Consider the following 115,343-nt stretch of genomic DNA (forward strand, 5'->3'; position numbering starts at 1 on the left):
TGATGAAATCGATGGAGTAATATAGAGCATTGTACAAAGTATCAAGTACGAAGTACCAAGTATTAAAAACAAAGTATGATGTACATTGAGGCAAAAGTAAGTGTAAGATTAAGCAAGTTGAATTAAATATGTAATAAAACAAAAACTTCATAGAAATCGCCTTAGGAAAACCCTTCGAGGGTTCGGGGTTGAATAAAATTTATTTAATCAAATTAGACCAATGGCCTTAGAAAAAGATTAACCCTCGAAGGGTTCTTGTGCTCAAGGATTGTAAAAGTGATTTCCCTGAACAAAACCGCTGATTCATTTAGATTCAGCGGTTTTTATTTTTTACCTAAAATCTGCAAGAGAATATTGTTTTCGATTGATTTATAGCAACAATAGATCTTCTAGGTTTAACTGGCCCACTTACTTTAAGTGATTGGTAATCAATAAAAACCTAAAAGGTCTGTGGATTTTATGAAATCCTTAAATAAAGTATATTGCCCTTTCAGAGCACAATTAAGTGAGATGTATTTACACGCTAGGCTTCTCCTAGCGTTAGCATATGAAAGGCTTTCAGCCTAAATAAGCTCATAGGACAAAATAAAAATCCAAATATCTCATCTATATTTCAATTGTATTTCAACCTTATTTCCACTCATATTTCCATTATATTTCCAAAGTATTTCAAAAAATATTTCAATAGTATTTCACAACTCATGAATTAGGCTTCTTCCATTCAGGGACAATTTGAAAATACTTTTCATGCCACTAACCAGCCTAAAGAAAAAAGGGATACGGAAATGTGAGTTTTGAAATTGTAGATTACAATACTTTGTACTTAATACATCGTACTTCGTACTTAACACATCGTACATGGTACTTCATCACTCAACATCCCACTTAATCTTTCTTTTTCAAATCCCCTCTCTTGATAGATTGGATAAATTGTGACCAGGCAAATGGATCAAGCAACCTGAATGGTCTCGGACCATATCGATCCTGAATCTGCATAATCTGACCTTGTTGGAATCCTCGGAAATTTTCATTCCCAGATGCTGGCATGTTTTCAGCCCAACGCAACAAAGTCTCTGGACTCAGACTACCTCGGGAATCTATGGCCATTGGCGCTTCATAGTTTATTGCCAATACAGCTCGTTTGAATTCCTCTTCTGTAGGATAAGGCATCACTTCAATCTCTGCTAGAGACATTTCATCATCTTGCATGGTCAAGATCAAACTGATTTTATCTTCTGCCACATTATCAGGAACAGCAAAAACTTGACGTTTCAATCCGATGAAACTAAATACAACTGAATCACCTTCCAATACTGGCATGGAAAAATATCCAAATCTACCTGAGCTCGTGCCCCTCCCTTTTTTAGGCACATAGATATTGACACCAGGTACGGCATCTGTGCTATCAGCATTGAGAACAATACCTGACAACTGAATCACTTTTCTATCCTTCTGATCTTGAGCTTGCGCTGGCTTAAAAAAGACCACCAAAAATAACAAAATCGAAAATGAAGCAATATTTTTTATAATTGTGTCCAAATTTTAGCGTTTTATTTTATTTACGGCCTAAATTTAGGCTATGTTTAAATCACGGTATAATAATAGCCTATTTTCACATCATTTACTTAATTCATAACCGAATTTCTCTGTTAAAAGTTATTAATGAGACTTAAAAACATCAGTTTGAGTTACGGAATGCGGATATTCAAAGCATTATCCGAAGAACCTCGTGTAAGGATCCTTCACTTGCTCATTCAAAACAAAGAACTCTCGATTTCTGATCTTGAACATATCTTAGATTTCACTCAAACGAAGACAAGCAGGCATTTGATATACCTAAAAAACGCAGGCTTGGTAGCAAGCAGAAGAGTGGATCAATGGACTTTTTACTACATATTAGATGAAGCAATTGAAATCATTCAGCAGACTTTTAAGTTTATTCAAAAAGACCCTAATCTTATCAAAGATCAGGAAGTTTACCAAATCTTATTTTCCAACAGAGAACTTGCCATAAACAAGATTCAAAACAACCCATACAGAAAGTAGCAGCTTTGAAAAAATACCAACACATTTTCTTTGACTTAGACCATACCCTCTGGGACTATGATCGCAATGTACAAGAATCTTTATCAGAGATTTTTGATCATTTTGAATTAATTAACTTCGGCATCACGAATGCTGCTCATTTCATAAAGGGCTTTTATCAAGTTAATTACAAACTCTGGGATCTATACAACCAAGGTAAAATTGATAAAATTGGCTTAAGGGAATCCCGCTTCAGGTTGATATTCGAAGAGATCAAAGCTACATCACTTGAAATACCTTCGGAGCTTGAGCTCGATTTTATGCACAGGACCTCCACGAAGCAGCATTTGCTTCCTTATGCATTGGAGATATTGGAATACCTAAAACCCGGATATCCCATGCACATCATCACCAATGGCTTCAATGAAAGCCAAGAAAAAAAACTCATCGCATCTGGGCTGACTCCTTATTTTGATTTGATCATCACCTCTGAGACAACTGGTCACAAAAAGCCAGATGCTAGGATTTTTCATTATGCCTTGGAAAAACTAGGAGTCACCAACGACAAAGTCCTAATGATTGGTGACAATCCCAATTCTGACATTCTAGGTGCTATCAATGCCAATATTGATCAAGTGTACTTCGACCCTTCGGGAAAAGGCTGCGATTATAAGCCTACTTACACCATTTCACATTTGAAGGAATTGGAAAGTTTACTATAAAAACACCAACTTTCACTCTAATTTTAAAACAGGCTGAAATTCAAAAATCATATAAAATCCATTGATCCAAAGGCATTCCAGTCCATGTTGCTTATATTTGTAACATTCAGAAATCATATAAAATCCAAATAGAAATGCTTAAAGGTTTTTTCAATGTTCCGGCACCGAAAAACGAACCGGTAAAAGCTTATGCACCTGGGTCACCAGAGAGAGCTGAGCTTCAAAAGACACTAAAAGAATTGCGATCTCAAGAAATCGATGTACCTATGTACATCGGATCTGAAGAAGTGAGAACTGGCAATAAAAAACCCATGTCTCCCCCACACGATCATCAGCACATCTTGGGATATTTCCATGAAGGTGATGCATCCCACGTAGAACAAGCCATCAACGCAGCTCTAGGAGCAAAAGCCGCTTGGGAAACGATGGAATGGGAACAGCGCGCAGCTATTTTCCTGAAAGCTGCAGACCTTCTAGCTGGACCATATAGAGCAAAAATCAATGCTGCTACCATGCTTGGTCAATCTAAGAATGCTTTTCAAGCAGAGATTGATGCTGCATGTGAGTTTATAGATTTCTTAAAGTTCAATGTACAATACATGACCGAAATCTACGCACAGCAGCCTCCAGTATCAGGTGATGGCGTATGGAATAGAGTAGAGCAAAGACCATTAGAAGGTTTTGTATTCGCATTGACACCATTCAACTTCACCGCAATTGCAGGAAATCTCCCAACTTCTGCAGCCATGATGGGTAATACCATCGTATGGAAGCCTGCTTACACACAAATCTATTCTGCAAAAGTTCTGATGGATGTGTTCAAAGAAGCGGGAGTTCCTGACGGAGTAATCAACCTGATCTATGTAGATGGCCCAACAGCTGGAGACATCATTTTCAATCACCCAGACTTCGCTGGAATCCATTTCACCGGATCTACAGGAGTTTTCCAACATATCTGGAAGACAATCGGTGAAAACATCTTCAAATACAAATCATACCCAAGAATCGTAGGAGAGACTGGTGGAAAAGACTTTGTCATTGCGCATAAATCAGCGAATCCAAAAGCAGTAGCTGTAGGATTATCAAGAGGAGCTTTTGAGTTTCAAGGTCAGAAATGTAGCGCTGCTTCAAGAGCCTATATCCCAAACAACATCTGGGCTGATGTGAAAAAATACTTGCTCGAAGACCTTTCATCCATGAAAATGGGACCTACAGAGGATTTCTCCAACTTTATCAATGCTGTAATAGATGAGAAATCATTTGACAAAATCAGCAAATACATCACGGAAGCAAAAGGTGCTGAAGGTGTTGAGATCATATCGGGTGGAAATTTCGACAAGTCAAAAGGCTATTTCATAGAACCTACTGTGATCGTCACCCAAGATCCAATGTACAAGACCATGCAGGAAGAAATCTTCGGTCCAGTATTGACGATCTATGTGTACAATGCAGAGCATTTCGAAGAAGCCCTGGAGCTGGTGGACCAAACATCTCCATACGCCCTTACAGGAGCCATCTTCTCTACTGACAGGTATGCCATCGAGTTTGCTACCAAAAAACTCCGAAATGCAGCAGGTAACTTCTACATCAACGACAAACCAACAGGAGCAGTGGTAGGCCAGCAGCCATTTGGAGGTGCAAGAGCTTCTGGAACCAATGATAAAGCTGGTTCAATGATCAACTTGCTAAGATGGGTATCTCCAAGAACAATCAAAGAAACATTTGTATCACCTGTGGATTATAGATATCCGTTTTTGGGTGAGGAATAAGAAGAGAGGCGAGAGATTAGAGGCGAGAGTTTTAATGTGTACTAAGTACAATGTACTAAGTACCAAGTAAATTCAATCTACAATCTCTCGTAGAAGCAAGATACAAGAGTCAAGAACCAAAAGACAAATGTGAAAAGAGATTGGACAAAGCCCTGTGTAGTCAATAGGTACATGCTTATACAAAACCAATCAAACACCCCAAGAAGATTTTCTTGGGGTGTTTTTTTTATTGCATAAAAACTATATATTTAACTAAACTATCTTTTACACATGAGGCATATATACATTTTCGCAATACTTCTTTTGACAAATTGCACCACCAAAAACTCTGAAATATTGGTGAAAAATATTTCAGAATTAGAATCGGAAGACATTATTATTAACAAACCATCAGACTCCAACATTTTAAGAATCAACCAAGTCATATCATGGAATAATAAAAAACACTTAGTCAATGAGCTTGTAAACAAGTATGAGTTGTATGATTTAGAGAATGGTAATAGAACTTTTTCATTTCAAATCCCAATGGAAGGTCCCGGTGCCATGAAGGGAGGCATGAATGGATCTTTTGTGCATTCCCCAAATACTTTTACGCTTTTCAATCAAACTGGCTATCTACATCAATATCATGAAGGAGAACTCATTCATAAGCAAAAAATCCCCCTCGATGAAATATTGAATTTCCGCTTCACTCAGATATCCAAAAAAACAGGAAACTTGATATTCACCCCTTCAAATAGTCTTCAAGTGTTCCTAAATCCATTTGAGCTCATGACCGCAAGTGGTGGTTTTGATCCAGACTTTAGGTCATGGGTTTTGGAGATTGATAAAAATACTGGGATAAAATGCATTTCTGACTTCAAAGCCCCTTTTGATGAGTCCTTTCATGATAGCCCAAGTGTTACTTTGACAACAGGAGTAGTCAATATAGAAACCAATGACTACTGGTTCATGTTTGCGCTCTCTGACTCAATCTATCAAGTCCAAAATTGTAAAATCATCAATAAGAAAAAGCTGGTAACAAGTGAGCCATTTAACTACTATCCAGACTTAGTGAAAAGAAATGGAATGAATGCACAGTGGAATCCCAACCCTAGGAGCTACCAAAATCTCAAGCTTTTCTATGATGAAAAGTCAAGCAAGTTCTATCGTCTGGTGCAAACACCAACACAAATCAATGAAGATGAACTTCAAAGTCTTGATATACGCATGGCTTCAAAAATCAAACAAACTTATAAAATCCTAGTATATGATCTCAGCTGGAAATTGGAAGGTGAACTTAAATTCACCTATCCTGAAGGCACATCCCTTGAGAGTTGTTTTGTAGACAATGGTTTTCTCTACCTCAACCATCCCGAACAAAATAATGAAGATGAATACATCTTAACAAAATACAGCCTGATTAATGCAAAAGACTGAAAAATTCCGTCAATTAAATTCAGACATTCTGAAAAAAAAACAGTATATTTAGTTGTCGTCTTTTAGCATTTAATTGATATGAAATACCCCACTTTGCTCACCCTTTTCCTACTTTTATCCCTAAGTCTTTCATGTAGTCGTAACGCTAATATCAATCAAGATTTCACGACCTTATATATCGAAGCTGAAGATATTAAAGCACTTGATGAAATAATTGAAGACATTATATTTCTTCCCTTTCAATATAAAATAAAAATTTAAAATCCCCTTTTAAACCTCTGAGTCCTCTCCCTTACTAACTTTGAGAAAATCACTGTCAATCCAATCTCTCATTTCTGCAAAGCTCTCTCCTCAATCAGCCAAGTAAACATCATTTGCACATTGAATATAGTCTACTTCTACTTTTTCGCCACTTTGACTTTTAGAAAAATATCTATAATTCCCTTCTTCATCTGGCTCAGGATCACGAGAGATAGACCAAAGCCTAGACTTACCATCTTCAAGCATCACCCTGTAAGTAAATACACCTGTTTTTTTATTCCTCCTCACATCCTGATCGATCACATAAGACAGCTGAGTGCCCGAATCGTCAAACTCCTTCAAGTACACAATACACTCTCCACTCAATTCTTCAACTTCAGTACAAGAACTAAAGCTGATCAATAGGAATAAAAAGATTACACTTAATTTTTTCATAACACCCTAACTATAACTACTCAAAAATATAAATTCAATTTGAAAATCAAGCATTTTCAAACCCTCTCTTTCCAAAAAATAAAACACTGCCAATCAGAAAGACGGCAGTGTTTTAAAATTTGATAATTAATGAATATTATGGCTCAAGTGCAGCTACACCTGGAAGCACTTTACCTTCCATATGCTCAAGCAAGGCCCCTCCACCAGTAGAGACATAGGATACCTTATCTGTAAACCCGAACTTATTGACAGCGGCGGCTGAATCACCGCCTCCGATAAGTGAGAATGCTCCAGCTTGCGTAGCTTCTGCTACTGCTTCTGCTATCGCTACAGTACCATGAACAAAGCTACTCATTTCGAATACGCCCATTGGCCCATTCCAAAGGACGGTTTTTGAATTTTTTACTACTTCTGCAAATTGCTTTCTAGTGTCTGGTCCGATATCCAAGCCCATCCATCCATCAGGGATTTGACCACTTACTGCCACTTTTTGCTCAGCATCATTGGCAAAAGCTGTAGTGATCACAGTATCTACAGGCAGGATTAAGTTTACTCCTTTTGCTTTAGCTATCTCCATCAATTCTAGCACGTAGTCCATTTTATCAGCTTCGCACAAGGAGTCACCGATTTGACCACCTTTAGCTTTGGCAAAAGTGTAGGACATACCACCACCAATGATCAAGTTATCTACCTTATCAAGAAGCTTTTCAATGATCAAAATCTTATCAGAAATCTTCGCTCCTCCCATAATGGCAGTGTATGGTCTTTGTGGTTCTTCTAAGACCTTATCTGCATTTTCTAATTCAGATTGTAATAAGTACCCACTCACTTTGGTATCAAAGTACTGAGCAATCACCGCTGTAGAAGCATGAGCCCTGTGAGCTGTACCAAATGCATCATTGACATATACATCACCTAAGGCAGCAAGTTTCTTTGCAAATTCCTCATCACCTTTTTCTTCTTCCTTGTAAAATCTCAAGTTCTCCAAAAGCAAAATCTCACCTGGCTTCAGCCCTGCTGCTAGCTGCTTAGCTTCTTGACCAATACAGTCTGGAGCAAACTTCACTGAAGTTCCAGAAAGCTTCTGTAGATCAGAAATCACATGCTTCAATGAATACTTATCTGTAGGACCATCTTTTGGTCTTCCTAAGTGCGACATCAAAATGGCAGAACCGCCATCTTTGAGGATTTTTTGAATGGTCGGTATAGCTGCACTTATTCTAGTGGCATCTGTGACATTTTGATGCTCATCTAGCGGAACATTAAAATCAACCCTGATCAGGGCTTTTTTCCCTGAAAAATCTAAGTTGTCAACGTTTTTAATTCTTTTGTTCATGATTAATGGTTTTATTAGGTTTTTTAGTATTTGAGTATTCAATATATGATTGTACGCTTCTTTGCCAGTAAATCAATTTATTGACTCATTCGGTGGCTAATGGTCAATATCCACAAATATCAAATATCAATTAATATCGGTATTTAGGTAAATCGGATTTTCTCAATGTTACTGGCAAAGTTCCCTATATACATAATTCAATTTTTCACCGAGGCTCTTTTCAACCTGTCGTTGATTGCTCTACCAAGGCCTTCTTCTGGCATAAGCTCTGCTAAAATTACGGAAACATCCACGCTATCCAAAATCCGCATCCCTGCAAATAACATTTTTGCCGCTTCTCTTAAGTCACCCTCTGGACTTAAAATCACTTTTTTGGAATCTGGCATTTCAGGAAAATCCTTTTGCAATGTCAATATTGCAAATTTCTCCCCTTTTTCACGGTAAGAAGCTACCAACTCATCAATATTGCCAATGACAAATGGTTTGGAAGGAGCATAATGGCTTTTCAATTGTCCCGGAGCCTTTGGATTACTTGAAGAGTGGGCCATCACTTTGATCTCTCCGACCACCTGTTCTATGCTAGCAATATCAAGTCCACCAAGTCGATAGATGGTAATTTCTTCCGCTTCCAAGCCTACAATAGTACTTTCTAATCCTACATCACACTGTCCTCCATCGAGTATATAAGGGATTTTGTCACCTAACTGATCATCCACATGTCTAGCTAGTGTAGGACTAATATAGCCAAAAGGATTGGCACTTGGCGCAGCCAATGGAAAATCCAGTATCTCAAGCAATGATCTTGTCAAAGGGTGTGAAGGGATTCTCACCGCCACAGTATCGAGTCCACTGGTAACCAAGTCAGGCACATTGCTTTTCCTAGGTAGGAGCAAAGTCAAAGGCCCAGGCCAAAAAGCATCAGCCAATGGTTTTAGTTTAGCTGGTATATGTGTCACAAAACCCTCCACACGATCTACACTTGAGGCATGTAGAATCAATGGGTCAAAGTTTGGCCTATTTTTAACTTCAAAAATCTTCGCAACAGCATCTTCGTCAAATCCATTGCCAGCAAGTCCATAAACTGTCTCTGTGGGTAAACCTACTAGTTCACCTGAAGCAAGGATTGCTTTCGCTTTATGAATGTCTACACCAAAATCAGCCATTACTCTTTACAGAAATCGTCAATCCATGTCTGCGCATCTGCATAGCCTAAATTGAGTGCCATTTTCAAATTGGCACATCCTTCTTCCTTTTGATTCAGTGCACTCATCTGAGTTACACCCAAAAGGTAATATGCTGAGCCATTATTATTATCAAGATTGATCGCATTGATCAATGATTCCATCCCACCGAGTGGGTCATTATTTCCAAGTTGTGCTTTGGCTTTATTGAAATGTACCAAAGCTTGGTCAGGTGTAGCTTGAAGCGCCATATCAAAATCCATAATGGCATCTTCATACTCTTCTTGTGCCAAAAGAGCCAATCCCCTGTTGTAATACACATCTACTTGCTGCGCATCCAATCCACTAGCTACATTATAGTCACGAATAGCTTCTTTGTATGCTTTTTTCTCCAAATAGGCATTCCCCCTATTGAAAAAGGGCTTGTAAGAAGTAGAATCTAGTCGGATAGAACTGGTGAAGGCTTTTATAGCTTCATCAAACTTTTGTTGTTGAAAAAGTGCAACTCCTTTTGCATTGAATGCAGAAGTATTCTCTTCATTCTTCTCTATTACTTTATCGAAATACCCTACTGATTTATTGTATTCTCCAGCTTCAAGCTGACGTACTCCTTCATCAAAGAGTTCTTGTTCACTTGCACCACATGCAGCCATCATCAATCCAACTACTACCAAGATATAGATTCGTTTTACTAACATTCTCTTATTTTTTCGCAAAGATAATGAATTATCTAGCTAGACATTGTCATTTTGCATTTTTGAAGCATAGGACTCAGGCACTGCCACAGGCTTCATGGTATTCAAGTCTACAGACACCATGGTCACTTGTGCTACAGCATACACTTTATGCTTCCCTTCCAAACTTACTCCACCTAGGACTTGCTCAAGGACAAATGAACTCGATCCTATTTTCACGCATTTGACATAGGCCTTTACTTGATCTCCGAAGTGAATCGGTGTCTTATAATCCATATTGACATTGGCCACTACTGTCCCAAACTTCATAGCATCCCATTGACAAGTTTTATGCAAATACATGGCACGAGCATGCTCAAGATAATTGAAATAAATACCATTGTTCACATGCATATATCCATCAATATCCGAAAATCGAATCTGAATATCCTCCGAAAAAGAAAAGGAGGAATTCAAGTCCTCCCACTTAAAATTGTTCATATGTTTAAATTACGTATTCTGATCTACTGGTTTTTTCTAACATTCTTAAGATTGAGGGATTATAGCCCACTACATCTTCTACAGTATCGAAAGGCACCCAAGCGAGATCCTTGCTCTCACTACTCAATGTAAGAGGTTCATTCAATTCCGCCTCAATTAGATACCTCACATCATAATGAAAATGTTCTGGATCATCTCCTCTTTGCGGAATAATGTGCTTGTCAATGTCGAAAATTCCATTCCCTACCAATCTCAAAGATGTCAACCCGCTTTCTTCTCTAGCTTCTGTCATGGCCACTTCGAGCAGGTTTTCCACCCCATCTGCATGTCCTCCTAGCTGCAGCCATCTGTTGAGTTTTCTGTGTAGTGTCAATAAAGTATGGGTACGAAACTTGTCCACAATCCAAGCAGATGCGGTAAAGTGACCTTGTTTTCTTGAACGTAAAAAAGCATCTTCATCAAAAGTCAATTCTATAAATTCTGAGGCAAAAGCTTTTTCTTCATCAAAAGGCGTCCTGTAGTTCTCAAGGCTTTGTCTTAATATTGCTCTATCCATCTGGTAATTAATTTTCAAATAATTCATCTATAAATTTCTCAAAAGGCATTGCCTTTTTGTATAAGAAATCAGAATAGACAGTTACTAAAATTTTTATGTAGCTCGGTTTATTATCAACACTGATTTTTTCAATACTAATATTACCAAACAGTTGGTCAATCTTTTCTTCTGTTCCCACATTGCTAAGTGGTGGTTTGAAATATTGCTTTTCAGTTTGCTTGATCGAATCATTGATTTCTTCAATTTTTCTATCTAGACTAATCTTCTGATATCCCAAAGCTAACACGCGATGACCAAATGCAAAGAAAAGTTTGGAAAAAATATCTGAATTAAAAGGAAAATCGAAACTAACAGCAAATCCATTGGCATAAGGAGAATTCAATACATGCACACTGGGTTTTGCATCTACGCCTGAAGTCTTGAAGTGATAATTCCTCTTGACCAAATCCATCATTGATGCTCCCTCTGCCGAATCTAACCAGGTAATAATTTCAGATTGCTCTTCCTCAGAGTGTACAAAGTTTTCTTTGTGGGTGACTGGCGTACTTTTCTGAGGGAATAGCTTCCCAAAAATTTCATCAATAAATGAACTCATTATTTTTTCAATTTATAATTTCCGTTGGGCTCTGAAACAATTTTCCCTTCATCCTCTAATTGCCTCAAAACCTCTGCTGTTTGAAGTCCCGATTTGAGACCTGATTTCTCCAGTGTCATTATAGAAAACTCATTTCCCTGCTTTAAAGTTTGGATTACCTTATTTTTCATCTTTTTTATCTGATCCTCTTCAGATTTTTTCATTTCAACACACACATCACATATACCACATTGATGGTCATTGATCTCTCCAAAATAAGCTGATATTTGCGAAGCTCTACAGTTGGTATCATTCTTTACATAGCTAATCATAGCTTTGGCGTGTGACTCAGCTAGCTTTCTCCTTTCAGCTATTCTTTTGACATCGAGAGGAAGTTTACCTGCATCATATCGATGTGTCAGAAAAGTGACCTGAGGTGTTTCTTTCCTTTTGTTGTATGCCAAAATATTGAATTGATCCAAAAGCTCCAGTTGTTTTATTAGATCAGTTTCTGACATTTGAAGCTGTTTGGCAAGCTTATTTTCTTGAATCTTGATATATTCTACAAACAATTCACCCCCGTAGGCTCTTAGCAAAGCCTTTATCAAAGGGTCTAGTTTTGCATTCGAAATTTGAAACTCGTACAACTTAGATTGATCCACCAAAAAATGAATGCTAGATGGAGCAAAAAAACTTTCATTGAGCTCTAAAAATCCTTCCTCTTGCAATACTTTGAGTGCACTATATGTCAATAAAATATCAAGAGAGTAGGTAGCACAGAAATGGGTCAAATCAAAATCATAGCTCGTAAATAAACTACTGCCCACGGCTATTCGATATTGATTGGCCAAAGACTGATACACTCTTTTTAAGAAATCTATTGGAGGATAAGCTATTTCTGCTCTTTTATGAAGAGTCTCGAGATCTTGTTCATTGGTCAGCAATACACCGTATGCCTTAAGCTCATCCCTACCAGCTCTTCCAGCTTCTTGATAATAGTTTTCAAGATTTTCTGGCAGATCTAGGTGAATTACCACACGGACATCAGGTTTATCTATCCCCATTCCAAAAGCATTCGTGGCAACCATGATACGGATATGATTCTTTTTCCACTCCTGTTGTCGCTGCTCTCTGGTAGCAGCATCAAGTCCTGCGTGGTAAAAAGTCGCTGAGTACCCAAGTCGAATGAGCTCTTGGGCAATATCTTTTGTACCTTTCCTGCTTCTAGTATAAATAATAGCAGACCCTGGTATTCTCTTCAAAATCTCAATGGCCTTCGTGATCTTATTTTCTACCTGACGCACAGCATAGCTTAAGTTTTTCCTAGAGAAAGAACGTACAAACACGTCTGGATTCCTTAATTCCAGCTTATCGATGATATCTTGCTTTACCTGAAGTGTGGCCGAAGCTGTCAATGCCAAGCAGGGAACATTTGGATGGTATACTCTGATATTGGAAATTTCCAGATAGGGTGGGCGAAAATCATAGCCCCATTGAGAAATGCAGTGAGCCTCGTCTACAGCTATCAAGGATACGTTCATTTTTTTGAATCGCTCTATGAAAATATCTGTTTTAAGCCGCTCTGGAGACACATAAAGAAATTTATAATTGCCATATACACAATTATCCAAAATAGTGTCAATCTCTCTTTTTCTCATTCCCGAATAGACTGCAGTTGCCAATACCCCTCGAGCCTTGAGGTTATCAACTTGATCTTTCATCAAGGCTACTAGAGGACTCACCACTAAGCATAATCCTTCTTGAGCCAGTGCAGGGACTTGAAAGCAAATGGACTTCCCTCCACCAGTTGGCAAAAGTGCAACACAGTCTTTGCCAGATAAGACTGCAAGTACAATATCCAGCTGGGCAGGTCGGAAATCCTGATAGCCAAAATATTTTTGTAAAGTCTGTATTGCTAAAGTTTTCATTTACCAAATCAGTGGTTCTTTATTTAAAAAAGCTGAAATTCCCTGTTTACAATCCTGAGATTCTCTAGCTTTTGCATTCATCTCTGCTGCGTAGCTCAATCCTGCCTCTAAAGACATTTCTTGAACCTCGGCTATCATTTGCTTGGTCATTCCCATCGCTACGCCAGAGTTTTGGGTGATTAATTTCTGCGCAAAATCATACACGCTTTGCTCAAGTTGATCTGCTTCTGTGAGCCAATTGATCAATCCAAAGTCTTGAGCTTCTTTTGCAGTCAAGAGTTCAGCTCCTAAAAGCAATTGCTTTGCTTTGCCTTCCCCAATTTTACGAAGCAAAAAAACCTTCACAATAGCTGGAACAAAACCTATCTTGACCTCGGTATAGCCAAATTTCGCCTCTGGAACAGCATATGCAAAATCGCAAACAGTCACTAGCCCACAACCACCAGCAAGGGCATGTCCTTGCACCTGAGCTATGACTACTTTTTGAGAAGTATAAATTTGTTGAAAGAGCTCCTTCAAATGATTGCTATCTGCTAAGTTTTCTTCAAAAGAGTTGGATTGGAGTTGTTGCAAGGAAGCAAGGTCAGCTCCCGAACAAAAGACCTTTCCTTCCGCTCTGATTACGATGACTTTGACTGCATCATCAGTCTCAAATTCTGAAAAAATAGACCTCATCTCGCTCACCATCTCTTGATTCAAAGCATTTCGCTTTTCTGGTCGATTGAGAGTCAAATATCCAATTCTTTCGAAGATGTGAGATGATACAGCTTGTTCCATGAGATAAATTAATTTTTTGGGTTTATAAAAATAGCATTTCTTACAATATATAGCCGTTTTCTTGCCAATCCAAAGTAAAGTTATTTAAAAACGTATCGCACTGCCCCAGGTTGTTCTTTATCTAATCTAATAACTGGCTCCCAGTTTCCCTCTACCCAAAGGAACTTTTCTTGCATTTTAGAATCAATTGAATTTACATGACCATTTTCAAAAGAAATACTTCCAAGTCCGCTAGGCAAAAAGACTTTCAAAGAATCACCTTTAACAAAAGCTGACAAAGCTTGTCTATTTTTCATATGCTGATCTCTGTGGGGAAATACTTTAAATGAAAGCTCGTCTATTCCTACATTGTAGTCAAAATAATAGCTATCCCCGAAATCCATTGCATAGCCACTACTCCTAATGTCATATATCAAGACTTCTATAGGCTTTGCTTTGAAAGCACTGATAAAGTTAATCACCCCTATCAATCCCAAAAAAAACATAACGCCATATAGTTTCCATTTCTTTGGCTTCAATGTTATCATCAACATTAGTGTCAGCACAATCCAATAAATGAACATAAAACATTCAGAAACATATATCTCTGACTTAGCAAAAGGAAGGTCTTGAATTTTAAAAATCATGGAATTGACTGCAAAGATCAATAATTCAGAAAAATACACTAACACATCCTTCAAAAATGGAACGTCGGCAAAGAGTAGCATGGGAATACCTATAGCCATAATTAAAAATGCTCCTGGTATTGCAATTAAGTTTGTTACTAAAAAGTAATTTGGAAACAAATGAAAATAGTATGCCGACAAGGGGAAAGTTGCGATCTGAGCAGCAAAACCAACCATACTGATCTGCCATATATACTCTACAATCCTATGTTTAGGAATCCATAACTTCACCAAAATAGGATGGATAATCAAAATCCCCAAGAGTGCCAAATAGGATAACTGAAAACCTACAGCAAATATCAAGAAGGGATCGTAAACCAATAAAATAAGTGCTGAAAGTGCTACTGCATTGAAAATAGAAGGATTTCTTGACTTCATCTGAGCTAAGGCCATGAGTGTAAACATGGTGGCTGAACGCATGACAGATGGAGACATGCCTGTGACCAGGGCATAACTCCAAATGATCAAAATAATAATGCTTAAATAAATAATTCTCCATGCCAATTTCATTTTATAAGGCTTGAAAAATAAGAAGAAAAAGCCATAAATAATCCCCACATGTAATCCTGAAACAGCCAAAACATGCATTGCTCCAGCGGAAGCATAGGCATCACCAACTTCCTTGTCCAATTTTTTTTTCTGTCCTAGTAACAAAGCACCTCCTACTTGACTTGCAGCCCCATCCTCAAATCTGGACTGAATGTACGCTAACCTTGAGGCCCGTATTTTGACAAAATAGTCACTGATTGGCTGGATAGCTTGGTATCCAATTATCCTCACATTTTCCCTCGCAAAATGCCTGTGAGTAATTTGCTGCCTATTCATATAAGTGAAATAATCAAACTCCGAAGGATTGGATGGTGGTAAGATAAGCTCAGGTGAACCTGATACATAAATAATGGTACCAGGCTGTAAAGTATCTTTATGGGTATGGTAGAGCAAAAGATCACCAGTTGCCTTCAAAAACTCATTCTCTGAATTGATAATAGCCAAAATTTTGAGCTTATTGGCTTTGGAATTTTGCTTCTTTTCATCAATATCTAGTATTACTCCTATATACCCAACGATCTCTTCTTCATAAAAAGACAGGTGCTTGGAATCATTTCTATAATCTTTGTAATACATGGAAAGATAGCCCAACAAAACAAGCTGTAAAAAGACTAAGATCGATATCAAAACTTGCTGATTGAACCTCCTATTCAGCCTATTGAATACAACTAATATGGCATACAACAAATATGTACTCACGAGTAGCACCCAAACCAGCTGTGCATGCATTGCTCCAAATAGGGTATAGCAGAGAATGCCACCCAGAAACATCAGAAGGTATCTTAAAAATGGAAACTCACTAAAAATCATATCAATAAGCTTTCCGAAAATTTAAAAAATAAAAAAGAAAAAGGGAGCATTTGCTCCCTTTCAATATCAAGATTAGTCGACTAATTTGTATTAAAATCTATATCCAATAGAAAAACCAGCTTTGAACTCTATAGCAGAGAATCTATTTGCTGCATCAGAACCAAAACCTCTTGCTATAGAGGCGTAAGGCCCCATGGCAAACTGCTCATTGAACACCCATTTGTATCCACCCCCTAGTCCTAGGATAGCACTATTCAAGTTGGTAACTAATGGTGCAGATTGAGCTACAGTCTCTGTAAAATCTCCGAATCTATATTTAAAAAACGGGAACACATACATCTGACCTTGAGTAGGACTATCAAAATAGAAATTATAAGCTACTTGGAGTGCAGTTGCATTGAAGTCCCTGCCATCAGAAGTGGACACATAGCCAAATCGGTCATTAAAATGACCTTCTACACTGATTGACTGATCTCTTCCAATAAAGTGCTCATAACCTAACTCTACTGATCCTAGTAGAATGGTATTTAGGAAGTTCAGCTTTACTTCTCCAATACTATGATCTCTAACATCTTGAGACATTCCTTGAGCAAATCCTACTGTTGAAACAAATGATAGCGCCAAAACTGCTAGTATTACTTTTTTCATGATTATAAAATTGTTTAAAAACTTTTCAAAATTACAAATATCTTTCCATTTGATAATGCATAATATTACACTCTTCAAAGATCTCGCCAACTTTTTCAAATCCAAATTTTGAATAAAGTGGCATCGCTGTCAATTGCGCATGCATGTAAAGAAGCTTTCCTTTGGCTTCATTGACTGTCCCTATGTCATCAATCACCGCTTGCACCAGTGCCTGCCCTACTCCTTTGCCTCTCGCCCCCTTAAGAACCGCAAATCTTTCAAGTTTCACACCATTTTTGGTAAATCTCCATCTTGCAGTTCCAGAAGGAACTCCATCTAATTTGGCTATAAAATGAGTCGAACTCTCTTCGAACTCATCATACTCTTCATCAGGACTTACATTTTGTTCTTCTACAAATACGATCTTTCTGATCTCAAAGATTTCCTCAAGTTCCCTCTTATTCTGAACCTTTTCTACGGTAATACTCATCTTTAATTTCATTTTTTTCTGATTCTGACTTCTCATAGGCTTCAATGATTGCCTTGACAAGCTTATGCCTGATCACATCTTTGCCGCTTAAGTTTACTACACCGATTCCCTTGACATCCTTGAGAACTTTGAGCGATTCAGAAAGTCCTGACTTCTGACGTTTAGGAAGATCTACTTGAGATTGATCTCCTGTGATGATAACTTTAGAATTAGGTCCCATTCTAGTTAAGAACATTTTGATTTGTTCGCTAGTGGTATTTTGCGCTTCATCCAAAAGGACAAAAGCATCATGGAGTGTTCTTCCTCTCATGTATGCCAAAGGCGCAATCTCTATCACGCGAGTTTCTTGATAAAACTTCAGCTTCTCTGAAGGCACCATATCACTTAAGGCATCATAAATAGGTCTCAAGTATGGATCGAGCTTCTCTTGTAAATCCCCCGGCAGGAAGCCTAGGTTTTCTCCAGCCTCCACAGCGGGTCTGGTAATGATGATTCTCTTGACTTCTCTATTTTTCAAAGCCCTTACGGCAAGTGCTACTGCAATGTATGTTTTACCTGTCCCTGCGGGTCCAAGGGCAAATACCAAGTCATTTTTGAAACATGCTTCTACTAATTTCCGCTGATTGGCAGATTTTGGCTTGACAACAAGCCCTTTGTTCCCGTATACGATGACATCATTTTTTTGATTTTCTTCAAAAGGAACACCTTCCATTGAAATATAATCTTTTACTTGATCAGGCGTGATATGGCCAAATCTGTGATAATGCTGCAAAAGCATATTGATAATATCATTGATCCTTAAAATTTCAGGAGCACGACCTTGAATCCTAATCTCATTGCCACGAGATACAATTTTACTTTCTGGAAATGCAGCCGCTATCTGGCGAACATTTTCATTTCCCGAACCTAAAAAGTCCAAAAGGGAAATATTTTCTAGTGTGATGACCTTTTCTACCAATCTATTGAATTTGATTTTAGAGTTTGTTTAAGGTGTAAGGATAAAATCCCTATTTTTGTTCATACCTTCTACAAAAATATAAAATTTTAATTGACTTGCTTATATGGCTTTGGTAACATTCATTTCAGATTTCGGATACAGTGACTATTACGTACCTGCTGTAAAGGCTAAAATGTTATCTATCAATCCTCAGCTAAATATTGTCGATATCTCACACAGCATCAACACTTATGATATTGCTCATGCGGGCTTTATTTTAAGATCTGTTTTTAGGGATTTCCCTAAAGGTACTGTTCATTTGGTAGCAATGAATGGCACAAGCCACATGAATGATGGCTACATTGGAATCAAATTGGAAGAGCATATCTTCATAGGTCCTAACAATGGCGTCCTTAGCCTTCTAGCCGATCATGACCCCGGGATAATCGTACAGTTTGCAGACATTCATCTCAAAGATAGCACTTTCCCTACCAAGGATATCTTGGCACCTATCGCTGCAAAGGTAGCCTCTGGCGCAGCGATCCATGATTTTGGTGGACCATTGAATCAGATAAAGAAAATGCTACCTAGGCAATTTAAAGCCTCCAAAAAGCAAATTGTAGGTCATGTCATTCGGGTAGATAACTACGGGAACTTGATTACCAATATCAGAAAAGATGTCTTTGATCAGCTAAATCCTGGAAGGTTCAGCATCGAGTTCAGTAGAGAAAAGTTACTTAAGATTAATAAATCCTACGACAACGTAGAAGCTGGAGATTGCTTTGCTTTCTTTAATAGCCTAGAGCTATTAGAGATAGGTATCAACCATGGACATGGCTCTGAACTTCTTGGGCTAAGACTTGATACTCCAATTTATATCAACTTTGAAATCGAAAGTTAAGATGCTGATACGGGTAGTGCGAATGACTTTCCAAGAAAATAAGGTGGAGGAATTTTTAGAAAACTTTCACGCTAACATGGGAAAAATAAGAGATTTCCCAGGTTGTCAACACTTGGAACTCTGGCAAGATGAAAATTTCAAAAATATTTTCATTACTTACAGCATTTGGACAGATGAGAAGGCTTTGAATCAATATCGTGATTCTGAATTATTTAAGTCAGTATGGTCTGCTACAAAGATATTGTTTGCTGAAAAACCTTTGGCCTTTAGCTCAAAAAAAATCATCAAACTAGTATAAAGGGCTTGCAAGAAAAAAAAATAGTGTTCATATTTGCATCCCGTTCAGCAAGGAACGGGACGATTCGCTAGAATCGCACAAGCCCAGGTGGCGGAATTGGTAGACGCGTTGGTCTCAAACACCAATGCCTTCGGGCGTGCCGGTTCGACTCCGGCCCTGGGTACAGAAAGACTCACAGAAATGTGGGTCTTTTTTTATGGCTATAAAAAAAACCCAATTTTGGCTAAATAGTCTCCGACATCAAGATCTTCTTCATCTTTTAAATTAGTTTCAATTAGAAGCACTTTTTGGAGAATAAATATCGACAATAGTTGAATACATAATTAAATACTATATACATAGGTCACTTTTTTGCTTAAAAAGCCTACTTCCGTCTTACTAAAAATCTACTAATATTTAGAAATTTGTTTTCTGTAATTATTTCAAAATCAGTAGGTTAAAATTTTAATTATAGTTTTTGTTTCTACTTTCTACTTCTACTTGCTTTCGTTAATCGATATCATGACTCTAATTTTATCATCGCCTAAAAAGAGAATTATTTTAACCAAACTAACCTAAAAAGATGATATTGAAGATTTACAAAATTAAAAGACTATTACTATTTGCGTGGTGCTTTTTTGGATTTCTGGTTCTATTAAATAGCGCACATGCTCAGGAGTCACTTTTGGTTACAGGAACTGTAACCGATAAAGAAACTGGAGAACCATTAATTACTGCATTGATTTCTGTTAAAGGTGGTGCTTCTGGTACTGCTGTGGACGCTAGTGGTAACTTTAGAATAAGCGTCGCACCAAACACTATACTAATCATTTCAAGCATTGGCTATAAAACAAAGGAAATTATGGCTAATCAAGATCCCTTAATTATTTCATTGGAACCAAATGAAGAGAGCTTAGATGAAGTAGTTGTTATTGGATATGGCCGTGTAAGAAAAAGCGACGCTACGGGTGCAGTTAGTACTGTAAAACTTGACCCTTTGAATAAAGGGCTAATATTAACACCCCAAGATGCACTGGTTGGAAAAATAGCAGGTGTAAATGTTGTTCCTGGTACAGGAGCTCCAGGCAGCGAAGGCATAATTAGGATACGAATGGGAGCATCATTATCTGCTTCGAATGACCCACTTATTGTGATTGATGGTGTGCCAATTGCAGGAAGTGCTCCCTTGAGTTCAATTAATCCAAATGATATTGAATCATTTACAGTATTAAAAGATGCCTCAGCAACTGCAATTTATGGTTCACGTGCCTCCAACGGTGTAGTAATCATTACTACCAAAAAGGGTGCTGCAAGATCAGGAAAACCCCAAGTGAGCTACACTGCTAACTTCATGGTAAACAGAGTATATGATTTTTTTGATGTTTTATCAGCTGATGAATATAGAGAGATATTTCCAGTAAAAGCAATTGCGCCAGAAGATTTTCAATTAGGTTCTGCTTCTACAGACTGGCAAAGAGAAATCTATCGTACTAGCTTTGGGACTGATCATAGCGTTTCATTAAGTGGGAATTCCTTAAACGTTCCTTATAGGGCTTCAGTTGGTTATACAAATCAAGACGGAATAATTTCAGAAAATAATTTTCAAAGAAGTAATGTAAGCTTAGGGATTTCTCCAAAGTTTTTTGATAGTCATCTTTCATTAGATATAAATTTCAAGGGGATATGGGAAAACGAAAGACCAATATCTACTGGAGTGATCGGAAGCGCAATATCCTTCGACCCAACAAGACCCGTTAGGGAGCAGCATCCCAATAATGTAGGGCTTGGCTATTTTGTATGGATGAACGAAGGAAACCCGATTTCTTTAGCACCTACAAATCCAGTAGCAAATCTTTTTCTTACTAATAGACTGAACAAAGAGTTCAGAACCTTAGGGAATATAGCATTGGACTATGTTGTTCATGGTTTCGAGGATTTAAGGATTAATACTAATTTTGGTTACGATATCAGAAATCGAGATTTTAGTGAAATTATTCCTGATAATACCCCTGCAACCTTTACATCTATAAGGAATGATGGTCGTGGAAGACAGCTTTTTTCAGAAAATCAGAATACAAATTTCATCTTTACTACCTATGCTAATTATAACAAGACAATTAGAAATAGGAATAATTTTGACGCAATGGTTGGTTATGAATGGCAGAGGTTCTGGTATAGTGTAAATCCCCAAAGCATCGTGCGTGATATAGTTGATACATCCGTGCCTGATGAAGATGCGTTATATTTACTTTCATTTTTCACCAGGGCAAATTATTCAATTGGTTCAAAAATATTATTTACGGGAACCTTACGAGCAGATGGATCATCACGTTTTAGCCAAGAAAACCGTTGGGGATATTTTCCATCAGGAGCAGTTGCTTATCGTTTAACAGAAGAGGCTTTTATCAAAAATATTTCAGCAATTTCAGATTTGAAGTTTAGAGTCAGTTATGGTAAAACGGGTCAGCAAGATATTGGAGGATATCATCCATCATTAGCCACTTATACTGTATCAACTAATGCTCAACGATATTTATTCGGAAATGAATGGATAAATATGATGAGACCAAATGGTTATGATCCAAATATTAGGTGGGAAACTACTTCTACATACAATTTAGGTTTTGACTTTAGTTTATTTAAAGATTATGTTTTTGGTAGTATTGATGTGTATCATCGTACCACAAACGATCTTCTTAATAGGATAGCGGTACCTGCTGGGAGTAATTTTACAAATATTATTGAAACCAATATTGGCAGTATGCGAAACCAAGGAGTTGAATTTGCTCTAGGAGGCACTCCAATAAAAAAGAATAATCTTGAATGGACTATTAGTGGAAATTTCACCTATAATAAAGCAACCATCACAAAACTCAACACCATTGATACAGAAGACAATTTTGTTAAAACAGGAACCATAAGCAGACGCGATTTTCAAATTCATAAGGTAGGTCATACTCCCAATACCTTCTTTTTACTGCAACAGGCATATGATGATAACGGAAACCCATTAGAAGGACAGTATATCGGAAGGGATGGAGCAATAACTTCTAGTGAACAGGATGCAAACAAGTATGTTACAGGAAAAAGCTCTTTACCTCCATACTTCTATGGTATAAGTACAAGGGTAACATATAAGTCTTGGGACTTTGGAATGAATGGACATGGAAGCTTTGGGAATTATGTTTTGAATTATCAGCAAGCTGGCCAAACTCTTATGTCACTATTTAGCTCCGAGGGAGTCTCTAGCAATATTTCAAGGCAAGCACTAGATCGTGGATTTGTAATGGAACGTTATTTTTCTGACATGTTTTTAGAATCGGGCTCATTTTTTAGGTTTGATAATATTACTGCTGGGTATACTATTAATAACATATGGAAAGAGGGCAGTATGTTAAGACTTGCTATTAGTGCTCAGAATATGTTAATTCTAACACGCTATTCAGGAGTAGATCCTGAGATTTTTAATGGTCTTGATAATAATGTTTATCAACGTCCGAGAATATTTACCTGTTCTATCAATTTTAACTTCTAATTCGACAAATAGCCATGAAAAGATTTAATTATTTACCATTTATCGTTATAGTACTCTTATCTACATTCTCAACTGGTTGTTTCAAGGACTTGGATACCTTACCGCTTAACGATCGACAATTAATTAGTGAACAGGTTTATGCAACCGAACAGGGATATTTAGCTGTTTTAGCCAAGCTTTATGGATCGCTTATATTGAATGGTCAGGATGGGCCTGATCGAGATGGTGATCTAGGGGGGTTGGATGTTGGATATAGTGGATACACTCGTGCTATTTTTTATTTACAGGAATGTTCTACTGATGAGGTAGCTCTTCATGCTGGAAGCTCGCAGGGATCTAGAGATTTCTTGTTTGTTAATTGGAATCCTTCTACACCTATTTTGCAATATGCCTACTATAGGCTTTATATGACCATTGCATATTGTAATGAATTTTTGAGGGAGTCCACAGATGAAAAATTACAAAGTAGAGGTTTATTGGATCAAATGAGATCAAAGATTGAGTACTATCGCTCAGAGGCTAGATTTATTCGGGCATACAGTTACAGTATGATATGTGACTTGTATGGATCAGGTCCTTTTATAGATGAATCTATGCCTGTAGGTGTGATACCTCAACAACGTTCTCGTGCTGAAATTTACAATTTTGCAGTAAATGAGTTAGAGGAAATTAAAGATAAACTTAGGTTGCCAGGTACCAACGATTATGGAAGGGTCGATCAGGTAGCAAGCTGGTTCTTACTATCACGAATATACCTAAATTCAGAAACTTGGGTTGGACAACCAGAATATCAAAAAGCCTATGACTATGCATCCATGGTAATCAATAGTGGTCAATACCCACTTGCTTCAGACTGGCGTCACATTTTCCTTGCGGATAACAATACCTGTCAAGAAATTATTTGGCCATTGGTACAGGACGGAGAGTATACCATAAACAGTGCGGGCACAAATTTTCTTATGAAAGCATTAAATAATGGTCGCATGAGTAACTTTTATGTGACTGGAATAGGAGCACGTAGTTGGGGAAATGCAAGAGCAAAAACCCAATTAGTGGAAAAATTCTCTCCTAGCGATCAAATATTCGACATTGAAGATACTTGGGGAGATAAAAAAGCTGATAAGCGAGCTCAATTTTTCACAGAAGGCCATACCAAAGAAACTTGGAGAAGTAATCAACCTTTTATAAATGATTTCACGAATGGCTATGCCATAATAAAATGGCGTAATGTCAATAAAAACAGAGAAGAGCTTGTGCCTGGGGGAACAACCTATACCTACATTGACTATCCCATGTTTAGAACTGCGGATGCATACCTTATGGCTGCTGAAGCGATCTTAAGGGGCGCAGATGATTCACGAGCTGTAGCGTTAGAATATGTTAATGAAATTAGGGATCGAGCCTATTTATCTGGAAGCTATGGTAATAATATATCAGGCCGAATTTCCGATGCTGAGCTAACTTTGGACTTTATATTAGATGAAAGAGCAAGAGAGCTCTATACCGAATCAGTAAGGCGCACAGATTTAATTAGGTTTAATAAATTTACAAAAGGGTATAATTGGGATTGGAAAGGGAGTGACGGAACTGCAAACAATTTTTTAGGAAGAGATGTGGATGATAAATTCAAGCTTTTCCCTATTCCAGATAATGAGTTTACTGTAAATCCAAACTTAACACAAAACCCAGATTTCAGATAATTTATTTATCTCAAAAGTAATTATTAATCAAAAGGTAAAAGAATGAAAATTTCTCATAATTTAAGAAGATTATCTTTAATATTTTGGATAAATGTGTTTATTCCAAACATATTGGTTTATGCGCAAGATGTTCGCAAAGAAATTTTTTCAACTATTGAAAAATCAGGTGGAGTCAATTATGCATATACAATACCAAATGACATTGAAGTCATTGTACCACCAACTGGATATGTGCCTTTCTATATCAGTCATTTTGGGAGACATGGATCACGTTATCTTGTTAGTGACAAGGAGTATTTGAAGGTTATAAATGTTTTTGAAAAGGCAGATAGCGAACAAATACTTACCCCATTAGGCCAGGATGTTTTTAACCGATTAAAAATTATCTATAGTCAAGTGGAAGGAAATGGCGGAGAACTTACTCCTTTAGGAAAAAGACAAATGAAGGAAATATCTGAGAGGATGTTTGAAAAATACCCTAATGTATTTACTCAGAATGCACAAATTACTGCGGTCTCTACAACAGTAGGGCGTTGTATAAATAGTATGGAATTGTTTTGTGAAGGATTAAGGGAAATGAATCCAGCTTTAAATATAAACATGGATTCACATGAAAATCATATGGACTATTTAAATCATCATACTAGTCAGGCAGTTCAGTTTCGTTATGCAAAAGACACCTGGATGCCTGAATATGAGTTGTTTGAAGAATCATACATTATACCAGATAGGTTAATTAAGTCCCTTTTTCTTAGTGCGGAACACTTTGGCCCTGAGTTTAAGCCAAGCTCATTCATGTTTGATTTATTCGAAATTGCTGGGAATATGCAAAATACAATGATTGATATTTCACTTTACGATTTGTTTCAAAAAGAAGAGTTATACAATCTTTGGCAAGCTAAAAACTATCAGCTTTATGTGAAATATGGTAATGCTGCTATTAATGGAGGCATGATGATGGAAAATGCAATGCCCCTTCTTAATGATATTTTAAATAAAGCAGAGAATGTTATTTCAAATGGGCAAGTTGGTGCTTCTTTTCGATTTGGGCATGACGGAAATATAGTTCCACTAGCTATGTTACTTCATATTCAAGGAACCTACAATAGCGTTGCTAACCCCCAAGATTATGCTAATTTTTGGAATGATTTTAAAGTTGCTCCAATGGCTGCCAATATACAAATTGTTTTTTACCGACATCCTGAAGAAAAAGATGTGTTAGTTACTTTTTTATATAATGAGCAACCAGTGAGTGTACCTCCAATTAAAACTTCTATTTTCCCATTTTACAAATGGTCGGATGTAAATACATTCTACCAGTCCTTAATTCAAAAGCCAAGTAAAGTACCAACATCCTAAATTATAAATGATTGAAAATAGGCGAGTTACAAATTTAAATTCATAAAATAGATTTAAAAAATAAGTTAAAAGATCATTTTCAGTAAAGATTATTCAAGTTCAGTTTATACCTGATAGTAAGTATTGAAACCTTATTTATGGACTTGTATTTTCAATCATTGTCGACAAGTAGCAAGTGAAGGATATAAGATTTCTGCATAGAATAGAAATTAATAATCACCTATCTTCATGTCTAAACATGAAGATAGGGAAAGATTAGGACGATTTAATTCAATGAAAGTATAAAGTAAAAGTATAAGATGGTATTTAGATATTAGGTTGATTCAGTAAATTAGATGAGCAATGAATTGTATAAATTATCGATTCTTATAACTTAGTACTTCTTGTAAAAACCAAAATTCCTCCTAACCATTGGATTTACTCCACTTCAAACAATTTAAAAATCATATGTTAAGCAGAAAAAGAAAATCACTTAAATTCTTATTTTTTTGCTTAGCATTTTTTTGTTGCCAAAAATCTGCATTTGCATCTGTTTCCACCCTTGATTCACTAATCAAGGCTATTGATCGTGCTATAGAAAACAAAGATTATTTCACAAAACGAAAAGAAACAAAAATTGATAGTCTACATGCTACTTTGGCAATGTTGACTGAAGTAAAGATAAAATACGAAGTTAATTCATTTCTTTTTAAAGAATTAGAACATTACGACTTAGATCGCGCCTTAAATGTTGCGAAAGAAAAACGAAACCTTGCTTTGCAGCTTGGAGACAAATACCGTATTGAACAATCCCAAATGAATGTTGCTGAAATGCTTGGTAAAATGGGGATGTATAAGGAGGCATTCGAAATTTTGGATTACATTGATTTAGTACTAATTGAAAAAACTAACAAGGAGTATCTTTACCACATTTACCATTCTACTTATTCTCTTTTGTATCAAAGTTCTTTATCTGATGAAGAGAGACAAAAGTATATCAGATATGTATACCATTATAAAGACTCCTTATTACAAGTGCTTGATACCAGTAGATTAAGTTATCAACTGGTTTATACTGGTCGTCTTTTAGATTATGGTCATTATGATGCTGCATTGGAATACATTTTAAGGGTATACCCAAATTATTTGGAACAAAAAGATAACTTTTCCTTTGATTATACATTGGCCTCAGTATATGAGGCTATGGGCAATACTAACTTACAAAAAGAATATCTAGCTAGGGCTGCATTGCAAGATTTAATGAAGCCAGTTAAAAGTTATATAGCCCTTCGTAAATTGGCTATTATTTTGTTTCAAGAAGGAGATGTAAGTCGTGCCTACACTTATATTAAATGTGCGATGGAAGATGCACATTTTGCAAAAGCTCGATTTCGAATGATTGAAATCTCAGAAACTTTACCCATCATTACTGCTGCATACGAGCAACAAGTAAATGCTGAAAAAAGAAATCTTCGTAAATTACTTTACTTTAGTTTGATCTTAGTAGCATTTTTATTGTTGATTTCTTTTATAGTTTTAAAACAAATAAGAAAATTAAGAAAGGCTGAAATAAAATTAAAAAATAAGACTACCGAAATTTCAACCATAAATGATCAACTTAAAATTTTGAATGATCAACTTGCTGAGTCAGATCATGTAAAGGAAGTTTATATAGGTTATGTATTTGATATCTGTTCATCATATATAAATAAGTTGGAAAACTTTAGATTGACAGTTCACAAAAAGTTGCGTTCTCAAAAAATTAACGACGCTATTCTTTTTACAAGTTCAACTAAATTATTTTCCGATGAGCTCAAAGAATTTTATCAAAGTTTCGATGCTATTTTCCTTGGGATTTTCCCGAATTTCATAGAGGATTTTAACGCGTTACTTAGAGCTGACGAACGAATTACCCCTAAGGGAAATGAGATACTTACTCCTGAATTGAGAGTGTTTGCATTGATGAGGCTCGGGATCAATGATAGTCGAAAAATCGCTCTAATTCTACACTATTCACCTCAAACAGTTTACAATTATAAACTAAAAGTGAAAAACAAAGCCATCTCTTCTAAAGAAGATTTTTTCATGAGCACACAAAAGATTGGGAAATGATTTTTGGCACTTTTTTGCCATTATAAGTTCTAAAAAATAAAATTACGTACACTAATATAGTGCTTAGCTCCATGAATTTATTCCCTTAAGACTTTCGATACAAAATTTATTGTAGGAATCACACAGGAAAAATCCTATACTGACAGCAAAAGTTTAATCTAATACATGGTATTTTTTTATGTTCTCTGTGATTCGATAAATCTTCATCACCTTATAGCGAAACTTAAATAGACACATATATTATATAGGCTTTTACCGATTTTTTCTTTTTTCACCTACTTCGAGACTAGGACACCCAAAATCAAACACTGAACATTTTTGCCACTTTTATTGGGCTTTTTGCGAACAAACATGCTTAAAAGTAATCAAATTTACACCTAGGACACCCAAAATCAAAACCAAAAAAATTATAAAGCATTATTTTTCAGGATATTATCAAAAAATGGGACTGACGACTGTCGAAGTCAGGAAAAGAAATTCAAATCAATGAAATATTACTTCTGGATCATTTACGAAAAAAGAATAAGTTTTCTACTAATTTCAAATTCGCATCAATATCAGAACCTTCAAACATCTTGAGATATTTGGTTACTGGTATCGCTAATGAAATACATATAGATAAAAACTCCCTTACTACATTATCCTCATATCAAATCGGCAATTTATACTCAACAAGTCCTTTACCAAAGATTGCATGGATGGTGTATTCATTTTGATTAGTAGAAAAACTAACAGACAAAGGATTTTTTGTACTAATCGGCAATGAATTTAGCATTTGACCCTTTTCATCAAAAAGGTAAGCAAACTCCTGATCCTTGTCAATCAAAACTATAAGTTGCTTTCCTGATCCGAAGGAAAAATATTGGAAATCCACTTGTTCTGAAATTAAGTTGTATGCAAATATCTCATTGAAGTCCTGATCAATAAAAGTCACTTTATTGAATTCATGGATCGCAAAAAGGTATTTATCATTTCGTTGATCCTTTAATAAGTGGAACTTACTTTCTTTATCTGGACGAACAAGTTGATGTCTATAAGCTATTTCTCCCTTTAAGTTCACACTTACCACCTCCCCCATGCTGGTCACAGAAATCAGTCGGCTAGCAGTAGCACTTCCCCGCTCAATCAAAAGGTATCCTGTCTCAAAACCTTCCCCTAGCCTTATAGGTGAATCTACTAAAGGCTCTCCCCTTCTGCTAAAAAAGTAAAGATCTCCTCCCTTTGTCAGCGCTAGCATCTGATCCCCAACTCCTGCTATTCGGTGATGTGCTGGCGACACTGTCAGGTTAGAATTGATCAATAGCGGGTCCCAACCCTCTAATGCTGCACCTTGCTTATCAAGCAAATACAACTCCGACTGGGAAGTGCCAAGGAAGAAACGATAATCTCGACTATTATCATAATCTACCACATTAAGATGTGTAATTGTCTTTCCTTGAATTTCCTTTGGATAACCCTCCACAAAGTTCCCAAGTCTATCTATCAGATACAATCGTCCTGCTGTCGCAAAGAGTAGTTGTAGTTTCCCATTTTTATAAAAATCGACTTGAAAAACATTAGAAATCACTGGCCCATCTAAAAGTTGCGAAAAGACCAACTCTCCTTCACCAGAAATAAGGTGAAGCCTGTAGTTCTCATCTTGAACCACAAAATCTCTACTCCTGTCATTGAAATTTTCAAGAACCTCAGGACCATAGATCAACTCATCCCTCATGCTAAATCTCCTATTTTCAGTCAAAGTCAACCCTTGGGAAGTCTTTTGGGAAACTCTACCATACTTTAAATCCACACTCGATAATGCTCCTGAATCATTTACTTGCAAACTCACCGACTCGAATGCCCTCAATTGTGGAGCATATCTTTCCAAAAACACCTTCCAACTAGGCTTACATAGGTTCAAAAACATGTCCCAAACCTTAGGCACTTGTACCATCATTCCAAAGGAGGACAATTTGCCGAAATTTTCAGCTATCTCCCTATACTGCAACGATTTACCCCATGTATTATCAGAAAAATAATCATCTAGGTAAAGCTTCACAGCCTTGCTGCTATTTGCAAACACTAAAAAATCACCTAAACCGACCACATAAGTCTCCTCAAAACCAACAAATTTCCCCTCAAAAAGATGAGCGGGAAACTCTTCCATACCCATCATAAAAATCTCTTGATCTTGATGAAAATCCATCAAGCTTCTTGATCTTTCTTCACCTTGCTGCTCAAAACTCGCCCTTTTCAATAATTCTAATTGACCTTTTTGATCCTTTGTACGCAATAGCAGTACTTTATCTTGCGTGCTTATGCTTGGGGACTCTAGACTCATAAAAAGAACATTACCAGTAAGGTTTTCTTTGAAGCCTTTACTGATTAATGATTTTTCTAATTCACCACTGAAAGTACTCCTGAACTCAAAATCTGAATTTTTTAACAGGTCAAGTTGATGAATATCCTTAAAATTGTATCTAAAAAGTGTCGAAGTTCTATTTGAAATAAAAGTAGATGATTGTTTAAAATCAGCACTTCCTTCGGAGAAATCAATCATTTTACCATTCATAAAGAAAGACTTACCCTCAAGATGAATCTTACTTTCTGCAAACTTCAACTCGAAATTTGCCGCAAATTGATTGGACACCAACTCATTTACCAAGTCAAAATTTTCATTTTTACTCATACCCATGATGAGTTTAGATAGCCCCAAGCTAGTTAATCTCAATATTCCGAGACCTTTTGGCTGCTTGACTGAGTTGATCAGCTCCGCATTTGAAGTTTTGAAGTTAGGAACTCTCGAATTTTTAAAATGACGAATCGCTTCTTCCACCAAGAAAGAAGAATAACTTGCCACTATTACATTGTTGATTTTGGCATAGCTCAGATTTCTAGGAAGGTTGATGTTCTGAAGTTCATAAATTACTACTTGACTATAATTCCTCTCAGTCACTTTGGATAAATCGGGCAAGCTTGACTCCAATGCAGCTATAAATGATCTATCAGCCTTTTTTGAAAAGGAAAGAGTAAACATAAAATCAAACTCCTCTTTGCCTAGGCTATGAAGTGAAACAACCAATTGATTTCCTTTGAGATACCTATCCAGGTTTCCTGAACGTCCTACCAAGCTATCTAAACCAATCAATTGCTCTTCGGCATTTTTCAATGCAGGTATTTCATTTAACTTTTGCCAAATAGGCTGGGTTACCATCTGATTCCATGCCATCACAGGTTCATTGGTCTCAAAAGCAAAAACTGCATCCGCTGCAACAAGCTCAAGCGCATCTACTTGACGATTGGGAAAAGTACCGTTGTATAAAAAATAAGCTGCTAGGGCAGCCAATATGAAAAAAAGGAGGATAAGAATAGTTTTAATTTTCTGCACTTTTTGGGAGGATTTCTTGGTGATCTAAAATCAAAACGAAAACAGCTTACGCTAAATTATAAATATATAGTCGGGCAAAAATAAAAAAACCTAGAAGCTAAAATGATTACCATCAAAGCTTCTAGATTTTTTTCATGAGGATCAATTACTTACTTGTGATTTTTTCCAAAACACTCATCACCTCTTTTACATGCCCTCTCGACACTTCAAGAAGTGCTTTTTCATCTTCATTGAGATCCAATTCAATTACCTTTTCAATACCATTTTTTCCCAAAATCACTGGCACACCTAGGTAGCAATCATCAATACCATATTCACCATCTAGCTTGATGCAAACAGGGAATACCCTTTTTTGATTTTTCAGAATTGCCTCTACCATTTGGGCTGCTGCTGATCCTGGCGCATACCAAGCAGATGTCCCCATCAACTTCACAAGCTCTCCACCACCAAATTTAGTGCGCTCAATAATTGCATCAAGCTTATCTTTGGCTATAAGCTCAGTCACTGGAATACCAGCGACGGTGGTGTATCTTGGCAATGGCACCATAGTATCACCATGTCCCCCCATAAGAATCGCTTGAATTTCTTTTGGAGAAATATCTAATTCTTCAGCAATAAATGCTCTGTATCGGGCAGTATCTAAGATTCCAGCCATACCCATCACTTTAGTCCTTGGTAGTTTTGAAGTGATATGAGCTTGGAAAGTCATTACATCAAGTGGGTTAGATACCACTATGATAATTGCGTCTGGTGAGTATTTTACAACATTCTCAGTCACAGACTTCACGATACCAGCGTTGGTTTCGATAAGATCATCTCTGGTCATCCCAGGCTTTCTTGGAAGTCCAGACGTGATTACGACTACATCAGAATTAGCAGTTTTGGAGTAGTCGTTTGTACTTCCTACTGTTCTGCTGTCATATTGATTGATTGGTGCCTTTTGCCAAATGTCTAGTGCCTTTCCTTCGGCAACTCCTTCTTTGATATCTACCAATACGATCTCCTCTGCAATCTCTCTGTATGCCAACACATCTGCGCAGGTTGCTCCTACGTTACCAGCTCCAACTACGGTTACTTTTGCCATGATTTATATGTTTGTATTTAAGTTTTAATAGTTTTTTTTTCAAAAGTCTCGCTAAGTTATTAAACAATGGACACTTAATAAAGCCACAGTAAATATTACTTGCAAAATGGAAAAAATGTTTTGCTAATTCATTATAGATTTATCAAATCATGAACAATTTAATCTTCAGTCACAAACATCTGCGCCAAATTGAAAAACCCAAAAGAACCTTGATAGGACTTGAATAGCTTCTGATTGTTCTGATTATAAAATTCTGCCAATGAAGTCATCACTTTGGCTTTTATCTTTGGATTAGCCTCAAAAATCTCTTGAATCGAAAAATGTGGAATGACCATCAATTCCGCTTCCTCAGATTCTACGATAGCTGTATAAATCCTTTTGGAATCCTGCAAGAGGGAATTTTCACCAAATGCCTCTCCAGCTCTAAGCTCAAGTATCGTCTCAAAGTTCTCCTTAATATCTATGGTCAATTTCACCAACCCTTTTCTCACTATATACAATGCTTGACTCGGATCATTGCGAAAGAACACAACTTCATCCTTTTTATATTTTCTTTGATGAATCGCAGGCAAAAACCTATGCATCTCATGGTGCCTTAGGCTTTCGAAGAATTTCACTTGAGATAAAAACTCAAATAATGCCAGTTCCGTAGCTGTGAAGGTTTTTGAAAAAGGATTTATCATGATCAGACTTTTTTGAAATATACAATTTTTTCACTCAATTCATCGCACTTAAAACTCTCACTGATCCTCAGCCCAATCAACCAAACTATCTCTTCGCCTACGCACAAAACTTTCACATCTTTTTTTTGAATGAGTGGAATCTTCATATCAATCAAAATATCTGACACCTTTTTCGCCTGCTTCATCCCTAATGGAATCATTTTATCCCCATTTTTCCAAGGTCTGATTTCTAGGGGGAAATTCAGCTTAAGACGGTCTATCATAGCATTTTTCGAAGATTTATCAAGTTCAATAGGGAATTGCAAGTGTAGTATCTCATATTTCTCTCCATTGACATGAAAAAAAACATCAGTCTCATCAATATTGATAGCGTGTTTTTTTTCTATCTCTTTTCCCAAAATAAATACCTCTCTATCCACGTTGAGAGAGTATTCTCCAGAATGAAATAACTTACCTACCTCTCCACTCTCCGCTGCCCTCAATATGTCATGAATATCAGTTGTCGCAAATCCATAATCTCTCAACCAATAATACAGCATGGAGCTTTTACCTGGAAGACTCATCAATGACTTTATATCTAGATATTGGTAATCCCCTTCCTGCTTTATGTTTGTAGATTTCCAATGGTCGAAGAGATGAAAGAAAGCCTTACCAGTATCCTTGACCCTTTGAAAGCTACCTTCTAAAAGTTCTAAGGAGTTTGGAAAAACATTCTCCAGTAAAGGAAACACTTCATTTCTTATAAAATTTCGCTTATAAATATTCTTTTGATTGCTGCTGTCTATCCTCCATGGCATTCTTCGCTCTACCATGAAAGCCTCAAGTTGAGATTTTTTAAATGGCAAAAGTGGGCGTATCAAATAGTCTCGCTTTTCAGCCATCCCATATATACCTTCTATACCTGTACCACGAAATAGATTTAACAATACAGTCTCCACTTGATCTTCCATATGGTGCGCTACTACTACACCTGCATAATCACCAGACTTATATATTTGCTCGAACCAATGATATCTCAGATCCCGGGCAACCATCTGAATAGACTTACCTGTCACTTGAAAATCAAGTTCACTTGCTCTTTGAATAAACAACTCAACGCCCCAACTCTCTGCTAATTCACTTACAAAATCTTCATCGCCATCACTTTCTTCACCTCTCAAACCAAAGTTATAATGTAAGAGCGAAAATCTCACTCCTGCCTCCTTGAGTAAATACCCAAGACATACACTATCGACGCCACCACTTATGGCTAATAAATAGTGATTTTCTAAATCAAAAAGATTTTTTGACCGTATATGCTGGATAAAATGTTCTACCATAGATCAAAAATATCATTTTTGCTTAAGTTTGTCGCCGAGTTAAGAATCAAATGATCAAAAAATATATAATTCCCACTTTATTTTGTCTCTTTACGACGATTGTGACATTCAGTCAATCTGATAATTCTTTGGAAATCAGAAAAGCTGACAGGTTGATTGGAAGTGGTGGTTTTCAGAGACTTTTGGGAAATGCTGAAATGCGCCATCAAAACTCATTGATCTATTGTGACTCAGCTCATTTCTATGAAAAAGAGAACATGGCAAAACTTTATGGGAATGTGAGAATCATCGATCAAGATGATCCTGTCTCCACAAAAAGTCGCTATGCAGAATATGATGGCAATACTAAAATAGCAAAACTCAGAACAAACGTCGTATTCAAAAATGAATCAACTACACTTTACACGGAATTTTTAGATTACAATAGAGAGACGGGGATAGCAAACTACTTCAATGACGGTAAAGTGGTGGACTCAACCAATGTACTCACCAGCAAGAATGGTGTATACGAAACTGCCATTGAGAAAATCACTTTCACAGATGATGTAATTTTAGTCAATCCAGATTACACACTTAAGACCAATTTTCTCATCTATTTCACCATTCCCAAAACAGCCGAGACAGTAGGGCTGACCAATATTGTATCAGCAGAAGGGAACAAACTGAATGCACAAAAAGGAAGCTTTTATGATACTGAAAACAAACTCTTCAGATTCTATGAAGGAGATGTAGAAACAGAAACTTCATGGGTATATGCAGACAACCTATTCTATGACGAAAATCAACTCTACTATGAAGGACGTGGGGACGTAGCTGTATACAATAAAGAAAGAAAGACGGAAATATTCGGCGATGAAGGTAAGTATTGGGAAGACAGAAAATATTCCAAAGTATATGGTAAAGCACTTGTGAAAAAATACTTTGAGCAAGACACTATGTACATGATAGCGGATACTTTGATCTCTCAGGACAGTGAAGAAGCCACGGAACGTTTTTTGCAAGCATTCTATAACGTAAGAATGATCAAATCAGAGCTTGCTGGAAGAGCGGATTCTCTCAGCTATATATACTCTGACTCTACAATTCATCTATACAAAGATCCCGTAATTTGGAATGACAAAACCCAAATTTCCGCAGATAGCATAAGGTTCTTGATTGCAAATGAAGAAATTGAAAGGGTGTTTCTTAACCGAAAAGCATTTTCTGTGTCCAGAGATACATTGGGTAACTTCAACCAACTGAAGGGTAGAAACATGGTAGGATATCTTGCAGAATCTCAAATCCAACGATTAGATGTGACAGGAAATGGCGAATCCCTTTATTTTGACTTGCTCAACGACAGCACATTAAGAGGGATCAACAAAAGTCTTTGCGCCAATATCATCATGTATTTTCAAGATGGAAACGTCAGAAAAATCAACTATCTCGTAAAGCCCGAAGGACAATTTACCCCCAATCACTTGATCAAAGAAGACCAAAAATCCTTGGAAGGTCTTCGCTGGAGAGAGTCCGAAAAACCTAATATGGAAATCATCAAAGCATGGCGAGACCCTATCAATAGAAGAGAAAATCAAGAGAATCTTTTTGACATTCCAGAGATTGAAATCCCCCTTCCGACAGATGAGGAAATTCAGAAATTAATTGAAGAAAGATTGAATTATGACAGAACAATCAACCCCCCAAACACAGAAAGTCAATAATTATTTTGGCAAACGATGGTGATTAAAAAAAATTTTATAGTGGGTTAACAAAATTTAACCGACAAATCTTTTTAACCTGAAACCTATTCGGTAATTTTATACGTATTAGTATAAAGAAAATCAGATATTTAATTCCGCTTATCGTAAAAACTCTACATGAAATCCTTTCTCCTGATATTAGTATGCGTACTGCTGCTGTTTCCGCTATTTTCGGAAGCACAAGTTCGTGTATTATCTGAGAGAAGTGAGTTTATCGGAAAAATAGGAGCTACTCAAAGAAAGTCTATCATCATTCAAAATGAAAGCAATACAAAAAAAGAATATGTATTGAGATTTTTAAGGGGAAATGTAGGCACTTCACAAAAGGTCAAAATTTGCATCGGAGATCAATGCTTTGACCCCACAAAAGATTTAAGCAAAATAAGAATCAGCCTCAAACCAGGAGAATTAATGACCGATTTGTATTTGGAGTTCGAATTGGGAATTGTCGAAGTCAAGGGTAATTTTGAGCTTCATTTTGCAAATACAGAGAACACCAAGGACATTTTCATAGTAGAGTCCATATACAATGTGTCCAATCTAGAAAACATTCAAGACAAAACAAATCATAAAGATATTTCTATAGGTGATGTCTATCCTAACCCAAGCAGCAGAGTGGCTCACCTAGATTATGATTACAAAAACAAAAATGCTACAGCTAAAATAAGCATCAATAGCTTTATCGGCAATCCTGTGGCTGAATACAAACTAGACCCAACTCAAAACACTTTGGTAATGAACATAGAAGGCCTAAGACCAGGCGTTTATTTTTACACTTTATTTGTAGAAAACAAAAATATAGTCACCAAAAAGCTCGTTGTGGAATAATAGCTTGTATACCAAACCGAAAGTTTGATCAAAACCAATAATTCCCTTATATTTGCACCCTGAAATTATGAAGAAGTCCGTTATTTATATATTCACTTTATCCCTTCTCTTGGCTTTTAGCGCTTGTGGTAAGTTCTATAAGTTAGAAAAGAGCACGAATTGGGAAGAATTATACGAAGCTGCAAATAAGTATTACGAAAAAGGAGAATACAATAAAGCTATTATCCTTTATGACAGAGTACTGCCAGTGATCAGAGGAAGTGAAAGAGCAGAATTGGCAGATTTCAATTATGCTTATAGCCATTTTAGAACAAAAAGATACATCGAGGCTGCGGGATACTTCAATACTTTTTATCAGACCTATAGCAGAAGTCCAATGGCTGAAGAAGCTATGTTCATGAATGCATACTCGCTATACCTAGACGCTCCTGATTACAACCTTGATCAAAAAAGCAGCAAAGATGCTGTAAATGCAATTCAGCTATTTATCAATAAATTCCCTCAATCTGACTCCTACGAGCGAGCCATGGGTATGATTGACGATTTGCAAAGACGATTTGAAGAAAAAGCATACAAGGAGTCTTCAATGTATTTAAGGTTGACAGAGGGATTGTTCCCAGGTGATTTCTATAGAGCTTGCATCATCAATTTCCAAAACTTCGCAAAGAATTACCCAGATAGCAAATACAACGAAGAGCTTGCATTCAGATTAGTAGATGTAGCTTACAGTTACGCAGAAAGAAGTAATTTTGACAAGAAAGAGGATAGGCTAAATGATGCTTTGAAATTTGCGGAGCAATTCAGACGTAAATATCCTGAAAGTAAATACCTTTCTCAAGTAGACGCTCTCGCAATCAAGACTACAAGAGAATATGATAAATTCATCGTAATGAAGAAAGATTACGAAGAACGTCTAGCCAAGTACAAAGAAGAGGAAGCTGCTAGAGCAGTTTCGATAGAGGGAGAAGAGGTAAGAACAATTCCATTAACTGAAACAAATAATTAAATATCGATATGGCAATCAATCCATCCATCATCACCAGAGATTTGGACAAAGTCGCAGAACCTACTGGAAACATTTATGAATCAATCCATGTAATCGGACAAAGGGCTAAGCAAATCTCTTCTACACAGAAAGAGGAGTTGACTAGTAAATTGTCGGAGTTTGCTTCTACTGTAGACAATTTGGAAGAGGTATTCGAAAACAAAGAGCAAATCGAGATCTCAAAATTCTACGAAAGAATGCCAAAGCCATCTACTTTAGCTATGGAAGAATTCATGGATTCAAAGGTTTACTTCAGACATACTGAAGCAGATAATAACGAATAATGAAACTGAAAGGTAAACGAATTCTATTGGGCATAAGTGGTAGTATAGCCGCTTATAAAGCAGCCAATCTTACTCGATTACTTATCAAAGAAGGAGCAGAAGTTCAGGTAATAGCCAGTTCTTCTGCTCTTACTTTTATTACCCCCCTTACTTTAGCGACGCTTTCCAAAAATCCTGTATTATCTACTTTTGAAAAGAATGACAATGGAGCGTGGAATAATCATGTTGAACTTGGGCTGTGGGCAGATATTTTTATCATAGCGCCTATCACCGCAAATACTTTAGCAAAGTTCGCACACGGATTGTGTGACAATCTATTATCAGCTGTATACTTATCGGCTAGATGCCCTATAATGATCGCACCAGCTATGGACTTAGATATGTACGTGCATCCAGCCGTTCGCCACAACTTAGAGACCATGAGGGCATACGGTCATACCGTGCTTGATGCTGCTTCTGGCGAGTTAGCATCTGGTCTATCCGGCCAAGGCCGAATGGTTGAGCCAGAGCAAATATTGGCATCTGTCATAGGACATTTTGAGATTGAAAATGATTTCATAAATAAAAAAGTTCTTATAACCTCAGGACCTACTCAAGAAGCCATCGACCCCGTTAGATTCATCAGCAATCATTCTAGTGGAAAAATGGGAGCTGCAATTGCAGAAGCATTTGCTAAGTCTGGAGCAGAAGTTCATTTGGTATTAGGAAAAGGGGCAGCCCATCCCAAGCACAATAAAATAAAGATCTACAAAGTCACATCGGCTCAAGAAATGTATGACACTTGTATGGGAATACACCATTTTGTGGATATAGCTGTATTTGCAGCGGCAGTTGCGGACTACGCCCCTAAAACTATCGCTCAAGAAAAAATTAAGAAATCAGACGAGGTCTTGACCATAGAAATGGTCAAAAATGTGGATATCGCCAAGGAGCTTGGAGAATTAAAAAGACAACACCAAATCCATGTTGGTTTTGCTTTAGAGACAGAAAATGAACATAATAACGCCAAAAGGAAGTTAAAGAAAAAAAACTTTGACCTTATTGTCTTGAATTCTATGCGCGAACCTGGTGCTGGATTTCAAGTTGATACTAACAAAGTCACACTTTACAATCAATTCGATCAAAGCATTACTTCCGAGCTATTGCCTAAATCTGAGATTGCTTCATTCATCCTAAGAGCTATTCAAGAATTACCAAAATCCATCTAAACTTTTTTATAACTTTACAGTGTCACGAAAGCTTCGCTATCATGAGAAAATTTATTTTAGGTATTTTGTTCGCTTCCTTGCCACTGCTATCAAATGGGCAAGAGCTTAATTTTCAAGTAATCATAAACAGTGATCGAGCGAGAACTCAGGAAAAGGATGTTTTCGAGAACATGAAAAACACCTTCGAGCAATTCCTCAATGGTCGCAACTGGACAAATGAGGAGTTTCGCCCTGCTGAAAGAATTAAAGGCAATATGCTCATCACAATCAATGACATGCCACAAGTAGGACTCTACAATGCTACAGTTCAAATTCAAGTAGTAAGACCTATCTATGGCACGGGATATGAGTCAATGCTACTTAATTTTGGCGATAGAAACTGGTCTTTTGAATTCATTCTGAACCAACCGCTGGAGTTCAACAGATTTTCCTATCTGAACAACATCTCATCGCTTTTGGCATATTATGCCTACATGGCTATAGGCATAGATTTTGACTCCTTTTCCCTCAAAGGAGGGGATCCATACTTTGAAATAGCCAACAACATCGTCAACAATGCCCAACAATCTAATCGTGCAGGCTGGAATCAAAGCCCTAATGATAGAAGAAATCGATATTGGCTGATCAATGACATATATGCCTCATCAGTCTATGCCCCAATCAGAGAGGCGTATTACATATACCACCGCAAAGGAATGGATCTGCTAAGCAAAAATCCTGAAGAAGCCTTTAGAAACATGCTGGAAGCTATCAGAAAAGTAGAAGAAGCAAACACTGCCCAACCAAATGGCATATTCACCATATCTTTCATGGATGCCAAAAGTGATGAAATCAGTAAAATATTCAAAAAAGCCCCTCTAGAAATCAGGCAGGAGGCCGTAGAGCTCTTACTCAAAGTAGATCCAAACAACGCCAGAAAATACAACGACCTTCTCAAAGGTTAAAGACATTTTATTAGATTTGCTGGTCTGAAAACAAACACACTTCATGCTCAAATCCCTCAGTATTGCAAATTATGCTCTGATACAATCATTGGAAATGAACCCCTGTCAATCCTTGAACATGATCACTGGTGAAACTGGTGCTGGAAAATCCATTATGCTTGGAGCTGTAGGGTTACTTTTAGGAAATAGAGCTGACACAAAAGCATTATTTGATGAAACAAAAAAATGCATTGTAGAAGGTGAGTTTGACATCCAAGCTTATGGCTTGCAGGTTTTTTTTCAAAATGAAGACTTAGACTTTGACCAAAGCTGTATCATCAGAAGGGAAATCAGTCCTAACGGAAAATCAAGAGCATTTATAAATGACAGTCCTGTAAAACTTGAGGTTCTCAAAGAGCTTGGAAAATCACTAATGGACATTCATTCGCAGCATGACAGTCTTCAGCTTGGTGAAGGTGCTTATCAGCTAAATCTACTAGATGCATATACAGACACGAAGCAGGAGCTTGTAGCGTATAAGGCTGCCTTTAGTGAATTTCATAAAGCAAAAAAAGCTTACGAGAAACTTAAGGCAGAGGCACAAGAACTAAAAAAAGAGGCAGATTTCAATCAGTTTCAGCTCAACGAACTTTCCAGCCTTTCACTCCAATCAGGAGAACAAGAAGAATTAGAATCAGCACAAGAGATTCTTGAAAATGCTGAAGAAATTAAAAGCAAAATTGCAGAAGCCCTTGGTTACCTACAGGATGATCACTATGGCGCATTCAATATCATGAGTCAAGTTTCTATTTCTTTGCAACAGCTTAGCAAGCTTGCAAACAAATTTGACACTTACAGAGAGAGATTTCAAAGTACACTCATAGAGCTAAAAGATATTGCTGCGGATTTAGAAAATGAAGATGGTCAAATAGAAGTAGATTTTGAAAAGTTAGAAGTAACTAGAGATAGACTGAGCAGAATTTATCTTTTACAACAAAAACACGGATTGGAATCCGTAGATGATCTTATATCTTTAGAAAAGTCACTAGCAGAAAAAGCATTTCAGATTGAAAACCTCGAAGATACCCTCGCTGAACTTGAAAAAGATAGAGATCTCAAGTTTAAAGAACTGAATAAGATGGGCGATTCACTCAGTCAAAAAAGAAAATCAGGATTCAAGGGATTTGCTAAGGAATTGAGTCAGTTACTTCATCAACTAGGAATGGAGAATGCGAGCATTGACTTTACGCATGAAGTAATAGCCCCCATGTCATCAGGACTAGATCAAATAGACTTGCTTTTTTCCGCCAATAAAGGGATCAAGCCACAGCCCTTGAAACAAGTGGCCTCAGGAGGAGAGTTTTCAAGGCTTATATTTGCGATCAAATACATGATGGCAGATAAAATGGCACTCCCTACCTTGATATTTGACGAAATAGACACTGGTGTATCTGGAGAAGTAGCCTTGCAAATGGTGAGAATGATGCAGGAAATAGCCAAAACGCATCAAGTCATTTGCATCAGTCATTTGCCACAAGTCGCAGCAAAAGGTGATCAGCATTACTTCGTATACAAGGACAATAGTAGTGCAAGAACAGTCTCCAAAATAAAACTACTCGATTCAGAAAATCGCATTCTTGAAATTGCAAAAATGATAGCTGGATCCAATCCATCTGAAAGTGCCATTGCTAGTGCCAAAGAACTACTCAAGACAGCTTAGAAAGCTTCTAGGGTAATGATCAATTTTTTTTATGTATTTTTACCTTTCAAAGATGAACTAAAATCTATAAATATTATGCCTGAGAATTTACTTAAAGGAAAAGTCGGTATCATCACTGGTGCTTTGGATGAGAACTCAATCGCTTGGAAAACAGCACTCAAAGCTAAAGATCAAGGTGCTAAATTTGTATTGACCAATGCGCCAATTGCAATGAGAATGGGAGCTATCAATGAATTGGCTCAAGAATGTAACACCATAGTCATACCAGCTGATGCTACTTCAGTGGAAGATTTAGAAAAACTTTATACCGAAGCCAAAGAATATCTTGGTGGTAATTTTGATTTTTTACTACATTCTATTGGGATGTCTCCAAATATCCGAAAAGGTAGATCATATGGAGATTTGAATTATGACTGGGCGATGAAGTCATATGACGTATCTGCTGTTTCGTTTCACAAAATGATGCATGTGGCCGAAAAAATGGACATCATGAATGAGTGGGGATCTATCATGGGTCTTTCTTACATCGCTGCACAAAGGGTATACCCATTCTACACAGATATGGCAGATGCCAAAGCTTTGCTTGAAAGCATCGCCAGAGGCTACGGATACAGATATGGAAAACTTAAAAAAGTTAGGGTAAATACCATCTCGCAATCACCTACAAAAACTACAGCAGGAACTGGTATAGGTGGATTTGATACTTTCTTCAATTTTGCAGATAAAATGTCTCCACTAGGAAATGCTTCAGCAGAAGCTTGTGCAGACTATATCATCACCATGTTCTCTGACTTAACCAGATACGTCACCATGCAGAACCTTTTCCATGATGGTGGATACTCTTTCACTGGAATTTCAGAAGATTTGATGGAAGGTTTTAAGGAAGAGTAATAAGCAAGGCTTTAAATCCGTCCCTTTAGCTATCGGGACGGAGGTATTCCTGAGATTTGAAAGGTAAAAAAAACTTGTCCATTCAGGTTTTGAGTCCAATCCCGATACGCGAGTCAATTCCTTACAATTTGATTTTAATTTACACTTACTTCAAATATATCGCCAAAGGCAAATATCTACTCAATATCGCAAAGCATATATGATTCAAAAATAATATGAAAAAAATAATAATCACTATACTTTCTATACCATTACTCTTCTCTTGCGGTGGTGAACAGAGAAGCGAAACAGATGTAACACTCGAAGATCCCAAGGAGGAACTTACTAACTTAGAGAAAGAGCATCTTTTAGAAAAAGTAGCATATGCTGACAGTGTCAATGCTGGCCTGACAGAAGATACATTCAAAGGAAGTGCAAGAAGAGAAGCAAAAGCGTCTATAGGTGATGCTTCAGTCACAGTCAATTATGGATCTCCAGGCAAAAGAGGTCGTGTCATTTGGAATGGCCTAGTATCATATGATCAAGTTTGGGTAAGTGGTTCTCATTGGGCTACTGCCGTGACATTTTCAGATGATGTAGTGATCAATGATGTAGAAGTGCCAGCAGGCATGTATGCATTTTTTACCATTCCTGGGCGAGAAACTTGGACATTGATCTTGAACAAAAACTATGATCAACACCTCGCTGACTCCTATGAAGAATCAGAAGATGTAGTAAGAGTAGTGGTACCCGCTCAATCACTAGACAAGGAAGTTCAAAGACTTACTTATGAAGTAGAAAGTATCTCAAATACAGAAGGGACTATCTCCCTGAGTTGGGATCAAGTTAAGGTGAGCATGCCTTTCAGCATCATATAATTGTAAAGCTGTCCGAAAGGGCAGCTTTTATTTTTAGCAAATTAGGAATCTTCTTTTTTGAGCATAAAAGTAGTTTCAGGGAGATATTCTTTGATAATGATACAAAAGCTACTATCAAAACTGGATTAAAAAATTATCAAAAAGGTATAAAAGTTCCAATATTGATAATAATAAAGATTACGAATGAATCTTCTACTTTTTAAATTCTAATCCATAAAGCACTAATCCATTTGCAGGAACTTTTCCGCACAGTGGATTAGTATCGGTGCTATTTAGCGCTGCTATCATATCCTTTTCAGTGAGCTCTCCACGCCCAATTGCCAATAAGGCTGCCATCATCATCCTCACCTGATGCATCAGAAACCCCTTTCCACTAATCCTGTAGCAAAATCTCCTCAATTTTGCCCCGTCAGTCAAAATCAATTCGTCTTCCAAAATCTCAGATGTAAATATCTGCCTTCGGTAGTTATCCGTTTGCTTTCCTTTGGCACAAAATCTCCTAAAATCATGCTCCCCAACAAAAATATTTGCACAGGACTTCATCCTTTCTACAGCAATATCCCCTTGGAAATAAGTGAGGTTCCCTGCTGCAAATGGATGAAACTTCTCTCCTACTGCAAAGTAATACCTATATTCCTTTGCAAATACATCTTGAATGATATTGAAGTCCAAAGACACGCTTTCCCCTTCTAATAATCTAATATCGTCTGGGAGATTTTTATTGACATGGTTTATAAATGAATCCAGCTCGATCTCAGCTATATTGAATAACTCGAACGCCCCTCTCTGACAAGAAACTCCAGCGTCTGTCCGACCAGCACTTAAAATAGTAAAGTTCTCATGTCCCAAAACATACCTAATCACACGCTCTAGTCTTCCTTGGATAGTCTTCAGTCCGGGCTGCTTTTGCCATCCATGATAGCGATGTCCGAGGTATTGGATAAAAAATAGATAAGTAAAAGGTCGTGTTTGCATGGATAACTTATTTGGAACTAATTTCTATCAATCCTTTGACACCAAAATTACCCTCCCACTCCCAAATAAAAGAAGGAATGGCATATTTTGTTAAAATTTGACCGACATCTTTCAAGTAATTTACCCTCGAATCATGATCTGCGTTCACCGTAACGCCATACTCTGTGCACCACAGTGCGACACCATGAGTCTTGGCCCAAGCTGCGATTTGAGAGATCTTATCTTCTACAGCCACAAGGTTGCCTGTTTTATTATAATCTCTAAAATTAACTTCTCCAGCTGTTTCCTTAGATTTTGGTGATAAGTTAGGCATTTTTCTCTCATCATAAGGGTAAGGAATATCTACTGTAGCATGCTGATCTCCCGTCCAAGATGTCCCTTGATGAGTAAAAATATATGGCTCATAATAATGAAAAGTATATATCAGATTTTCAAAAGGATAAGGCTCCATCCTGCTCAATTCAAACATACTGTTGGCGTTTGAAGCACCAACAACGATAGAAATTGCATTGTTTTTTTTTCTTATTTCAGAAATTATTTGATTTGAAACCCTGTGCCAAGTAGTAGGAGAAACCGTAGGTTCGTTGACAATCTCCAGATAAACATTTTGTGCATTTTTCGGTAAAAAGTCCAATAAGATCAACCATTGATCGATAATCTTATTAGTTTGTTGATCCGCATTTTCCTCTGTCAATTGGTGATCGAAATTTGCCAAAACAAGTTTCAAACCTCTTCTAGAGCAAAACGCAATCACTCTTTTAATTTTCTTTGGGAAATGTGGGTCAGACTCAAAGTGATAGTTGAAGGAAAGTGGTAGTCTAATTTCTTTCACTCCATTATTTTCCAGAATTAATAATTTCTTTTTTAAGTCTCCTAGATCAAATTCTGGAAATTCCCATGTTCGCTCTAACCCCGTAAGATTAACTCCATAACCAATTGATACTAAGCTATTTTGTGACTTACAAGAAAAAATAGTACTTATAAAAATCATGATAAAAATAAAATGAAGCTTATATTTCATACGCAAATCTACTCAAAATTGAATTAAAATTTTAAATTTGACTTGAATTTAGCAAAAATATGGAAGTCACCCTTCATCCTACAAATCAAATTCAAATAGAACTCAAAAATCACTTCAACAAAAAATCCTGGAACGCTGGAAATTATGTTTACTGGGGTATCACAAGTGTGTTTTTGGGCTTATATATTCTTGAATTCTTCTTATTGAAATCCACTTGGCAGACTACATTCTTGTTCAAATCGATAATTATTTCCGTAGGCTTTTTTATCTACTATGGTTTGAAGAAACATTCTACTAAGCCAAATGCCCTTGTACTGATATACATATCATTATTTGCTACCTATTGCTTTTCAATTATTCACATTGAGAGTGGCTATGTAGTTACCCTATACTTTGCTATCCTTACCATCGTCATCAGCGTGAGCAATTATTTAATGCTATGGAATTCCAATTTTTCAATAATTGAAGTTCTTATAGTAATACTAATTTTTTTACTTTTCCACTGGTTAGATCACTTCGTACATGTTTGGGAAATTTTATCATTAGGAGGATATGTGTTTTTCACTTTTGTTTTCTTGACAGCATTCATTCCAGATGCTAGAAAAAGAAACTACATGCTAAATATAGATCGTGATCTAAAAAAACAAAATACGATCAATAACCTCAGCACAAAACTTACTGAGCTTCAAATCCAAATGGAAGAGCTAAATCAACTCAATAAAATTGACAGAGAAAAAGAGAAGATACTTCGACATGACCTCAAAAATAAAATCAGTAACATCATCGGCTTGTCCCAATTGATTGATGGACAAGAAGCGGAAGAAGACAAAATTTACATTGAGCTATTGAGAGATGTCAGTACTGATCTTCTTAAGTATGCAGATAATCTTTACAGTAAAAATGAACAAAAGTCAAAATCGTCATTGAACCTAAAAATGGAGCCTGTGAACATTTTTGCTTCATTCAAAAAAACAAGAAACGAAATCAAGGCAAAGCTAGAAAAGAAAGCTATCGAACTGGTTCTCCCTGAAAAAGATCCTAGAAATTATATAGAAGCCGATTTTTTGGTAGTCAATAATATATTGGAAAACATCTTAAACTACCTCATCAATTGGTCTAATGAGCAAAGTAAAATATATGTAACTTTTGTAGCTATTGATTCTTATTTGAAGATCGAGATTGAGGCTCCTGCCACACAAATCAGTCCAGACAAATTAAATAATATTTTCAAGCCTATTGAGAATTTTGAATTCACTTCAAGCTTTGACAAGCCCGTAGGATTAGGATTACAAATCGCCAAAAGCATGACCGAAAAACTAGGTGGATATTTCAAATATCAGACTCAACTTAATGGAGGCGTGACTTTCAAATTAGAATTTAAATCCATCGAAAATTCTGAACTATGAGGCTATCACTTTTAATACTCGTGCTTTTTTTCAATTGCCAATTATTTGTCATAGCAAAAGATACCATTAAGCGACCATTTACGGAATTTGGTTACCCAAAAAACACCATTTCATTTGGCAAAAAAAGTGGAGCTGTATTCTACATTGCAGATGATCCTCTTCGAGACTTTAGCCAAAGTGGTTTTTACTTGGAGATCATGGTATCTCCACTGATACAGAAAGAAAAAAGTCAAATAAATATCAAGCTAGATGATACCCCAGTAATGTCTCTCAATCTTGGTGAACAAGCTGACACACTTAAGGTATTTGTGCCTTTACAAAAAAGAGCAAATGGATCAGGCTTTTTAAAACTAGCCATAGAACCTTCTTTATGGTATGAGAATGAAGATTGTATGGACATAGACCAGAAAAGTATCTGGCTTAGAGTATCAGATAATTCTTATTTTTTGGATAGAACTTTGGAGCCAGCTACAGTAAAAAAAGAATGGAACATTGCGGAGTTTCTTCCAAGCGTGCAAACGATCTTGATTCCAAAAGCCAATTTAGAATCCTATGCAAGCGCAGTTTCTCATTTACATTTCTTCTTTCTTCACAATCAAGGCAAAAATCTATCCTTGAAATTTTTAGAAGATGCTGATCCCTTAGATTTCCACCATGCATTGATTGTTGGAGAATCTTCACTTGTTAAGAAGAGCTTGCCTGCTTCATTTGCCACATCAAAAGAATTAGATTCCAATCCAATAGCTATCTATTCATTCGAATATATGGATTCATTGAGAAATCAGACTATCTATCTCAACAACCTAATAGTAACCAGTAAAAATTCAGGTGATTTGGACATTTTGACACAAAACTTATTTACAGACTATGGAAAGAGTGTGCTTTTGAATGAGTCCTTTTCTATCGTTGAAAAGCACACTTCCTATGATCGAACGTATAAATTTGACACAAAACAGAAATATAACTTGTCTGAGTTGGGAATGGATGAAGAAGTGATAAGTGGAAAAGGTCGTGTAAGAAAAAATTTCCTGATTCCTGAATTCTTAGCAAAACCATCATTGAATACATTATCCGTAGACCTATCTGTGAATTATTCCCCTGTTGGTAAAAATGATAAAGCTTATTTAAATGTATTTATCAATAACAGACTTCTTCAAACTTACCAATTAGACGATAGTGGAGTCTTAGAAAAATCGATAGCAGCAAGAAAAGCCCAGTTTGGAGCGAGCAATTACATAGGTTTTGAATTTATTTATATCCCTGAAGGTGGAATGTGTGATGAAGCTGCAGCAGATTTTTTTGCTCAAATCAATCCTAAAAATTCATTTATTGGTTTACAATTTCACAATAGAATCCCTGAAACTCTTCATGCTTTTCCTTCAAACTTTGACGGTAAAGAAGTGGGAATTATCTATGATTATGATTTAAGCTTAGATGACATCAAGCATTTTTCTAAAATCATCAGTCTCCTAAATATTCGTGACACCAAGGCTTTGGGGATTTATCTCCCTAAAGTGACTGGGACAAAAAATATTACAGATGATGCAGGAGAAATGAACCTGATTTTGGTTTCGAGGTCTGGAAATAATTTTGAAAGTTTGTTACAAGATAGTCCTTATGTCGAGTTTTCAAAATCAAAAATAATTTATAGATCAGATGAATTAGAAAAATTCTTTGGCTTTATACCAGACAAGCAGCTCAATTACGTCCAGCTGCTTGACAATGGCAGCAATAAAGTACTGAAATTCAACTTATTTTCAAAAGATAGACTAGCATTTGAGAAGCTTTTGGATGGCTTCAGAGAACAATTCCTCACCAACACTGGGAATGTCATGATCGCCAATTCAAAGAGATACTTCTTTTTTGATCTAAGCCAAACAGATGTCAAAAATCAAAAATTAGAAAGTGAAGCCAGATTTGAATCATTCTGGCATGGATACCGAATATTAATAATCAGCATTTTAGCAGCTTTAGTCATTGTGTTGCTGATTTACATCTATAAGAAATCACGTTTTGCTCAAAAATCTATTGAAGATGCAAGAAAATAAAATCGGCTGGATAATGGTGCTATTGATAATGTTTGTAACGGCAAACAGCTATGCTCAAAATCCATGGCAACAAGATAAAGGCGAAGCATTGATTTCTCCATATATAAGTCACTATAGAGCATCTTCATTTAGGTCTAGAAATGGTGAAAAAATTCCATTTCAAGATGAGGGACTATTTACCAATTATAATCCTCGTTTATACTTCTCATTACCTTTGAAAGGTTATAAGGTTAATTTTTTTGGATCTATACCCTTATTTATCAACAAGTTCGATGACACACAGCAAAGTCAAAAAAATGTAGATCTTGGGGATCTGGAGCTTGGTGGACGATTTCATATAAGACAATTGAAAAACCACTATCTCATGGGAGCAATCACAGCTTTTGTACCTGCTTACCAGAATAACAACCTTCCATACACTGGATTCGAAAGGTTTGGGATGGAAGGAAGGTTGATTTTGGCTGGGAACTCTCCTTGGATGGGAGAAAGTAATAACTTTCACAAGATAGAAGGAGCATTTAGGCAATTTTTCCCTGGAGGACCATCGCAAACAAGAGTATATGCTTCGCAAGGATTACGTATCACTTCCAAAATAGTACTGTTAGGTGAGCTGGATGGTATAATTTCATTTAGCAATGAGAGTCAATTCTTTGAAAACAACCTTCAGCTCGTATCTGACTTTACCATGGTAAAAGCTGCCTTGAATATCGGCTATGAATTTACGCCCGATTTCTCTCTCTATGGAGGCACATTTCATGATATTTTGAATAGAAACTCAGGTATAGGAAGCGGATTCCAAGTATTTTCAGTCATTCGAATGAAATCCAAGTAGAAGATGAGGCAGGAATACTACAGAAAATCACTATTTCAGGAGAAAGCTAAACTTAACGCTATTCAAATCGAAGAAATTGAACAGCTTGAGAGAAAGCTAAAACAGAGTTTTTTGAAAATTGCCCTAAACTTCGGGTACTTAAGTAGACGAAGCTGGAGAGAAACAATCCAAAGTACTGGCATCGAACTTTATCAATTTGAGTACGCCTCTTTAGAGCCAATTGAAAAAAACAAACTGGTACAAGACAACCTGCATCAATTTTTAGATGCATTGATATTCCCATTACGACAATCTGAAGACAATCTTCACGTAGTGCTAAGTGATCCATCAGACAGCATCAATATCAATCGTATCGAAGTTATATTAGGTCAGAAAGTAGATAGTTTTGAAATTGCGGAAGATTTAGATGTATTAAAAGCATTGCATGTCACTTATGGAGCAGAATATCTAGACAAGGCTGTGTTTGGAATATACGATAGTGACAGAGAAAGTTGTGCTATAGAGACATTTACTAAGCCTCAATTGTACTTCTTGGGAATTATCTTTATGATAGGTCTATCTTTTTTCTTTTTCTTCCCTATCGGAACAGCGATTACGATCAATATTGTCTTGAATTTGCTTCTATTGATTTCTATATCATTCAAATTTGTTTTGACTTTGTATGGATCCAAATTTGAAGTGGCTCGAAAGATAAACCCTGAAGAACTGGAAGCTATAGATGATAAAGAGCTACCTTTTTACACTATTTTACTACCTGTATTTAAGGAATCAGAAGTAATACACAAGCTCGTCTATAACCTTAAGAACTTGGACTATCCAAGGGAGAAGCTGGACATCAAACTCTTGATAGAATCAGACGATGAAATGACTTATAACGCAGTAAAAAACATGAATTTCCCCTGTGTTTTTGAGCCTGTAATCATACCCTATGCACAGCCTAAAACTAAACCTAAAGCTTGTAACTATGGCTTATATTTTAGCAAGGGCAAATACCTCACTATATACGATGCAGAAGATATCCCTGACAATAATCAATTAAAATTGGTACATACACTTTTCAAAAAAATAAGTGAGGAGTATGTGGTGGTACAGTGCGCTTTAAATTATTTCAATAAAAAGGAAAATTTACTTACTCGATTGTTTACACTTGAGTATTCATATTGGTTTGACTATATGTTACCTGGATTAGATAATCTGGATGTACCAATCCCTCTCGGAGGGACATCCAACCATTTCCGATTTGACAAATTGATGGAGTTAGGTGGATGGGATGGATTCAATGTGACAGAAGATGCTGATCTTGGCCTCCGGGCTTACGCCAAGTCCTACAAGGTCACTGTATTGGATTCTACTACTCTAGAAGAAGCCAACAATGATTTTTTCAATTGGATAAGACAAAGATCAAGATGGATCAAAGGCTATATGCAGACCTTTCTAGTGCATATGCGTAATCCTTTGAAACTGTACAAAAAAGTAGGACTTAAGGGATTTCTTTCATTTCAATTCTTTATAGGAGGTACATTTTTCACTTTTCTTGTGTATCCTGTTCTTCTTGTCTTTTTGCTATTCATCCTTTTCCTGTACACTGGCTTATTGGACAAAATGGTGTTTTGGAACGATGTTGAAATAAGCGAAATCATACTGGGAAATGTCCGTTTGTTTTTCCCAGACTGGTTGGTAATTCTTTCAGTGTTCAATTTTGTCGTGGGAAATCTGATGATGATCTATGTGAACATGATTGCTGTCTTTCGAAGAAAGGCTTATAGCTTGATGCTGTTTTCGTTGATCAACCCCTTTTACTGGCTGATGCACTCTGTATCTGCCTATAAGGGATTGATTCAGCTGATCACGAAGCCATTCTATTGGGAGAAAACTAATCATGGATTGACTAAAGCTACCAAAGGCCCCGTACAATGAAATCAAAAAAGCTATTATATTTCTTTTCTTGGCTCGCACTCAGTAGCGGATACCTAGTGTTAAGTTATTGGCTCCAACAAAGAGGTTTCTTCAACTTAGAATCTTACTTTATTGACTATAAAAAACTAGTCACTTCATTGTATGAAGAAAGCATATTGAGATCTGTGTATTTTACAGATCCTTTCTTACTATACTTGGGATCTTCTCTATTCGGATTTCCAAAAGTAATGGGCTCTACATACTTTTTCAATGCATTGGTAATTGGAGGACTATCAAATCATCTATTGTACAAAACCATAAACAGTCCCAAAATCCCAAATTTTCTTGTTGTTTACATTTTTTTTAGTCCAATTATTATTTATGCTGGAATATCAGGAGGCAGTTTAGCCTTGTACTTATTATTTTACTATCTCTTCTTCACCTTAGTATTAAAATACACAGAAACCTATTCCGTATTTCATCTTACCCTTTTGAGTATACTCATAGGAGTATTTATACTTCTGAACTTAGAAGTGCTAAAGCTCTTACTACTACTCATCCCTATTTTCTTTTTTAGTAGCTTTCATAAAGCAAAAGGCATATCAGGCTCCTTTTATAATCGAGCTTCTCTTATTTTGAGTAATGATTCACAAAGAAGAAAATTCTTCTCCAGTTTTTTTTCATCAATTTTTGTAGTGAGCTTTATCCCGCTGATGGGCTTAGCTACATTTCTTATTTTGAATAAGATCTTTGCAGGGAACACCTTCTATTTTTTGGAAAGCTACGGCAATAACTGGAACAGCTACTCTCCAAATTTTGTGTTTATCAAAGATGTCGAAGCTTATAGCCCATTTATCGCCTCAAATACGCCCTTTTACCTGATAAGCTTCTTCTCAGTTTCTGTATTGACAATTTTTCAAATTTTCAATTATGGAGGTGCTAAAGCCAAAAGTATACTGATGCTATTATCAATTCTGTTTTTACTTTCAGAAATTCAAGAGTTCAAAATCGAAAAATTAAACATCCAGTATTTAAGTATGCTGACAGGAGCAGGTTTAGCTTCGGCACTCTTTTTTAGGAAAGACTCTCTTAAACTCAACAGATTCAATTACATTCTCGTTTCCCTTTTTGCTATGCTTGGGATGTATTTTCAATGGCAGTATTTCAATATCAGCATCCAAGAGAATGAAAACTTGTATGCTAAATCATTGGTCGAGGCAGTAGAGAGTAAAAGAGTGAACAGCATTCAAAATTTCGAGCAAACATTTAAAAAATTATCTCCTGGCCGTATTTTGATAGATGATGCCATTTTTTACCCAGAACTTACAACCCTTTCAAAAGAATTCATTTGGGAAGGTCACTTCAGCTCTAGTTACCAGCAAGCCTTGCAGATCCCCGAGCTGTATGCAGATTACGTTGTAATGACTAAAAGTAATCACCCATTATTCTTAGATGATGTAGTTGCCACTGCATTCAAAAGGTTGGAAATGCTGCAAGTTCAATCAGATCTGAATCTTTTATTTGAAGATGATTTTCTGGAAATCTATCAAATCAACCCCAATAGCATAGTGAATAAATAAAAACCCTCCCCAATTTATTCAATGGGGAGGGCTAAAATAAACTCAGTTAAATGTTTGCTGCCAACCAATCTCCTACTTCCGAAGTCTTGTAAGCTTTACCACCTTCAGCGATATCTTCGGTGACAATGCCTTCAGCTAAGGATTTGTTTACCACATCAGAGATAGCTTGAGCTTCCTCTTTCATATCAAAAGCATACTCAAACATCATAGCTGCTGAAAGGACAGTAGCAAGAGGGTTTGCAATATCCTTTCCAGCTGCCTGAGGATATGATCCATGAATCGGTTCGAAGAGTTTGTTTTCTGTACCTACAGATGCAGAAGGCATCAATCCCATAGATCCCGAAATCACAGAAGCTTCGTCAGTCAAAATATCTCCAAAGAGGTTTTCTGTGATCAGAACATCATAAGCTTTAGGCCATTGAATCAATCTCATAGCCACCGCATCTACGAACTCGTACTCAACTTTTACATCTGGATATTCAGGTGCTAGTTCCTGTACGGTCTCTCTCCACAATCTAGAAGTAGCCAGTACATTGGCTTTATCTACACAAGTAAGAATCTTCCTACGTTTTTGAGCTGCCTCAAAACCCATTCTTGCAAGTCTTGAAATTTCTTCTTTGGTATACACATTGGTATCAAAGGCTTTGGTACCTTGCTCGTTTCTCCCTCTAGGCTCACCAAAGTAAACTCCACCAGTGAGCTCTCTAAAGAAGACAAAGTCTACTCCCTCGACTCTCTCAAGTTTCAGAGGTGATTTGTGAACCAAGGAAGGGAAGGTAAATGTAGGTCGTACATTTGCAAAAAGTCCAAGCTTCTTTCTCATAGCAAGAAGTCCTTGTTCTGGTCTTACTTTAGCTTTGGGATCATTGTCATATTTAGGATCACCGATCGCACCGAATAGCACTGCATCTGCTCTCAAGCAAACTTCATGTGTAGCATCAGGATAAGGGTCTCCAGTCTGATCGATCGCTGTAGCACCTACTACTCCTTCTTCAAAATTAATTGTATGGCCAAATTTCTTTCCGACTGCTTTGACCACTTTTACTGCCTGAGCTATTACCTCAGGTCCTATGCCATCACCTGGCAGTAGCGCTATATTCATTTCCATAGAAATTCTCTTTGTCTTGTTTGGGGTTTTGATTTTTTAGCTCCTGAATATCTACTTTTACAGGAGTATTTATGTCCATTTTATCTATTATGTTCAACATTTTCTCTGTGGCCATCATCGCAGCCACAGTCTGATCGGAGTCAAGCCCTTTGGTCTTGAAAATTCGTCCATAATCCCATGTGATCACTGTCTCCACGAAAGCATCTGTTTTGCCACCGGGAGGAATAGACACATGATAGTCAGTCAATTTAGGCAGCTGTAGTCCTTGTGATTTATATATCTTTACAAGAGCTCTCATAAAGGCATCATACTGCCCATCACCTGAAGAATGCTCTTCAAAAGACTTGCCATGGATGCTCATTTTCAATTGAACTGTCGGCTTCAACCCTCTAGAATGAGTCATATGATAGCCCTCGATAAATATTTCCTTTGTGATAGAATTGTTTTGCAACACATCGGAAATGATATATGGCAAGTCCTCAGTGGTGACTCTTTCTTTTTTATCACCGAGCTCTATGATTTTTTGGGTGACTTTCGTCAACTCATCAGGTTCAAGTGAAATACCAAGTTCCTGCAAATTTTTTAGGATATTCGCTTTTCCAGAAGTCTTTCCTAAAGCATATTTTCGCTCCCTCCCAAATCGCTCTGGCAGTAAATCATTGAAATAAAGATTCTTTTTATTATCGCCATCAGCATGAATACCAGCAGTTTGGGTAAAGACATTTTCACCAACTACTGGTTTGTTCGCAGGGATATGTTGACCTGAAAACTGCTCCACAAGCTTGCTGACTCTATAAATTTTGTGTTCATTAAGCCCAATTTCAAAATCTGTAAAATCCTTGATGATGGCCGTAACAGATTCAAGAGGAGCATTACCAGCTCTTTCACCAAGTCCGTTGACTGTGGTATGAATCCCAGAAATCCCACTATTGATGGCCTCCAACACATTGGCCACAGAAAGATCATAATCATTGTGAGCGTGAAAATCAAAATGACAATCTGGGAACTTCGAAGTAATCATCTGGATAAATTGGGAGGTTTCTTTTGGATTTAAAAGCCCCAATGTATCTGGCAACATGATTCTGCTTACCTCGATTTTATTCAAAAAAGTAATTAGTGATAAAGTATAATCTATGGAATTTCTCATCCCATTACTCCAATCCTCAAGGTACACATTGACCGTGATATCCCGAGACCTTGCATAATCTACTGCTTTTTGAATATCTTCAAAATGTTGCTCCGGAGTCTTCTTCAATTGATGCACTAAGTGATTGAGTGAACCTTTTGTAAGCAAATTCATCACTTTGGCACCTGCCTCCACTAGCCAATCAACGGACGCTGGCGTGTCGACGAACCCAAGCACTTCGACTTTCTGAAGATACCCTCTCTCTCCTGCCCATTGGGTAATCTTCTGAACACCCTCCATCTCTCCTTGGGACACGCGAGCAGAAGCCACTTCAATTCTATCCACCTTGAGTTCTTCCAATAGCAACTTAGCTATCTGAAGTTTTTCTGAAGGTAGAAAAGATACCCCTGAGGTCTGTTCCCCATCCCTCAAGGTTGTATCCATGATTTCTATTTTTCTCTGGTTTCCCATAATATCTTAAATTGTTGAGTGTAGATTTTGAAAGGTTGAAGGTTTAGTATTGAAGGATGAAATTTCGGTTACAGATGTATTGATTTGACTGATGTTAGCTCTTTTATTAATGAACTTCCAAAGCTCAGGCCCCACATCTAGCCACCATCACCAGTTAATTAATTAACACTTATATTCACTGTCTCCAATAGACTCAACCTCTTCATCCTTCATCCTTCATCCTTCATCCTTCTACCTTCCTCTTTTTCACCTTCTCGCTTTCTCAAACTCTACTATTTCCTCTCTTAAATTCAATAGGTAATCAATATCATCAAAGCCATTTTTCATATTCTCTTTTTTGTAAGCATTGATATCAAAAGATTCCGATTGACCTGTGCTGAGTAAAGTAATTGTCTGCTTGTCTATATCTACTTCTACTTCTGTACTCGGATCAGCCTCTACCGCTGAGAATATTACTTCTGCAAACTCAGCCGAAACTGTAACAGGCAGCACCCCGATATTCAAACAATTATTTTTGAAAATATCAGCAAAGAAACTGGATACTACACACCTGAAACCATAATCATAGATTGCCCATACTGCATGCTCTCTACTGGATCCTGAGCCAAAGTTTTTCCCAGCGATCAAGATTTTACCTGAGTATGTCGGATCATTGAGTACAAAGTCCTTTTTTGGATTACCTTCTACATCATATCTCCAGTCTCTGAACAAATTATCTCCAAAACCTTCTCTCTCAGTAGCCTTCAAGAATCTTGCAGGTATAATTTGATCAGTGTCCACATTTTCTGTAGGAAGAGGGACTACTGTAGAAGTCAATACATTAAATTTATCGTAAGCCATAATTTTCTAAATCTTGATTAAAACACTTCTCTTGGATCACATATTTCACCTGTCACAGCCACAGCAGCTACTGTGAGTGGACTAGCCAACATGGTGCGAGCACCAGGTCCTTGACGGCCTTCAAAATTCCTGTTGGAAGTAGAAACTGCATATTTGCCCGCAGGTATCTTGTCATCATTCATTGCAAGGCAAGCAGAGCAGCCAGGCTGTCTCAATTCAAAGCCAGCTTCCTCCAAGATTTTTACTAATCCTTCCTCATGAGCCAATTTTTCTACTTCTCTAGAACCTGGTACAATCCAAGCCGTGATGTTATCTGCTTTTTTCTTTCCTTTTACAAAATCTGCTACTGCTCGTATATCTTCAATTCTACCGTTGGTACAGCTTCCTACAAAAACATAGTCCACTTTTTTACCCTTAATAGCTTCTCCTGGTGCAAATCCCATATAGTCCAGAGACTTGAGGTAAGTTTTCTTATTGCTGCCTTCCATACCATCAGTAGTAGGAATGTTACCTACTACTTTGATCCCCATCCCTGGATTTGTACCATAAGTGATCATAGGTTCTATGTCCTCAGCTTCGAAATTGTACTCCATATCAAAAGTAGCTCCTTCATCGGTCTTGAGTTCTTTCCATTCACTTACAGCCTTTTCCCAGTCAGCACCTATAGGGGCATACTGCTTTCCTTTTAGGTATTCGAATGTAGTTTCATCAGGAGCAATCAGTCCGCCTCTAGCACCCATTTCTATACTCATGTTGCAGATGGTCATCCTTGCTTCCATACTTAAGCTTTGAATTGCCGAGCCAGCATATTCCACAAAGTAACCCGTAGCACCAGCAGCAGAAATCTTAGAGATAATATAGAGAATGATATCCTTTGAAGTAACGCCCTTCCCCAAAGTACCCTCTACAGTGATTCTCATTTTCTTTGGTTTGCTCTGCATGATACATTGGGTTGCGAACACCATCTCTACCTCTGAGGTACCGATACCAAAAGCTATGGCTCCAAATGCACCATGCGTAGAAGTATGACTATCACCACAAACTATGGTCATACCTGGCTGTGTAATTCCAAGCTCTGGACCGATCACGTGAACGATACCATGATGTGCTGATCCTAGGTCATGCAAATCAATGCCATGATTTTTACAGTTTTCACGGAGCTTTTCTACCTGCATTCTCGAAAGCTTGTCCTTGATCGTCTTATCTTGATCTATGGTAGGGACGTTGTGATCCGGAGTCGCAACTGTCCTCTCTGGAAACATCACCCCAATTCCACGCTTCTCCAAATTTAGAAATGCCACAGGGCTAGTCACTTCATGGATAAAATGCTTATCTATGAAAAATACATCTGGTCCATCTTGCACAGACTTTATCACGTGTGCATCCCAAACTTTATCAAATAATGTTTTCTTTTCCATCTTAGGCTACTGTCACTTTATTTTTGACTGGTATTTTATTTAGTGCATCGACAAAGGCTTGCGCAGATGCCAAAACAATGTCTGTATTGGATGCAAATCCGTAGTAAGGCACTTTACCTTGCATGATTCGCATGTGAACTTTGGCCACGTCATCACTTCCAGCTGTGATGGCTTGGATCAAAAATTCCTCTAATTCAATATCTGGTTTTACAATCTTTTCAATTGATTTCAAAACAGCATCCACTGGACCATTTCCAGAGGACGTTTCTTTTTTGATCTCACCTCCCACTTTGAGGGTCACTTCTGCTTGTATTTCTCCATTTGATTGATAAGACACTTTGTCTAATTCGATCAAGGTAGAATCATCAATGTATTTACCTACTAGAGTCAACAAGTCCTTCGGACTAATATCTCTTTTGGAGTCTGCCAGAATCAAAAACTCCTCATAAACCTCTCTTAAAGCTTCTCCTTCTAATACAACTCCAAGATTATCCAGATGGTGCTTCAAGGCAGCTCTTCCACTTCTTGCAGTGAGAACAATTGAAGATTCATGAACGCCTACATCCTTTGGATCGATGATTTCATAATTCTCTCTATGTTTCAATACACCGTCTTGGTGAATTCCTGAAGAGTGAGCAAATGCATTTCTACCGACGATTGCCTTGTTTGGTTGCACAGGCATGTTCATCAGTTTGGAAATCAATCTGCTGGTTTCATAGATTTTTGGTGTGACGATATTAGTTTCTACAGGAATATCATGATGGCACTTGATAGCCATTACAACTTCCTCCATAGAAGTATTGCCTGCACGTTCACCTATACCATTTATGGTCACTTCTACTTGGCGTGCACCATTTTGCACACCGGAGATGGTATTGGCAGTTGCCATACCAAGGTCATTGTGACAATGGGTAGCAATGATCGCCTTATCAATGTTTGAAACGTTTTCTTTCAAATGCCTGATAATAGCTCCATATTGCTCTGGAAGCGTGTAGCCTGTAGTATCAGGGATGTTTACTACTGTAGCTCCTGCTTTGATTGCCTGCTCGATGATACGAGCTAAAAAGTCTTTCTCTGCCCTACCGGCATCCTCTGCATAGAACTCCACATCCTCTACAAATCTCTTGGCAAATTTGACAGCACGAACTGCCCTTTCGATGATTTCTTCTGGAGTAGACCTAAGCTTGTACTGAATATGATAAGGAGACACACCGATGCCGGTGTGAATCCTACCTTTCTTGGCATATTTGAGCGCTTCAGCAGCTACTTCTATATCCTTTTCCACAGCTCTGGAAAGGGCACAGATGATTGGGTTGGATACTGCTTTGGAGATCTCCACTACGGAGTTGAAATCCCCTGGGCTGGAAATTGGAAATCCTGCCTCAATGATATCTACTCCTAGCTCTTCTAATGCCTTAGCGACCACAATTTTTTCTCGGGAATTCAACTGACATCCCGGCACCTGCTCCCCATCACGAAGGGTGGTATCGAATATCCATAGCTTATCACTCATATCTTTAATTATTTTCTGGTCTCAATTTTCTGACGACTGCTCCTGCTTGCCACATTTCTGAATCTCTCAACTCCTTCAATTCCTCTTCTAGCTTTTCCCTATAATCTTCTTTACTGTTAGAGTCAATTGACTTTTGTGCTTCTTTACCTGTTTTTACTGAATCGTACAATTGCTCAAAAACCGGCTTAGTAGCATCTCTAAATGGCTTCCACCAGTCTAATGCACCTCTTTGAGCTGTTGTAGAACAATTGGCATACATCCAATCCATACCATTTTCAGCTACTAAAGGCATCAAGGATTGTGTCAATTCCTCAACTGTCTCATTGAATGCTTCAGAAGGGGTGTGACCATTAGCTCTCAACACTTCATATTGAGCTGCAAATATTCCTTGGATAGCACCCATCAAAGTACCTCTTTCTCCTGTCAAATCAGAAGTCACTTCTCTGTAGAAATCTGTCTCAAATAGGTATCCAGAACCTACACCAATCCCTAGTGCAACTACTCGATCTTTGGCTTTTCCAGTTCCGTCTTGGAAAATTGCATAGGAAGAGTTCAATCCTCTACCTTCTACAAACATTCTTCTCAATGAAGTACCTGATCCTTTTGGTGCTACCAATATCACGTCGACATCTGAGGGTGGAACGATCCCTGTTTTTTCTTTGTAAGTCACCCCAAATCCGTGAGAGAAATACAAGGCCTTACCTGGAGTCAAATGCTTTTTCACCATTGGCCACAAAGCAATCTGTCCAGCATCAGAAAGTAAAAACTGTATGATAGTTCCTCTTTCACAAGCTTCTTCTAAGTCAAACAAAGTCTCACCTGGAACCCAACCATCTGCTACTGCTTTATCCCAAGTTTTAGAATTTTTTCTTTGACCTACGATTACATTGAAGCCATTATCCTTTAAGTTCAAAGCTTGACCTGGACCCTGTACACCATACCCTAGTACAGCGATCACTTCGTCCTTTAATACTTCTCTAGCTTTTTCCAATGGGAACTCTTCCCTGGTTACTACATTTTCCTCTACTGATCCAAATTTCAGTTTCATAGTTTTTGGTTTTTATAAGGTTTGATGATTTAAATATTCCGATACGGAGAATCTAGGCTTTGCAATGGCCACGCGACCTGACCTAGAAAACTCCAAAAGTCCATAAGGCTTTAGTGTTTCCAAAAGTGCTTGTGTATCTTCTTTGTGGCCTGTAAACTCGACCACAACAAACTCCTTCTCCGCTGCAATGATGTGAGCATTGAATCTTCTGATTACTTTTTCAAGGCTTGCATCAAGGCTATCTATAGGAAGCTTATACAAAGCTATCTCTTGGTACACTACTTGCGTGTCCTCAAAATAGTAAGCCTTGATTACGTCTGTTATTTTTTCGATTTGTTGTACCAAATGAACAATCTGATCTTGTGTCACAGTACACTCTATCGTAATCTTGTGAATCCCATCAAGTCTACTCTCTGACGCCGTAAGCGCGTCGATATTGATCCCTCTTCTGGTAAAGATGATGGTGATCCTATTCAAGATCCCGATGAAATTTTCTGTATAGATTAATATGGTATATCTATTCATAATTTTAGGATTTAACTGAGCCTCACTTCTTCTACTGAACTTCCTGTAGCGATCATTGGGAACACATTGTCTTCCTTCTCTACGACGACTTCAAGGAAATACGGCCCATCATGGGTCAACATGTCTGCTACTGCGTCACTTAAGTCTTCTCTTTCAGCGACCTTTGTAGCTTTTATATTGTAAGCCTCGGCTAATTTGATAAAATCAGGATTGTCCAACTCAGTGAATGAATACCTTCTGTCAAAAAACATCTGCTGCCATTGACGTACCATGCCTAAGAAATTATTATTCAATAATACAACCTTAACTGGTGCCTTTGTCTGCATGATCGTACCCAATTCTTGAATAGTCATTTGGATACCTCCATCACCCACAACACATATTACCTGCCTGCTATAATCTGCCATCTGTGCACCAAGAGCTGCTGGAAGAGCGAAGCCCATAGTTCCTAACCCCCCTGAAGTAACTTGAGTTTTACTAGTCTTGAAATTGAAGTATCTCCAAGCAATCATCTGATGTTGTCCAACATCAGTAACTAACACAGCATCGTCTGCCTTGTATTGATTGACATACCTGATCACCTCTCCCATGGTCAAGCCCGTTTTGGTAGGTGACAGATCATGGTTGATTACCGATTCCTTTTCTAACAATTCCAATTCACGAAACTTCTCCATCCATCCTTCATGGGTTTTAGAATTCACTTCAGCAGTCAGCATAGCAAGACTTTCTTTGCAATCTCCTAAGACTGCTACTTCACATTTCACATTCTTATTGACCTCAGCAGGGTCTAGTTCTAAATGAATGACTTTAGCCTGCTTGGCATATCTGCTCAAGTCTCCGGTCACCCTATCATCGAATCTCATACCTATTGCAATCAAGACATCACATTTATTAGTCAAGAGATTTGGTGCATAATTACCATGCATACCGAGCTTCCCAACGAATGATGGATGATCTTCGGAAAGTGCTCCTGAGCCCAAAAGTGTAGAAGCGGCAGGAATACCTGTTTTATCTAAAAATGCCTTGAACTCTTGCTCTGCTTTCCCTATAATCACCCCTTGACCAAACAACACGTAAGGCCTTTCGGCTTGATTGATCAATTCAGCAGCTGCTTTGATAGCTTTAGCTTCTACAGGAATATTGGGTCTATAGGAGCGAATGCTTAAACATGGGACATAATTGAAAGCACCTGATTCTACTTGCGCATTTTTGGTAATGTCAATCAAAACTGGCCCTGGCCTTCCTGACCTAGCGATGTGGAATCCCTTAGCAATAGCAGGCGCAATGTCTTCGGCTCTTCTTACCTGAATGTTCCATTTGGTAACAGGCATAGAGATACCTACTACGTCAGTTTCTTGAAAAGCATCTGAACCTAGCAGATGCGCTGCTACCTGACCTGTGATACAAACCAATGGGGTACTATCGATCATGGCGTCTGCAAGTCCTGTGATAAGGTTGGTAGCTCCCGGTCCTGAGGTAGCTAAGGCTACGCCCACTTTACCAGATACTCTTGCATAACCTTGAGCTGCGTGTATTGCGCCTTGCTCATGTCGTGTCAAAATATGCTTGATCTGATCATGATAATCATACAGCGCATCATACACTGGCATAATTGCACCCCCAGGGTAGCCAAAAATATGCTGTACGTTTTCGGAAATCAATGATTTCACTACGATATCTGCTCCTCTTATCATTTGTTGCTGGGTTTTATTTATCAGTTACACAACCTTCTGATGCGGTTGAAACGAGTTTATTGTACTTTTTCAAGGTGCCTTGTAGGTCACTCAAATCTTTTCTCTTCCAGACTTTTTTCCTTTCCTCAAACTCTTCCTCTGACACATCACAGGTTAATTTTAAGTTATCGGCATCTATGGTCACCATATCTCCATCTTTCAAAAGTCCAATAGGCCCTCCTAGGTAAGCCTCAGGAGTGACATGCCCCACTACAAACCCATGGGTACCTCCTGAAAATCTTCCATCTGTGATCAATGCTACATCTGATCCAAGTCCTGCACCAATGATCATAGACGTTGGCTTCAACATCTCTGGCATTCCTGGCCCACCTTTAGGCCCGATATTCCTGATGACAATGACAGAGCCTCGATTCACTTTATGATCTCGGATAGCTTCATTTGCTTCTAGTTCCGAATCGAAGACTTGCGCAGGTCCGGTAAAAGCGTTCCCCTCTTTACCCGTTATTTTGGCAACAGCACCTTCTGGAGCTAAGTTACCATCTAGGATACATAAGTGGCCAGTTGCTTTGATAGGCTGCTCTAGTGGATGAATCACATTGACTAAGGAAGGACTGATTGGATCTATATTCTCAAGATTTTCTTCCAATGTTTTTCCTGTCACTGTGAGACAATCTCCGTGCAGATAACCATTCATAAGCATATATTTCATAAAAGCAGGAAGACCACCTTGCTCATGCAAGTCCTCCATCATAAACTTCCCAGACGGCTTAAAATCACCAATCATTGGTGTCTTGGCATTGATCTTTTTGAAATCCTCTATCGTAAAATCCACTCCCGCTGTGCGTGCTATAGCGATGATATGCATCACAGCATTCGTACTACCGCCAAGGGCTATGGTCACTGTTACTGCATTTTCTATACTTTTTCTAGTGATGATATCTGTTGGTTTGATATCCTTCTCTAGAAGAATCTTCATGTACTTATTTACTTCTCTACACTCTCTCAATTTTTCTGGAGAATTGGCTGGATAAGAAGCTGAGTAAGGCAATGACATCCCCATGGCTTCAATTGCTGAAGACATGGTGTTAGCTGTATACATCCCTCCACAGGCACCCTTTCCAGGGCAAGCATTTCTGATTACACCATCATAATCCTCATCAGATATACTTCCATTCACACGCTTGCCAAATGCTTCAAAAGCAGATACTATATTTAGTTTTTCACCTTTATAATTACCTGATGCAATCGTCCCTCCATAGACCATGATAGATGGTCTATTGGTACGTGTCATGCCCATGACAGCTCCAGGCATATTCTTGTCACAACCAGCCACTGCTACACATCCGTCAAAGGAGTGACCTATAATAAAAGATTCAATAGAATCAGCTATGATTTCTCGGGAAACCAATGAATACCTCATCCCTAATGTACCCATACTTGTTCCATCAGAAATACCAATGGTATTAAAAACCAAACCGGTCAGATCATGCTCTTGAGAAGAAGCTTTGATCAGACCGGCGAAGTCGTTGAGGTGCATGTTGCATGGATTACTTTCATATCCACAACTCGCTACCCCTACAAAGGGCTGGTTCATCTTTTTATCCGTCAATCCAGTGGCATAAAGCATGGCTTTACCTGCTGGATGCTCTTCGTTTTGACTGATTTCCCAACTATATTTTTTCAAACTCATGGTATCAATAGGTTTATTAATTTGCTTGTATAAAAAAAAGTGCCCCACTTGGATGAGGCACCTAGATTTATATGGTTGTTTTAATGATATAGTCTAGCGCCTCATTGCTTTCCAATAATGAGAATAAGGAATCCAATAAAGCTGACTAGACGTGTCATGTGGTTTTGTTTTATTTTCAATCAACGGTACAATATTAAAGTGCATTTTCCACACTTACAATATTTAAATTCTATTTTTTACTCACTAACAATTTTTTCAGTATGTATTTAATTATTTTTAAAAAATTTAATAAACATTAATGAGAATAAAGAAATACATTATTTTTTCAAACGTGGATTTATTTTAAATTTTTGAAATAAAATATCAATTTACTTAAATGATAAGAAATAGCCATTTTTTCTGATTTTTTTATAAGAAAAAAAATCACTAAAGATTTTGCATGCAATAAAACCCTATTTTTTTTAAAAAGAAGAAATACCCAAAATCGGCACATTATTCTGTTTGACCCTAAAAAACAAATGTATTTTTCAAAATCATGAAGATTTGATCTGAAATTTTTAATTTCGAATCATGATATCATTCCCAAACGCAAAAATCAATCTTGGTCTCCATATTACATCCAAAAGAAAGGATGGCTATCATGAAATTGAAACTTGTATGATTCCCATTCCATTGCATGATGCATTGGAAATGGTCATCGATAAAAAAACAGTTTTTAATTGTAGTGGACTTTCGATTCCAGGTTCAGATAAAGACAATCTTATTCTCAAAGCACTAAAGCTACTTCGCAAAGTCTTCAACGAACTACCGCATGTAAATATTCATCTTCACAAAAATATCCCCATGGGTGCTGGACTGGGAGGAGGTTCTGCAGATGCTGCTTTTGCATTGAGTATGATGAATAATCTTTTTGATCTCTTGCTCGAAGATTGGTTTTTGGAAGACTATGCAGCACAGCTTGGTAGTGATTGCCCATTTTTTGTAGAAAACACTCCTAAGATCGCTAAAGGAAGAGGTGAGATTTTGGAGCCTGTCAACATTGACCTTAAAGGTAAACACCTTCTACTAATCAACCCAAACATCCACATTGGGACAAAAGAAGCGTATACTGGTGTAATCCCACAAGCCCCTAAGGTCAATCTAAGCGAAGTACTAACTGATAGGTCTAGATGGAAGGATGAATTGGTCAATGATTTTGAAGCAAGCGTCTTCCCTAAATACCCAGAGATTGCAGCTATCAAAAGTAAACTCTATGAAATGGGTGCTTTCTACGCTGCAATGTCGGGATCAGGATCGACAGTGTTTGGCCTTTTTGATGAGAAGGTGGACAAAGGAATATGGGAACAGGGATATTTTGTATTTGAGGGGGTGATGTAGTAAAGTTCATAAGTCAATCACGACAGATTCATATTTAAATTTCATAAATATGTTTTGTATTTATACTTCGAAAGTAAAAATATGACAACTTTCACTAGCTCACTTCCAAATGACTTATTGGAAATGCTCGACGAGCATGCCAAGAAATTAGATATTCCTAAAAACAAGCTTATTGAAAAAGCCTTAAGATTATATCTTGAGCATCTCAAAAGAGCGGCGTATGTAAAATCATATAGTCAAGCCAAGACAAGGACATGGTCAATTTGGCAGAGGAAGGTATGGCGGAATATTTCAAGCATATAGAAGATGAAACAAGGTGAAATCTCAAAAGAAGTATTACAAATAGCCCTGACAACTTTAAGAGATAATACTACGCTGTAAATTCGGAGAAGCTTTTCATTCAAAGTTAAAAATCACAATTAATAGAAGATATGAGCATTCTCTCAGAAAGTTATAACGTATCTAGTTGTTTAGATTTAATTTTTTTCTTTTAACCCTCAAAAACCATCTTATTTAATGAGAATAAATTCCAAGCCTAAATTTTATGGAAATAGCAAATAAAGGCGAGCAATAGGCACATCATTAAGATTGACATCATCAATCTTTTTAAAGAGATCAAAGAAAGATAACTCTTAAGAAATTCTGTAACAATCACTTTCATAAGGCTGAATTTTAAGATCATAGATAATAATTCAAAATTACCTTATCAGAAAAGGGAAATCAATACCATGTTCACGGTATTTTTCATCATAAAACACTTCTTTTCATCCTTCTCCGCTTGCTCAAATAATTAAAAATAGGGTACAATAACACTGAAATCAAAATGATCACTGTACCTAAGTAAAAGCCTGGGGTCATCTTTTCTTTTTCTCCAAAAATCAATACTGCCAGTACAATTCCATAGACCGGCTCTAGATTCACCGTCAGATTTATAGCAAAAGCAGTCAGTCTACGCATCAACTCTACAGATACAGAGAATGCATATACTGTACATACACCTCCCAAAACAAATAACCATAACCAATCCAAGCCAACTGGCGCAAGCTGCAAACCAACCCCATCTGTAAAGAACACAGCATAAATAGGCATAAATAAAACAGAAAATATACAAGCTCCCATCATTTCATAAAAGGTCAATACATAGGGAGAATGCCTCTTGGTCAATCTACCATTGATCACTGTAAATATCGCAGCAATCAATGCTGAAGCCACAGCCATCGTCAAACCTAACCAATAGCCACCTTCAAAGCTAAAAACTACATAAAGGCCAGAAATCACCAGCATCCCAAGCATAATCTCAAACCACTTAACTTTGGATTTATTTACCATTGGCTCTACTAGTGCTGTCCACAATGAAGTCGTCGCCATACCTGCCAAGCATACAGATGCAGTAGACACTTGAGCAGCCCAAAAAAATAAAATCCAATGCAAGCTGATCAAAAAACCCGTACCAACTACTTTTCCTAACTCTTGTGGTGCTAGTCTGACTTTCCTCCTCTTCACCAAAAACACCAAACCCAAAAAACCACTTGCTATCAATGTCCTGTAAAATACTATTTCTACTGATGGCAAAGTAATCAGAAGTCCCAAAATTGCAGTAAAACCCCAAATCAAAACAATAAAATGGAGCATCAAGTAGTCCTTGACGATAACTTTTTGACTCATCTTTATCTAGGCACTGTTTTGTACAAGAAAAGTCCTGTAAATGCAAATACAAGATTGGGTAACCAGATAACAAATATAGGATATGTGGTCCCAGCCTCTGCAAATGTTCTTGATAGTAGGAATAATATGATATACACAAAGGCCAATAGGAAGCCTAAGGCAATCTGAAAACCAGAACCTCCTCTGGTCTTTTTGGAAGAGAGAATTACGCCTATGAATGTGAGAATAATTGCTGCAAATGGAGACATATACCTCACATACCTTTCTATCTTATAATAGTTAACATTATCCGCCCCCCTATCTTCCAGTGTCCTGATCTGTCGACCTAGCTGAGGAAGCGTCAAGGTTTCATGGTGATTGGTGGGCAAATCAAAATCAGCAGGCGTGATGGATAGCAATGTATCAAGGCTCTCTCCTGTTGTGTAATCCTCTCCCCTTTCGTTGAGCACCCGTAGTTTCCAGTTTTTCACAGTCCATGAATTGATAGCGGTATCCCATACAATCCTATCCCCTGATAGTTTTGCCAAAAGCTCTCCATCTCTGACTTGCTCCAAAGTGAAACTATACCCCATATTTCCCGAAGGATAATACCGCGATATATATGCATACACATCTGGGGCAACTTTTATATGTATATTGGTTTCGTTATAGAATTTGGTCTCTTCCAAATACCTCGTTTTGAACTCCGTTACTCCTGACGTGGCGCCAGGTAACACCCATCCATTGAGCAAAAAACTAGCTGCACCAATCATTGAGGCACCAATAAAGAATGGTAATAACATCCTAACAAAAGATGTCCCAGAGCTAAGAATGGCTATAATCTCCGTTCTTCCAGCCATTTTGGAAGTAATGAATATGACAGAGATAAAAACAGTAATAGGTGTAAGCAAGTTATTGAGATAAAGCCCATAATTTGCCAAATACTTCAGTATCTCTGATGCTGGCACTTTATTACGAATAAACGCATCATTCTTCTCCGTGAAGTCTAACACCAAGACAATAAGAATCAGCATCAAAACCACAAAAAAGTAGGTTTTAAGAAAATCCTTAATGATGAGTTTATCTAATATTTTCATGTTATAATCTAGTGCTAACTTTTTTGACCATCTGATCTTTCCATGCCGAGAACTCTCCAGACTTGATCTTTTCTCTAGCTTGCCCTACCAACCAAAGATAAAATGCCAAATTATGAATACTCGCTATTTGTGCAGCAAGTATCTCTTTGGCTATCGTCAAATGTCTCAAATATGCTTTGGAATAGAAACTACTTACATAAGAATTGATCCCCGTATCTATTGGACTGAAATCATCCTTCCACTTTTCATTCCTGATATTTATGATTCCTTCAGAGGTGAACAGCATTCCATTCCGTGCATTCCTTGTTGGCATCACGCAGTCAAACATATCTACACCAAGTGCAATCCCTTCTAGAATATTGGCAGGTGTCCCTACACCCATCAAATACCTAGGCTTGTCTTTTGGTAAGATATCCGTCACCATATCTGTCATTTCATACATCATCTCAGCAGGTTCCCCTACTGAAAGACCACCTATGGCATTTCCTTCTCTTTCACAAGAGGCAATAAATTCAGCGGATTGCTTTCTCAAGTCTTTGAAAACAGACCCCTGCACAATCGGAAATAAGGTCTGACTATAGCCATACTTACCTTCTGTCTGATCGAAACGCGCTATGCAGCGCTTCAGCCAGCGGTGAGTCATTTCCATCGAATTTCTAGCATATCCAAATTCACAAGGATAAGGTGTACATTCATCAAATGCCATGATGATATCCGCACCTATGGTGCGCTGTATGTCCATCACCCCCTCTGGAGAAAAAACATGCTTCGATCCATCAATATGCGATTTGAAAACCACACCTTCTTCCGTGATTTTCCTAGTACCTGCCAATGAAAAAACCTGATATCCTCCGCTGTCTGTCAAGATTGGCTTGGACCATCCATTGAATTTGTGCAAACCTCCTGCCTTTTCTAGTACATCCAAACCAGGTCTCAAGTATAAGTGATAGGTATTTCCTAAAATGATCTGAGCCTTGACATCATAAGTAAGTTCACGCTGATGAACGGCTTTCACCGAACCCGCAGTCCCTACTGGCATAAAAATCGGGGTTTCTATATCCCCATGATCAGTTTTTACTATTCCTGCCCTTGCTTTTGACTGAGGATCAGTGTCTGTTAATATAAATTTCATTTCCTAAAGTACAACACTCCAAATTGAATATATGAGCTTGACCGACCTTCAGCCATTCTCAACGCAAAAATATAAGCTTATTATTTAATTGAATGCTGAATTTGCTTTTATATTTGCCTTTCAAAAATCAATCAGGATGGTCAACGGAGTTTTATGGATATTTTTTTTAACAGCCTTTGCTGTTCAATTAATCTATATCCTTTTCATTTTTAGCCGATTGGCTCTTTTCAAAGCTAAGCAAGCCAAAGAAATCACTGAACCGAAAGCAGAAGGAGTCACGGTAGTAATCGCGGCTCATAATGAAAAAGATAATCTAAAAAAGCTCATTCCAATCCTTTGCAATCAAGATTATCCAAACTTTGATATCATGGTCATCAATGACAGGTCGTTTGACGGAACGAGGTCATTGCTTGAGAAAATGATGGCTAGGTATCCACAGATCAGAACTGTAACGGTCAAATACACCCCTGACCATGTGACTTCAAAAAAATATGCTTTGACGCTTGGGATAAAAGTAGCCAAACACGATGTGCTTTTACTCACTGATGCAGATTGCATTCCTGCCTCAGATCAATGGATCAGACAGATGACAGCCCCTGTAAGGGAGCAAGGAAAAACCTTTGCTTTGGGATTTTCGCCATATGAGCATGACAGAGGCTTTCTGAACAAATGGATACAATTCGAAACCCTCTGGACGGCAATTTTGTATTTTTCTTTTGCGCTATGGAAGGCCCCGTTTATGGGGGTAGGAAGAAATTTGTGCTATCGTCGAAGCTTTTTTATGGAGAAAAAGGCATTCAAAGACCTGTGGCAAATCACCTGTGGAGATGATGACTTGTTCATCAACAAATATGCTACTGGTAAAAATACTGCTCTAGTGATTTCTCCTGATAGTATTACTGTTTCTAAACCAAAAAGTACTTGGAAACAGTTTTTTATACAGAAAAAAAGACACTTCTATGCAGGTAAATTTTATAGAGCTAGAGACAAAAATAAAATAGGACTTTATACATTTACCCACCTCCTTTTTTGGATTGTAGGTATTTGTTTGATGATTTTTTTGGCAATTGAAGGAAAATGGGAACAATTTGCCAGCATTCTAGGTATAATTACCGTGAGATCAATGATGCTCACCTGGATATTTACCGCTGCAAGAAGAAATTTGCAGGGGATTCGAAAAGTGTTTTGGCCAATATTTTACGATTTCATTTATCTGGGCTATTTTTGGATCATTGGCAGTATAGGGTATCGTTCAAAAACAGTTAGATGGAAGTAAATTCAAGAGGATTTTCAAACAAGGCATTAGAAGACTTTGATCTAATAGATCAAGCAGTGGAGCAGAAAGATCAGCAAGCCTATGCCACATTGATGAAGCGCTACAAAAAAGCAGTGTACTTCATGATCTTGAAAATGATCCGCGATGCCGATGATGCGGAGGATTTGACTATGGAAGCATTTGCAAAAGCTTTCAAAAATCTCCACAAATTCAAGAAGGATTATACCTTCAGTACTTGGCTTTTCAGGATAGCTACAAACAATACCATTGATTTTATCAGAAAGAAAAAACTGAAGACCATGAGCTTGAACACCACCTTGAGTGATGATGGCGGGAATTCGGTCAATATCGATGTGGAAGATGATGACAACAATCCACAAGATGAGTTTATCAAATCTCAAAGAATCGAGATGGTCAGGGTATTTGTAGATAAGTTGCCTGCCAAGTACCGCAAACTGGTAGAGTTACGCTATTTCCAAGAGTTGTCTTACGATGAGATAGCACAAGAACTTGACAAGCCACTTGGTACTGTCAAAGCGCAGCTTCACAGGTCTCGCGAATTACTTTTCGAGATAGCCTCAGGGAAAGAGAAGCATATTTAATGGTAGAAGCTTCAAAAGTAAGTAGATCGAATTGTTTAGTTGGTCTTATTGGAAAGTGAGGCATAAGGAAAGTTATAAGGTAAATAAGTTGGCAGACTGAGGTATGCAGTTAATTTATGGATTTGAAAGCGATTTGATAAGGATGTATAATTAATTATAGGCTATACCAAGTCATGAGCTTGAGTGATTCAAACTAATTGTTGTTTTAATAAATTTTTATATCTGGTTTTTTAGTTATACATTGAGCATGATTTTTACCGGTATATTCTTTTAAAATATGAAATTAACCCTGTATTCTCTTTTGCTGTTGTTTAGCTTTGGCTGTAAACAAAATATAGATAAACATTTTAAAGTTTCTCCAGATAAAATCATCAATGTAAGTAATCAAATTATTGATATTGAAACTGACTTGCTATTTGCTTATCCAATACCTAAAATTTCTAATAAATATCTTTTTATAATTGATCCTCTGATACCCCAAGAGAAGAAAATTCATGTTTTTGATAAAGTTTCTCTCAAACATATCGGTAGCATTGGCATCACTGGTGAAGGACCTGGAGAACTATCAAATACTGGTGATTTTGCACTTACGCCCAATCAAGAAGATCTATGGATTCCTGATTTTGCTAAATTAAAGCTATTTAAATTCAACATTGACTCTGCCCTAAATAGTGAAGACTACCTTCCTTACTACTCAAATGACTTTGAAAATGATTTTTTTCTATCCGAATTCCAGTTTATAAATGAAAATATTGCAATAGGTAAGGGTATTGAGGTGCTAAGCTCAAATTCCTTTAGGGCTCGTATTGGAAAATGGAATATTCAAACTGGGAAGATTGATAAATTTGGTGAGGAACACCCCTTGCTGTTGAATGAAAGGACTAATGGATACTTTGACTATTCAGAAAAACATAAATTAATGGCATTTGCATACATTAGCCACGACGTTTTGACAGTTTTGGACCCTGATGGAATAATATTATTTAATATTTATGGACCAAAAGAGTTTGACAATGAAAATAGAAAATTACATTTTTTCAGTCAAGTGTTTTTTACTGACAACTACATCATCACATCCTATTTAGGTGATTATGCTTTTGAATTTGACAATAATAAAAATCCAAAAAGTGTACAGCCATCAAAAATCCTAATCTTTAACCTAAATGGCGAATTGGTAAAAGCTTATGAGACTGATTATCAAATTTGGAAATACATTATTGATGAAGAGAATAAACGCATTATTTGCAGTTTTATGGACCGAGAACAACCTTTAGGATATTTCCAATACGATTAAAAGAAGAATTGAAAACAGATTGAACGTAGCACACAGATCCTTTCCTAACCAATGCCTTTTCCTCTATCACAAAAACTCTTGCTAATGAAGCTTTAACTCTTAAATTTTCACTATTTTTAAACATGGAAAAAGAGGAAATCAATCACAAACTGGAGGAACCTTCTGCCGATTATGGTAACTATACCTATGCAGAATACTTGACTTGGCAACTGGACGGAATCGTTGAGCTTATCAAAGGGAAGGTGTTTAGACAGGCTGCTGCACCAAGGGTAAGCCATCAGAGGGTCTCAATGAAAATATCCTCCGCTCTTTTTTCATTCTTAAAAGAAAAAAAATGCGAAGTATTTTCGGCACCCTTTGATGTAAGACTTCCTGTCAAGTCGAGGAAAAATGAAGACATCACTACTGTGGTACAGCCTGATATTTGTGTGGTATGTGATCCTTCCAAATTAGACGACTTGGGCTGTGTAGGTGCTCCAGACCTGATCATCGAAATCCTCTCTCCGGGCAATAACAAGAAGGAAATTCAACACAAATTTGAAGTCTATGAAGAATCTGGAGTAAAAGAATACTGGCTAATTCATCCTAATGAATGTACTCTGATTATCTATAGTTTAGTAGACGGGAAGTATCAAGGGTCACGACTTTTTACATTTGGTGACATCGTCACTTCAGAGGCGGTGGAAGGATTCGAGCTTGTATTGGACGATGTTTTTGAAGGGATATAGTAGTAAGGTAGTATATCTGTAAAAACACCAGTAAACAAATTATATAAAGTATTTTGAAGATTCAGAATTTAATGGATATATGGTTTTACTTGATAGCTCGTTCCATTTTTTGAATTTGATCCAACAGCATTTCTTAATTTAACAGAATTAAATCTCATGAATTAAAAGTGGATAATTGAATAGTAAAGAACTAAATAAGTAAAAAACCTAATTTTTTAAGACATTTTCAGACGAAATATTTTGCATTTAGTCTATATATATTCGAATTGTCAATATTTTTTTTAAAAAAATATTGACTGCTCAGTAAAATCTACTGAGTACAGTTTAAACCAAAACAACTATATCATGTTTTCAAAAATCAAGATTACTTTAGTAGCCTGTATGCTTTTTGTCGCAGGTGGAATGATGATGAGTAGCAATAGTGAAGCTCAGATTAATCCAGACTGCCCGAATGGATGTCTACAGGGTTCAGATGGATGTTTTTGCTTTCAAGAATATCAAGAACTAAGCGAGTTTGATTGGGGTGACTCTGAAGCTCCTGAATAACATTTTATCAATTGTAGTCTATGGAGCTGCATAGACTACAATTTTTTTTCACCATCCCACCAAGCCAATGAAAATTCTATACCTTATTATTTTTGCAACTTTTTTTAGTTGCTCATCAAGAACCCCAGAAAAAAAATTCAACACTGCAGATGTAAAGACAGTATATGTTAGTGATAAAATTATTGACTTTGAAACAGACCAAATTATCAAACGACCACATTTAACGATTCAAGGCGAATATTTTATAGTAACAGACTTATCTACTTTAACAGATAGGGGAATTCTACTTTATAATAAAAATTCACTGGAATATATAACAAGAACTGGTGTAATTGGAGAAGGTCCTGGAGAAATAATAAAATATGGTTTACCTGCAACATCCTACAAAAAAAATGAGTTCTGGATGCCTGACTTTGCAAAACTAAAAATGTTCAAATTTGATATCGATTCTGTAATTTTAGATCCAGAATATAAACCAAATCATTCATTATCTTTTGAGAATGAAAATTTTCTTACAAGGTTTGAAGTAATTTCTGACAGTATAGCTGTAGGAGCAGCTCTTGAAGTTTTGAGTTACAACTCGGCTAGAGTTAGATTGGGGAAATACAACCTAATTTCAGGAAAAACTGAAAAATTCGGATATGAACATCCAAAGCTAAAAAATGAAAAAACTAGAGCGTTTTTTGATTATTCTCATAGTCAAAAACGAATGGCTCTCTCATATGCATTTCATGACCTTATAACTTTATTTGATTTGGAAGGTAACCTAATTTGCAATATTCTTGGAACAAAAGAGTTCGATAATGAGAATGGGAAACTCGCCTTTTTTAGCCAAGTTAAAATAACCGATAAATATATCATTGCATCATATAGAAATAAGCCAAAGTTTAGATTTGACGAAAACAAACGACCAATTAGTAATGGAAGCGAGATCTTATTATTTTTCGATCTCAAAGGTAATTTAATAAAAGTACTTGATACAGGACACGAAATAGATTACTTTGTTGCAGATGAAGAAAACAATCTTATTTTCTGTTCTTTTCTAAACAGAGAGGTACCAATAGGATATTTTCATTATGATTAGGTATATAATCAACAAAGCGATAGTTTTATTTTTAGTATTAGGCTTTGCCATGCTTGCTTGCAAAAGACAAAATGATAAAGACACCAATTCCGTTTCCGAAGATCGTTCTGTGGAATTCAACGAAAGTCTATTGCTCATGATAAATGGCAAACTGTACGATCCTGACTCAGTTTTGATCAATACCATCCACAAAAAGAAAATCGTCTCCATCGTCGATGGTGTTTGTATGAAATGTGTAATAAATGACCTCAATCAAGCCGATCTCATGTTTAGAGAAATCACCAAAGAGAATACTCTTGCTCAAACAATTTATGTATTGAATGTACCTCCAGCCGATTCAGCTTATTTTCTTAGGCATTTTGAGCCATCTATTGATGTGAAGGGTTTGATGCTTTGGGATCACGGATATACTTTCGAAAACACCAATGATTTGCTCACTGCTGATAGAAATCTCCGTACCTTTTTACTTGACGAAAATAATTTCATCAAATTCTTTGGTCATCCACTCTATAACTCAAAATTGATTGAAAAATACAAAAGTGAATTAATCATAGATTGAACGAAACACACAGATTCTTCCCCAATCAATGCCTCTTCCTTCATCACAAAAACTCTTGAAAATGAAGCTTTAACTCTTAAATTTTCACTATTTTTAATCATGGAAAATGAGGAAATCAATCACAAACTGGAGGAGCCTTCTGCCGATTATGGTAACTATACCTATGCAGAATACCTGACCTGGCAACTAGACGGAATGGTCGAGTTGATCAAAGGGAAGGTTTTTAAACAGGCCGCTGCTCCAAGGGTAAGCCATCAGCGGGTTTCGGGGAGGCTTTTTTCAAAGCTATTTACTCACTTAGATCAAAAAAAATGCGAAGTCTTTTCGGCACCCTTTGATGTAAGACTTCCTGTCAAGTCAAGAAAAAATGAAGACATCACTACTGTGGTACAGCCTGATATTTGTGTGGTATGTGATCCTTCCAAATTAGACGACCTAGGCTGTGTAGGTGCTCCAGACCTGGTCATCGAAATCCTCTCTCCGGGCAATAACAAGAAGGAAATTCAACATAAATTTGAAGTCTATGAAGAATCTGGGGTAAAAGAATACTGGCTAATTCATCCTAATGAATGTACTCTGATTATCTATAGTTTAGTAGACGGTAAGTATCAAGGGTCACGACTTTTTACATTTGGTGACATCGTCACTTCAGAGGCGGTGGAAGGATTCGAGCTTGTATTGGACGATGTTTTTGAAGGGATATAGTAGTAAATGTTTAAATATAAAGCTTCTTATCTTTGATATACTCTTCTACTTTTTCAGGAAGTAGGTATTTGATTGATTTGCCAGCTTCTATAGTGGATCTGACAAAAGTCGCAGAGATATCCATCATAGGTGCTGACACAAACCTTACGTTGGGGTGCTCAAAAGTCGGATCAACTCCAGGCCTAGGATATACATAAAGACCAAAATGCTCTAGTATCTGCTCATGATTTTTCCACTTGTGGAAATGCTGCAAGTTATCCCCACCGACGATCAGCCTAAACTCATGGTTTGGAAACTTCTCAGATAGTAAAGTAAGTGTGTCTATGGTATAACTAGGCTTAGGCATGTGAAACTCAACATCAGAGGCCTTAAAAAAGAAATGATCGGCAATGGCGAGCTCTACCATCTTTAGCCGATCAAATTCATGGAGCAATGTCTTTCTAGCTTTGAAGGGGTTCTGTGGGCTTACCACAAACCACACTTCGTCCAGATCTGTCTGATCCTGCATCACATTGGCAATGATCAGATGTCCTACGTGAATAGGATTAAAAGATCCGAAAAAAAGTCCAATTTTCAAATTTATTTCTTTAAGAATTCTCCGACCAATGATTCTGCTTCAGCAAAGGATTTGTGCATATCATCATTGATGATACTCACGTCAAATTTATTCTCAAAACCCATCTCAAATTTTGCTTTGTACAATCTTCTGGACAAGCTTTCTTCTGATTCTGTTCCTCTATCTTTTAGTCTCTCTGTCAATACATCCATGGATGGTACTTTGACAAAAATCGCTAAAGCCTGATCTCCAAAATATTTCTTCAAGTTCAAGCCTCCTTTGACATCTACATCAAATATAACATGCTTACCAGAATCCCAAATGCGCTGTATTTCCTCTTTGAGAGTCCCATAAAAATTTCCCTCATACACTTCCTCCCATTCAATAAATGCGTCTTTGTCAATTTTTTCTTTGAACTCATCTGGACTTAGAAAGTAATAATCCTTACCGTTTTGCTCTGCTCTACCTCGCTTGTCTCTCGTACATGCTGATATAGAAAAACCCAGCTGTGGATATTTCCCAATCAAATGTCTAACGATTGTGGTCTTACCTGAACCTGAAGGTGCCGAAAAAATGATTGCTTTGCCTGATGACATGGTTTGAGTTTTGGAATATAATAGGTGGAAAATTACTTGTTGGAGCATTATTCACACTTATATGGTTATAACCTAGGTGAATAAGTTTTCTTTTGTATTGAAATACATGTAAGTAGTAAGTAAACTTACATCATTTTATCTCTTCAATCTTTTGTCTAATGTTAGCTACTAGTTCTGAAGGAACTTCATGTTTGGTACATTTGTTCCTCAGCACTTCTTTGATAGCTTGCTCAAGGTGAAAATGTTCAAAGCAGGGTTGGCACTTAGCAAGCTTTGATTTTAATATTTCTTGTGAATCGGGGACATTATTCCCATCAAGAATGCTTTCCAGCAACTGAAAGCACTTGCTCACATCTGAGCATTGCAATTTCCTTTCACCTGATCCTTCCAAACTATTTTCCATTGTACTATATTCTTGAGTAATCTATTATTTCTTTTTATTCTGGACTATCCTTCTTCGTCCGTATTGTATCCCATATTTTGAGCATATGAACGTAACTTCTCCTTCAATAAGTTCCTAGCTCTATGTAACCTAGACCTGACCGTCCCTATGGGAATGTCTAGAATCTTAGCCATCTCTTCATATGTAAACCCTTCTAGGTCACATAAAATGATTACTGTTCTAAAATCCACGGCAAGACTATTTAGAGCATTTGAAATCTCATCTCCGAGCATATCCTTTACAGAATCTACCCTTAGATCAGATGTCATGCTATAGTCAACATCATCAGAGTTGTAATAAGTTTCAACTTCCTGATAATCTACCTTTGAAGGCTGCTTGCTCTTCTTTCTATAATCGTTGATAAAGCTGTTTTTCAATATCCTGAACAACCAAGCTTTGGCATTGGTACCTTGTTCAAAGGAATTGATAAATCGGTAAGCTTTGAGGTAAGTATCTTGCACCAAGTCTTTGGCATCATCTTCATCGAAGGTGAGCCTGTAGCCAAAATTATACATAGAATCAATGTGAGGCATGAATTCCCCATCAAAGATCTTGTTCTTCTCTTGCTCGGTATATTTTTTTCGCTGTACTTCAGACATAAGATTCAAAAGTAATCATTGATGCAAATTTTAGCTAATTTTTTTTTGATAAAGTGGCAATTGAATCTTTTGAATTCCACCATAGAAGTGTATAATTTCCACATGCTACATTCTATTAAACTGAGTTTTAGCATTCATCTGTGGTATATTGCAACATAATTTTATTTCAATGTGTATGGATTGATAATAAGATATGTTGATATTTGCCAACCAAGTAGAAAAACCAACTTTTAATCTAAAAAACAGCTTAGAAAAAAGATAGTTTCCTATGTCCATCATATGGAAAGAAACCATTACCAAAGGGAAAAAGTTGCTACTGTAAAGAAATAAGTAAAAAGTATAAATTTTGATAAACAACCTACCTTTTGTCATTCGGTTCTATGATTTACTGATACGAGCAGTAAAAACCCCCATAATTCGGAAATAATGATAGTCATAAAATTAATTTCATACTTACCCTTAAACATTTTGTATTTTTTTTCAGACTTATTGTATTTGATAGGTTACTATCTGGTTGGGTATAGAAAAGAAATCATCAGAGAGAATTTAAAGCATGCATTTCCTGAAAAGTCTAAAAAAGAAAGGCTTGCAATAGAGAGGAAGTTTTTTAGAAATCTAACAGATTCATTTGCAGAAATCATCAAAATGTACACCATTTCGAAGTCAGCTCTTGACAAAAGGGTGAAAATTCAAAACGCCCACATCCCATTAGATTTGATTGCCAAGGGTGAAGTAGTCATTGGTATGACAGGTCATTTTTTTAATTGGGAGATGCATTTGTTACAAATGATGGCCAACATCAGCACACAATGTGAAGTCGTGTATCTGAAAGTAAACAATCCATTTTTTGAGAAATTAATGAAAACTATTAGAGGAAGGTTTGGTGGTTTATTGGTCGAGAGGAGTGAATTTCAAAGGGAGTACCTTCGAAATAGAAATAAGCCAAGGATGATTGTGTTGGCTGCGGATCAACGTCCGACAAGGGCTGAAGTAAGATATTGGGCACCATTCATGAATCGAGAAACAATTTTTTTTGAAGGTGCTGAAAAACTTGCTAAGAGGTTCAATCACAGCGTGATTTACTCAGATGTCCAAAAACCAAAACGTGGTCATTACATATTCACTTACAGCTTGATATGTGAGCCTCCCTACCAAGATAGTAGAGAACATAGCATTACAGATGCCTTTATAAGCAGGACTGAAAAGACCATAAAAGAAAACCCGAGTCTCTACTTGTGGAGTCACAACAGGTGGAAAATCAGCAAATAATTAAATTTAGCTTAATTGATTTCTTGCATCCTCGACAGAATCGTAAACGGTAAATATGTTATTTAGCTTTGTGATGATCAGAAGTTTTTTGACATGTTCTGAAGGGGATGTGAGGTAAACTTCACCTCCTGCATTCCGCATTTTAGTGAGCATTGTGATCAATACACCTATTCCGCTTGAAGAAATGTATCTTACATCTTTGAGATCTACGACGAAGTTGTGCACTTTATCGTTCACTGCGTCAGTTACCACTTCGACTAATTTAGGACCTACCTCATCCCCTATCAAGTCACCTTGTATGTGAAGAACTTGAAAATTACTTTCTTTGACTAATTGATACTTTAACTTCATACCTATACTTTATTTTCGCACTGTTCTTTGGTACAATTCCCATACAAGATCAAAGAATGATGCAAAACTTTGAAGTCTAGTACTTCACCTACTGTATTTTGAATATTTTGAATCCTAGGATCACAAAACTCCTTGACCTGATTACAATCTACGCAAATCAAATGATCATGTTGCTTGTACCCATATGATTTTTCATATTGCGCTAGGTTCTTTCCAAATTGGTGCTTTGTAACTAAATCACACTCTACCAAAAGGTCAAGTGTATTATACACGGTAGCTCTACTTACACGATAATTCTTGTTTTTCATGCTGATATACAGTGACTCAACATCAAAATGCCCCCCTCTTCCATATATTTCTTCTAATATTGCGTAGCGCTCAGGAGTCTTGCGTAGCTTTTTATTTTCAAGATACGCTGTAAATATTTTTCTTACCTCTTCAAACAAGGTCTCATTTAGGGCCATTCCTCTTCCTTTTTTTCAAATATAACTGATCTTATTTAGAAATGATTCAAATAATACCAAAACCAATTTAGCATCAATAATCAAATCTGGTAATTTTGATAATACCCTCAACTTTGCTCAAGTTCCCAACAAGTTTTTCTAAATGCTGTGTACTATGAACATAAAGCTTGATCGTACCTTCAAATATCCCTGCATCAGAATCTACGGTGATAGAGCGCATATTTACTTTCAACTCATTTGAGATCACCTTGGTCACATCATTGATCAGACCTACCCTATCAGTACCCACTATTCTTAATCCCGCCAAAAAAGCAATCTCTTGCTGGCTTGTCCATTTAGCTTTAATTACCCTGTTGCCATGATTTGAAAGCAGCTCTAGGGCATTTGGACATGATGTTCGATGGATCTTGATCCCTTCATTTACGGTAACAAAGCCGAATACATCATCTCCTGGGATAGGGTTACAACATTTGGCAAGAATATAATCAACCACATCCATATCCTCCCCTATGAGAAGCTGATCATGGTCGGGTCCTTTGAGGCTTTTAAGTTGCTTGGTAAATGATGACTCGTCCTTGACTACTTCTAAGGTAGGTTTACTTTTTTGTCTCTTATCATCTTTGAAGTCTTTGAACCCTTTGATGGAGGTAGATTCAATTATTCCCTTTCCTACTTTATAATAGAATTCGTTTGCTGTTTTGGTTTCAAAAAAAGCCCTAAGCTGCTCTACCGTTTCAGAATTGAAGTCAAGCTTCATTTGCTTTAGCTTTCTCTGCACGATCTCTCTTCCATCCAAAATCGATGAACGCTTCTCTTCACGCAATGCATCCTTGATCTTTGCTTTTGCGCGAGATGTCACGACCACATTAAGCCAATCCTCAGTAGGTTTCTGTTTATTGGAAGTTAGAATTTCTACCTGGTCACCATTTTTAAGCTTGTGATTAATGGAAACTAGCTTTTGGTTTACTTTGGCACCGATACACTTTGCTCCTACCTCGGTATGAATTTCAAAAGCAAAATCAAGTGCAGTAGATCCAAATGGCATCACTTTTAAGTCTCCTTTTGGTGTAAACACGAAAACTTCATCATGAAATAAGTTGCCTCTAAAATCATCCATAAACTCAATAGCAGAGCCATCATTTGATTCCAAGAGGGTACGAACTTGTGTGATCCAATCGTCTAAACCAGTGGAAGGCTTAGCCATAGCCGCATCCCGATCTTTATATTTCCAATGCGCTGCATAACCCCTTTCGGCAATATCATCCATCCGCTGAGTTCTGATCTGCACCTCTACCCATTGACCAGTATTGCTCATTACGGTAGTGTGAAGCGACTCGTAGCCATTGGATCTTGGAGTACTGATCCAATCCCTCAATCGATCTGGATTAGGTCTATAAAAGTCTGTGACAACAGAATACACTTGCCAGCAATCCGCCTTTTCATTTTCAAGATCACAGTTTAGTATGATTCTGATAGCAAAAAGATCATATACCTCTTCAAAAGGTATATTCTGCTTTTTCATCTTATTGTATATACTATAAATAGATTTAGGTCTTCCTTTGATAGAAAAGTCAAAACCCTGATCCTTGAGTTCTTCTTCTATTGGAGAAATAAAAGTCTTGATAAATTTATTTCTAGAAAGCCTTGTCTCGTTGATTTTCTCAACGATAAAGGTATAAGTATCAGATTCAGTATATTTCAGATAAAGGTCTTCTAGCTCAGATTTGATAGTATACAAGCCCAATCTGTGCGCTAAAGGCGCATACAGATACATGGTCTCGGAAGCAATCTTAAGCTGCTTATGCCTAGGCATACTACCTAAAGTCCTCATATTGTTGAGTCTATCGGCAATTTTGATAAGAATCACCCTGACATCATCGGATAAGGTGAGCAACATTTTTCTGAAATTCTCTGCTTGCTGCGAAGAACCATAATCAAATACACCTGAGATTTTGGTAAGACCGTCAATGATTTGAGCTACTTTGACACCGAACTCTCTTTCAATATCCTCCAGCTCCCATTCAGTATCTTCTACGACATCATGCAGCAATGCAGCCACTATACTCGTGGGCCCAAGACCAATTTCTTCTACGCAAACTAATGCTACTTCAAGAGGATGATAGATGTATGGCTCACCAGACTTGCGCCTCATCTCTTTGTGAGCATCATTGGACACATTAAACGCCTTTTTGATCACCTTTGCATCACCTGGCTTGAGCAGCGGTTTTGCCAATCTAAGCAACTTCCTATATCGCTTCAGTATCTCTTTTCTTTCTTCTTCTAGATCGACTTGTATCATATATTCGAAGGTAAAAACAATTCCAAAATAATGTCAAATGGCGTTGAAATATTTTTTTTCAAAATTTTTAGATTTTTTTCCTGTTGATGTTTGCAAATTCAATTAGCCTTATTACCTTTGCATCCACATTAGATAAGCGGATGTGGCGAAATTGGTAGACGCACTAGACTTAGGATCTAGCGCCGCGAGGCATGGGGGTTCGAGTCCCTCTATCCGCACGTTTTCAGACCCTCAATCACGGTTCCGATTTCGAAATAGCTACGGCTCTTCGAAAGGAGAATAGAGATTGAGGGTTTTTAGTTAAACACAAATCAAAATCAATACACCTTGGAAATCACATTAGACAAGCATTCAGCAAATCAAGCTTCGGTTAAAATTACACTAAATGAAGCAGATTATCAACCTAAGGTTGATGCGAAAGTTAAAGAATACGCAAGGAAAGCTAATATAAAAGGCTTTAGACCAGGCAAGGCACCCATAGCAATGGTAAAAAAACTATACGGTACTTCTGTATTGGTTGATGAAATCAATGGATTGCTTTCTTCATCTTTGAATGATTATCTAAAATCACAGACTTTTAGAATACTCGGGGATCCTCTTCCTGTAATCGAAGATGCTGACAAAATTGATTGGGCGAATCAAAAAGATTTTGAATTTGAGTACAAAATTGGTTTTGTAGACAATTTGGACATCAATTTCGACAAGTCTCTCAATGCTACGAGCTATTCTCTAGAAGTAGATCAAGCAACTATCGATGATGCTGTAGCAAATTTGAAAAGACAATATGGCTCAATGACCAACCCTGAAGAAAGCCAAGAAGGTGACTTCATATATGGAGATCTTAAAGAAGTCGATGGTGATTTCGAAAAAACGTTCTCATTACCACTTTCAAAAGTAGATGGAAGGTCTTTGAAAAAATTCATTGGTCTTAAAAAAGGAGACATTGTAGAATTTGATCCTTCGAAATCTATCAAAGAAGATCTTGCAGAAACTGTAGGTGTATCAGAAGAAGAGGTAGAAAAGCTATCTGGAAAATTCACATTTATCGTACAGAACATCAACAGAACTGAAGATGCGGAATTGAACCAAGAGTTTTTTGACAAAGTGTTCGGTCCAGGTCAAGTAGATTCGGAAGCAGCTTTTATGGAAAAAGTAAAAGCTATCATGAATGACAACTACAACAGGGAGGTTAAAGTATTCAGCGACGAAAAGATCAAAGACACTTTAATAGACAGCGTGAAGATAGAGCTACCTGAAGACTTCTTGAAAGAGTGGCTTTTGAGAGCTAATGAAGGGAAAGTAACCTCAGAACAAGTTGAAAAAGAATACCCTATCTATGCAAAGCAACTACAATGGACAATCATTTCTAATGAAATCGCCAAGAAAAATGAAATAAAAGCTGAGCATGAAGAAGTAATTGAGAAAACCAAAGAAATGATCAGAGAGCAATTTGCTTCATCAGGAATGGGTGCTCAGCTTGAAAACAGCATGGATATGTTTGTAGACAATTATCTCCAAGGCAATGAAGGCCAGAACTACATGCAAATGCTGACATCAGTACAAAACGAAAAAGTATTGGCTCATGTCAAAGAAAATATAGATCTAACTGAGGAAGTTATCTCAATTGACAAGTTCAAAGAGTTAATAGAAAACTAATTCAGAAATAAAATCGTTTAGAAAAAGTCCTTCATTAAGTAAGGGCTTTTTTTATTTTTGCAAACGACTAAACAAAATCAATATGTTTAACAAAGACGAATTCAGAAAGTACGCAGTACATCATCAAGGCATCAGTGGAAATGCATTTGATCAATACGATACATTTATCAATGGCATGACCAGATCGGTAATCGAAGAGAGACCGACCAACTTTCGAGAGATTGATGTTTTTTCTAGGTTGATCATGGATAGAATCATCTTCTTGGGTACGCAAGTGGATGATTTTATTGCGAACATCATCACTGCACAGTTACTTTTCTTAGAATCAACAGATCCTAAGAAAGACGTCCTTCTGTACATCAACAGTCCAGGAGGTTCAGTGACTGCAGGACTTGGCATCTATGACACCATGCAGTACATCAATCCAGATGTAGCTACAATCTGTACTGGTATCGCAGCTTCAATGGGAGCCGTATTGCTATCTGGAGGTGCCAAAGACAAGAGGTCAGCCCTACAGCACTCAAGAGTAATGATCCACCAGCCTTCCGGCGGTATGCAAGGCCAATCTAAGGATATGGAAATCTCCTTGAAACTGATCTTATCCATGAAGCAAGAGCTGTATGAAATCCTTGCACAGCATACTGGCAAGACTTTTGACGAAATAGAACGTGATTCTGATAGAGATTATTGGATGAAAGCTCCTGAAGCTAAGGAGTATGGATTGATAGACGAAGTATTGACAAGAAAGAAGTAAAAAAATGGCTCAAGTAACATGTTCCTTTTGTGGTAGAAACAAAAAAGATGTAGATCTGATGGTATCAGGAATCTCCGCTCATATCTGTAATTTCTGCATTGATCAGGCTTTTCAGATTTTGGGTGAAGAAGAGAAAACCAAAAAGACTAAGACATCTCAGAAATTCAAGCTAAAAAAACCGAAGGAACTAAACCAGTATCTTGATCAATATGTAATCGGACAACAAGATGCAAAAAAAGTACTGACTGTAGCTGTATACAACCATTACAAGAGGCTACAGCAAAAACCTGATGCTGATGAGATCAAGATAGAAAAATCTAACATCATCATGGTCGGAGAAACAGGTACAGGCAAGACCTATTTGGCAAAAACTTTAGCCAAGACTCTTGAAGTACCCTTTTGCATTGCTGATGCAACTGTATTGACTGAGGCAGGTTATGTGGGAGAAGATGTAGAAAGTATATTGACTCGACTCCTTCAAGCGGCTGATTACAATGTAGAGGCCGCAGAAAGAGGTATCGTGTACATAGACGAAATCGATAAAATCGCTAGAAAATCAGACAACCCATCTATCACTAGGGATGTAAGTGGAGAAGGCGTGCAGCAAGCGCTTCTAAAACTCCTTGAAGGTACTGTGGTAAACGTACCACCTCAAGGCGGTCGTAAGCATCCGGATCAAAAAATGATAGCTGTCAACACAGAAAATATTCTATTCATCTGTGGAGGAGCATTTGATGGAATCAGCAGACATATCGCACGTAGACTGAATACACAGCCTTTAGGTTTTGCTAAGCAAGAAGAGAAGGCACATGCTGATCGAGACAATCTACTTCAATATGTAACTGCACAAGACTTGAAGTCTTTCGGTTTAATTCCAGAATTGATTGGGAGGTTACCTGTAGTTACACATTTAGATCCTTTGGACAAAGATGCCTTGAAAAGCATCTTGACAGAGCCTAAAAATGCACTAACAAAGCAATACAAAAAGCTAATGGAGATGGAAGATGTCTCTTTGATGTTTGACGAAAGTGGTATTGACTACATTGTGGAAAAAGCCATGGAATACAACTTAGGCGCAAGGGGGCTAAGGTCTATTTGCGAGGCCATTGTAACTGATGCCATGTATGAGTTACCTTCCCTTGAAGGAAAAAAAGAGCTTGTAATTGACGCTAAATATGCAAGCGCGCAATTTGACAAGTCTAAATTCAAAAAGTTACAAGTAGCTTAAAATCAAAAAGAAGGCTCTGATTTTCAATCAGAGCCTTCTTTTTGATTTTATTTTGGAATAAATAGGTAGGGCTTACTAGAAAAACATCAAGTATGTCTGAGACTAGCCTGAAAATTTCAAGTATTGAAACTTTCAGAAGCACTTAAATCAAGCTGAATCGTTGAATAAGCTTGCACCTGTTAAAGAGCTAATAATCATTAAATTTGGTATTCATCTAAATTTAATGAGTATTCTCTAGTTAGCGTTTTTCAGCACACCTTACATAAATGGTGGTACCTATAATACTACTTGACATCAAAAATTAGGCGTGCTGTTTCTTCTGAAGCCATTTTATCCCCTATTCTTGATTTGATTTCATCATATCCCTGAAGCATTTCTCCTCTGTAAACAGTGTCAGTAAGAATCTTATTCAATTCCTGTGATAAGTTCGATTTATCAAAATCACCTTGGATTAGTTCCTTAACTACTTCTTTGTCGGCAATCAGGTTCACTAAAGAAATGTATGGAACTCTGATTAGGTTTTTGGCAATTGCATAACTCAATCCACTTGTCTTGTATACGACGACTTGAGGCACCCTAAACAAGGCTGTTTCTAAGGTAGCTGTACCAGATGTAACAACAGCAGCATTGGCATGATGAAGCAAATCATACGTCTGATCAAAAATCACTTTAATCCCCGCATCTATTGCAGGCTGATACAAGTCAGCGTTAAGGTTTCGCACACCGGCAATTATAAATTGAGCATTGGGGAAGTCATTGACCAATTCAATCATCACACGCATCATATTATTTAGCTCCTGAGACCTACTTCCAGGCAGTAAAGCAATGATTGGTTGATAACTTAACTCATTCTTTTGATGAAAAAAATCGTGAGGCTTGAACGCCCTCAGTTCGTCCAATAGAGGATTACCCACATAATGAGCCGTTACTCCATACTTTTCAAAAAAAGGGATTTCAAAAGGCAGTATACAGTAAACTTGATCTACATATGCCTTGATCTTCAAGGCACGTTTTTGATTCCAAGCCCAAACTTTGGGTGGGATATAATAATGAACGGGAATTTGATGCAATTTGGCAAACTTGGCAATTTTCATATTGAAGCCACCGTAATCTACAAGGATAATTACATCAGGTTTGTATAAAAGAATGTCTTTTTTGATCACAGACAGGTATTTCAACACCTTCCTAAAACCTAATAATACTTCCAGAAATCCCATCAAGGCAATCTCTTTATAGTGCACATGCAAATGTTGGCCTACTTCACCTGAATAATCCCCTCCCATGCCTCTAAAATCAGCATGTGAATCTATCTTCTTTAGTGCTTTTATCAAATTAGATGCGTGTAAATCACCAGAACGCTCCCCTGAAATCACATAATACTTCATACGCCTATTATTCATTATTGGGTAGAACTAATTTTAAAGATACAAGAAAATACAAAAACAAAGGTAGCTCAATCCAAACTGAGCTACCTTCTTATGTAATTCCATCAAATGCAAAGGATAAAAGGCTATTCACCAAAGTACTCCACAAAATTTCTTGGTGTCTCATAAAGCGTGAGCTTATGAAGCTTTCCATGTGGCACGATTTCATTTACGGCAGGTTCAAGGATTTTCCAAAATTCCATCACGAGATTTTCGCAGCTAGCCATTTTCCCAAGCATGAAATCTACATCAAGATTAAGATTCTTGTGATCCACTTTATCAATTACTAATGTTCTGATGATGGTACTAAGCTGCTTAAGATCCACCACAAATCCTGTATCTGGATCAGGAAGACCTTTCACCATAACGATAAGCTCAAAATTGTGCCCATGCCAATTGATATTGGCACAAGGCCCAAAAACTTCAACATTTTTCTCTTCAGACCATTTAGGATTCCAAAGCTTATGAGCAGCATTGAAATGTTCCTTTCTGCAAACGTATATCATACTAAGTTGATTTGGAGTGCAAATTTAAGGGAAAAGAAATAAATAAGTTAAAAAAAGAGAAATTACTACATTTTGACTATCGAAATCAAATCCATAAGAGATTCATAAGAATTAAACTTCAATTGGTTTGAATCCAATTCCTTTTGAATATCTGCGTATTTACCATAGTTATTCTTAAGCCACTTTTTATTCATTTTAAACTCTTCCAAATTATCATCATTTGATTGAAAAAGCTTAACTTTTTTTATGTACTCATCATAATTATTACCACCAGAATAGGCTCCTCCCACATTACCTTTAAGCAAAATTACATCATGCGTTAAAAAAATCACTTGTCCATCATTCAATCTTATCTTTTCAAGGTACCATTCATTTTTATCCGTCTTCACGTCTCTATTGATGAATGTATCCGAATCATTAAAAACTAAAGAGTCAAACTCTAATTTATCTAAATATCGCAAACCCTTATTAGAATTCTTAAGTATTAATTTTTCTTCTGCATCGATATTATACTCAGCAGAATCTATGATTTTTCCATTTCTATAAATTGACCCATTTTTATTTTCCTCGAAGATCAGAGGACTACCTTTGGTAGATTCTTTTATAGGTTTCATTTCTCGTATGATATTTCCAGCACCACCAAGCTGATCTAGATTATATTGAGAATCAAGCCCCGAACTTACCTGAGCGAAAGTAATATTGCTAACAAAAATAGCTATCAAGAGAGAAGGGATGATAAATTTCATGATTGTAATATTTAGGAACATATTGAGAATGGTTAAACTGCTATATCTCTAATTTACACAAGTTTTAAAACAAGTTCAGTTCGTGAAGATACCTTAAAATAGCATGAGCTTTTCTCTCTGAAGTCGATATCAAGATTCGTAAACTTCCATAACAAACGTAAAATCAAGCATATAAGTTCTTAATATGTATGGCTAAGGCATGCGAAGAACAAATTTGACTCTTCATTAAGCCTACAAAGGAAGATTTCAAATTTTGAAGCATTTATATCCTCAAAAAAATAAAACCATTCAACGTAGCTCAAAATTTAACTAGGTGATGCTCACAAATTCTCATCTCACCTTTACTGTAATTCTTCTATTTAATGCCCTACCTTCTTCTGTTTTATTATCTGCTATAGGTAAATCAGACCCAGATCCTTCTACATCTATCCTATTGGCATTTACCCCTACACTTTCCAAGTACAACTTAACAGCCCTAGCTCTTCTCAAACTCAAATCTTTGTTGTATGGCTCACTGCCTACATTATCTGTATGACCTGTGATAACTAAACCAATCCCGGGATTTTCCCTTAAAAAAGTCTCTAATATCTTCAATGAAGTTCTCGATGATGGTTTTAAATCTGTCTTATCAAAATCAAAAAAGATATTCTCAAAAACGAACTCCTCTCCTTTGGCTACAGGAACCAAACCAACCTCTAAATTTTTGTGGTTAGCAAGACTATCTCTATCTACGTTATATATTTTTGGCAAATACCCTTTCTTCTCGACATAAAGCCCCATGGCCTCCTTCTCTGGATAGATCATCGTAAACTCACCAGTAGCACCATCGGAACCAAATCTATACAAAGTGCTATCTGAAGCGAGGTCTATCAAAGACAAGGTAGCTGCTACTGGCTCTCCTGTATTTTGATTCAAAACCCTACCTTCTGTCACAGTCAATCTTCCTCCCAAATCAATCTCATCTGGAAAACCAAATCTATACAAGTAAGACCTTTCCTGCTTACCATCTACAAACTCCGTCTCTGTAAAATAAGCATAATCACGCTGGGCAGTGATAAATAAGGCCAATTGATCTTGGTGATCATTGATAGGATAGCCAAGATTAGCAGGAGAACCAAACTCCCCTCCTTCTACTTTAGACATAAATAAATCCAAGCCTCCATACCCCAAATGTCCGTCAGAAGAAAAGAATAAAACCTCATTATTGAAATAAATAAAGGGAGAAACCTCATCTTTTGATGTATTGACTTTGTCTCCCAGGTTCTTAGCCTCGGACCACCCGCCATCCTTTAGCCTCAAAGAATACCAAATGTCTTTTCCTCCAAAACCACCCCTTCTATTAGATGAAAAAAACAGAATACTCCCATCTGCTGAAAGTGAAGGCTGTGAGTCCCAAACTCTCGAATTGACATTTTTACCCATGTTCATGGGCTTTTGCCAAGACTCATCCACCTTATACGAAACATACAAATCACAATCTCCAAAAGAATCTGGCATCTGACATGAAGTGAAAATTAGTATCTTCCCATCAGCAGAAATAGTGCATGTTCCCTCATTGTAGGCCGAGTTGATGCTTGGAGAGATACTCCTAGGAGCTCCCCACACGGACTCAACCTCATCATAATAAGACACAAAAATATCCTCATGCTCAGCATTGGTAAGACCGTCCCTTTTCGTGAAAAGCATTTTCTTACTATCCGCTGTCAAAACTGGAAAATACTGTAGAGTGAATTGATTCAGTGGGGAAGGTAGTTTTTCCTTTTCAATACCAAAAGAATTCTGAATCCCCTGTCTGATAAAATCAACTTGCTTCTCTATCTCTAAAAATGGTCGAGTAGCTCTAAAATTAGGCTGCAAAAACTCTTTGGCCAAATCGAACTCGGCTATAGCCAATCGGAAAGAACCTACCCGTAGCAAACAATGTGTTTTCAACCAAGCAATATCACCCATTACAGTAGAAGATGCTTTTACATTTCGCAACAAGCCTTGATTCACTACCTCCAAAGCATTTTCTGGAAAACCTTGGGTCAAAAGTATCCTTCCCCACTTCAAATAGGACTCCAAAAAGTCCGCATCTCTCTCAATAGAAGCCTTAAACTTACCAATAGCTTCATCATACAATCGCTTTTGAATCAGATCATCACCTTCCTGATGCAGCTTGATCGCACGCTTATCCGCAGTGGTATACGTCTGTCCAAAGCCAGAGAATACAACCAACGAAAACAGTACAATGATAAGTGCTTGCTTCATAAATTTAGGGTATATCCATAAATTTATGAGTTTGTAGCGAAATATTCCAATTTGGATGATTTTTTACATAATCTACTATCTGAGAAGTAAAGACACTAGCCTTGCTCCATTCCGGCTGTAGTAGTAATTTACATGAACTATTGACCAGATTAGCGTGTTTTTCAGCAAATTCAAAATCAGATTTATGAAACACCACAACCTTCAATTCATTAGCAACTTCATAAATGCTTGGATGAGGCTGCTTGAATTTTTTGGGAGAAAAACATACCCAATCAAAATCGCCTGAAAACGGATGTGCTCCAGAAGTTTCTATGTGGGTAACAAAGCCTTCGCTCTTCAAAAGTTTGGTTAGAGGATTCAAATCGTACATCAATGGCTCTCCACCAGTGATTACAACCTTTCGCCCTGGAAATCGCTTAGCCTCAGCTACAATTTCCTCAATAAAAAGTACTGGCCACTTGGAGGCTTCCCATGAGTCTTTGACATCACACCAAACACATCCCACATCACAACCGCCAAGTCTAATAAAATAGGCTGCATGACCTGTAAATGCTCCTTCTCCTTGTATAGTATAAAAAGCCTCCATGATTGGAAGCATCAATCCCGCTGCTACTGCGTCTCTTTTTTCCATGATAATTTTTGGTGAAGCGGGTGATCGAACCGCTGGATTCAAAATTAATTCCGATTTTCGGATCGCAAAGGTAAGATTTATTTGGGGAATAGGAAAATCATAGATCAATCTCCATCTTGATATCACAGCGCAGGTACTTACCACACTCTAAAGATGTCTCCACAAAACCGAGGCTGCGATATAGCTTCAGAGCAGCTTTGAGCTTAGTATTGCTATAGAGAATGAGCTTCCTACCTCCCATGAATCTCGCCTGATCCATGATCGCTATGGACAAAAGTCGACCGACACCCTTGCCTTGATGTGAAGAAGCTACTCCAAGCTTGATCATCTCATATACCCCTTCAGCTACATACTTCAAACCTACCGTACCTAGTGTCACACCACCTGCCTTGGCCATGAGTATAGCACCACCTTGATTCAGCACGGTTCCCTCAGGGTCTTCAAGCTGCGCAATATCAAATGGCTCTAAAGAAAAATATTCCTCCACCCAAGTCTTTGTGATATCTCGAAAATCTCCATGATCCGCCGAAGTATAAGGAACGATTACAATAGACTCTGTTAACATGTGTTACTATTTTTTTTACCGAAAGGTAGAAAAAAGTAATACTTCATCCTATCACAAAAATAAGATGGCTGAATATTCTTATCATCACTAAAAGTAATTCAATTCAGGGGGATCTAGCAAGAAGCTCCTAAAGATATCACACCCCTAAAACAGCCTGAAGCCCAATACGATCCTTCTGCTCTAACTCTAACAAGGCTGACTTACGCCAAACTCCGCCAGCATATCCTGTCAACTGACCTGACTTTCCGATAATTCTGTGACAAGGAAGCATCACCAATATAGGGTTAGCTCCGATAGCTGTCCCTACAGCTCTCACTGACTTAGGACTCCCAAGGTTTGTCGCTATCTGTTCATACGTTTTTGTCTTTCCAAAAGGGACCTTATTTGCCTCAAGCCAAACACGACGTTGAAAATCAGTACCCCCTAAAGCAACGGGGACATCAAAAGTCTTTTGCTTACCTTGAAAGTATAATCCTAACTGAATCCTAACATCCATCAGTACACCATCCAAAAAAGTATCTGTAACAGGCTCATCTGTAAACCTTAACGAAATCAAATATCCTTCAAAAGCCTCTGCTCTTATATTGCCCAAGGGCGTCTCCATGATTGCAATCTCTCTCATCTCTTCTTTTTTTTAAGTAAAAAACCAATCCACACTCAATGATCACTAATAAATATGCGCACGCCAATATGATAACAACGAAATATAGGGGCTTTTGTCTTAAGAAAGAGCATATATTTTTATTATTTGTCCAAAATTAAAAACATGTACCAGCAACTAAATACCTAATAAAATATAACTAAAACCAAAAAAATGAAAAAAACCCAAATAATATTCCCCAAACATTTTTCCAACTCAAAGTCAACCCCTAAAATGCGACAAGGCTCAATCATCAATACATCACCATCCTGAACCTCCAAACTTCACGCAAATCTGAAACGGCTACATAAAACGGCTTATATATAGGATTGCTAGAGCAAAGTAAAACCCGTTCCTTATCTTCTACTTGGCTATACGCTATTTTAAAAGTCACCCCATCTTGCTCTGTCACGAGCACATAGCGCTGACCATCTTTGATCTTGGTCCAGTCGTCTACATATTCACAGACGATCCACGCCCCATCAGGTAGTGGCAACATCGAGTCCCCATCTATCTGAAAAACCCTATACTTCTTGTCCGAAGGTAAAAATGGCAAGGAAAACCTAGGCAACTCTTCTATAAATTCTGGATCTGAAAATCCCGCCAGATAAGAGGCCTTGGCTCTCTGCGACACCACTTCTATCAACTCCCTCCCTTGTGTATCTACCGTAGTAGCCAAAATCCTAAGGTGCTTCCCCTTCAAGTACTGATCTGTCTCCAATACTTGGCGTAATTTGTACGCCGACAAAGACTGGAGGTCTCTACGCAGGAGCAAGTCTACAGACACCCCAAAATAATCCGAAATCATCAATACCACATCCAAAGGCGGATTGATATTCAACTCATAACCAGCCAACTTAGATCGACTGATACCCACCGCCTGGGCAGCAACCTCCTGTGTCAACCCCCTCTGCTTACGCAAAAACTTGATATTCCCGTGGATATACATCGCTGATTCATTAATTTAATAAAAGACCTTTTTATAGAATACTGACATTTATTGTCCTGATATTTTTCACACTTATCGAAAATTCCCCTCAACCACATTTCAAATCTAAACAATAAAGATTAAATTATAAACAATAAAATGTCAAAATAATAGACAAAATGAAAAGCGTATCAAATAGACAAATTCTACACATGGACCTAGATTCATTCTTTGTATCGGTGGAGCGACTGTATGACAATAGACTCTATGGCAAACCTATCCTTATCGGAGGATCTAGTGACCGTGGAGTCGTAGCTTCCTGTAGCTACGAGGCAAGAAGATTTGGCGTACACGCTGCCATGCCTATGCGTACAGCGCGACAGCTCTGCCCAGAAGCCATCCTTGTACGAGGGGATTTTGAAAAATACAGCCAAAAATCCCAAGAAGTCACTGCCATCATCCAAGAAGATGTCCCGCTCTTTGAAAAGTCCTCCATAGACGAATTCTACATCGACTACACTGGTATGGACAGGTATTTTGGCTGCTATAAAATGGCACAAGAGCTCCGAAGAAGAATCCTGAAAGAAAGCGGACTCCCTATCTCTATGGGACTGTCTCAAAACAAAACTGTATCCAAAGTAGCCACAGGAGAAGCAAAACCCAACAATGAGAAACAAATCCCCACAGGAGATGAGAGACCTTTTCTCGCTCCACTTTCTGTCAGAAAAATCCCCATGATCGGAGAAAAGACCTCGCACACACTCTACAACATGGGCGTAAAAAAAGTGCAGACATTACAAAAAATGCCTGCGGAACTCCTAGAAGCCACCTTTGGGAAAAATGGTCGAATCATCTGGGAAAAAGCCAACGGCATAGACAATTCCCTAGTCACTCCTTATACAGAGGCCAAATCTATATCATCTGAGAACACCTTTGAACAAGACACTATCGATGTCAAAATGCTCGAAGCTCACCTGATCGCCATGACAGAACAGCTTGCTTCTAAACTCCGGCAAAACCAACAGCTGACCGCCTGCGTGAGTGTGAAGATTCGTTATTCAGACTTTGATACACATACAGTGCAGCAGCGAATCGCCTACACCTCCACAGACCACACCTTGATCTCTGTGGTAAAAGCGCTTTTCAAAAAACTCTACAATCGTCGCATGCTGATCCGCCTGATAGGAGTACGATTCAGCAGCTTAGTCCATGGCAACTATCAGATCAGCCTGTTCGATGACTCAGAAGAGCAAATCAGGCTTTACCAAACACTCGACAAGCTAAACGCCAAATATGGAGACAAAACAGTCTGTCGCGCCATCGCCATGCAAGTCGGCAGAAGGAGGTTCAATCCCTTCAGTGGTGTGGAGATATAGGCTTATTTCTTTACTGTTAAAAAATCCATGTAATTATCAGGAGACACTTGCTCATAGACAGTATTAGGGTACGCATCTTCAAAACCTGAAGGGAGTGAAGCTCGCCTCTTAGAGTTCCATTTAGCCTCAAAAGCATGAATCACACCTCCCCTTTCTTCTAGCCAATCCAATTCCATTCCTGTCGTCGTCCTCCAGAAATAAACATTGGCTTTTATTCTGTTATAATGCAAAAACTTCATTCGCTCACTGATGATGAAATTCTCCCAAAGCGCTCCTATATCATTCCTCAAAGACAGAGAATTAAAATTGTTGATAATCGCATTCCGAACGCCATTATCCCAAAAGTATATTTTCTTTCCTTTCTTGATTTCCCTTCGCATATTACGGCTAAAGGAGTTCAGCTTGAAGATTACATAACTTTTCTCAAGCAGATCAATATATTTTTCAGCTGTCTCTTTATCTATCCCTATGGTATTTCCCAACTCATTAAAAGTGACTTCAGAACCTACCTGCAACGCCAAGGCAAGTAGCAATTTCTGTAGAATGACTGGCTTTCGTACTTGATCCAAGGTTAGAATATCTTTGTAGAGATAACTACTCGTAAGTTCTTCAAGAATCTCTTCTGCTTCACTTGGTTTATTGACAACTTCAGGGTAAAAGCCATAGATCAGCCTCGTATCAAGCATCCTTCTTTCCTCTCTTTGAGAGCTATGGATGATCATTTCTCCCGTAGATACTGGATAAAGACTCAATTCTCGCTTCCTTCCTGTGAGAGGTTCCTTGATTTCATTTGCCAACTCCAAAGCAGATGAACCAGATGCAATCACCTGCACGTCGGGCATGCCATCTGCGATCAGCTTCAAGGTCAAGCCAATGTTTTTGACCCGCTGAGCTTCGTCTATCACCACCAACACATACGATCCGACGAGTGATTTCAGTCTAGTAATCGTCGCATCCTCTAAATCAGCCCTATCGTCAGGGTTGTCACAATTGAGCCACAATGCATCCAGCTTCTCATGCTCGATCAACTGTCTCAGTAACGTAGTCTTACCGACCTGCCGGGGACCCAATACCAGCAACACCTTTCCTCCATTCAGGCGGATTTTAAGCTCTTCCTCTATAACTCGCTTAATCATAATCAAATCATTTCAAGCGAAATTATAAAATTATTCGATTGTAACCGAAAATAAACATGTTTATTTTCGGTTACAATCGAAAATAAACATGATATTTCTCGATTAGAGCATTAGAACCTACTTGAATAATCGGGGCATTTACCTACAAAATCACGTCAGATAATGTCTCAACTCTTTGAACTCTAACTCTTTCGACTCTTTTTCTTCATCGATATCATAATCATCTTGAAGTCCAAGCCAAAATTTCGCAGAATTACCAAAGTATATACTCAGCCTTAAAGCCGTGTCTGCCGTAATTCTGCGTCTCCCTTTTATGATTTCCGAAATCCGAGTTTGCGGAATTTTCAAATCCTTAGAAAGTCTATAGGCTGTGATTCCCAAAGGTTCAAGAAACTCAAAATTCAAAATTTCTCCAGGGTGTATATTTGGTAATTTTTCCATCTTTTTCCTATTCAATGACAGTCAACAATCTCTACTTCACTAGCGTGCCCTTTAGTACATAACTACAAAACCGAATCATAAAACGGAAGAAAGCAATTGGCTCAACTGCTCCAAACCGATTCGCCTGGCGACAACCCTCCCTTCACGGTCAATCAATATATTGTCAGGAATAGCACTTACACCAAACATCTTAGCGACTTCATTTTGGCTTCCTTTTAAATCTGAAACATTCAGCCAGGTCAACCCATCAGCTTGAATTGCTTTTTCCCAACTACCTCGATCAGCATCTAAAGACACTCCCAAAATCTCAAACCCACTATCCTTATACAATTCATATATCTTCAACAGATTCGGGTTTTCTGCACGACAAGGACCACACCACGAAGCCCAGAAATCAACCAACACATATTTACCTCGCAGATCTCCAATGGAAACAAGCGCTCCATTCAGACCCTCTTGCGAGAAGTCTTTGATTGGCTGCCGAAGTTCAGTTTTGCTGTTTTTGTCAATGGTATTTTTGAGACTATTACCATAATAGCTACTCTGAATACCCGCATCAAGTTTGACGTAAAAAGAAACCAACTCTTCTGGAGAAAATGCAGGACTTGCTTGCTCTACTAAAATCAATGAAGCTATTTCCTTTGGATATTCTGCGGAAAATGTTCTAAGCTCATCTAGGTAAAATTGTTTTCTTTCATCTGCACTTTTCCCTTGCATCGCACTTGTATTTTGCATTAGCCTAGCTTCAAATGAATCAAGCAGTGCATTGGTACGACCACCTTCAGTCACCTTAGTACGAAGACTACATACTGGCTCACCATCATACACCCTCGTAACCGTATCTACCTTGACAGCCAATTCTCCAGGCTCAAGAACAAATATATTGTAGTAAACCTGCTTTTCGTTTTTGATGAAAAAACTAGCTGGGGTAGCAAGATCAATATTTCCAAAATAGGTGAAATCACCATCTGTCACAGTGCAGCTGTCTATCTTGGAATCGTATTTTAAATAGACGGTTCCATTGAAATCTTGGAATGAGCCTTTGATGGAAAAGGAATTTTGAGCAGTAAGTTGATTTGAAAATAAAATCAATAAAATGAAAGCGTATCGTAGCATAGTGAGTGATTTAGGATGTATTGTAGCGGGGAATCTCTTTCGAACTAAATCCCTTTTCTCAATTCCTGAAATAAAATTTAGAATTAGTATCCTTTTTTAAGTTTACTTCTTTTGTACTTTTTGGTAGCGCTAACTCTGAAAAGTCCTTGATCTCTCCATTGACGTCATCTAACCCATGGTGAATCACAACCTTACTTCTCTCCATATCAATATCAAGGTGTTTTATGGAAGCGTAAGCTTGCAAAACAGAACTTGATCTCCCTGTATATTTCAAACTCCCTACAGAAAGGTCTGGACCTAAGACGAACGTTGAGTTTGAGGACGTAATAGAAAGACTATCCTCTATGAAATTCCTTCCCGCAAAAAGGTCCAATGTAGCCACACTATCGATCACAAAAGATCTTACTTGAGTCCCAACCTGTAAGGTGTAAGCAACAAACTTCTTCTGATGAATGCCTCTTATAAATAAAGTATCTTCTTTCACTTCAAATGAATAGCGCTCGTCCTTTTCTGAAGCCACCTTTTTATCCTTAGGATTAGTTTGCACAATACCTGGAATACTATCCGTAAAAACAAAGACATGACCTGAATTACTTACGGACACTACACTGAACTCCCCCTCGATTAAATCTTTCTGATAATCCATATCTGCAACTTTAAATGGAGTTCCATTTTGCTTATTAAGATCAAGCTCTTTTTGAAATGCAAGTCTTTTTTCACTGGTATGTGCCGCACTATACAGCCACCCACTCACTATTCCCAACCAAGAAATACTGAGAAAAAAGATCAATAGTTTATTGCTTGTTTTCATTTTGGTTTTCATTAAGTTGATCAAATAAATCTTTAAAATCAGCAGGTAACATTTTTAATACCTTCGCTTGATGTACAAGCCTAGGTAGTTCTTGTTTTAGAAAGATTTCTTTTTCCTCCTGAGTCAGTCGCTGTCTAGCATTACTTGAGACGAAAAAACCTATCCCCCGTCTGTTATCTACTATCCCCTCTTGCTCCATCAAGGCATAGCTTCTCATGACCGTATTCCTATTGACTTCTAAGTCCACTGCCAGCTCTCTCACAGAAGGAATTTTATCTCCTGGAAGCAACATACCAGTAAGTATTTGGTCAACTAACCGATCTCTGATTTGTACATATATATTTTTACCTTCACTAAACTCCATATCAGATCTCTCTTTCTTTTAGCCTGTGATAAGCTATTATAAAACTAAAAACACTACCAGTATAGAATATTGGCATCAAGATCAATATTAAAACAGGAATATCTTCACCAAAAAATCGTACTTCTGCACTCACATCAAGAAAATCCCCTAACCGAATATAATTATAATAAAATACCCTATAAATAAGTAAGCTTGAATACACTGTAGCCATTACAATCAATAGGATAAAAAGAGGCGTAAGCACTACATTCCATTTTCCAAAGTACAAGCTACCTGTAAATAATATTGATGGTATGAAGAAGAGTATACCCAAAACAAACATATAATACGCAACAGGCCTTCCTGGCTTTAATGGCCATAATGTTTCGAGCCTTATAGACTCTATTTTTTCATACCCTTTCACCATTGGATAAAAAATCTCTGTACTAACTAAGCGGGACAGAATTGCCGCACCAAAAAAAATTAACGGCATAATCAAAAATAGAATTCCAAACTTGACTATAATCTGTGACAAAAGTCTCTCAATATTTGAAGCTGGTAAAAGAAGGTAGCGGTCTATCTCCATCTTGGACCTCAAATCCATAAAACTCTGCCCTACAATTAAAAACATAGCCCCTATCATGTAGAAATAGTAAGTACTTGTATAAAGTCTATCTTCCCAATCATCATTCGTAAAAGCAGCTTTTTTTCTCATGGTATACAGCAATATTGCAAACACGATCAAAAATGCCGCTAGTAAGAGCATTTTATAAAACCTCCTATGCATCAAAAATTCAAATTTGATCAATTTCAAAATTCTGGATATAGATAAATTATTCATGGTTTGACTAGTTTTTGATTGGTTAAAAATTCTCCAGAGATCTTGCCTTCAATCACCGCATTGAATAGCAATTCCAAATCTGGACTTCCTCCAGAATCTCCGACACTTTCAGATTGTCCAATGATGTAATGTGCTCCTAGCAAATGCGACTCCACATAAATCGCTCCTTCTGGTGCTTTGGTTGCTTGGGAGAACACGAATTCATTTTCTAGTTCTGCCAAGTCTGCATGCAGCTTAATCATCCCTTGATCCAAGACTATCACCTGATCCACCAAGTTTTCAATATCCTTCACTTGATGGGTAGAGATCACCATCGTCTGATCTTCTTGCAAACTACCCGAAAGCACTTTCCTAAATGTACTTTTGGATGGGATATCTAAGCCATTTGTGGGCTCATCAAAGAGCAGTAACTTAGCTCCTGAACTCAAACCAATAGCGATTTGAAGCTTTTTCTGCTGGCCAAAAGAAAGGTTGGAGATGCGTTGGTTGCCTGTGATTTTAAACTCCACAAATAGCTCTTCAAGCCTTCCGGTATCAAAACCCTCATAAAAGTCCTTATACACACTTAAATAGTCTTTTACTTTCAGAAATTCAGGCACTGAAACTTTTTCTGGAATAAAAACCATTTGGTTTAAAAAGGTAACTGTCCTTTCAAAAGTAGCATGGTTATCAAATTTTACCGCCCCTGTTTTTGGCTTCAGCAAGCCTGCCATCAAGCGCATCAAGGTAGATTTACCCGCGCCATTCAATCCTAATAAGCCAATTATTTTGCCTTGCTCAAGAAATAAGTTTAATCCTCGACAAATCAGTGGCTTTTTGGGGTAAGAAAAATCCATTTTTTCGATAGTGACCATAACTGCTGTTTTACTGTCCTAGTTAATTAGGACAGTAACATAGTTATCTAAATCTATAATTCAAAATAAAACTAATAAATAAAAAAAAGGATGACAGTAAATCTGCCATCCTTTTAAGCTATTAATTATTTGAGATGTACTTAATCCGTAACCCTTACTCTTACTCTAGTAGAGACGATCTGATCACCATTGTCAAGTGTCACCAAAAACAAGAATGCCAATTCTTGTCCTGCTTCCACTGGTGTAACTTCTCCAGCGCTATTTGTACGAACTCTTTCCTCAAACTCAGAAATAGACGTCACAAACTCAGTACTTGTACCTCCAACTTGAATAGGATCATCAATGTAGCTCGTTCCAGAGCTCAAAGTCCCGACGTTAAGATCGGACGCACCACCTACTACCTTGGTGATTTCTGCAATTGTTCTTCCTGAAGACTCAGGGATCTCCATTTCATATCTGATCTCACCACCATCTCCTAAAGATACGCTTATGTAAGGATCAAAACCAACAGTTATTGCATTTGGAAATGTCAAAGGCACCGCGGCTACATTGTCACTATTAAGCTCACCAAAGTCCTGTTCACAAGAGCTGGCAAACAGTGCCAAAATCAAAAGAAATATATAATTTTTCATCTTTTTCATGTGTTTAAGTTATTCATTCCACCAAACAGGCACATTTGAAAATATGTTGTTTGGGAAGTTAGGATTCCTATTTATCTCCTGAGAAATATATTGCGCTCTCAAAGGACGCTGATTAGGATCCACACCACCAGCATTTTGGTGAGGAGCCAAGGTAGGGAATCCTGTTCTTCTCCAGTCAGTCCACTGTTCTACACCATTTCCGAACCAAGCGATATATTTTTGAGTGATGATTTTTTCCATGTCATCATCTACATTTCCAGTCAAATTAACTTCATCAGCATTTGCTGCAAAATAAGCGTCAATTTCAGAAGCAGACAATCCCGCCAGACTCATAGAAGCCCTGATACCTTCTTGATAATATTCATTGGCATCACCAGCTACACCAAGTCTCACTACCGCCTCGGCTAGGTTGAAGGCTCTTTGGAAATTGGTTACTAGCCTTACTGGACCTGCACCATTACCCGTTACATAAGAGCTGAATCTAGACCAAGAGGTCTGCGGAAGTGGTCTTTGACCAGCAAATCCATTATCAATCGTCACATACGAGCCTGTAGGAGCAGTGACGAATAGCGGCAACCTTGGATCATTTTTGGATTGCAGCAAGTTTACAAACCTTGTACTGATGATCAAATCACCTGCAAAAGTAGATACATTTGTCCACTCGTGTGCAGGAGCATAGCTACCCTGCGCCATTCCGAATCTGACGTTGAGGTCATCCACATTGCTTGTAATCAGCTCACCATCTTGAAGCACTTCATTGATGATCGTGGTAGCCAAAGCTGGCTCTCTGTAAGAAATGGTAATGGCCATCTTCAACATCAAGGTATATCCAGCCTTTCTCCACTGATCCAAATCACCGCCATACACGATATCATCTTGCCCTGGCATCAATGAGCTTTCTTCTCCAAGATCAGCTATTCCTTCTCTCACCAAGTCAAACAAACTTTGAATACCCTCAGCTCCCTTATAGATGTCCTCTTGAGAATCCAAAGCGGGCTGCGTATTTCCTAAGCCTCCTAATGCCTCAGAATACGGAATATCACCCCAAGTATCAGTAGTCAAAGCGAAAGCATAAGCTTTCATGATCTTACCTATACCACTATAAGCCTTTGCATCAACTTCTTCAGAAACCCTTATCATTTCTTCAAAAGCAATGAGAGATCCACTATACAATTCAAATCTCCATTGGTTCCCAAAATCATCAGAATCAATATCATAGACATCGTAAGCAGATGGAGAGTTTGCAGCTCCAGCAGTTACAGAGATCACTGTAGACCCAAATCTATTTAGCTCATTATTATTTGCAAAAGCTGCTCCAGTCAGACCAGTTGGCAATAGCAACTCAGGAGTAACTGCGTCAGGATTATTAGGATTATCATTGATATCCATAAATTCGCTACAGCTACTCACTAATAAAGCGAAAGTCGCTCCGTATAAAATTTTATTAAATACTTTCATTGTCTCCTAAATTAAAGTGTAAATCTAATGTTGACACCATAGTTTCTCGTGTTTGGCATACCGTTCAAGTCAAGTCCTTGAATGTTACCAGCACCTTGTGTATTGGTCTCTGGGTCACCAGGGAATCCTGGAGCAAAGAACCACAGGTTCCTTCCACTAAATCCAATACTAGCCTCCCCAAAAGGAGTTCTCTCCAAGTATCTTCTAGGCAAAGAATAAGTCAAACTTACTTCTCTCAATCTCCAAACAGTAGCATCATATACACCACTTTCAGAAATCAATCCACCTAGTCCAGACCAATAAGTCTGTGCTGGAACTTGAATATTATTTGGCATATATTCTCCATCACCCATATCAATCACACCTGGTAGTACCCTAGGCAACTCTCTGTCTATGCCTGTCATTTCTAAAGCACCACCATTTCTTTGATCTACCATACCAAACGAGTAAACATCTCCGCCCTGTCTGGTATCCACCAAAACACCTAGCGTGAAATCTTTGAAGTAAAAAGTATTCATAAGACCTGCTACCCAATCTGGCTGAGGGTTGGCAATCACTTGACCTGCAATAGTTGGCAAATATCCTCCTGTCAAAGGATTGATCAACAATTCGCCTGCATCATTTCTTTGCATGGCATTTCCGACTAATACGCCATATGGTTGACCTCTTACAATCGAAGGCGTCAGACCAACGAAACCATTCCCTGGGATATTAGATTGATCCACACCTGGAGCTATGTATTTGACTTCATTTCTGATTCGGGTAAAATTCAAGCCCATGTCCCAAGTGAATTGACCTGCTTGGAGTATTGTCCCGTTTAGTTCTAATTCAATACCTTGATTGACCATCTCTCCGACATTGGTCGTTTGGGTGTCAAATCCTGAAGAATTTGATACCGCTACATCAAAAATCTGATTGGTAGACTGAGTATAGAAATATGCTAGATCTACTGACAATCTGTTGTTAAAAAGTCCAAAGTTACCACCTACTTCATAACTAGTAACAAACTCAGGAGTCAATTGATCAGAACCAAGCCTGGTTCCTACAGCAAAACCTGGGATATTGTTTCCTCCAACACCTATTGGAAAAGTTATAGAAGCCACATTATTACCATAGGAAGCGGTGCTAAAAAAAGTATTGAGCAAATAAGGATCCGCATCTCGACCAACAGTAGCTGCACTTGCTCTCAACTTTGCATAAGATAGAAAGTTAGACTCTATGTTCAATGCATCCGTCAAGACAAAACTTGCCGCAACAGAAGGATAGAAGTATGCATTATTATTTGCTGGTAAAGTAGACGATTGATCCACTCTTCCAGAAAGCTCTAGGAACAAATAATTGTTGTATGCCAATGCCAATTGTGCATAATGACCAAGTAATCTTCTTACATTGGAAAATTCTCCAGAACCTGTAAAGACAGACGCATTGCTCACATTGTCGAAAAAAGGCACATTCAAATCCGTCCCAAATACACCTAAGCTTTGGAAGTTTCTCTGATTGATATTTTGACCCAACAATAAGGTCGCATCCAAACCTTCCGTAAGGATATTTGACTTAGAAGCAGTGATCATCAAGTCACCATTCAGCTCTGATCTGAACAACATGTCTTCCCCGATACTACCTGCAGGAGTACGAGCCGAACCAATTCTAGCCACATCTTTTCTCCTATCTACATAAGTATCTGCTGTTACCCTATAGGAAACATTCAACCAGTCAGATATATCGTATCCTACTTTGAAATTACCAAATACCCTATCTACCTTACTTCTTAAGAATTCGTTTTCCAAACTCCAAAGTGGATGGTTTTGAGTAGGATTATAATACAAGCTATTCCCAAATTCATCTTGGAATGGCTGTCCTACCAAATCATATGATCTTGGAATTCTAGTAATCTGTCCAAAAGCAGAACCCCCATTACCCACTATGGTATTTTGTGATTCAGATCTAACATAAGTTACGTTCCCACTCACTTTGACACCATTGTTCAGCTTTTTATTTCCCCCAACTTGAACACTGTATCTATCAAAAGAAGAGTTTGGAATAATACCTTCTTGCATGGTGGTATTCATGGAAACGATGAAGTTATCATCTCTATCTCCAGAAGCGACGCTTACACCGTTCTGAATGATTTTACCCTGCTGATAAAAGTCCCTGATATTGTTAGGGAAAGCTTGATAGGGCACAGTGGTACCAAAGCTAGTTTCTACAGTTTCAAACCCTGGTGTGCCAAAAGCTGGCCCCCAAGAACCTGTCGAAGTATTATTAAAATCATTCTGTGTACCTTGACCATACTGGTTTTGAAATTTTGGTAGACCATACACATTTTGGAAGTTTACAGAGGAGTTTACAGTTACCTCTGTTTTGTTCTCTAGCCCTGCACCACTTTTGGTAGTGATGATGATTGCTCCCGCAGAAGCTCTGGAACCGTAAAGCACGGCAGCTGCTGGACCTTTCAGCACGTTCACAGACTCAATGGTCTCAGGAGCAATATCATTCAGCCTGTTGGAAGGCTGAGAACCAAAAAGTGTATTTTGAGTATTATCCGTATCATTACTAAAAATGATTCCATCAACTACAATAAGTGGCTGATTTGACCCTGTAAATGAGGTAATACCTCTAATATTGATATTTGTGGAGGCACCTGGAGCACCAGATGAACCTACTATGTTGACACCAGTAAGTTTTCCTTGTAGGGAATTCAACAAGTTTGGTTCGGATTTTTGAGACACCATATCACCTTTGATAGACTGTACAGCATATCCTAAAGACCTCTCATCTCGCTCAATTCCTTGCGCTGTGACAATAACCTCACTCAAATCTGATAGGTCAGACGCAAAATTAAGATTGATCTCAGATCTATTTCCTACCCTTTGTTCAGTAGTCTTGTATCCAATAAAGCTAAACACAAGAACTGCATCATTTGATGGCACCTCTATAGAGTACCTTCCATCCAAATCCGTAGTAGCACCTGAACTACTACCCTTTATTACAATATTCACGCCCGGAATCCCTTCCGGCTCCTCAGCAGAGGTCACCCGACCTGTTACTGTTTTACCCTGCGCCCACACACTGCTTGAAGCAATGACAAGAAACAGAATAGACAATAAAACTCTCTTCATGTTATATTATTTGGTTTAACAATAATTAAGAAATACAAATATTCATAATTTTTGTTATAAAACATCATTCTATAATAAACCAAATAATACTATAAATCATATTATTTATTCTAAATTCAATAAACATCACAAAATATCCTAATTCATAACAAAATCAAATAATTAATAGATTTTATAAAATAAAAAAACATTTAATTAATAAAAAATTAATATTATTTGATTAATAGAAGGATTTTGTTAAAAAAGTTTTCTTACGATATAATTCAATACCACATCTGATACCCAAATAAACTATGCGATTACTTAAAACAAACAGAATAAAATAAAAGAGAAAAAAAATTATTTATTTTTTTAGAAAAATGAATAATTACTGTCATAAACGTATTAAAAATTTAACTTTTACATTATAAAAACGCTCAAGCCCCTATGTTCGCAACAAACAACTACAGGAGTATCATTTTGAAAAATTGAATTTCTATAGCTTCAAAAACTTCCCTTCCACGATAAAGAATCCTCTCATGGATTCTGAGTACCCATATTGTTCCCATTCTCCAGAATCACTGAAGTAGTAGGGTAGACAATCTTCACATTTGGCTCAGCCTTGAACTTCTCAATGATCAACTCAGTGATCATATGCTCATAGAACCTTCTTTTGCGAGGATTGCAAAGATACCTTAGAGAAAGCTGAATACCTCGCTCATGGATCTTTGCATATATCGTAGGTGTATATTGTGCAAATGATATAAAATGGTCTTGTTGCGCTTTTCTTAATGCAGCCTGTATCCCCTTGTATTCTTTCTTGAATATCTCATCAAGCATCTCGTTGAGCAATTGCTTAGCACGCTTGTAGTCTGAATTCAAGCTGATGTTGATCCGCTGCTCATTCCATATATAATCAAACCCCTGACTGTAGTTGGCTTGAGGCATTGAAAAGACCATTCCATTGGGAACATGAATGATCCTTCCTGTACTCTGCTCTGCATCCACCCAATTGCCAACTTCCAAGATGCTAAACTGAAAAACCCGAGTATCTACCACGTCACCTTTGAAATCCCCCACCTGAATCCTATCCCCTATATCAAAGGGACGTCTCCACAAGATAAACATCCAGCCAGCCACATTGACAAATATGTCCTTCAACGCAATCGCAATACCAGCTGACAGCAAACCCAAAAATGTCGTAATCGACTGAAAATTATTGATCCAAATATTCCCAATGAGTAAAAATCCAATAAAGACAATAATGTATTGAATGGTTTTTCTCCAATGGTAAAACTTCTTGAGTTCAGTCTCTTCTCTCTTCACACCTATGATCTTGAATGCAAGCTTCTTGATCAGCCATAGACCAACTATGATCAATATTGTCTTGTATATATTCCACCGCAGCTCCTGCTCCACGATAGTATCTAGATAATCAATCCATTGATCCATAGGTATTCTAATTGTTTAAAAATATTCAGAGTACAATTTTATTCATTTTATCCTCAGTCCAAAAACTTTTCTCGACAATTCTCTTCAAAGCCTTGCAAGATTCTATATTTAATGATTAAATTATAAACATTAAAATGTCAATTAAATAGACATTCATCGATGAATTTGCTCTAATCCTAAGCGACAATACCACTTAGAATGAGTAAATGGCTAGATTTCAACCAAGGACACTCCCCAAGGTATAGAAGAAATCGCTTAAGAAGACGCAAATATCAATTCGTAGCACACAAAAGCCAATTACCTTACAATTTAGAAATATAAACCATGCTTATCAATTGCCATTCACACTACAGCTTCAAATACGGCACACTTTCCATAGGTGATTTGATAGCTGAAGCAAAGAGCAAAAAGCTCGATGCGCTCGCCTTGACTGACATCAACACTGTGGCAGGTGCCTTCCCCTTCATCCGAGAAGCGCAGCAAGCAGGTATACATCCAGTCATTGGCATAGATTTCCGGAATGGTGTCAAGCAACAATATATTGGTCTAGCCAAAAACCAAGAAGGTTTCTATGAGCTCAATCGTCATCTTTCTGGCGGGCGCGTCAAAGGAGTACCATTTGATGAGCAAGCTCCAGCTTTCCTCCACAGCTTCGTCATCTATCCCTTTCGAGAAAAGGTATTCCCTCTTCGAGAAAATGAGTTCATCGGAATCCACCCCTATCAACTCAATCGCCTCACCAAATCCCCTTGGTACCGCTATAAAGACAAACTCGTACTACTACAACCTGCGAGCTTCACTTCCAAGATAGCATTCAATGCACACAGACTACTGCGTGCAATAGACAAGAACACCTTACTCAGTAAACTAGATCCTGATGAGCAAGGCAATATCTGTGATACACTATACTCCTATGCAGACATGGTATCGCGCTGTGAGGGACATAGCTACTTGCTATACAATGCACAGCGCCTACTCGAAGCCTGCCAATTCTCCTTTTATTTCCAAGCTGTCAAAAACAAGCGCGACATCCTCGGCTCAGACTGGGAAGACTTTGACTTTCTACGCCAAGAAGCTTTCAAAGGGGCGATAAATCGATATCCAAACTTAGACATGGACATCAGCAAAAGACTTGAAAAAGAACTAGAATTGATTCAACAAAAGGGTTTTGTCTCTTATTTCCTAATCAACTACGACATTGTCAACTTTGCCAGACAAAGGAACTACTACCACGTCGGAAGAGGCAGTGGAGCAAACAGCATCGTGGCTTACTGTCTAGGAATAACAGATGTAGACCCCATCGAACTTGATCTGTACTTTGAGCGATTCATCAACCTGTACCGAGAGAACCCACCTGACTTTGACATTGACTTCAGCTGGACAGATCGAGATGAGGTGGTCAAATACATTTTTGCCAAATACAACAAAGCAGATCAAGAGCATGTCGCACTCTTAGGCTCATATAGTACCTTCCAGGCAAACTCTATGCTTCGTGAACTTGGAAAAGTTTTTGGTCTTCCTAAGACGGAAATCGAGTCCCTGATCTTTCATGCAGGAAAAGTAGACTATATACCCGACCAATACGGCAAACTGATCCTCAAGTACAGCCAAGTCTTGCACGGCATACCCTCACACTTGACCATACATGCTTGCGGTGTGCTGATCTCTCACAAACCTATACACTACTACACAGCCACAGAAATGCCCCCCAAGGGATTCCCTCTAGCACATATTGACATGCATACGGCTGAAGATATCGGCTTACACAAGTTTGACATCCTATCCCAGCGAGGCCTAGGACACATCAAAAGTAGCCTAGAAATCATCCATCAAAATCAAGGTGTGGCTGTAGATATTCGAGAGGTCGAGAAATTCAAAAAAGATCCAAAAATCAAAGAGCTGCTGAAAACTGGACACACCATAGGTGCCTTCTACGTGGAATCTCCCGCCATGCGCATGCTACTGTCCAAAATGAAAGCTGATGAATACCTTGAACTGGTCGCCGCTAGCTCGATCATAAGACCAGGGGTGGCACGCTCAGGCATGATGCGAGAGTATATCTTACGGCACGTGGATCCTGAGCGACGCAAGCAGGCACACCCCGTCATGCTCGACATCATGCCCGAGACCTATGGCATCATGGTCTACCAAGAGGACGTGATCAAAGTAGCACATTACTTTGCCGAGCTTAGCCTTTCTGAAGCTGATATTTTGCGCCGAGGCATGAGTGGAAAGTCGAGATCCAAGGATGAGTTTCAGCGGGTGAAAGATCAGTTTTTTTCAAACTGTGAAAAACTAGGTAGAGACCCGAAAATCACCCATGAAGTATGGCATCAGATAGAAAGCTTTGCAGGCTACTCCTTTGCCAAGGGACATTCGGCATCCTTTGCTGTGGAAAGCTATCAAAGTCTATACTTAAAAGCCTATTTCCCACTAGAGTTCATGGTTGGTGTGATCAATAATTTCGGCGGATTTTACCATACCGAATTTTACTTCCATGAACTTCGCATGAACGGCGCAGACATCCAAGCACCACACATCAACAATAGCGACTATCTAACCAATATTAGTGGAAAAACTGTATACTTGGGATTCATTCACATGAAGTATCTGGAAAAAGCCAGTGTAGAAAAAATTCTCAAAGAGAGGCTAGCCACTGGACCATACATGGGACTATCAGACTTTATCGCCCGAGTAGCTATTAGCTTAGAGCAAGTATTGATCTTGATCCGTATAGGATGCTTTCGGTTTACGGGAAAAAGTAAGCAAGAACTCCTTTGGGAGGCACACTTTATTCTGAACAAGCGCAAGCAAGTAGTCGCAAGCAATGAACTCTTTGGCCAATCTGGATTCCGAGAGCTACAAGTACCCGAACTGGAGCAAGCTGATTTGCGACAAGAGATTGTGGATCAGATTGACATTTTAGAATTCCCTCTAGATTCTCCTTTCCACTTGATCAAGGATCAAAACACTACGAGCATCAAGGGCAAAGACCTGAAGCAATACTTGGGCAAGCAAGTACAAATCATCGGCTACTTGGTCACGATCAAATACACCCGCACCATAAAAGGGGATGTCATGAATTTTGGTACCTTCATCGATCGTGAGGGTGACTGGATAGACACCGTCCACTTCCCTCCTGTGGTCAAAAAACACCCCTTCAAAGGCCGAGGCATTTATTTGATCAAAGGTCGGGTCACTCAAGAGTTTGACTTTTACAGCATAGAGGTCTCCAGCTGTGAACGAATGCCCTATTGGAACGCCGCAGACTAAGCCTAATATTTCATGGTGTTTGGATCAAAGTTCAGCTGAGCTATTCAATTACAAGAACCTGAACTCATCCACCTTTTCGATCTTTTGTCTTAGATCCGCTATGTTTATACTGGCTTTGATGCCGTTGTCTCGGGTCATTTTCTTGTCTTTGAGATTATTAGTAATTTTCTCATAGACCTGTAGTGGAGTCTCTGGCGCAACATTATTACCTTTCTTAGGTTGGATGATATTGTTCTGATGAGCAAGTTCTAGAGCTTCTAGCACTTTGATGTGATAGTTGTCAGCAAGCTCAAAGAAATTATCATAGTATAGGATAAACTTCTTTGCAAGCTCTACTGTACCATTGACTTGATTGCTGTAGTTCTTTAGCTCTGATTCATTTTGTATCAATGATGCATAGTTGACCTGTCCTCCACTGCGATACTTGGACTCGATCTGCGCTAGATATTGCGTGACATATTCATTCGAAAACCTACCCAACACCCTATTGAAATAGATGTCCAAAGTCTCATTACTAGCACGATCGGGCATGCTGAACCCTAGCTTGGCCGAATCTCTTTTGAGCTTAGCCAGCAACTCTAGCTGAAGGTTTTCCAAAAGTACCACCCTGTCGCTATTGGACGATTGGTTGATTGCATTGGCTTTGTCAAGTGCAGAGAAATAGACCAAGTATTTGTTAAGCTCTCCCTCAAATTTTCCTAGTTTCTGGAAATCTGGCTTTTTTTCACCCAGCATAGAGCTGTAAGCTACATTAATGAGAGAGTTGGAAGCAAAGAAAGCTTGGGATACAAATGGCACCCCTGAAGTCAATGGACTTGACACGATACTGTTTGTGATTTCTAAGAAACGATCCATTTTCGTCTTTGTCTCGAAGATCCCGATTTTCTTGGCAGATTCCATGATCACCTCCTCAAGGGAAAAACCCAATGGACCACCTTCGATGCTCCCAAGTGAATTGATAAACCCCTGATAATCTTGGTCAGTCATCCTTGATTTAAGATTGATGATATCATCACTGAGCTTTTTATAAATCTGCGTAGAATGTATGATACTGGACTTGAGCGATATCCACCGCGTCTCATCGGTGATATTTTTATCGTTGATTAAGTTATTCAGCGCTTTTTTAGTGATATCAAGGTTGTCAGACAAGCTCTCGTTGAAGTTTTTGAGCACTTCGATTTCCTTTTCAAGCTGTCGAATTCTCAGAGAATCAGCCGCATTTTGTGCAGAAGAAATCCCTATGATCATATTCACCAGAACTACTAGAAGTAATGCTTTTTTCATGAAATACATTTGGGTGTTAAAGTTTTAACAGTCAATACAAAAACCGAGCAAATATAAATGAAGGATTGAGTTTTTAGCACTTATTGATAAAAATGTTTTTCCTCAAAAGCACCACCTTAAACCCGTTCTAATTTTGACTACTCCAACGCTGATTTTACTTGAAAACCAGAAAATCTGCGCTATATTGAAGGGCAAAAATCAAAAACTGTCACAAATCTGAACAGAAAGCCTATGATGATACAATTAATTAAACTTGAATTGCTAAAGACTATGCGCTCTACAGCCTTTGCCAAATCAGTTTTGGTGGCAATTTTTTTAGGTTTTTTAGCCATATTGTTGCTTTCCTACCTGTTGATGCTTGGGATTTTTCTCAAGGATGTATTGGAAAAAGGATTCAATTTTCCCGATGCCTATGAAGCCGTAAGTGCACATTTGATTTATTTTTTCCTGTTTGAGTTTATGTACAGGTATTTCACACAAAAGCTACCCGTGATCGAGCTCGAGCGCTTCCTTCATCTGCCAATAAAGAAAAGTAAGATCATCAACTTCCTATTGGCTAGGTCATTCGTATCGCCATTATCGGTGATAGCCTTGTTGATATTTACGCCTTTTGCATTTACAGAAGTGATGCCTCGCTTTGGAGAAGCTGCGGGCTGGTCGTGGATATTGACTATCTTATTTACCAGCTGGTCACTACATTGGTTGATGCTTTGGTTCAAGCAGAAATTTGAAGACAGTATTACAGGCCTGGTAGTGATATTTGCTGTTTTATTATTAGGCATTGGCTCTTCTTACTATGGATGGTTTAATGTCGGGGAATTGATGAAGCCAATATTTGATTGGTCTTTGATTTCTTTCATTCCTGTTGCAGTTATGGCAATAGTTTGTTTGGCATTATACCGTGTTGCTTTTAGTTTTTATTACCAACACGCATATCTTGAAGACTTAGCCGAAGAAGAGGAAGTGAAGTTTGCTAATGCAGGCTTTGGCGTTTTCGATCGATTTGGCTTGGCGGGTGAATTTGCCAATTTAGAGTGGAAGCTAATCATCAGGCACAAAAAAAGCAGGACTTACCTGATGCTTGCAGGCTTCTTTTTGCTCTATGGATTGATTTTCTATACCAACCCTATTTATCAAACAGAAGATGGTTTCAGCCATATGTTTATTTTCGTAGGAGTATTTATCACAAGTATCTTTATGCTTCAGTATGGCCAACTCTTTTTGAGCTGGAACTCTGCCAATTTTGATTTTTTCTTAATCAAAAGAAATGGTGTAGAAGCATTGGTCAAAGGGAAGTACTTACTCTTTGTGGCTATATCAGTTTTGAGTTTCTTGGCATCTGTACCATATGTGTATTTTGGGCTTGACATTCTACTCATTCATATTGCTACATTTTTGTTCAATATGGGCGTGGTGATACACCTTGTGGTTTACCTATCCCTTTGGAAGCCCAAGCCGATGGACTTGAACAAGGGAGCCATGTTTAACTATGAAGGCGTGGGCATTGCTCAATTTCTGATGATGCTACCGATTTTCCTTGGACCTTATGCTGTATACCTGCCATTTGCACTATTGATCAGTCAGTACGCAGGGCTAGTCGCTTTGGCGGTAACAGGACTGGCTGGAATCGTAGCCTCACGCTACCTGACTTCCTTACCGATCAAAAAAATCTTAGAAAATAGATATCAAATTTCATCCGCATTCAGACAAGAACTATGATCACTATACACAACCTCAAAAAACAATACAAAGATGCTGTAGTCCTAGACATACCAACTCTTGAAATTCCAAAAGCAGAGTGTTTTGGCCTTGTGGGCAATAATGGTGCAGGCAAGACTACCTTATTTAGGATTATCTTGGACTTGGTAAGAGCGACAGAAGGGCAGGTTTCGCTAGAAGGAGAAGATGTCAGCAAGTCTGAAGCCTGGAAATATAAAGTAGGCGCTTACCTTGATGAGCACATGCTACTTTCATACCTCACAGCTGATGAATACTTCGAAACTTTGAGAAAAATCTACAACCTCTCCGAGGAG

102 protein-coding genes and 2 tRNA genes (2 of these 104 cut by a window edge) are annotated in these 115,343 nt (G+C 37.8%); 45 read left to right on the forward strand and 59 right to left on the reverse strand.

Annotated features, from left to right (window positions below):
* On the forward strand, positions 1–20 hold the final stretch of the coding sequence (locus tag MM214_RS12495) for an aminopeptidase P N-terminal domain-containing protein (RefSeq protein ID WP_241295967.1). 1,390 nt of this gene lie to the left of the window's left edge; the window shows 20 of its 1,410 coding nt (coding positions 1,391–1,410); the start codon falls outside the window, past its left edge; it ends in the stop codon at positions 18–20.
* 865 nt (positions 21–885) lie between these two features.
* On the opposite strand, the gene MM214_RS12500 is transcribed toward MM214_RS12495, so the two are convergent.
* Positions 886–1,530: a carboxypeptidase-like regulatory domain-containing protein gene (locus tag MM214_RS12500; protein ID WP_376856741.1), complete on the reverse strand. Its 645-nt coding sequence runs from the start codon at positions 1,528–1,530 to the stop codon at positions 886–888.
* Positions 1,531–1,662: 132 nt separating this feature from the next.
* Here MM214_RS12500 and MM214_RS12505 point away from each other — a divergent pair, with 132 nt between their 5' ends.
* The 4 genes from MM214_RS12505 to MM214_RS12520 all read left to right on the forward strand — a co-directional run bounded on the left by MM214_RS12505 (position 1,663) and on the right by MM214_RS12520 (position 5,935).
* Positions 1,663–2,046, forward strand: coding sequence for an ArsR/SmtB family transcription factor (locus MM214_RS12505; RefSeq protein WP_241295968.1), 384 nt, complete (start codon positions 1,663–1,665; stop codon positions 2,044–2,046).
* Positions 2,047–2,051: 5 nt separating this feature from the next.
* On the forward strand, positions 2,052–2,747 hold the full coding sequence (locus tag MM214_RS12510; RefSeq protein ID WP_241295969.1) for a YjjG family noncanonical pyrimidine nucleotidase: 696 nt from the start codon (positions 2,052–2,054) through the stop codon (positions 2,745–2,747).
* Positions 2,748–2,881: 134 nt separating this feature from the next.
* Positions 2,882–4,516 carry an L-glutamate gamma-semialdehyde dehydrogenase gene (gene pruA / locus MM214_RS12515; RefSeq protein WP_241295970.1) on the forward strand — a complete coding sequence of 545 codons (1,635 nt, stop codon included), beginning with the start codon at positions 2,882–2,884 and terminating at the stop codon, positions 4,514–4,516.
* Positions 4,517–4,786: 270 nt separating this feature from the next.
* Positions 4,787–5,935, forward strand: coding sequence for a hypothetical protein (locus MM214_RS12520; protein WP_241295971.1), 1,149 nt, complete (start codon positions 4,787–4,789; stop codon positions 5,933–5,935).
* A 351-nt stretch (positions 5,936–6,286) separates the two neighbouring features.
* Here MM214_RS12520 and MM214_RS12525 read toward each other — a convergent pair whose 3' ends face one another.
* The 13 genes from MM214_RS12525 to MM214_RS12585 all read right to left on the reverse strand — a co-directional run bounded on the left by MM214_RS12525 (position 6,287) and on the right by MM214_RS12585 (position 18,257).
* A complete protein-coding gene (locus MM214_RS12525) occupies positions 6,287–6,631 on the reverse strand; it encodes a hypothetical protein (protein WP_241295972.1) in 345 nt (114 codons plus the stop codon).
* 136 nt (positions 6,632–6,767) lie between these two features.
* Positions 6,768–7,967, reverse strand: coding sequence for a phosphoglycerate kinase (locus MM214_RS12530; protein WP_241295973.1), 1,200 nt, complete (start codon positions 7,965–7,967; stop codon positions 6,768–6,770).
* Positions 7,968–8,164: 197 nt separating this feature from the next.
* Entirely contained in the window at positions 8,165–9,130 is a 966-nt protein-coding gene (locus MM214_RS12535; RefSeq protein ID WP_241295974.1) for an L-threonylcarbamoyladenylate synthase, read from the reverse strand.
* Positions 9,130–9,846, reverse strand: a complete 717-nt coding sequence (locus MM214_RS12540; protein ID WP_241295975.1) for a tetratricopeptide repeat protein — start codon at positions 9,844–9,846, stop codon at positions 9,130–9,132. The genes MM214_RS12535 and MM214_RS12540 overlap by 1 nt, the downstream gene beginning before the upstream one ends.
* A gap of 36 nt (positions 9,847–9,882) precedes the next feature.
* The gene (locus MM214_RS12545) at positions 9,883–10,323 is read right to left on the reverse strand and encodes an acyl-CoA thioesterase (protein WP_241295976.1); all 441 of its coding nucleotides are present in this window, start codon (positions 10,321–10,323) and stop codon (positions 9,883–9,885) included.
* A gap of 4 nt (positions 10,324–10,327) precedes the next feature.
* Positions 10,328–10,879: an NUDIX hydrolase gene (locus MM214_RS12550; RefSeq protein WP_241295977.1), complete on the reverse strand. Its 552-nt coding sequence runs from the start codon at positions 10,877–10,879 to the stop codon at positions 10,328–10,330.
* A 7-nt stretch (positions 10,880–10,886) separates the two neighbouring features.
* Positions 10,887–11,474, reverse strand: coding sequence for a hypothetical protein (locus tag MM214_RS12555; RefSeq protein WP_241295978.1), 588 nt, complete (start codon positions 11,472–11,474; stop codon positions 10,887–10,889).
* A complete protein-coding gene (locus MM214_RS12560) occupies positions 11,474–13,381 on the reverse strand; it encodes a RecQ family ATP-dependent DNA helicase (RefSeq protein ID WP_241295979.1) in 1,908 nt (635 codons plus the stop codon). Before MM214_RS12560 ends, MM214_RS12555 begins: the two co-directional genes overlap by 1 nt.
* Positions 13,382–14,158 (reverse strand): enoyl-CoA hydratase/isomerase family protein, encoded by a 777-nt coding sequence (locus MM214_RS12565; RefSeq protein WP_241295980.1) that lies wholly within the window; start codon positions 14,156–14,158, stop codon positions 13,382–13,384.
* An 80-nt stretch (positions 14,159–14,238) separates the two neighbouring features.
* Positions 14,239–16,182 carry a ComEC/Rec2 family competence protein gene (locus MM214_RS12570; protein ID WP_241295981.1) on the reverse strand — a complete coding sequence of 648 codons (1,944 nt, stop codon included), beginning with the start codon at positions 16,180–16,182 and terminating at the stop codon, positions 14,239–14,241.
* Between the two features lie 90 nt (positions 16,183–16,272).
* Positions 16,273–16,830: a DUF3575 domain-containing protein gene (locus tag MM214_RS12575; protein WP_241295982.1), complete on the reverse strand. Its 558-nt coding sequence runs from the start codon at positions 16,828–16,830 to the stop codon at positions 16,273–16,275.
* A 31-nt stretch (positions 16,831–16,861) separates the two neighbouring features.
* Positions 16,862–17,299, reverse strand: coding sequence for a GNAT family N-acetyltransferase (locus MM214_RS12580; protein ID WP_241295983.1), 438 nt, complete (start codon positions 17,297–17,299; stop codon positions 16,862–16,864).
* Complete coding sequence (locus MM214_RS12585) at positions 17,268–18,257, reverse strand: PhoH family protein (RefSeq protein ID WP_241295984.1); 990 nt, start codon at positions 18,255–18,257, stop codon at positions 17,268–17,270. The genes MM214_RS12580 and MM214_RS12585 overlap by 32 nt, the downstream gene beginning before the upstream one ends.
* Before the next feature lie 103 nt (positions 18,258–18,360).
* Here MM214_RS12585 and MM214_RS12590 point away from each other — a divergent pair, with 103 nt between their 5' ends.
* The 7 genes from MM214_RS12590 to MM214_RS12620 all read left to right on the forward strand — a co-directional run bounded on the left by MM214_RS12590 (position 18,361) and on the right by MM214_RS12620 (position 28,099).
* Positions 18,361–19,137 carry an SAM hydrolase/SAM-dependent halogenase family protein gene (locus MM214_RS12590; RefSeq protein WP_241295985.1) on the forward strand — a complete coding sequence of 259 codons (777 nt, stop codon included), beginning with the start codon at positions 18,361–18,363 and terminating at the stop codon, positions 19,135–19,137.
* Between the two features lies 1 nt (position 19,138).
* Positions 19,139–19,435, forward strand: a complete 297-nt coding sequence (locus MM214_RS12595; RefSeq protein WP_241296069.1) for a putative quinol monooxygenase — start codon at positions 19,139–19,141, stop codon at positions 19,433–19,435.
* Positions 19,436–19,516: 81 nt separating this feature from the next.
* A tRNA-Leu gene (locus tag MM214_RS12600) sits at positions 19,517–19,598 on the forward strand.
* Between the two features lie 399 nt (positions 19,599–19,997).
* Positions 19,998–22,949: a SusC/RagA family TonB-linked outer membrane protein gene (locus tag MM214_RS12605; RefSeq protein ID WP_241295986.1), complete on the forward strand. Its 2,952-nt coding sequence runs from the start codon at positions 19,998–20,000 to the stop codon at positions 22,947–22,949.
* 14 nt (positions 22,950–22,963) lie between these two features.
* Positions 22,964–24,649 carry a RagB/SusD family nutrient uptake outer membrane protein gene (locus tag MM214_RS12610; protein WP_241295987.1) on the forward strand — a complete coding sequence of 562 codons (1,686 nt, stop codon included), beginning with the start codon at positions 22,964–22,966 and terminating at the stop codon, positions 24,647–24,649.
* Positions 24,650–24,691: 42 nt separating this feature from the next.
* On the forward strand, positions 24,692–26,008 hold the full coding sequence (locus MM214_RS12615; protein WP_241295988.1) for a histidine phosphatase family protein: 1,317 nt from the start codon (positions 24,692–24,694) through the stop codon (positions 26,006–26,008).
* Between the two features lie 447 nt (positions 26,009–26,455).
* On the forward strand, positions 26,456–28,099 hold the full coding sequence (locus MM214_RS12620; protein ID WP_241295989.1) for a DUF6377 domain-containing protein: 1,644 nt from the start codon (positions 26,456–26,458) through the stop codon (positions 28,097–28,099).
* Positions 28,100–28,748: 649 nt separating this feature from the next.
* On the opposite strand, the gene MM214_RS12625 is transcribed toward MM214_RS12620, so the two are convergent.
* The 4 genes from MM214_RS12625 to tilS form a co-directional block, all read right to left on the reverse strand.
* Entirely contained in the window at positions 28,749–31,466 is a 2,718-nt protein-coding gene (locus MM214_RS12625) for a hypothetical protein (protein WP_241295990.1), read from the reverse strand.
* Between the two features lie 145 nt (positions 31,467–31,611).
* Complete coding sequence (gene mdh, locus MM214_RS12630; RefSeq protein WP_241295991.1) at positions 31,612–32,550, reverse strand: malate dehydrogenase; 939 nt, start codon at positions 32,548–32,550, stop codon at positions 31,612–31,614.
* A 158-nt stretch (positions 32,551–32,708) separates the two neighbouring features.
* Positions 32,709–33,233 carry a Crp/Fnr family transcriptional regulator gene (locus tag MM214_RS12635; protein ID WP_241295992.1) on the reverse strand — a complete coding sequence of 175 codons (525 nt, stop codon included), beginning with the start codon at positions 33,231–33,233 and terminating at the stop codon, positions 32,709–32,711.
* 2 nt (positions 33,234–33,235) lie between these two features.
* Positions 33,236–34,552, reverse strand: coding sequence for a tRNA lysidine(34) synthetase TilS (gene tilS, locus MM214_RS12640; protein WP_241295993.1), 1,317 nt, complete (start codon positions 34,550–34,552; stop codon positions 33,236–33,238).
* 50 nt (positions 34,553–34,602) lie between these two features.
* Here tilS and MM214_RS12645 point away from each other — a divergent pair, with 50 nt between their 5' ends.
* From MM214_RS12645 to MM214_RS12685, 9 genes are all read left to right on the forward strand, one after another.
* Positions 34,603–36,252, forward strand: coding sequence for an OstA-like protein (locus MM214_RS12645; protein ID WP_241295994.1), 1,650 nt, complete (start codon positions 34,603–34,605; stop codon positions 36,250–36,252).
* A gap of 156 nt (positions 36,253–36,408) precedes the next feature.
* Complete coding sequence (locus MM214_RS12650; protein ID WP_241295995.1) at positions 36,409–37,119, forward strand: T9SS type A sorting domain-containing protein; 711 nt, start codon at positions 36,409–36,411, stop codon at positions 37,117–37,119.
* Positions 37,120–37,186: 67 nt separating this feature from the next.
* Positions 37,187–38,125: an outer membrane protein assembly factor BamD gene (locus MM214_RS12655; protein WP_241295996.1), complete on the forward strand. Its 939-nt coding sequence runs from the start codon at positions 37,187–37,189 to the stop codon at positions 38,123–38,125.
* An 8-nt stretch (positions 38,126–38,133) separates the two neighbouring features.
* Entirely contained in the window at positions 38,134–38,448 is a 315-nt protein-coding gene (locus MM214_RS12660; RefSeq protein ID WP_241295997.1) for a DNA-directed RNA polymerase subunit omega, read from the forward strand.
* Complete coding sequence (gene coaBC / locus MM214_RS12665) at positions 38,448–39,656, forward strand: bifunctional phosphopantothenoylcysteine decarboxylase/phosphopantothenate--cysteine ligase CoaBC (protein WP_241295998.1); 1,209 nt, start codon at positions 38,448–38,450, stop codon at positions 39,654–39,656. The genes MM214_RS12660 and coaBC overlap by 1 nt, the downstream gene beginning before the upstream one ends.
* Positions 39,657–39,697: 41 nt before the next feature.
* A complete protein-coding gene (gene porD / locus MM214_RS12670; RefSeq protein ID WP_241295999.1) occupies positions 39,698–40,600 on the forward strand; it encodes a type IX secretion system protein PorD in 903 nt (300 codons plus the stop codon).
* A 43-nt stretch (positions 40,601–40,643) separates the two neighbouring features.
* On the forward strand, positions 40,644–42,299 hold the full coding sequence (recN, locus tag MM214_RS12675; protein ID WP_241296000.1) for a DNA repair protein RecN: 1,656 nt from the start codon (positions 40,644–40,646) through the stop codon (positions 42,297–42,299).
* 75 nt (positions 42,300–42,374) lie between these two features.
* Positions 42,375–43,190 carry an enoyl-ACP reductase FabI gene (locus MM214_RS12680; protein WP_241296001.1) on the forward strand — a complete coding sequence of 272 codons (816 nt, stop codon included), beginning with the start codon at positions 42,375–42,377 and terminating at the stop codon, positions 43,188–43,190.
* A 215-nt stretch (positions 43,191–43,405) separates the two neighbouring features.
* A complete protein-coding gene (locus MM214_RS12685) occupies positions 43,406–44,047 on the forward strand; it encodes a DUF2911 domain-containing protein (RefSeq protein ID WP_241296002.1) in 642 nt (213 codons plus the stop codon).
* A gap of 192 nt (positions 44,048–44,239) precedes the next feature.
* Here MM214_RS12685 and truA read toward each other — a convergent pair whose 3' ends face one another.
* Together truA and MM214_RS12695 are read right to left on the reverse strand one after the other, a co-directional pair.
* Positions 44,240–45,022: a tRNA pseudouridine(38-40) synthase TruA gene (truA, locus tag MM214_RS12690; protein ID WP_241296003.1), complete on the reverse strand. Its 783-nt coding sequence runs from the start codon at positions 45,020–45,022 to the stop codon at positions 44,240–44,242.
* Positions 45,023–45,029: 7 nt separating this feature from the next.
* On the reverse strand, positions 45,030–46,013 hold the full coding sequence (locus tag MM214_RS12695) for a glycoside hydrolase family 5 protein (protein ID WP_241296004.1): 984 nt from the start codon (positions 46,011–46,013) through the stop codon (positions 45,030–45,032).
* Between the two features lie 89 nt (positions 46,014–46,102).
* Between MM214_RS12695 and MM214_RS12700 the strand changes: the two genes are divergently transcribed.
* The 5 genes from MM214_RS12700 to MM214_RS12720 are packed head-to-tail and all read left to right on the forward strand — an operon-like array spanning position 46,103 to position 53,805.
* A complete protein-coding gene (locus MM214_RS12700) occupies positions 46,103–47,449 on the forward strand; it encodes a sensor histidine kinase (RefSeq protein WP_241296005.1) in 1,347 nt (448 codons plus the stop codon).
* On the forward strand, positions 47,446–49,497 hold the full coding sequence (locus MM214_RS12705) for a cellulose biosynthesis cyclic di-GMP-binding regulatory protein BcsB (protein WP_241296006.1): 2,052 nt from the start codon (positions 47,446–47,448) through the stop codon (positions 49,495–49,497). The genes MM214_RS12700 and MM214_RS12705 overlap by 4 nt, the downstream gene beginning before the upstream one ends.
* Complete coding sequence (locus tag MM214_RS12710; RefSeq protein WP_241296007.1) at positions 49,484–50,329, forward strand: hypothetical protein; 846 nt, start codon at positions 49,484–49,486, stop codon at positions 50,327–50,329. The genes MM214_RS12705 and MM214_RS12710 overlap by 14 nt, the downstream gene beginning before the upstream one ends.
* 3 nt (positions 50,330–50,332) lie before the next feature.
* Positions 50,333–52,246, forward strand: a complete 1,914-nt coding sequence (locus MM214_RS12715) for a glycosyltransferase family 2 protein (RefSeq protein WP_241296008.1) — start codon at positions 50,333–50,335, stop codon at positions 52,244–52,246.
* Complete coding sequence (locus MM214_RS12720) at positions 52,243–53,805, forward strand: hypothetical protein (protein ID WP_241296009.1); 1,563 nt, start codon at positions 52,243–52,245, stop codon at positions 53,803–53,805. Before MM214_RS12715 ends, MM214_RS12720 begins: the two co-directional genes overlap by 4 nt.
* Before the next feature lie 46 nt (positions 53,806–53,851).
* On the opposite strand, the gene leuB is transcribed toward MM214_RS12720, so the two are convergent.
* The 9 genes from leuB to ilvD all read right to left on the reverse strand — a co-directional run bounded on the left by leuB (position 53,852) and on the right by ilvD (position 65,238).
* Positions 53,852–54,913, reverse strand: a complete 1,062-nt coding sequence (gene leuB, locus MM214_RS12725; RefSeq protein ID WP_241296010.1) for a 3-isopropylmalate dehydrogenase — start codon at positions 54,911–54,913, stop codon at positions 53,852–53,854.
* A complete protein-coding gene (locus MM214_RS12730) occupies positions 54,882–56,510 on the reverse strand; it encodes an alpha-isopropylmalate synthase regulatory domain-containing protein (protein WP_241296011.1) in 1,629 nt (542 codons plus the stop codon). Before MM214_RS12730 ends, leuB begins: the two co-directional genes overlap by 32 nt.
* Positions 56,511–56,756: 246 nt before the next feature.
* Positions 56,757–57,350, reverse strand: coding sequence for a 3-isopropylmalate dehydratase small subunit (gene leuD, locus MM214_RS12735; RefSeq protein ID WP_241296012.1), 594 nt, complete (start codon positions 57,348–57,350; stop codon positions 56,757–56,759).
* A gap of 17 nt (positions 57,351–57,367) precedes the next feature.
* The gene (leuC, locus tag MM214_RS12740; RefSeq protein WP_241296013.1) at positions 57,368–58,768 is read right to left on the reverse strand and encodes a 3-isopropylmalate dehydratase large subunit; all 1,401 of its coding nucleotides are present in this window, start codon (positions 58,766–58,768) and stop codon (positions 57,368–57,370) included.
* A 1-nt stretch (position 58,769) separates the two neighbouring features.
* Positions 58,770–60,281, reverse strand: coding sequence for a 2-isopropylmalate synthase (locus MM214_RS12745; protein ID WP_241296014.1), 1,512 nt, complete (start codon positions 60,279–60,281; stop codon positions 58,770–58,772).
* A gap of 4 nt (positions 60,282–60,285) precedes the next feature.
* Positions 60,286–61,329, reverse strand: a complete 1,044-nt coding sequence (gene ilvC, locus MM214_RS12750) for a ketol-acid reductoisomerase (RefSeq protein ID WP_241296015.1) — start codon at positions 61,327–61,329, stop codon at positions 60,286–60,288.
* 12 nt (positions 61,330–61,341) lie between these two features.
* Complete coding sequence (gene ilvN, locus MM214_RS12755) at positions 61,342–61,854, reverse strand: acetolactate synthase small subunit (protein ID WP_241296016.1); 513 nt, start codon at positions 61,852–61,854, stop codon at positions 61,342–61,344.
* A gap of 11 nt (positions 61,855–61,865) precedes the next feature.
* The gene (gene ilvB, locus MM214_RS12760; RefSeq protein WP_241296017.1) at positions 61,866–63,548 is read right to left on the reverse strand and encodes a biosynthetic-type acetolactate synthase large subunit; all 1,683 of its coding nucleotides are present in this window, start codon (positions 63,546–63,548) and stop codon (positions 61,866–61,868) included.
* 13 nt (positions 63,549–63,561) lie between these two features.
* Positions 63,562–65,238, reverse strand: coding sequence for a dihydroxy-acid dehydratase (ilvD, locus tag MM214_RS12765; RefSeq protein ID WP_241296018.1), 1,677 nt, complete (start codon positions 65,236–65,238; stop codon positions 63,562–63,564).
* Positions 65,239–65,808: 570 nt separating this feature from the next.
* On the opposite strand from ilvD, the gene ispE reads away from it, so the two are divergent.
* Both ispE and MM214_RS12775 read left to right on the forward strand, forming a co-directional pair.
* Positions 65,809–66,615: a 4-(cytidine 5'-diphospho)-2-C-methyl-D-erythritol kinase gene (gene ispE, locus MM214_RS12770; RefSeq protein ID WP_241296019.1), complete on the forward strand. Its 807-nt coding sequence runs from the start codon at positions 65,809–65,811 to the stop codon at positions 66,613–66,615.
* A gap of 81 nt (positions 66,616–66,696) precedes the next feature.
* Positions 66,697–66,918 carry a ribbon-helix-helix domain-containing protein gene (locus tag MM214_RS12775; protein ID WP_241296020.1) on the forward strand — a complete coding sequence of 74 codons (222 nt, stop codon included), beginning with the start codon at positions 66,697–66,699 and terminating at the stop codon, positions 66,916–66,918.
* Between the two features lie 444 nt (positions 66,919–67,362).
* Here MM214_RS12775 and MM214_RS12780 read toward each other — a convergent pair whose 3' ends face one another.
* Genes MM214_RS12780 through tgt form a run of 3 tightly spaced genes read right to left on the reverse strand, consistent with a single transcriptional unit; the run spans position 67,363 to position 70,488 of the window.
* Positions 67,363–68,280, reverse strand: coding sequence for a DMT family transporter (locus MM214_RS12780; protein WP_241296021.1), 918 nt, complete (start codon positions 68,278–68,280; stop codon positions 67,363–67,365).
* A 2-nt stretch (positions 68,281–68,282) separates the two neighbouring features.
* Positions 68,283–69,356, reverse strand: a complete 1,074-nt coding sequence (locus MM214_RS12785) for an LptF/LptG family permease (protein WP_241296022.1) — start codon at positions 69,354–69,356, stop codon at positions 68,283–68,285.
* A gap of 1 nt (position 69,357) precedes the next feature.
* On the reverse strand, positions 69,358–70,488 hold the full coding sequence (gene tgt, locus MM214_RS12790) for a tRNA guanosine(34) transglycosylase Tgt (protein WP_241296023.1): 1,131 nt from the start codon (positions 70,486–70,488) through the stop codon (positions 69,358–69,360).
* Between the two features lie 136 nt (positions 70,489–70,624).
* Here tgt and MM214_RS12795 point away from each other — a divergent pair, with 136 nt between their 5' ends.
* The 8 genes from MM214_RS12795 (at position 70,625) to MM214_RS12830 (ending at position 77,282) form a co-directional block, all read left to right on the forward strand.
* Positions 70,625–71,764, forward strand: coding sequence for a glycosyltransferase (locus tag MM214_RS12795; protein ID WP_241296024.1), 1,140 nt, complete (start codon positions 70,625–70,627; stop codon positions 71,762–71,764).
* On the forward strand, positions 71,755–72,366 hold the full coding sequence (locus tag MM214_RS12800) for an RNA polymerase sigma factor (protein ID WP_241296025.1): 612 nt from the start codon (positions 71,755–71,757) through the stop codon (positions 72,364–72,366). Before MM214_RS12795 ends, MM214_RS12800 begins: the two co-directional genes overlap by 10 nt.
* A 277-nt stretch (positions 72,367–72,643) precedes the next feature.
* Positions 72,644–73,660: a BF3164 family lipoprotein gene (locus MM214_RS12805; protein WP_241296026.1), complete on the forward strand. Its 1,017-nt coding sequence runs from the start codon at positions 72,644–72,646 to the stop codon at positions 73,658–73,660.
* Between the two features lie 122 nt (positions 73,661–73,782).
* Positions 73,783–74,388 carry a Uma2 family endonuclease gene (locus tag MM214_RS12810; RefSeq protein WP_241296027.1) on the forward strand — a complete coding sequence of 202 codons (606 nt, stop codon included), beginning with the start codon at positions 73,783–73,785 and terminating at the stop codon, positions 74,386–74,388.
* A 345-nt stretch (positions 74,389–74,733) separates the two neighbouring features.
* Positions 74,734–74,934 carry a hypothetical protein gene (locus tag MM214_RS12815; protein ID WP_241296028.1) on the forward strand — a complete coding sequence of 67 codons (201 nt, stop codon included), beginning with the start codon at positions 74,734–74,736 and terminating at the stop codon, positions 74,932–74,934.
* A gap of 67 nt (positions 74,935–75,001) precedes the next feature.
* Positions 75,002–76,018 carry a BF3164 family lipoprotein gene (locus tag MM214_RS12820; RefSeq protein ID WP_241296029.1) on the forward strand — a complete coding sequence of 339 codons (1,017 nt, stop codon included), beginning with the start codon at positions 75,002–75,004 and terminating at the stop codon, positions 76,016–76,018.
* Positions 76,011–76,577: a hypothetical protein gene (locus MM214_RS12825; RefSeq protein ID WP_241296030.1), complete on the forward strand. Its 567-nt coding sequence runs from the start codon at positions 76,011–76,013 to the stop codon at positions 76,575–76,577. The genes MM214_RS12820 and MM214_RS12825 overlap by 8 nt, the downstream gene beginning before the upstream one ends.
* 99 nt (positions 76,578–76,676) lie before the next feature.
* Complete coding sequence (locus tag MM214_RS12830) at positions 76,677–77,282, forward strand: Uma2 family endonuclease (protein ID WP_241296031.1); 606 nt, start codon at positions 76,677–76,679, stop codon at positions 77,280–77,282.
* Positions 77,283–77,292: 10 nt separating this feature from the next.
* Here MM214_RS12830 and nadD read toward each other — a convergent pair whose 3' ends face one another.
* The 4 genes from nadD to MM214_RS12850 form a co-directional block, all read right to left on the reverse strand.
* Positions 77,293–77,859, reverse strand: a complete 567-nt coding sequence (gene nadD / locus MM214_RS12835; RefSeq protein WP_241296032.1) for a nicotinate (nicotinamide) nucleotide adenylyltransferase — start codon at positions 77,857–77,859, stop codon at positions 77,293–77,295.
* A 2-nt stretch (positions 77,860–77,861) separates the two neighbouring features.
* A complete protein-coding gene (gene gmk / locus MM214_RS12840; RefSeq protein WP_241296033.1) occupies positions 77,862–78,434 on the reverse strand; it encodes a guanylate kinase in 573 nt (190 codons plus the stop codon).
* Positions 78,435–78,564: 130 nt separating this feature from the next.
* A complete protein-coding gene (locus MM214_RS12845; protein ID WP_241296034.1) occupies positions 78,565–78,837 on the reverse strand; it encodes an anti-sigma factor in 273 nt (90 codons plus the stop codon).
* 44 nt (positions 78,838–78,881) lie between these two features.
* The gene (locus MM214_RS12850) at positions 78,882–79,475 is read right to left on the reverse strand and encodes a sigma-70 family RNA polymerase sigma factor (RefSeq protein WP_241296035.1); all 594 of its coding nucleotides are present in this window, start codon (positions 79,473–79,475) and stop codon (positions 78,882–78,884) included.
* 426 nt (positions 79,476–79,901) lie between these two features.
* Here MM214_RS12850 and MM214_RS12855 point away from each other — a divergent pair, with 426 nt between their 5' ends.
* Complete coding sequence (locus tag MM214_RS12855; RefSeq protein WP_241296036.1) at positions 79,902–80,744, forward strand: lysophospholipid acyltransferase family protein; 843 nt, start codon at positions 79,902–79,904, stop codon at positions 80,742–80,744.
* Between the two features lie 6 nt (positions 80,745–80,750).
* Here MM214_RS12855 and MM214_RS12860 read toward each other — a convergent pair whose 3' ends face one another.
* The 3 genes from MM214_RS12860 to MM214_RS12870 form a co-directional block, all read right to left on the reverse strand.
* The gene (locus MM214_RS12860) at positions 80,751–81,095 is read right to left on the reverse strand and encodes an STAS domain-containing protein (protein ID WP_241296037.1); all 345 of its coding nucleotides are present in this window, start codon (positions 81,093–81,095) and stop codon (positions 80,751–80,753) included.
* A 2-nt stretch (positions 81,096–81,097) separates the two neighbouring features.
* Positions 81,098–81,559: a Fur family transcriptional regulator gene (locus tag MM214_RS12865; RefSeq protein WP_241296038.1), complete on the reverse strand. Its 462-nt coding sequence runs from the start codon at positions 81,557–81,559 to the stop codon at positions 81,098–81,100.
* Positions 81,560–81,632: 73 nt separating this feature from the next.
* Entirely contained in the window at positions 81,633–83,858 is a 2,226-nt protein-coding gene (locus tag MM214_RS12870; RefSeq protein WP_241296039.1) for a RelA/SpoT family protein, read from the reverse strand.
* A gap of 136 nt (positions 83,859–83,994) precedes the next feature.
* Between MM214_RS12870 and MM214_RS12875 the strand changes: the two genes are divergently transcribed.
* From MM214_RS12875 to clpX, 4 genes are all read left to right on the forward strand, one after another.
* Positions 83,995–84,076: transfer RNA gene (locus tag MM214_RS12875), tRNA-Leu, on the forward strand.
* 109 nt (positions 84,077–84,185) lie between these two features.
* Positions 84,186–85,514 (forward strand): trigger factor, encoded by a 1,329-nt coding sequence (gene tig / locus MM214_RS12880; RefSeq protein WP_241296040.1) that lies wholly within the window; start codon positions 84,186–84,188, stop codon positions 85,512–85,514.
* A gap of 82 nt (positions 85,515–85,596) precedes the next feature.
* Entirely contained in the window at positions 85,597–86,268 is a 672-nt protein-coding gene (locus tag MM214_RS12885) for a ClpP family protease (protein ID WP_262916633.1), read from the forward strand.
* Positions 86,269–86,272: 4 nt separating this feature from the next.
* Positions 86,273–87,496, forward strand: a complete 1,224-nt coding sequence (clpX, locus tag MM214_RS12890) for an ATP-dependent Clp protease ATP-binding subunit ClpX (protein ID WP_241296041.1) — start codon at positions 86,273–86,275, stop codon at positions 87,494–87,496.
* A 284-nt stretch (positions 87,497–87,780) separates the two neighbouring features.
* On the opposite strand, the gene lpxB is transcribed toward clpX, so the two are convergent.
* The 8 genes from lpxB to MM214_RS12930 form a co-directional block, all read right to left on the reverse strand.
* Positions 87,781–88,881 (reverse strand): lipid-A-disaccharide synthase, encoded by a 1,101-nt coding sequence (lpxB, locus tag MM214_RS12895; RefSeq protein ID WP_241296071.1) that lies wholly within the window; start codon positions 88,879–88,881, stop codon positions 87,781–87,783.
* A 125-nt stretch (positions 88,882–89,006) separates the two neighbouring features.
* The gene (locus MM214_RS12900) at positions 89,007–89,426 is read right to left on the reverse strand and encodes a 6-pyruvoyl trahydropterin synthase family protein (RefSeq protein WP_241296042.1); all 420 of its coding nucleotides are present in this window, start codon (positions 89,424–89,426) and stop codon (positions 89,007–89,009) included.
* A 65-nt stretch (positions 89,427–89,491) separates the two neighbouring features.
* Positions 89,492–90,172 (reverse strand): hypothetical protein, encoded by a 681-nt coding sequence (locus tag MM214_RS12905; RefSeq protein WP_241296043.1) that lies wholly within the window; start codon positions 90,170–90,172, stop codon positions 89,492–89,494.
* Between the two features lie 330 nt (positions 90,173–90,502).
* Positions 90,503–92,422, reverse strand: coding sequence for an OmpA family protein (locus tag MM214_RS12910; protein ID WP_241296044.1), 1,920 nt, complete (start codon positions 92,420–92,422; stop codon positions 90,503–90,505).
* A gap of 4 nt (positions 92,423–92,426) precedes the next feature.
* Entirely contained in the window at positions 92,427–93,053 is a 627-nt protein-coding gene (locus MM214_RS12915) for a 7-carboxy-7-deazaguanine synthase QueE (RefSeq protein ID WP_241296045.1), read from the reverse strand.
* Between the two features lie 97 nt (positions 93,054–93,150).
* Positions 93,151–93,618, reverse strand: coding sequence for a GNAT family N-acetyltransferase (locus MM214_RS12920; RefSeq protein WP_241296046.1), 468 nt, complete (start codon positions 93,616–93,618; stop codon positions 93,151–93,153).
* A 136-nt stretch (positions 93,619–93,754) separates the two neighbouring features.
* A complete protein-coding gene (locus MM214_RS12925; protein ID WP_241296047.1) occupies positions 93,755–94,240 on the reverse strand; it encodes a methylated-DNA--[protein]-cysteine S-methyltransferase in 486 nt (161 codons plus the stop codon).
* A gap of 271 nt (positions 94,241–94,511) precedes the next feature.
* On the reverse strand, positions 94,512–95,207 hold the full coding sequence (locus MM214_RS12930) for an XRE family transcriptional regulator (RefSeq protein WP_241296048.1): 696 nt from the start codon (positions 95,205–95,207) through the stop codon (positions 94,512–94,514).
* A 158-nt stretch (positions 95,208–95,365) separates the two neighbouring features.
* Between MM214_RS12930 and dinB the strand changes: the two genes are divergently transcribed.
* Positions 95,366–96,562: a DNA polymerase IV gene (gene dinB / locus MM214_RS12935; RefSeq protein ID WP_241296049.1), complete on the forward strand. Its 1,197-nt coding sequence runs from the start codon at positions 95,366–95,368 to the stop codon at positions 96,560–96,562.
* A 2-nt stretch (positions 96,563–96,564) separates the two neighbouring features.
* On the opposite strand, the gene MM214_RS12940 is transcribed toward dinB, so the two are convergent.
* From MM214_RS12940 to MM214_RS12990, 11 genes are all read right to left on the reverse strand, one after another.
* Entirely contained in the window at positions 96,565–97,698 is a 1,134-nt protein-coding gene (locus MM214_RS12940; protein ID WP_241296050.1) for an ATP-binding protein, read from the reverse strand.
* A gap of 150 nt (positions 97,699–97,848) precedes the next feature.
* Positions 97,849–98,139, reverse strand: coding sequence for a HigA family addiction module antitoxin (locus tag MM214_RS12945; protein WP_241296051.1), 291 nt, complete (start codon positions 98,137–98,139; stop codon positions 97,849–97,851).
* Positions 98,140–98,214: 75 nt separating this feature from the next.
* Positions 98,215–99,255 (reverse strand): TlpA disulfide reductase family protein, encoded by a 1,041-nt coding sequence (locus MM214_RS12950; RefSeq protein WP_241296052.1) that lies wholly within the window; start codon positions 99,253–99,255, stop codon positions 98,215–98,217.
* A gap of 58 nt (positions 99,256–99,313) precedes the next feature.
* Positions 99,314–100,066 carry a hypothetical protein gene (locus MM214_RS12955; RefSeq protein ID WP_241296053.1) on the reverse strand — a complete coding sequence of 251 codons (753 nt, stop codon included), beginning with the start codon at positions 100,064–100,066 and terminating at the stop codon, positions 99,314–99,316.
* A complete protein-coding gene (locus tag MM214_RS12960) occupies positions 100,050–100,430 on the reverse strand; it encodes a GntR family transcriptional regulator (RefSeq protein WP_241296054.1) in 381 nt (126 codons plus the stop codon). Before MM214_RS12960 ends, MM214_RS12955 begins: the two co-directional genes overlap by 17 nt.
* A 1-nt stretch (position 100,431) precedes the next feature.
* Positions 100,432–101,250: a hypothetical protein gene (locus MM214_RS12965; protein WP_241296055.1), complete on the reverse strand. Its 819-nt coding sequence runs from the start codon at positions 101,248–101,250 to the stop codon at positions 100,432–100,434.
* Positions 101,247–102,104 carry an ABC transporter ATP-binding protein gene (locus MM214_RS12970; protein ID WP_241296056.1) on the reverse strand — a complete coding sequence of 286 codons (858 nt, stop codon included), beginning with the start codon at positions 102,102–102,104 and terminating at the stop codon, positions 101,247–101,249. The genes MM214_RS12965 and MM214_RS12970 overlap by 4 nt, the downstream gene beginning before the upstream one ends.
* Before the next feature lie 140 nt (positions 102,105–102,244).
* The gene (locus tag MM214_RS12975) at positions 102,245–102,736 is read right to left on the reverse strand and encodes a hypothetical protein (RefSeq protein WP_241296057.1); all 492 of its coding nucleotides are present in this window, start codon (positions 102,734–102,736) and stop codon (positions 102,245–102,247) included.
* 18 nt (positions 102,737–102,754) lie between these two features.
* Positions 102,755–104,203, reverse strand: a complete 1,449-nt coding sequence (locus MM214_RS12980) for a SusD/RagB family nutrient-binding outer membrane lipoprotein (RefSeq protein ID WP_241296058.1) — start codon at positions 104,201–104,203, stop codon at positions 102,755–102,757.
* Between the two features lie 11 nt (positions 104,204–104,214).
* Complete coding sequence (locus MM214_RS12985; protein ID WP_241296059.1) at positions 104,215–107,322, reverse strand: SusC/RagA family TonB-linked outer membrane protein; 3,108 nt, start codon at positions 107,320–107,322, stop codon at positions 104,215–104,217.
* A 516-nt stretch (positions 107,323–107,838) separates the two neighbouring features.
* The gene (locus MM214_RS12990) at positions 107,839–108,753 is read right to left on the reverse strand and encodes a mechanosensitive ion channel family protein (protein WP_241296060.1); all 915 of its coding nucleotides are present in this window, start codon (positions 108,751–108,753) and stop codon (positions 107,839–107,841) included.
* A 324-nt stretch (positions 108,754–109,077) separates the two neighbouring features.
* Between MM214_RS12990 and MM214_RS12995 the strand changes: the two genes are divergently transcribed.
* Positions 109,078–112,026, forward strand: a complete 2,949-nt coding sequence (locus tag MM214_RS12995; protein ID WP_241296061.1) for a DNA polymerase III subunit alpha — start codon at positions 109,078–109,080, stop codon at positions 112,024–112,026.
* Between the two features lie 48 nt (positions 112,027–112,074).
* Here the strand turns inward: MM214_RS12995 and MM214_RS13000 are convergent, their stop codons facing one another.
* Entirely contained in the window at positions 112,075–113,310 is a 1,236-nt protein-coding gene (locus tag MM214_RS13000) for a hypothetical protein (protein WP_241296062.1), read from the reverse strand.
* A gap of 231 nt (positions 113,311–113,541) precedes the next feature.
* On the opposite strand from MM214_RS13000, the gene MM214_RS13005 reads away from it, so the two are divergent.
* A complete protein-coding gene (locus MM214_RS13005) occupies positions 113,542–115,029 on the forward strand; it encodes a DUF5687 family protein (protein ID WP_241296063.1) in 1,488 nt (495 codons plus the stop codon).
* Positions 115,026–115,343 carry the 5' end (the start) of an ABC transporter ATP-binding protein gene (locus MM214_RS13010; RefSeq protein WP_241296064.1) on the forward strand. Its footprint extends 378 nt past the window's final position, so only the first 318 of its 696 coding nucleotides appear in the window; its start codon is at positions 115,026–115,028; its stop codon lies beyond the right edge, outside the window. Before MM214_RS13005 ends, MM214_RS13010 begins: the two co-directional genes overlap by 4 nt.

This window comes from Belliella kenyensis (genome assembly GCF_022549675.1).
Lineage (GTDB): Bacteria > Bacteroidota > Bacteroidia > Cytophagales > Cyclobacteriaceae > Belliella > Belliella kenyensis.

What these genes read in the sequence shown, in the direction of transcription:
- MM214_RS12950 (WP_241296052.1), bottom strand. Translation starts at nt 99,255, where the DNA reads ATGCTACGATACGCTTTCATTTTATTGATTTTATTTTCAAATCAACTT.
- ilvB (WP_241296017.1), bottom strand. Translation starts at nt 63,548, where the DNA reads ATGATAAGAGGAGCAGATATCGTAGTGAAATCATTGATTTCCGAAAAC.
- MM214_RS12575 (WP_241295982.1), bottom strand. Translation starts at nt 16,830, where the DNA reads ATGAAAAAAGTAATACTAGCAGTTTTGGCGCTATCATTTGTTTCAACA.
- ilvD (WP_241296018.1), bottom strand. Translation starts at nt 65,238, where the DNA reads ATGAGTTTGAAAAAATATAGTTGGGAAATCAGTCAAAACGAAGAGCAT.
- MM214_RS12525 (WP_241295972.1), bottom strand. Translation starts at nt 6,631, where the DNA reads ATGAAAAAATTAAGTGTAATCTTTTTATTCCTATTGATCAGCTTTAGT.
- ilvC (WP_241296015.1), bottom strand. Translation starts at nt 61,329, where the DNA reads ATGAAACTGAAATTTGGATCAGTAGAGGAAAATGTAGTAACCAGGGAA.
- MM214_RS12905 (WP_241296043.1), bottom strand. Translation starts at nt 90,172, where the DNA reads ATGAAATTTATCATCCCTTCTCTCTTGATAGCTATTTTTGTTAGCAAT.
- tgt (WP_241296023.1), bottom strand. Translation starts at nt 70,488, where the DNA reads ATGAAATTTATATTAACAGACACTGATCCTCAGTCAAAAGCAAGGGCA.
- MM214_RS12535 (WP_241295974.1), bottom strand. Translation starts at nt 9,130, where the DNA reads ATGGCTGATTTTGGTGTAGACATTCATAAAGCGAAAGCAATCCTTGCT.
- MM214_RS12845 (WP_241296034.1), bottom strand. Translation starts at nt 78,837, where the DNA reads ATGGAAAATAGTTTGGAAGGATCAGGTGAAAGGAAATTGCAATGCTCA.
- MM214_RS12885 (WP_262916633.1), top strand. Translation starts at nt 85,597, where the DNA reads ATGTTTAACAAAGACGAATTCAGAAAGTACGCAGTACATCATCAAGGC.
- MM214_RS12900 (WP_241296042.1), bottom strand. Translation starts at nt 89,426, where the DNA reads ATGATATACGTTTGCAGAAAGGAACATTTCAATGCTGCTCATAAGCTT.
- MM214_RS12560 (WP_241295979.1), bottom strand. Translation starts at nt 13,381, where the DNA reads ATGAAAACTTTAGCAATACAGACTTTACAAAAATATTTTGGCTATCAG.
- MM214_RS12865 (WP_241296038.1), bottom strand. Translation starts at nt 81,559, where the DNA reads ATGGCCCTAAATGAGACCTTGTTTGAAGAGGTAAGAAAAATATTTACA.
- gmk (WP_241296033.1), bottom strand. Translation starts at nt 78,434, where the DNA reads ATGTCATCAGGCAAAGCAATCATTTTTTCGGCACCTTCAGGTTCAGGT.
- MM214_RS12730 (WP_241296011.1), bottom strand. Translation starts at nt 56,510, where the DNA reads ATGGGAAACCAGAGAAAAATAGAAATCATGGATACAACCTTGAGGGAT.
- MM214_RS12715 (WP_241296008.1), top strand. Translation starts at nt 50,333, where the DNA reads ATGAGGCAGGAATACTACAGAAAATCACTATTTCAGGAGAAAGCTAAA.
- MM214_RS12910 (WP_241296044.1), bottom strand. Translation starts at nt 92,422, where the DNA reads ATGAAGCAAGCACTTATCATTGTACTGTTTTCGTTGGTTGTATTCTCT.
- MM214_RS12595 (WP_241296069.1), top strand. Translation starts at nt 19,139, where the DNA reads ATGCTGATACGGGTAGTGCGAATGACTTTCCAAGAAAATAAGGTGGAG.
- MM214_RS12945 (WP_241296051.1), bottom strand. Translation starts at nt 98,139, where the DNA reads ATGGAAAAATTACCAAATATACACCCTGGAGAAATTTTGAATTTTGAG.
- MM214_RS12545 (WP_241295976.1), bottom strand. Translation starts at nt 10,323, where the DNA reads ATGAACAATTTTAAGTGGGAGGACTTGAATTCCTCCTTTTCTTTTTCG.
- MM214_RS12615 (WP_241295988.1), top strand. Translation starts at nt 24,692, where the DNA reads ATGAAAATTTCTCATAATTTAAGAAGATTATCTTTAATATTTTGGATA.
- MM214_RS12745 (WP_241296014.1), bottom strand. Translation starts at nt 60,281, where the DNA reads ATGAGTGATAAGCTATGGATATTCGATACCACCCTTCGTGATGGGGAG.
- tilS (WP_241295993.1), bottom strand. Translation starts at nt 34,552, where the DNA reads ATGGTAGAACATTTTATCCAGCATATACGGTCAAAAAATCTTTTTGAT.
- MM214_RS12520 (WP_241295971.1), top strand. Translation starts at nt 4,787, where the DNA reads ATGAGGCATATATACATTTTCGCAATACTTCTTTTGACAAATTGCACC.
- MM214_RS12610 (WP_241295987.1), top strand. Translation starts at nt 22,964, where the DNA reads ATGAAAAGATTTAATTATTTACCATTTATCGTTATAGTACTCTTATCT.
- lpxB (WP_241296071.1), bottom strand. Translation starts at nt 88,881, where the DNA reads ATGAAGTATTATGTGATTTCAGGGGAGCGTTCTGGTGATTTACACGCA.
- MM214_RS12650 (WP_241295995.1), top strand. Translation starts at nt 36,409, where the DNA reads ATGAAATCCTTTCTCCTGATATTAGTATGCGTACTGCTGCTGTTTCCG.
- dinB (WP_241296049.1), top strand. Translation starts at nt 95,366, where the DNA reads ATGAAAAGCGTATCAAATAGACAAATTCTACACATGGACCTAGATTCA.
- MM214_RS12820 (WP_241296029.1), top strand. Translation starts at nt 75,002, where the DNA reads ATGAAAATTCTATACCTTATTATTTTTGCAACTTTTTTTAGTTGCTCA.
- clpX (WP_241296041.1), top strand. Translation starts at nt 86,273, where the DNA reads ATGGCTCAAGTAACATGTTCCTTTTGTGGTAGAAACAAAAAAGATGTA.
- MM214_RS12855 (WP_241296036.1), top strand. Translation starts at nt 79,902, where the DNA reads ATGATAGTCATAAAATTAATTTCATACTTACCCTTAAACATTTTGTAT.
- MM214_RS12920 (WP_241296046.1), bottom strand. Translation starts at nt 93,618, where the DNA reads ATGTTAACAGAGTCTATTGTAATCGTTCCTTATACTTCGGCGGATCAT.
- MM214_RS12565 (WP_241295980.1), bottom strand. Translation starts at nt 14,158, where the DNA reads ATGGAACAAGCTGTATCATCTCACATCTTCGAAAGAATTGGATATTTG.
- MM214_RS12870 (WP_241296039.1), bottom strand. Translation starts at nt 83,858, where the DNA reads ATGATACAAGTCGATCTAGAAGAAGAAAGAAAAGAGATACTGAAGCGA.
- MM214_RS13000 (WP_241296062.1), bottom strand. Translation starts at nt 113,310, where the DNA reads ATGAAAAAAGCATTACTTCTAGTAGTTCTGGTGAATATGATCATAGGG.
- leuD (WP_241296012.1), bottom strand. Translation starts at nt 57,350, where the DNA reads ATGGCTTACGATAAATTTAATGTATTGACTTCTACAGTAGTCCCTCTT.
- MM214_RS12570 (WP_241295981.1), bottom strand. Translation starts at nt 16,182, where the DNA reads ATGATTTTTAGTGAGTTTCCATTTTTAAGATACCTTCTGATGTTTCTG.
- MM214_RS12700 (WP_241296005.1), top strand. Translation starts at nt 46,103, where the DNA reads ATGGAAGTCACCCTTCATCCTACAAATCAAATTCAAATAGAACTCAAA.
- MM214_RS12785 (WP_241296022.1), bottom strand. Translation starts at nt 69,356, where the DNA reads ATGAAAATATTAGATAAACTCATCATTAAGGATTTTCTTAAAACCTAC.
- MM214_RS13005 (WP_241296063.1), top strand. Translation starts at nt 113,542, where the DNA reads ATGATGATACAATTAATTAAACTTGAATTGCTAAAGACTATGCGCTCT.
- MM214_RS12925 (WP_241296047.1), bottom strand. Translation starts at nt 94,240, where the DNA reads ATGAGAGAGATTGCAATCATGGAGACGCCCTTGGGCAATATAAGAGCA.
- MM214_RS12550 (WP_241295977.1), bottom strand. Translation starts at nt 10,879, where the DNA reads ATGGATAGAGCAATATTAAGACAAAGCCTTGAGAACTACAGGACGCCT.
- MM214_RS12710 (WP_241296007.1), top strand. Translation starts at nt 49,484, where the DNA reads ATGCAAGAAAATAAAATCGGCTGGATAATGGTGCTATTGATAATGTTT.
- MM214_RS12695 (WP_241296004.1), bottom strand. Translation starts at nt 46,013, where the DNA reads ATGATTTTTATAAGTACTATTTTTTCTTGTAAGTCACAAAATAGCTTA.
- pruA (WP_241295970.1), top strand. Translation starts at nt 2,882, where the DNA reads ATGCTTAAAGGTTTTTTCAATGTTCCGGCACCGAAAAACGAACCGGTA.
- MM214_RS12930 (WP_241296048.1), bottom strand. Translation starts at nt 95,207, where the DNA reads ATGTATATCCACGGGAATATCAAGTTTTTGCGTAAGCAGAGGGGGTTG.
- MM214_RS12605 (WP_241295986.1), top strand. Translation starts at nt 19,998, where the DNA reads ATGATATTGAAGATTTACAAAATTAAAAGACTATTACTATTTGCGTGG.
- MM214_RS12955 (WP_241296053.1), bottom strand. Translation starts at nt 100,066, where the DNA reads ATGAAAACAAGCAATAAACTATTGATCTTTTTTCTCAGTATTTCTTGG.
- coaBC (WP_241295998.1), top strand. Translation starts at nt 38,448, where the DNA reads ATGAAACTGAAAGGTAAACGAATTCTATTGGGCATAAGTGGTAGTATA.
- MM214_RS12800 (WP_241296025.1), top strand. Translation starts at nt 71,755, where the DNA reads ATGGAAGTAAATTCAAGAGGATTTTCAAACAAGGCATTAGAAGACTTT.
- MM214_RS12830 (WP_241296031.1), top strand. Translation starts at nt 76,677, where the DNA reads ATGGAAAATGAGGAAATCAATCACAAACTGGAGGAGCCTTCTGCCGAT.
- porD (WP_241295999.1), top strand. Translation starts at nt 39,698, where the DNA reads ATGAGAAAATTTATTTTAGGTATTTTGTTCGCTTCCTTGCCACTGCTA.
- MM214_RS12555 (WP_241295978.1), bottom strand. Translation starts at nt 11,474, where the DNA reads ATGAGTTCATTTATTGATGAAATTTTTGGGAAGCTATTCCCTCAGAAA.
- MM214_RS12780 (WP_241296021.1), bottom strand. Translation starts at nt 68,280, where the DNA reads ATGAGTCAAAAAGTTATCGTCAAGGACTACTTGATGCTCCATTTTATT.
- mdh (WP_241295991.1), bottom strand. Translation starts at nt 32,550, where the DNA reads ATGGCAAAAGTAACCGTAGTTGGAGCTGGTAACGTAGGAGCAACCTGC.
- MM214_RS12810 (WP_241296027.1), top strand. Translation starts at nt 73,783, where the DNA reads ATGGAAAAAGAGGAAATCAATCACAAACTGGAGGAACCTTCTGCCGAT.
- MM214_RS12985 (WP_241296059.1), bottom strand. Translation starts at nt 107,322, where the DNA reads ATGAAGAGAGTTTTATTGTCTATTCTGTTTCTTGTCATTGCTTCAAGC.
- MM214_RS12860 (WP_241296037.1), bottom strand. Translation starts at nt 81,095, where the DNA reads ATGAAGTTAAAGTATCAATTAGTCAAAGAAAGTAATTTTCAAGTTCTT.
- MM214_RS12540 (WP_241295975.1), bottom strand. Translation starts at nt 9,846, where the DNA reads ATGTTAGTAAAACGAATCTATATCTTGGTAGTAGTTGGATTGATGATG.
- MM214_RS12705 (WP_241296006.1), top strand. Translation starts at nt 47,446, where the DNA reads ATGAGGCTATCACTTTTAATACTCGTGCTTTTTTTCAATTGCCAATTA.
- ilvN (WP_241296016.1), bottom strand. Translation starts at nt 61,854, where the DNA reads ATGAATAGATATACCATATTAATCTATACAGAAAATTTCATCGGGATC.
- MM214_RS12590 (WP_241295985.1), top strand. Translation starts at nt 18,361, where the DNA reads ATGGCTTTGGTAACATTCATTTCAGATTTCGGATACAGTGACTATTAC.
- MM214_RS12620 (WP_241295989.1), top strand. Translation starts at nt 26,456, where the DNA reads ATGTTAAGCAGAAAAAGAAAATCACTTAAATTCTTATTTTTTTGCTTA.
- MM214_RS12795 (WP_241296024.1), top strand. Translation starts at nt 70,625, where the DNA reads ATGGTCAACGGAGTTTTATGGATATTTTTTTTAACAGCCTTTGCTGTT.
- MM214_RS12815 (WP_241296028.1), top strand. Translation starts at nt 74,734, where the DNA reads ATGTTTTCAAAAATCAAGATTACTTTAGTAGCCTGTATGCTTTTTGTC.
- leuB (WP_241296010.1), bottom strand. Translation starts at nt 54,913, where the DNA reads ATGGAAATGAATATAGCGCTACTGCCAGGTGATGGCATAGGACCTGAG.
- MM214_RS12580 (WP_241295983.1), bottom strand. Translation starts at nt 17,299, where the DNA reads ATGAGTATTACCGTAGAAAAGGTTCAGAATAAGAGGGAACTTGAGGAA.
- MM214_RS12995 (WP_241296061.1), top strand. Translation starts at nt 109,078, where the DNA reads ATGCTTATCAATTGCCATTCACACTACAGCTTCAAATACGGCACACTT.
- MM214_RS12850 (WP_241296035.1), bottom strand. Translation starts at nt 79,475, where the DNA reads ATGTCTGAAGTACAGCGAAAAAAATATACCGAGCAAGAGAAGAACAAG.
- MM214_RS12965 (WP_241296055.1), bottom strand. Translation starts at nt 101,250, where the DNA reads ATGAATAATTTATCTATATCCAGAATTTTGAAATTGATCAAATTTGAA.
- MM214_RS12960 (WP_241296054.1), bottom strand. Translation starts at nt 100,430, where the DNA reads ATGGAGTTTAGTGAAGGTAAAAATATATATGTACAAATCAGAGATCGG.
- recN (WP_241296000.1), top strand. Translation starts at nt 40,644, where the DNA reads ATGCTCAAATCCCTCAGTATTGCAAATTATGCTCTGATACAATCATTG.
- MM214_RS12505 (WP_241295968.1), top strand. Translation starts at nt 1,663, where the DNA reads ATGAGACTTAAAAACATCAGTTTGAGTTACGGAATGCGGATATTCAAA.
- MM214_RS12805 (WP_241296026.1), top strand. Translation starts at nt 72,644, where the DNA reads ATGAAATTAACCCTGTATTCTCTTTTGCTGTTGTTTAGCTTTGGCTGT.
- MM214_RS12720 (WP_241296009.1), top strand. Translation starts at nt 52,243, where the DNA reads ATGAAATCAAAAAAGCTATTATATTTCTTTTCTTGGCTCGCACTCAGT.
- MM214_RS12655 (WP_241295996.1), top strand. Translation starts at nt 37,187, where the DNA reads ATGAAGAAGTCCGTTATTTATATATTCACTTTATCCCTTCTCTTGGCT.
- MM214_RS12915 (WP_241296045.1), bottom strand. Translation starts at nt 93,053, where the DNA reads ATGGAAAAAAGAGACGCAGTAGCAGCGGGATTGATGCTTCCAATCATG.
- leuC (WP_241296013.1), bottom strand. Translation starts at nt 58,768, where the DNA reads ATGGAAAAGAAAACATTATTTGATAAAGTTTGGGATGCACACGTGATA.
- MM214_RS12980 (WP_241296058.1), bottom strand. Translation starts at nt 104,203, where the DNA reads ATGAAAGTATTTAATAAAATTTTATACGGAGCGACTTTCGCTTTATTA.
- MM214_RS12990 (WP_241296060.1), bottom strand. Translation starts at nt 108,753, where the DNA reads ATGGATCAATGGATTGATTATCTAGATACTATCGTGGAGCAGGAGCTG.
- MM214_RS12645 (WP_241295994.1), top strand. Translation starts at nt 34,603, where the DNA reads ATGATCAAAAAATATATAATTCCCACTTTATTTTGTCTCTTTACGACG.
- MM214_RS12685 (WP_241296002.1), top strand. Translation starts at nt 43,406, where the DNA reads ATGAAAAAAATAATAATCACTATACTTTCTATACCATTACTCTTCTCT.
- truA (WP_241296003.1), bottom strand. Translation starts at nt 45,022, where the DNA reads ATGCAAACACGACCTTTTACTTATCTATTTTTTATCCAATACCTCGGA.
- MM214_RS12680 (WP_241296001.1), top strand. Translation starts at nt 42,375, where the DNA reads ATGCCTGAGAATTTACTTAAAGGAAAAGTCGGTATCATCACTGGTGCT.
- MM214_RS12775 (WP_241296020.1), top strand. Translation starts at nt 66,697, where the DNA reads ATGACAACTTTCACTAGCTCACTTCCAAATGACTTATTGGAAATGCTC.
- MM214_RS12660 (WP_241295997.1), top strand. Translation starts at nt 38,134, where the DNA reads ATGGCAATCAATCCATCCATCATCACCAGAGATTTGGACAAAGTCGCA.
- ispE (WP_241296019.1), top strand. Translation starts at nt 65,809, where the DNA reads ATGATATCATTCCCAAACGCAAAAATCAATCTTGGTCTCCATATTACA.
- MM214_RS12975 (WP_241296057.1), bottom strand. Translation starts at nt 102,736, where the DNA reads ATGAAAAATTATATATTTCTTTTGATTTTGGCACTGTTTGCCAGCTCT.
- MM214_RS12635 (WP_241295992.1), bottom strand. Translation starts at nt 33,233, where the DNA reads ATGATAAATCCTTTTTCAAAAACCTTCACAGCTACGGAACTGGCATTA.
- MM214_RS12970 (WP_241296056.1), bottom strand. Translation starts at nt 102,104, where the DNA reads ATGGTCACTATCGAAAAAATGGATTTTTCTTACCCCAAAAAGCCACTG.
- MM214_RS12825 (WP_241296030.1), top strand. Translation starts at nt 76,011, where the DNA reads ATGATTAGGTATATAATCAACAAAGCGATAGTTTTATTTTTAGTATTA.
- MM214_RS12530 (WP_241295973.1), bottom strand. Translation starts at nt 7,967, where the DNA reads ATGAACAAAAGAATTAAAAACGTTGACAACTTAGATTTTTCAGGGAAA.
- MM214_RS12940 (WP_241296050.1), bottom strand. Translation starts at nt 97,698, where the DNA reads ATGATTAAGCGAGTTATAGAGGAAGAGCTTAAAATCCGCCTGAATGGA.